Consider the following 113,105-nt stretch of genomic DNA (forward strand, 5'->3'; position numbering starts at 1 on the left):
CGACACGCTCGACGGCGGCGATGGCATCGATACGGCGGTCTTCGCGGGTCCCGCGTCGAACTACATCATCACCGGGGTGCTGGGTGGCGCCATGACTATTGCCGGCGCCGGCGTTGACACCTTGAACGGGATCGAGCGCCTGCTGTTTGACGGTGTCGCCTACGGCTCGCCGACGGAGGGACCGGACACCCTGTTGGGCGGGAATCTCGCTGATATGCTTGGGGGCCTGGGCGGCGATGACAATCTCCAGGGTCTCGGCGGCGACGACCTGCTGTCCGGCGGAGCGGGCGCCGACGATCTGGTCGGCGGCGACGGCGGCGACCTGCTCGACGGAGGGACCGGAGCGGACCAGCTGGCCGGCGGGGCCGGCGACGACCGCTATGTGGTCGACAACATTGCCGATCAGGTCACCGAGGCCTTGAGCGAAGGCGATGACCTGGTCAGCGCCAGCATCAACCATACGCTGGCCGACAATGTCGAGCGGCTGACGTTGCTGGCGTCGGCGGCGATCAACGGAACCGGCAACGGGCTGGACAACACCCTGACCGGCAACGGCGGGATCAACAGCCTGTCGGGGCTGGATGGTGACGACACGCTGCTGGGACTGATCGGGGCCGACGTGCTGCTCGGAGGGGCCGGCGACGACCTGCTGGACGGCGGAGCGGGCGCCGATCAGATGACCGGCGGCGCGGGCGACGATCGCTATGTCGTCGACGCCGCCACCGACAAGACCAACGAAGCTCCCGGTGAGGGAACCGATCACGTCATTTCATCGGTCAGTTGGACGCTTGGCGAGAATATCGAGAACCTGACTCTGACCGGACTGAACGCCGCGCGGGGCTACGGCAACGCCCTAGACAATGTGATCGTCGGCAATGAGCGGACCAATGACCTGCGCGGGTTCGACGGGGACGACAGCCTGGACGGCGGCGAGGCGGCCGACAGCCTGGATGGCGGCGCGGGAGATGACCTGCTGGCCGGCGCCGGCGGCATCGATCGCATGTTCGGCCAGGCCGGCGACGATGTCCTGCACGGCGGCCTGGCGGCCGACCTGCTGGAGGGCGGCGACGGGGCCGACCGGCTGGATGGCGGCGGCGGGGCCGACCAAATGAAGGGCGGAGCGGGCGACGACGTATTTGTCGTCGACGCCGCGACCGACAAGCCGACCGAACTGGCCGGGGCCGGAACCGACACAGTGGAGGCCAGTCTGTCCTGGACGCTGGGAGGCCATCTGGAGAACCTGGTCCTGGTCGGCAACGGCGCGGCGCGCGGCTATGGCAACGCGCTCAACAACACGATCCTGGGCAGCGCCCGCAGCAGCGACCTCAAGGGTCTGGACGGGGATGACTTGCTGGACGGGGCTGAGGGCGCCGACACTCTGGATGGCGGGGCGGGAACCGATATCCTGATCGGCGGCATCGGCAACGATCGGCTGACCGGCGGAACCGGGGCCGACCTGTTCAAGGCGGTTCAGGCCTCGGTCGGCCTTTCGACCCTGCTGCAGACCAAGGATGTCGATACCGTAACCGATCTATCTTTCGGCCAGGGCGACGTGCTGGACCTGTCGGCCATCGACGCCAACGCCGGGCTGGCGGGCGACCAGGCGTTCGTGTTCGTGACCAGCTTCAGCAATACCGCCGGCCAGGCGCGGATGACCTATTCGGCCGGGGCCAATGTCTCCACCCTGGTGCTGGACGTCGATGGCGACGGCAAGGCCGACTACCAGATCTCGCTGACCGGCAACCATCTGGCGTCGACGGGTGACCTGAGCACCGGGGCCGGCGACGGCGGCTGGGTGCTGTAGCCTCAGGCCGGATCGAACCGGCGCAGCAGCTCGGCCAGCTCCGGCTCGGCGACGAGGTCGGCGGCCTCCTGGGGCGAGTACCAGCGGCGGTCCCGCTCGGCGGCCTCGGGCCAGTCGTCGCGCATCACGGTGACCTCGAGGGGGTAGACCTTGACCCGGCAGGGGCGGTCGGCGCCGTCCTTCATCCGCTTAAGGTAGCTGTAGCCTCCGATCGGGACCGGACCGATCAGGCCCTTTACCCCGGCCTCTTCCCAGGCCTCGGTGGCGGCGGCCTCGGCGTCGGACTTGTAGGGCATGGGCCAGCCCTTGGGAGAGACCCAGCGCCGGGTCTCGCGGCTGGTCACCAGCAGCACCTCAAGGACGCCGCCGACGCGGCGCCACGGCAGGGCCCCGACCTGATGCGCCTCACCCGTCACTTGAGGAACAGCCCGCCCAGCAGGCAGGCGGCGGCGCCCATGATGGCGGCGGCAGGCATGGTGATGAACCAGGCGGTGACGATCCCCCGGGCCACGTTCCAGCGCACGGCCGAGGCGCGCCGGGCGGCGCCGACGCCGACGATGGCGCCGGTGATGGTGTGGGTGGTCGAGACCGGGATGCCCATGCCGGTGGCCATGAACAGGGTGATGGCCCCGCCGGTCTCGGCGCAGAAGCCCTGTTGCGGCGTCAACCGGGTGATCTTCGAGCCCATGGTGTGGACGATACGCCAGCCGCCGAAGAGGGTTCCCAGCGCAATGGCCGCCTGACAGGTGATGACCACCCAGAAGGGCACGTGGAACTCACCGCCCAGCATGCCGCGCGAGTAGAGCAGGACAGCGATAATGCCCATGGTCTTCTGGGCGTCGTTGCCGCCGTGGCCCAGGCTGTAGGCGCTGGCCGAGACGAACTGCAGGCTCCGGAACACCTTGTCGGCGAAATGCGGATTGGCCTTCACGAAGATCCAGCTGACCAGCAGCACAAGGGTCAGGGCGAGGGCGAAGCCGACGGCCGGCGACAGGAAGATGGCGAACACCGTCTTGGTCACCCCGGCGGCGACCACCGCGCCGAAGCCGGCCTTGGCGATGCCGGCCCCCAGCAGGCCGCCGACCAGGGCGTGCGAACTGGACGAGGGGATGCCGCGCAGCCAGGTGATGACGTTCCAGGCGATGGCCCCGACCAGGGCCCCGAAGATCACCTTGTCGCTGATCACATCGGGCGAGATGATCCCCTTGCCGATGGTGCCGGCCACATGCAGGCCGAAGAACAGGAAGGCGATGAAGTTGAAGAAGGCCGCCCAGCCGACCGCATAGGCCGGCGGCAGCACCCTCGTCGCCACGATGGTGGCGATCGAGTTGGCGCTGTCGTGCAGCCCGTTCAGGAAGTCGAACAGCAGGGCGACGCCGATCAGGAAGACCAGCACGATGAGGGCGGCGTCCATGTCCGTTTCCCGCCCCTACAGGTGCTCGACCAGCACGCCGTTGATGTGATTGGCCACGTCCTCGAAGCGGTCGACGACCTTTTCCAGGTGATCGTAGATCTCGGCCCCGATGATGAATCCGAGCGCGTCTCCACCCTTGCCCTTCTGGGCCTGGTACAGCGCCTTCATGCCGGCGTCGTAGAGGTCGTCGCTGCGGCTCTCCAGCTTCGCGATCTGCTCGGTCAGGACGTTGAGCCGGGCCTGGTTGCGGGTCATGTCCGGCAGCAGGCTGATGGCCTCGACGGTCAGGGCGGCGGCCTCGATGGCGATGTCGCCAAGCTCGCGCATATGAGGCTCGAAGTCGCGCACCTCATAGAGGGTGACGGCCTTGGCGGTCTTCTGCATCTGGTCGACGGCGTCGTCGAGGCTGTTGGTCAGCCGCCGGATGTCGGAGCGGTCGAAGGGGGTAATGAAGCTGCGCCGCACGGCTACCAGCACCTGGCGGGCGACATCGTCAGCCGCGTGCTCGGCCGTCACGATATCGGCGCAAGCGGCTACCGTCCCCTCCCCGCCGTCGAGCATCCGCCGCAGGGCCGCGGCCCCGGCCACCAGGGTGTCGGCGTGGGCGGCGAACAGGCGGAAGAAGTTGTCTTCCTTCGGCAGCAGGGCCTGGAACCAGCGGAGCATGAAGGAGCCTCGTCGTGTCGCGGAGAGCGGCGAACGGCTCTTAGCCCATCGGGAAGGATTCGTCAGTGCGCGGACCGTCTCGCCTAGAAGTCGATCGAGATGGTCACCCGGCGGTTCAGCGGCTCCTTGACGCCATCGCCGGTGGCGACCGCCGGTTCGGCCTCGCCCTTCCAGTCGACGGCGAGGCTGGAAGGGGCGATGCCGCTGGCCACCAGACTGTCGGCGACGACCTTCGCTCGCCGCTGTGACAGGCCGACGTTGTAGCCGGCGCGGCCTTGTGTGTCGGCGTGACCGACGACCTGAATCCGGCTGGCGTCGCCCTGGGCATAGGCGGCCGCCTCGGAGACCACCGCCTGGGCTTCGGGGACCAGCGCCGTCCCGTCGAAGGTGAAATAGACGATGAACTCGCGCGCCTCATAGACGGGCGGCGGCGGTAGCGGTGGAGGTGGAGGTGGAGGTGGAGGTGGAGGCGGTGGCGGTGGCGGTGGAGGTGGTGGTTCGGGGATCGGAGGCGGCGGTGATTCAGGCGTCGGGGTCGGGGGCGCCGGAGGCGACGGTCCCTCGGTGTATTCGGGCCCGAGCGGCGGGTCGACGGGCCGGGGGTCAACCGGCAACGGCGGCAGGACCGGCGGCAGGACCAATGGCGGGCGGGGCGCGTACTTGGCAGCAGGCGCAGGTCGGATATGCGGCGCCGGCCTGGACGTCTCACCCCCCGGGCGCGACGGAAGGCTGGGGTTTGCCGTAGGCCCCGAGGGCCTGGGCGCAGGGCCGGCCGAAGCTGGACGGTCGTCGGTGGCCGAAGGGGCAGCCGACGGCAAGTCCAACGATATGTTCTCGGACTTCGGGGAGCCACGCTGGCCGTTGCCAATCGTCAGGGCCAGCGCCGCGATAGCGACGACCGCTGCGACCGCCGCAAAGATGCCGATCCGGCTTTGCCTTGGCGCAGGCGCGGATGCAGGCGGCGCAGGAGGACTCGGCGCTAACGGCGGCGGCGGCGCCGCGACGACCGTCTTCGGCGCGAAGACTTCCATGTCGGCGCCGCGTCGGCAGTAGAGGACCGGGGTGGTCATGGCACTGAGGAAATTGCCGCGCAGCATATGGCGGGCATTGGTCACGGCGACATCGACCGGATCGCCCTGCAACAGGCTGGCATAGAAGGCCCTGGAGAAGGTCAGGGCGGCCTTGTCGCCAATCCGGCGCTGCATGGCGACAACCATGGGCACGCCGCGCTGGACAAGCGCCTGGGCCACGCCGCCAAGCGCGTCCTCCTTCGGCGAAGCGCCACCCTCGCAGGTGTTCAACACAACGAGGTGCGGCGGGTCATTGCGGAAATACTCGGCAATCTCGGTGGCCGGACATTTTCGGATGACCGCCGGATCGTCGGGATCGTGAAGGTGCAGATAGCCTTCTTCCCCATCGACACTGCCGTGACCGATGTAGTGGAAAATCTGCGGTCTGGTGTTGGTGATCGCCTCAAGCAACTGCCCGGCGTCGGGCGAATGAACAGGTGCGGCAACCTTCAGGCCGACCTCGGCCGCCTTGGTCCGGATTCCCTCGACCAGGCCCTTGAGGTCCTCGACTTCCCGGTTGGCGTCGAGGGTCGCCCCCGGGTTGGCAACGGCGATGAGCAGGCTGAACGGGGGCTCCACCGGCTTGGGAGCGTCGGCCTCCGACAGCGGCAGCAGCATCCTGTGCATCGGCGTCCGCGCGTCGGAGCCCAGCCACCGTTTGTCATTCGGATCGTAGAGCGCTTCCCAGGGCACCGCAAACAACTTGCTGGCGCTGTTCTCGATTTCGAGTTGAATGCGGACGCGCGACGGCTCTCCCGATGGAGGCGCCCCCGTTTCGGTTGGCTCGACCAGCAGGTCGGAAATGGTCTGGCTGTTGTCCCTCAGCAGCGCTTCGTGGAGCACTTCGCCGAAGGCTCGCAGCGTACCGGAATCGGCCTCCTGCAGCGCGGCCCCCAAGGCATCGGCAGGCGCGCCGCGGACGACGCCCCGGGCAGCGAAGAAGTCCAGGTTGTCGAGGTCCGGCGGTAGCCGGCAAGGCATTTCGTTGTAGACCTTGCCCGGACGCTCGAGGCGCACGAGGTAGAGCCCTCCCGGCCCCTCCCTGATCCTGATGGTCACCGTCGTCCGCATGACCGGCCCCCGCCCGACAGGTCAACATTGCACAGGACGACTGGACAATCCACAGGCGAAAGGTGCTTAGTATCACGACGTTATCCAAGCGAGTGGGGGCGGTCGTGGCGAACGTGAACCTGGGGGACGGGATCGCTCTGGAACTGCCGGAGGACGTGGTGGCCGTTCAGGCCGCACCGGCCTCGCCCACGCGACGCGGCGGGCTGTCGGGCTCCAGTCTCGACGCCTCGATTGATGAAGCCCTGCTCGGCGCCGACTTCCAGATCGTCAAGGATTTCGAACTTCGGCCGGCGCCGGCCGCGCGGGATGACGACGGCCGCCGCCTGCGCCGAACCGCGCCCCAGGACCCGGTCCGCCTGAACCTCGCGGTCGAGCCGGGGGTCGATGCGGTGGTGCTGCTGGAGACCGAAGGCGGCGTGCTGAGCTGGTTGCGGCCGGACGAGGCCATGCCCGACCGCCGGGGCGGCGAAGCGGTGATGACCTTCACCCTGGCCCAGCCCGGCCATGTGACCGAACGGGGCCGGCGCAGTCTGCTGGGCTGGCTCGGTGAACGGCTGCTGGAGCCGATCCGCGTGCGGGTGCTCAAGTTCGTCGCCCTCACGGCCATCGAGGCGCTGAAGAACCACATCGAGGGCGATCTCGCCGAGGGCCTGGTCATCCTGGGCGATGACGTGGCGGGATGGACCGCGCAAGGCCTTGCGCCCCCGGTGGCGCAGGACAGCCCGGCCCGGGTGCTGTTGATGGTGCACGGCACCTTCTCGACGACCATCGGGTCTTTCCAGGCGCTGACCACCACGGACGAGGGACGCCGGTTCCTGGACGAGGCGAGGGACCGTTACGATGTCATCCTGGGGTTCGACCACAAGACCCTGGACAAGGACCCCGACCAGAATGCGCAGGACATCCTCGAGGCGTTGAAGGGGCTGCCGCAAGACAGCATGATCGACGCCATCGCCTACAGCCGTGGCGGGCTGGTCCTGCGGGCCCTGACCGAACGCTACGCCCCGGCCGACCGGCCCGACCTGAGCTTCCGCCACTCGATCTTCGTCGGCTGCACCAACGGCGGCACGACCCTGGCCGAGCCGCGGAACTGGCAGGCGATGGTCGACCTCTACAGCAACCTGTTCGCCGCCGCCGGCCGGCTGTTCACCCTGGTCTCCGGCGCCGCCGTAGCGCCGGTCGTCAGTATCGCGCTGAAGACTCTGGCCCGCTTCGTCCAGATCCTGCCGCAGGTGGCCATAACCGAAGGCGCGGTCCCCGGACTCAAGGCCATGCAGCCCAGGCCCGGGACCTATGTCGCCGGCCTCAACGACGCCACCTCCGTCCTGCCCAGTGTCGGCAGCTATGGCGTCATCTCGTCGGACTTCGAGCCCAGGATCGAACTGTCCAAGGGGCTGACCGGAGAACTGGTGGAGTTCCTGGCCGACGGGTTGGTCGACCATCTGCTGGCCCAGGACAACGACCTGGTGGTCCACACCGCCGCCATGGACGATTTCGGATCGCGGGAACCCCTGCTGGACCCCGGCCGCAATCGCCGGCTGGATCCGGCCGACACCATCTATCACACCATCTATTTCGCCTCGCCAAAGGTCGCCGACCAGCTGCGGGAATGGCTGATGCCGACGGCGCGGATGGTTGAGCCCGAGATCGACCTGTCGCCGCGCCGCGGCGGCGACTTCGGGATACGGATTGAGGCCATGGGAGCGCCGGGCGGCGCTCCCGGGATGGACTTCGGCCTCGACAACATTGTCATAGCCGCCGGCCCTCCGACGGCGGCCGCGGCGGAGCCTGAGCGTGGCCCTGTCCCGGAGCCCGCACGCGCGCCCTACCACTTCGCGGCCGAGACCAACCCTTCGCCGTCGCTGTCCACGGCGACGCCGCTGTTCGTCACCCTCTCGCGGGAGCTGATCCAGGTCGCCGCCCATGCCGGCGCCGCCGCCTTGGCCGATCCCGTGGCGGTCGATCTGACCCGCCGCGTGAAGATCCTCGTCATTCCCCTGCAGAACTGCGAGGTCGTCGGCGAGGCGAGCATCGAGGTCGATCCGCCCGAGCGCGGCCTGACCCAGCGGTTCATGATCCAGGGCCTGGCCGCCGGACGGGCCAAGGTGCTGGTCGAGGCCCGCCAGGGCGCGGCGATCCTGGCCGCCTTCGCCCTGGAGCCGACCTTCGTCGATGACCGGGCCGAAAAGCTGACCGCCTCCGCGAGCCTCAGCCCGACGCCAGTCGGCCAGCCGGTGCCGACCATGCTGCGGATCTACGAGCTGCGCGGCAACGGCGACAGCGTGACCCTGCGGTTCGACCTGTCCAGCGACGCCCCGAACATCAACGAGATCGCCCACAGCGAGACCGCGCTCGACGTCGATGATCTGTCGGCCTTCTCAGCCGACTTCCTGGCCCAGTTCGAGGAGTCCTGGACTCGGTACCCGCATGTCTATGACGACTTCCTGGCCGACTTCCAGGACTTCGCGGCCAGCAAGGCCCGCGACCTGATCCCCGAAGACATCCGCCAGGCGCTGTGGAGGCACCGTGGACAGATCAAGGCCATTCAGGTGCTGTCGGACACGCCTCATATCCCGTGGGAGCTGCTGGTCATCAAGGACCCGGCCGGCGTCGAGCCCGAGGGGCGGTTCCTGAGCGAATGGGGCCTGTTCCGCTGGATCTACGGCGCGCCCTGGCCGAGCCGCGAGCTGCCGATGCGCCCGGGCAAGATCCGCTATGTGATCCCGGAGTATCGCAACCCCGCCAACCGCCTGCCCGGGGCCCAGGCTGAACTCGACATGCTGAAGCGGCGCTTCAGCGACCCGCAGGCCGTCGAGGCGAGCAGTCAGGGCGTCCGCCGCTTCCTGGCCCGGGAGGCCGCCGACTGCGACGTGCTGCATTTCGCCTGCCACGGACAGGCCATCCAGAACGCGGTGCTGAAGTCCGACCTGCTGATGATGGGCATCGACACCCCGGCGGGCGTGAAGGAGGACACACTGATCTACGACACTGTCGAGGAGCATGCACGGTTCGGCCCGAACGGGCCCAGCGGCCTGGTCTTCATCAACGCCTGCCAGACCGGCCGCGACGGCAAGGGGCTGGCCGGCCCGGTGGGGTTCGCCGAGTCCTTCATCAAGCCGGCGTCCCGGCAGGGCGCGGCGGCCTTCATCGGCGCCCTGTGGTCGGTGGGCGATACCCTGGCGCTGACCTTCGCCGACACCCTCTACAACCACCTTCTGACCGTGGAGGGCGCGACCCTGGTGGACGCGGTCCATGCGGCCCGGGAGGAATGCAAGAAATCCAAGCAGGATTTCACCTGGCTGGCCTATTCCATCTATGGCGCGCCCTTCGCCAAAAGGGTGGGGTGATGGTCTATCAGGTCGCCATCAGCATCGGGGTCGGCAAGCCGGGCGGCCGGGCCCTGGCCCACCTGCCCGGGGCCGTGAATGGGGCTGAGCTGTTTGCGGCCTGGGCCGAGGCCAACGGCTACAAGACGGCGCTGGTCACCGACCGCGACGGGACGCCGGTCACCGCCGACAGCCTCTCGGCGAAGATTCAGCCGCTGCTCGACGAGGACAGGATCGATCGGATCATCCTCTACTTCGCCGGTCATGGCGCCTCGCTCGGGGACGAGGACTATTGGCTGCTGACCGACTGGAACAGCCGCGGCACCGAGGCCATCCATGTCGCGCATCTTCGGCGCTATCTCGACGCCTACCAGCCCAAACAGATCGCCCTGATCGGCGACGCCTGCCGCACCACCGGCAAGCTGTTCAATCATCTGCTGGGCAATCCCATCGTCCGCTGGCCGGCCACCGAATGGAAAAAGGCGGCGCAGGTCGAAACCTTCAAGGCCGCCAGCCTGGGCGATCCGGCCTACATGAAGGCCGATCCCGACCCGCAAAAGGCGCGCTGCCTTTTCACCGAGTTGATGCTGTCGGCGCTGAACGGCGCGGAGACCGCTGCGGTCAAGGAACGGGACGGCGCGCGGGTTGTCACCAGTGTCACCCTGGCCGAATTCCTCGAAGAGGCCGTCAGCGAGGAAGGGGGCCGTCTGAAACTGACGGTCCGGCCGGATATCCAGACGGGGTTCCGGGAGCCGGCTGACATCTATGCAACCCTACCCCCGCTCCGCCGGCGGCATGTCTTCGGCGCCGCGAAGGCGGCGGACCTGACCTTCATCCCCGAGTTCGAAGCGCCGGCGGGCCTGGTCTTCGAGGCCGAGCGCCGGCTGGTGGATGACCTGGCGCAGGCCGAGGCGGATCGGCTGAAGGCGGCTTTCGAGCGGGAGCGGGCCCTTGATCGGCGGATGACCCACGCCGAGACCGGGGCCGGCGTCTCGGTGATCGGCGCGCGGGTCCTGGACCTGGTCACCTCGCCCGGAAGCGTCCCGCTCCATGACCAGCCGAACCCGGACCGAAGCGGCCACTGGTTTACCCTCGCGGACGTCGGCCAGGGCCAGTTGACGACGGCGGCCTCGGTCGGGTTCGACCTGGGCGGCAAGGGCTGGATCTTCGGCTGCGCCTACCCGCGGGGCATGTTGACCCTGACCGTCGCCGACGACGGCGCCGTCACCGCGATGATGCGGACCAGCGGGTACCAGCCGTCCGGCGGGCCCGACGAGTTCACCACGACCGAGGATGTCCTGGCCCGCCTGGTCGCCGGCCTGCTGACCAGCTCGAACGCCCTCGACGCAGCGGTCGAGCTGCGCGAGATCAAGCACGTCGATCCGGTGCGCGGCATCCTGGCGGCCTACCTCTACGACCGGGTCGGGGACATCGACAGCATCCGCCAGATCGCGTCGTTCTATCACCAGGCCGGTCAGGCCATTCCCTTCGAGGTCGCCCTGCTGGGGCGTCTGTCCGGTGAACGGGCGCCGGGCGGCTATCGGGTGACGGTGCCCGCAACGCCGGGGCGCGAACCCCGGACCGACAAGGAACAGCAGCGGGACTACCTCTTCTACCGGACTTCGGAGATTGCGGACGCCGTGGTCGGCGGCGCCTTCCCCCTGATGCGCCAGGGTTGGGGCCTGCTGTCGACCAGCCGCCTGCCGGTCGATCCCCGCCTGCCCCCGCTGTTCAAGGGCCTCACCCATTCCCCCTTCACCGCCATGAACGGCCCGCAGGGCCGCAAACTGGCCGACCTCATCCAGGAAGGAGCCGCATGATGCGCCTGATCCTCGTCCACGGCATCAATCAGGAAAAGACCGACGAAGCCGCCCTGCGCGAGGTCTGGCTCAAGGGTCTGCGCGAGGTCGCCGGGAAGGCTGCCTGGCCCGCCCCGGTGGAGGTGGCCCTGCCCTTCTACGGCAAGATCCTGGCCGACCTGACCAAGGCCGGAAAGGCGGGTGACGCGGTCGCCCAGGGCGGGGGTGAGGACGACGGCGTCTCGGCGGAGAGCGAGGAATTCGCCGCCGACTATGCCGCCCAACTGCAGGCCCGGCTGGGCATCACCGACCAGCAGGTGAACGAGGCCATGGCGGCGCCGGGCAGCGAAATCGTCGTCGAGCAGGGCCCGATCTATCACAACCGCTACCTCAAGGGGGTGATGAAGGTGGTCCAGGCCGTCTCGCCCTTCCACGGCGATGTGGCGTTGAAGCTGCTGGCCCAGGCGCACGCCTATCTCAAGTATCCGCACGTGGCCAAGGCGGTCGACGCGGCGGTGGCGCCGGCCCTGAGCCAGCCCGGCCCGATGGTGGTGATCGCCCATTCCCTGGGCACCATCGTCACCTACAAGCTGCTGCGGGAGATGGGCCGGGCCGGCAAGCCGGCCGATGTCGCCCTCTATCTGACCCTCGGCTCGCCCCTGGGCATCGAGTCCGTCAAGAAGAGCCTGAAGCCCGGGCTGAAGAAGCCGGGCGGCGTGGCCCAGTGGGTCAACGGCGGCGACCCGGACGACTTCGTCGCCCTGGAGACCCGCCTGTACGGCATCTACGGCCCGGAGGTCCGCGACCTGGCCGGCATCCGCAACGGTGACGACGACAAGCATTCGATCACCGACTACCTGGCCAACAAGGTGGTCCATGCCGAGGTGCTGAAGGCCCTGCCCTGACCGGCGCCCCCGTATTGTGTGGAAGACTCGGGGTGGGCCCGCGCTCTAGGCTGACGAAAAGGCGGCCGCGCGACTGGACACCGCGCGCGCCGCTTCCCAGCTAGAGGGATCACCGGCGCCTCGGCCGGTCCCGACCAGGAGCGCCCCATGGCCGACCAGCCCGCCGAAACCCCGCCCGCCAACCACCCGGAGGGCTATGAGCCGGCCAGGGTCTGGACGTGGAACAAGGAGAACGGCGGCCGCTTCGCCGCCATCAACCGCCCCATCGCCGGCCCCACCCACGACAAGGACTTGGCCGTAGGCAAGCACCCGCTACAGCTCTATTCCCTGGCCACGCCCAACGGCGTGAAGGTGACGGTGATGCTGGAGGAGCTGCTGGCGCTTGGCCACGCGGGCGCCGAGTACGACGCCTGGCTGATCAAGATCAACACGGGCGACCAGTTCTCCAGCGGCTTCGTCGCCGCCAACCCCAACTCCAAGATCCCGGCCCTGGTCGACCGCAGCGACCCGGACAAGCCGATCCGGGTGTTCGAGAGCGGCGCCATCCTGATCCACCTGGCCGAAAAGTTCGGCGAATTCCTGCCCACCGACCCGGCGGCCCGGGCCGAGACCCTCAGCTGGCTGATGTGGCAGATGGGCAGCGCCCCCTACCTGGGCGGCGGCTTCGGCCACTTCTACGCCTACGCCCCGTTCAAGATCGAATACGCCATCGACCGCTTCGCCATGGAGGTGAAACGCCAGCTGGACGTGCTCGACCGGCGCCTGGGCGAAGCCGAGTACCTGGCGGGCGACGCCTACACCATCGCCGACATGGCCGTCTGGCCCTGGTACGGCGCCCTGGCCAAGGGGCTGGTCTATGAGGCGGGGGAGTTCCTGCAGGTCAGTGAGTACAAGAACGTGCAGCGCTGGACCGACCAGATCGCCGCGCGGCCGGCCGTGAAGCGCGGGCGGATGGTCAACCGGGTGATGGGCGACCCGGCGAGCCAGCTGTGGGAGCGGCATGACGCGTCGGATTTTGAGACGAAGACGGGGGATAAGCTCCAGGCGAGGGACTGATTGGCGACTCCCGCAGCAGCGCATAAGTTGCGCCGATGAATCCCGTCGAGATCGAAGAAGCCGTTTCGAACCTTGCGCTTGAGCCGTTCGATCGGGCCGAGTTCCCGTTCCAGTTCCTCCGGGCCTTCGACAACCCCGAGACCACGATCAAGCGCCTCCGCACGGGCAACACCAACCAGTCCGATGTCCCCGGCGGCGTGCTTCAGACGAAGAACATCCACATCGCGACCTGTGGGCCCGGTGAGGTGGATGCGACCCTGAAGGCGCTGCGCGAGAGCCCCAAGACGACCTCGGCGAAGGCCAAGTTCATCCTGGCGACCGACGGGCAGGCGTTTCAGGCCGAAGATCTGAACGGTGGCGGGACGGTGGCGTGCACCTACGCCGAATTCCCCGACCACTTCGGGTTCTTCCTGCCCCTAGCCGGTATCACGACGGTCCGGGAAATTCAGGAAAGCTCCTTCGACGTTAAGGCGACGGGTCGCCTGAACCGGCTCTACATCCAATTACTGAAGGAGAACCCCGACTGGGCGAAGGCCGAGCGCCAGCACGACATGAACCACTTCATGGCGCGGCTGATCTTCTGTTTTTTCGCTGAGGACACCGACATCTTCCTCACCGAGGGCCTGTTCACGAGAACGGTCGAACAGATGTCGGCGGGCGATGCAGCTAGCACCCACACTGTCATCGGCGAGATTTTCCGGGCGATGGACACCAAGCCCGAGGAGCGTGAGGCGGCGGGCCTGCCGCGCTACGCAACCAAGTTCCCGTATGTTAACGGCCAGCTATTCAGCGGCGGCACCGACGCGCCCCGGTTCAGCAAGGTGGCGCGGTCCTACCTCCTGCACATCGGCAGCCTGAACTGGCGCAAGATCAACCCGGACATCTTCGGATCGATGATCCAGGCGGTCACCGACGACGAGCAACGCGGCTCGTTGGGCATGCACTACACCAGCGTCCCGAACATCCTGAAGGTACTTAATCCACTCTTCCTCGACGACCTGCGCCAGCAGCTTGAGGAGGCAGGAGACAACGGGCGCAAGCTCCTGAACCTACGCAACCGCATGGCCAGAATCAGGGTGTTTGACCCGGCCTGTGGCTCCGGCAACTTCCTCGTAATCGCCTACAAGGAGATGCGGGCGATCGAGGCCGAGATCAACAAGCGCCGAGGCGATCCCGACCGGCGATCCGACATTCCCCTGACCAACTTCCGGGGCATCGAGCTTCGCGACTTCCCGGCGGAAATCGCGCGACTCGCGCTGATCATCGCCGAGTATCAGTGTAACGTGCTCTGTCGAGGGCAAAAGGAAGCGGTGGCCGACTTCCTGCCCCTCGGGTCCGAGAATTGGATCACCTGTGGCAACGCTCTGCGCCTGGACTGGCTGAGCATCTGCCCCCCTACCGGCACGGGTGTGAAGGTCACCTCCGACGATCTTTTTCAGACCCCGCTCGATCAGGCCGCGATCGACTTCGAGAACGAGGGTGGCGAGACCTACATCGCTGGTAACCCGCCGTATATCTGGTCAAATGATCAGACGTCGGAGCAAAAGGACGATCTACTATATCTTCAGTCACCTTACGGCGGGTCGAGTAAAATACTCGACTACGTTTCGGGGTGGTTGTTAAAATTTGTAGAGTACTCGCGCTATTCTCACTCTTGCGCCGCCCTCGTTACAACGAATTCCATCACACAAGGCAGTCAAGTTGATGCTTTGTGGCGGATCGTCTTTGCGCAGGGCGTGCAGATCACGTTCGCACATACCGCCTTTAAGTGGAGCAACTTGGCGAAGTCTAATGCCGGAGTCTCTTGCGTCATTATCGGCTTGGGTCGCGATGTCCGCGGCCCCCGGCACCTCTATGACGGGATCAATCTCAAGCTAGCGGAAAACATTTCTCCTTACCTGCTGCCGATGGAGAACGTGTGGATTTCCAAGTCTTCTTCGCCGCTCAATGGGTTGGAGCCGATGATGAAGGGCAGCCAGCCGACCTGCGGTGGCGGGCTTATCTTGAGTCACTTGGAAGTGGGCAACATGCAACCGGAAAGCCGGGGCCGGTTCGTCAAGCGTCTGATCGGAGCCGACGAGATCGCCAGTGGTGCGATTCGATACTGTCTATGGATTCCTGATCAAGACAGTCAATCGGCAAAGACAGACGCATTTATCGCCTCTCGCCTGAGAGCGGTGGCCACAGCGCGCGCTCAGAGCGCTAAGGAGGCCACCAAAGGATTTGCTGACAGGCCCCACCGCTTTACCGAAATAAGGCGAACCGATGAGCGCTTTGTTGCGGTTCCATGCGTCTCGTCCGAGGGGCGAGAGTATCTCACTCCCATATATCTTGACAGCCACAGCATCATTACGAATCGATGCTTCGGCCTCTACGGCGTTTCTCTTTGGTATTTCGCGATCATAGCATCACGAATACATTGGCTTTGGGTCGAGACTTCCAGCGGAAAACTGGAAACGCGCCTGAACTACTCGAACACGCTTTCTTGGAATACCTTCCCTGTTCCAAGGCTTACGGGGCAGAATCGAGCCGACCTTACCCGGTGCGCCAAGAACATCCTCCTCGCCCGCGAGGCCCACTTCCCCGCCACCATCGCGGAGCTCTACGACCCCGAGAAGATGCCAGATGACCTTCATCGCGCCCATGAGGCGAATGACGAGATGCTCGAGCGCATCTACATCGGCCGGCGTTTCCGAAACGACACCGAGCGCCTGGAAAAGCTGTTCGAACTCTACACCAAGATGACCACCAAGCCCGGTGGACCGAAGAAAGTTGCCGCCTGAGCATGACCACGGCCAAACCGATCCCAGCCGTCAGCTTCACGACGGCCCGCACTGGCGCATCGGCCAAGGCGAACGAGATGGGCATGCGCCCCATGCAGGAGCGCGCCTACGCCAAGCGGGGCGAGCACTATCTCCTCATCAAATCGCCGCCCGCGTCGGGGAAGTCGCGAGCCCTGATGTTCATTGCGCTCGACAAGCTCTACGAGCAGGGTCTCAAGCAGGCGATCATCGTCGTTCCGGAGAAGTCGATCGGCGGCAGCTTTGCCGACGAGCCCCTGACGAAGTTCGGCTTCTGGGCCGACTGGACGGTTAAGCCGCAGTGGAACCTGTGCAACGCACCGGGGCCAGACGAGGAGCGCGTCGATCCCTCGAAGGTGCGCGCCGTCGGCCAGTTCCTCGCCAGCGACGAAAAGGTGCTGGTCTGCACTCATGCGACGTTCCGGTTCGCGGTCGATCAGCTCGGCGTGGAAGCCTTCGACGACCGTTTGATCGCCGTTGACGAGTTCCATCACGTATCGGCCAATCCCGACAACCGCCTGGGAAGCCAACTCGCGGACTTCATGAAGCGCGACAAGGCCCACATCGTGGCAATGACGGGGAGCTATTTCCGGGGCGACGCCAACCCCGTCCTGATGCCGGAGGACGAGGCGAAGTTCGAGACGGTCACCTACACCTACTACGAACAACTGAACGGCTATGAACACCTCAAGACGCTGAACATCGGCTACTTCTTCTACACGGGCCGGTATCTCAGCGCGATCGAGGCCGTGCTCGACCCGACCAGGAAGACGATCGTCCATATCCCTTCAGTGAACTCCCGCGAGAGCACCGCGGACAAGATCAAGGAGGTGGAGCACATCATGCACTGCCTCGGCGAATGGCTCGGGGCCGATCCCGTCACCGGCTTCCATCGGGTGAAGGCGGCGGACGGCAGGCTCATCAAGATCGCCGATCTGGTCGATGACAGCGATCAGGCGAGACGCAGCAAGGTGGTGACGGCGCTGAAGGACCCGGCGCACAAGAACGACCGCGACCATGTGGACATCATCATCGCGCTCGGCATGGCCAAGGAAGGCTTCGACTGGATCTGGTGCGAGCACGCGCTGACGGTCGGCTATAGATCCAGCCTGACCGAGATCATCCAGATCATCGGGCGGGCAACCCGTGACGCGCCGGGCAAGGAGAGCGCGACCTTCACCAACCTGATCGCCGAGCCGGACGCATCCGAAGCCGCCGTCGTCGATGCGATCAACGACACTTTGAAGGCCATCGCAGCGAGCCTGTTGATGGAGCAGGTTCTCGCCCCGCGCTTCAACTTCACGCCGAAGGACCACGGCCCGATCAAGGACTTCGACTACGTAGGCGGCTACACGCCGGGCGAGACGAACGTCGGGGTCAACGAGGCGACCGGCCAGCTTCACTTCGAGATCGGCGGTCTCGTCGAGCCCAAGAGTCCGGAGGCCGCGCGCGTCTGTCGCGAGGACCTGAACGAGGTCATCACCGCCTTCGTCCAGGACAGGGCCGCGCTGGAGCGGGGCATGTTCGACGAAGAGATGGTGCCGGAAGAGCTTACCCAGGTCCGCATGGGCAAGATTGTCCGCGACAAGTATCCCGACATGACCCCCGAGGATCAGGAGGCCATCCGTCAGCACGCGGTGGCCGTCCTGAATCTGACGCAGAGAGCCAAGGAACTCGCCTCGGGCGATGACGGCGGCCAGGGGGAGACCAGGGCGAACACCGCCCTGCTCGACGGCGTCCGAAAGTTCGCGATGGATGTGCGCGATCTCGACATTGACATGATCGACCGTATCAACCCGTTCGCAGCGGCATACGCCGTGCTTGGGAAGGCGATGGATGCGGCGGTGCTGAAGCAGGTGCAGGCAGTGATCTCGGCCAAGCGCACCACGCTGTCGCCCGAGGAGGCCAGGGACTACGCCGCTCGCGCCGTGCGCTTCCGTCGCGAGCGAGGACGCTCGCCCTCGATCGAGGCCGCCGACGAGTGGGAGAAGAAGCTGGCCGAGGGGGCCGCCGCCTTCATGCGATACGATCGTGAAGGCCGATATGGTTGACCTGAGCCTCGACGACCTGCGCGCCGAACTGGCCGACTTCGCTCCAGCCGAGGCGAAGAAGGCGACCTATACGCCGCGCGAGGAACGGATCATCGCCGGGTTCGAGGACATCGCCCGCTTCTTCGAGGAGCACGGGCGCGCGCCCCTGCATGGCGAGGAGCGGGATATCTTCGAGCGCCTCTATGCGGTGCGCCTCGATCGCCTGCGCGAGCTTGAGGAGTGTCGGACGCTGCTCGCGCCATTCGACAAACACGGCCTTCTCGACGCCGCGTCGAAGACCGTCGAACCGGAGGAGATGGACCTCGATAGCTTGCGGGCGGAACTGACCGGATCGGATGCGCCGGACATCACCACGCTGCGTCATGTGCCTTCCCGCGAAGAGCGCCGGGCCGCCGAGGAGATCGCCAACCGCGAGCGGTGCGCCGACTTCGACAAGTTCGAGCCTCTGTTCGTCCAGGTGCAGCAGGACCTCAATGCCGGGCGGCGGGAGACGCGTCCGTTCGTTCGCGACGCTGGTTTCCAGAAGGCCGACATCCGCGCGGGCGAGTTCTTCATCCTGGGCGGGCAGATCGCCTACGTCGCCGCCGTTGGAGAACCGATGAAAGCCCCCAACGGCGAAACCGATGCGCGCCTGCGGGTGATCTACTCGAACGGCACGGAGAGCGACCTTCTCCTGCGGTCGTTGCAACGCGCGCTCTACAAGGATGAGGTGGGTCGCCGGATAACGGAGCCGGAAGCTGGTCCCCTGTTTTCGGGCGTGTCCGATGGCCCGGCGCCGATCTTCGCCAGCGAGACTGAAGAAGGTGATGTCGAGACTGGCACGATCTATGTGTTGCGGAGCAAGTCCGATCATCCTTTCGTCTCCGAGCATCGGGAGGTGATCCATAAGATCGGTGTAACCGGTGGCCCAGTCGAGGCCCGGCTGTCGGGTGCGGACCGAAGCGCGACCTACCTTTTGTCCGACGTGGAAGTCGTCGCCACCTACACGCTCTACGGCGTCAATTGCCGGAGACTAGAGGCCCTGCTCCACAAGGTGTTTGCGCCGGCGTTACTCGACATCACACTTGAGGATCGCTTCGGCTTTTCTGTGAAACCGCGGGAGTGGTTTCTTGTGCCGCTAGCTGTCATCGATGATGCAGTGGCACACGTGCGCGATGGCACTATCGTCGGGCTCCAATACGATCCTGCTGTTGGTCGCCTTTCCTCCTAGACATCTCCTTCAGGCCGACGCTCCCTTCATCCGACCCTGCTACGCCAAGGCTCCGCAAGGCACCTTCTTCCGACGAGCGGGAGAAGGATTGCCGCCCCCAAAATGCGATAATACTCCCCCGCTTCGATAAGCGGCTCCCCTCCCCTCATCCCGGAGCCCGCCCTTGCCCATATCCCCCAGCGCAGCCCCGCCGTTCAGGCCGCTCAGCCCACTGCAGCAACGGTTCGTACAGGAGTATCTGATCACCGGGACGGCCACCGCGGCCGCGCGACGGGCCGGTTACTCCGAGTCCACCGCAAGGCACTCGTCGTCCGCTCTCCTGCACCGTCCGGCCATTCAGGCCGCCATCGCGGCCGAGAGGGCGCGGCGGGCGGCGCCGTTGACGCGGGAGGCGGCGATCGAGGGGCTGAGGGCGATCGCCTCGGCCAATGTGCTGGACTATGCGCGGCCCGGGAAGGACGGGGCGCTGGAGCTGGATCTGTGGCGGCTGGAGCGGGATCGGGGGGCGGCGATCGAGACGGTGCTGAAGATCCTGGAGGCCGAGGAGGCGGGGCGGCGGATGACCGCCGGCCAGGCGCGGATCGATGCGGCGCTGAAGGCGCGGGAGGCGCGGCTGGATGCGTTGGCCGAGGACCTGGACGCCGAGCGGGAGGCGCTGGACGAGGATCGGGCGCGGATCATCCGGGACGGACAGCGGCTGGAGCAGCGGCTGTTCGAGCTGGCGGCGGCCGGCGGGGGCTGAGGCGGGGGCGCGGTGTGGCTTGGCCTGGCCTGGCTGGGGCGACCCACCAGATCGGGGGGTGCGGAGCCGGCGGATTGGTGGTTGGGTGGGGCTTGAGGGACAGGGCTGGAGGAGCATGGCGATGCGCAATCTGTGGATGGGATTGGCGGCGGCAGCCGTGGTGGCGAGCGCGCCGGCCGCTTTCGTGGCCGGGCCGGCCTGGGCGGCGAGCTGGAGCTGGCTGAACGAGACGACCGAGAAGTTCGCGGTCGAGATGCCCGGGACGACGACGGTGCGGCGCTGGGACCAGGACGTCGGGGGCGGGACGAAGATCCCGACGACGGAATACAGCATGAAGGCCGACGGGCGGGAGTGGATCGCCGGGACCGGCTTCTTCGGCATCGAGGCCACCGAGGCGCAGCTGGAGCCGGCGCTGGCGGCGGCGATCGACGGGGTGGTGGCCAGCGACAAGGGAACGCAGAGCTGGCGGCGGACGGTGCGGGTGTCGGGCCGGCTGGCGCTGGAGGCGGAGTACAGCTTCGTCAAGGACGGGGCGCCCTGGCGCGGCCGCGTGGTGGCGACGTTCGGGAACCAGCGGATGTACAGCCTGTTGCTGCGCGAGCCGGCGCGGCTGCCGGCGGCGGACCAGGAGCGGGCGGTGAAGAGCTTCAAGCTGCTCTGACAACGGGCTCCGGGGGGCGCCGGTGAGGGGTGGACGAAGCCACGGGGGCCGCCGATGATCGGGGGCTGGAAGCTGTGGAGGCGGTCTTGAAATCATCCCTGTTGGCGGGCGCGCTGTGCGGCGCGGCTCTGATGTTGGCGGCGGCGGTTCCGGCCGGGGCGGCGGGGGCCGCGGGCGTGAAGCTGTACACCATGGACTGCGGGACGATTTCCGTGCCCGACGCCGACTGGTTCGCCGATGACGGGGCCTACAAGGGGGTGTCGCGGGACCTGATCGTGCCCTGCTATCTGATCCGCCATCCCAAGGGCGACCTGATCTGGGACGTCGGCGTGCCGCAGGCCATCGCCGACCTGCCGGGCGGCAAGGGCCCGGAAGGGGTCACGGTGCGGCGCAAGCTGACCGACCAGCTGGCGGAGCTGGGATTGGCGCCGGCCGACATCGAGTATCTGTCGGTGTCGCACAGCCATTTCGACCATATCGGCAACGGCGGGCTGTTCGCGGCCTCGACCTGGATCGTCGATGCGGATGAGAAGGCCCATGCCTTCCGCCCCGAGGCGCGGGCCGATGCGCAGACGTTCGGCTTCTATTCGGCGCTGGAGACGGCGCCGACGAAACTGCTGGGCGACGATAGCGACTACGATGTGTTCGGCGACGGGTCCGTGGTGCTGGTCGCCACGCCGGGCCATACGCCGGGACACCGGGTGCTGCTGGTGCGGCTGGACAAGGCCGGGCCGGTGCTGCTGACCGGCGACATGTGGCACCTGGCCGAGAGCCGGACGGGGCGCAAGGTGCCCAGGTTCAATGTCGACCGGGCCAAGACCCTGGAGGCGATGGACAAGGTCGAGGCCCTGGCCAAGGCGACCGGGGCGCGGGTGGTGCGCGAGCATGTCATCGAGGATTTCGAGGGCATGCCGAAGTTCCCGGGCGCGCTGGAGTGAGGACCTGGGGCGCCGTAGCCTTGGGCCGCGTTTGGAAGGATTGGGGACTGTGATGCGCAACTGGATGATCGGGCTGGCCGGTATGGCCGTGGTCGCCGTGGCGGCGCCGTCCATCGCGCAGGTCAGCTGGCAGCGGATGACGGACCGGACGGAGCGGTTCAGCATCGAGCTGCCGGGGGCGGCGAAGAGAACGACCGAGGCGGTGGGCAGCGAGAAGCTGGCGACCGTGGCGTATGAGGTCGAACTCGAATCCGGTTTCTACACGGTAGCATCGACCACCGTGCCCGCCACCCCGACGCCTGAGCAGGTTGAGGCCGGGCTGGACGCCTCCATCGATGGTGCGGTCGCGGCCAACAATGGCCTCCTGGCCTGGAAACGCACCGTGACGGTCTCGGGCCAGAGCGCGCGCGAGGCGGAGTACGCCATGACCTCCGGCGGCGTGACTATGCGCGGACGTGTGATGGTCACCTACCGCGCGCAGCGGCTGTACAGTGTGGTTGTCCTGGAAGAGGACGGCCAACCGGCCGGCGCCGCCGAGCGCGTGGTGCGCAGCTTCAGGCTGCTGGACTAGGACCCCGGACGTGGCGGTGACCCTGCGGCCCCTGGCGGTCGACGATGGCGAGACGGTGCTGGCCTGGCGCAACAGCGAGGCCGTGGCGCCCTACATGTACAGCGAGCACGAGATCACGGCGGAGGAACACGCCGGCTGGCTGGCGCGGGCGCTGGAGGGGGGCGACAGGCGGTTCTGGATCATCGAGCTGGACGGGGCCGGGGTGGGCCTGGCCAACCTGGTGAAGATCGATGCCGGCAATTCGAAATGCGAGTGGGCCTATTACCTGGCCGATCCGGCGACGCGGGGGCGCGGCGTCGGGTCGGTGGTCGAGTGGCTGGTGCTGACCTTCGTGTTCGAGCGGCTGGGCCTGAACCGGCTGTGGTGCGAGGTGCTGGTCGAGAACGAGGCGGTCTGGGGGCTGCACGAGCGGTTCGGGTTCACGCGCGAGGCGCTGCTGCGGGCGCATGTGAGGAAGGGCGGCGAATTCCGCGATGTCGTCGGCCTGGGGATGCTGGCGGCCGATTGGCCCGCCGCGAAGGCCGCGGCGCTGGCGCGGCTGGCCGACAAGGGGGTCGGCGCCGCCGAACTGGAAGCGGCGCTGGACGGCATGTGAGGCTGGCCCCAGATGGCGCTGGCCCCATATGGCGCTGGCCCTTGGCGCATCCGTTGCATTAAGACTTCCTTAACCGGCGAAAAGCCGGAGCGGAGGATCAGAATGGGACGGGTTTTGGCGGCGGTGGCCGTGGCGTTGGGTCTGGCGTTCGGCCAGGCGGCGGGCGCGGGGGCGGCCGACTGGACACTGCTGAAGGCATCGGACGCGGGCTTTTCGGCCGAGCTGCCGGGCGAAGCGACCTATGTCGGGACCGGCGCCGACGCGCCCGAGCAGTGGCTGCTCGTCGGCGGCGACGGGGTCTATGCCATCTTCGTCTCGCCAACCGATGGGTCGCAGGCTGACGAGACCCTGCTGGACGCCGTGCTGGACAACAGTGTCGAAGCCCTGGCGGGCGAGGTGCAGCAGCGCTGGACGACCGACAGCAAGGGCGGACCCGTGCGCTGGGCCCGGTTCGCAGGCCAGGCTTCGAACCTGACGGTCGAGGGCCAGGCCATCGCCATCGCCCGGCCGGGCACGGTGCTGGTCGCCGTGGCCCTGACGCCGGAAGGCGGCGATCCGGCCAATGTGGCGCGGTTCCTGGGCAGTGTGACGCTGACCCGCTAGGGGCAGTTCAGTTTTGGGCGCCATGCGCCCTTGGGGGGAGTTCGAGTGATGCGTGGTCTGGTGTTGTCCGTCCTGCTGGCGGTCGGGGCGATGGCGGGGGCGGTGCTGCCGGCCGGGACAGCGGCGGCGCAGGCCGGCGCCTGGCAGACGGTGACCGACAAGGAGATCGGCTATTCGATCGCCATGCCCGGCAAGCCCGAAATCGAGCGCCAGACCCGGGGCGAGGGCGAGATGGCCGTCGAGACCACGTCCTACGGCGTCTTCACCGAAACCACCGGCTATGGCATCGAGGCCGGCCGGGTGACCTTCTGGCCGGCGGGCGAGGAGACGGCGCGGATCGCCTCCATGGTCGACGCCATGCTGGATGGCCGTCCCACGCTCAGCCGCAAGGCGATGGTCGTGCCGGGCGGGTTCGGCGAGGAGGTCGACATGCTCGTGCCGATCGGCGGCCGCGACTCCCGGTTCCGGGTGCAGGTCGTCTATCACCAGCAGCGGGTGTTCACCCTGATCGCGACCTGGCCCGCCGACGGGTCGGGGGCGGACGCGACGAAGTTTCTGGACAGTTTGAAGCTCGACTAGGGTCGAGGTCGCCTAAGCCGCTTCCGGCGCGGCGCCGTGCAGGCCCTGCATAATGATGCGGTTGATATCGATCAGCGGGTCGATCTCTTCCTCGCGGCGGATGACGGCGCTGGTGTGCTTGCCGACCCAGATGGAGATCGAGATGATCTGGGCGCGCAGGGCCATGGGCAGGGCGTTGTCGGGCTGGCTGCAGTCGGTTGCGAGCGCCGACCATAGACGGCGGTTCCAGTCGAGGGCCTCGACGCGGCCTTCGATCTGGTGGTCCGGCAGTTTCTGGGCGTCCATCAGAGCGCGGGTGACCTGGCCAAACAGCCGGTACTCGGCGTCCTTCGGATTTTCAGCCCTCGCCGCCGCCTGTTGATACGCCTGAAGACCCATTTCCCAACCTCTCGTCCTCATAGTCCACCAGCTTCCGGCAGAGCATGAGCGCCTTGTAGTATTCCTTCTCCATGATGTGCTTGGAGATGTTAACGCACTCCGACAGGACCGCCGGATTGCGCACCACCCCCATGAACTCGGTCAGGCGGCGCACGAACTCGTCGTAGTAGCGGCCGGCCCCGGGCTCATCGAGGTACATCATCATCACGGGGAAGTAGACGTGGCGGGCCGGCGTCACCGCTTCGGCCTCCTGCATGATGTCCTTCTCGCGAAGCACGGAAGCCTTGTTCTGCAGGATCAAAACGCCGCGCCGGTCGCCATTCTGGACGACAGCGCCATTGAGGACGAACTTTTCGCCCGGCTTCAAGGACAGTTTGAGCGGCATCAATTTCCCCCTTCTGGAAGAGGGGCCCTCCCCCGATACACCGCCTTAAAATGGGCGATCATGGTTAACGCCTTATTGCCGCAGCGCCTCAAAAGCCGGTGATCTTAAGGGCGGGGTAACCATGATCGGGTGATCTGAAGCTTCAGGATTCCAAAGACTGTGACCACATGACGCGCCCCAAATCCGAAGTTTCCACAACCGCTTTGGGCATGACTCCCATTGTGGGCCAGGCGGCGCAGGTCAGGGCGTTCGGGGGCATGGCCGGACAGGCGGGTTCGGCGGCGTCGCTGACTCGCATGCTGGAGGCCATGGCCGAGATGAAGGCGGCCACCCTGGGCGGGGTCATCGACCAAGCCGTGGCGGCGCTGCAGAAGGACGACTTCACCACCGGCGGCCAGCTGGCCATCCAGGCGCTGGAGATGGACGAGCGGTCGGGCTTCGCCTGGTACCTGCTGGCCATCGCCCGGGAGCGGGCCGGCGACTTTCCCAGTTCGGTAAAGGCCTATGACAAGGCGCTGCAGCTGATCCCGGCCCATGCCGAGGTGGCCAACGACATGGGGCGGCTGGCCTATCGCATGGGCCTGAAGGAAACGGCCGAGAAGCTGTTCGCCCACTATGTGAAGATCCATCCGGAGAACCCGGAAGGGGTCAACAACCTGGCCTGCGCCGTGCGCGACCAGGGGCGGTACGACGAGGCGGTCGAGGTTCTGCGGCCGGCGCTGATGAGCAATCCCGAGGCGGCGGTGCTGTGGAACACGCTGGGCACGGTGCTGGCCGAGCAGGGCGATCCGCAGGGCTGCGTGACCTTCTTCGACGAGGCGCTTCGGCTGCAGCCGCATTTCCCCAAGGCGCAGTACAACCGCTCGACGGCCCGGCTGGCGCTGGCCGATGTCGAGGGCGCGCTCGCCGACTGCAACGCGGCGATGGCGGCCCCGATGCCGGCCGACGAGATCCAGATGATGCGGCTGGCCCGCTCGACCATGCACCTGAACCTGGGCGACCTGGTCAGCGGCTGGAGCGACTATGAGGCGCGGCGCGACCCCAACTTCGGGGATGTGACCCACTACCTGGTCGAACGGCCGGAATGGACGCCGGACAGCGACCTGGCCGGCAAGTCGCTGCTGATCTTCGGCGAGCAGGGATTGGGCGACGAGCTGTTGTTCGCGAACCTGATTCCCGATGTCCTGGCGGCGCTGGGGCCCGAAGGCCGACTGACCATCTGTGTCGAGCCGCGTCTGGTCCCGCTGTTCACGCGCAGTTTCCCGACCGCGCGGGTCGGGGCGCATGCGACCTTCGACGTCGACGGACGGACGGTGCGGGTCGCGCCGTTCCTCGATGAGGCGGACCTGGCCAGGATCGACCTCTGGACGCCGCTGGCCTCACTGCTGCAGCGGTTCCGCAGCCAGGTCGCGCAGTACCCGGCGCAGGGTGGCTATCTGACCGCCGATCCGGACCGGGTGGCGCACTGGCGCGAGGTGCTCAAGACCGCGCCGGCCGGGCTGAAGGTCGGACTGTTGTGGAAGAGCATGGTCGCCAAGGGCGCGCGGCACCGCTGGTTCTCACCCTTCGCCCTGTGGGAGCCGGTGCTGCGTACGCCCGGCGTCTGCCTGGTCAACCTGCAGTACGGCGACTGTGAAGCCGAGCTGGCCCATGCGAAATCTCAGGGCATCGACATCTGGGTTCCACCGGGCATCGACCTGAAGCAGGACCTCGACGACGTGGCGGCGCTGACCTGCGCGCTCGACCTGACCGTCGGGTTTTCCAACGCCAGCCTGAACCTGGCCGGGGCCTGCGGGGCGCCGGTCTGGCTGGTGACGCCGCAGGCCTGCTGGACCCAGCTGGGGACCGATCACTACCCTTGGTATCCCCAGACGCGGGTGTTTACCCCGACCAGCTATGCCGACTGGGAAGAGGTGATGGCGGACATGGCCCAGGCCCTGACCGTAAAGGTCCAGACCGGAACATAAGGCGTCCGCAGGGGTTGAATCCGGGCAGCGGCAATGACGCCGCCAGACGGGATGACAACGCCATGGCCGAATTCGACAACGAACCCGACGACCAGGATCGCGCTGAGGTCCTGGACGAAACCAACCTGACCGAGGACGGCGGCAACATCGCCAACTTCGACGAGATTTCGGACGTCTATGACGCCACCGCGGCGGCCGACGATGCCGACATCGATGGCCTCGATCCCGAGCGGGACGAGGCGGAATTCGACGGCGCTGAATTCGACACTCTCAGTGATGCGGGCGACCTGACCGAGGACCGCGACGACGCGGGACTGCGCACGGCGCCTGAAGACCGCAGCTTTGCAGCCGATGAGGACCGCGTGACCACAGAAGACGAACGCAGCCGCAACTATGAAGCCTCCGGCGGGACCGGCGACGAGTCCGACAAGACCGGCGTCAGCTCCGACCCGGGCGAGGACGCACCGGACGAGAAGGACGAGCACGTCGACCGGCAGTTGGACAAGGGCCTGAAGGAGACCTTCCCGGCCTCCGACCCCGTGTCGATCAATCCCGGGGCCGACTGACCCCAGAGTGGCGCCTGCCCATAGGTAAGGTGCGCCGCGCGTCGGAAACGGCGCGCGGCTTTTTCGCGTCCGGCGATGAAAACGCTTCACAGCGCGGTTCCGGACGCTAGTGTCCCATTTGAAACGTTTGTTTGGAGCGTCTGTTCGCTCCGAGGGGACCTGCATGACGACCCGCTTCGAAGGCACCAAGGATTACGTGGCCACCGACGACCTGAAGGTCGCCGTCAACGCCGCCATCGCGCTGCAGCGCCCGCTGCTGATCAAGGGCGAGCCCGGCACCGGCAAGACGGTGCTGGCCGAGGAGATCGCCAAGGCGCTGGGCGCGCCGCTGATCACCTGGCACATCAAGTCGACGACCAAGGCCCACCAGGGCCTCTATGAATACGACGCCGTCACCCGCCTGCGCGACAGCCAGCTGGGCGACGAGCGGGTCAAGGACGTCAAGAACTACATCAAGAAGGGCAAGCTCTGGGAGGCCTTCGAGGCCCCCGGCGTGCGGCCGGTGCTGCTGATCGACGAGATCGACAAGGCCGACATCGAGTTCCCGAACGACCTCCTGCAAGAGCTCGATCGGATGGAATTCTACGTCTACGAGACCGACGAAACCATCAAGGCCGTGGTCCGCCCGGTGGTGATCATCACCTCCAACAACGAGAAGGAACTGCCGGACGCCTTCCTGCGCCGCTGCTTCTTCCACTACATCAAGTTCCCGGAAACCGACACGATGAACGCCATCGTCGAGGTCCACTATCCGGGGATCAAGCAGAAGCTGGTCGCCGAGGCGCTGCGCATCTTCTACGACATGCGCAAGGTGCCGGGCCTGAAGAAGAAGCCCTCGACCAGCGAGCTGCTCGACTGGCTGAAGCTGTTGATGGTCGAAGACATCGGCGAGGACGTCCTGAAGGAAAGGGATCCGACCAAGCTGATCCCGCCCCTGCACGGCGCCCTGCTGAAGAACGAACAGGACGTCCACCTGTTCGAACGCCTGGCCTTCCTGGCGCGGCGTGAAGGGGCGACGCGTCCAGGTCAATAGGGGCCGGGCAGTAAGGCTTGCCGACAATTGAATTACGTGAGTAACTCCCTCGGGTAACCGGGGGAGTTTTCTTATGCGCGTATGGGCCTGGGTGGGAACGCTGGCGGCGGCGCTGATGCTGGCGGGAACGGCAAGCGCGGCCGAGTGCGAGGCCGGAAAGGACGGGGCGAAACTGTCGCGGCTGGGGTCGGGCAATTTCGCCATGGATCTGGTCCTCGGCATGACCTTGACCGATCCGATGAAGGCCGGCGGGGTGAAGGCCAGCCAGGTCAAGAAGCTGCCCAAGGCCTGCGACCGGGGCGATTTCCTGGCCGGCAAGAGCCGCTACCGCGCCTATGGCCAGGCGCCGGCGAAGAAGGGCGTGCCGATCCGCTACGCTCTGCCCGAGGACGGCAAGGGGCCGATCGCCTACATCGTTCCGATGTCGACGGACGGCGAGGACGCCGGCTGGATGCTGGTGGTCAGCGACGGCGACGAGATGACCGCCTTCGCCAAGGTCAGCGCCGTGCCCAGCGACAACGACCTGCGGATCATCCTGGCCGGGGCGCTGGACGGGCGTTATCCGCGCAAGGTCGGGCTGAACCTGCGGACCGGCGGCACGACCCAGTACGTCAGCACCGACGAGCTGAAGGACGCCGGCGACAAGCCCACACCGAAATCCAGCCCGGAAATGCCCAAGCCGCCGCCTGGCGGCGGGCCGGGCGAGCCGCAGGTGCTGACCGCCCCGGACGGTGCGATCTTCAGGGCCACCGCAGGCGATGGTTGGGTCCACGGGGCGACCGGTTTTGTCTGCCCGGCCGCTGTGAACGGCTACAGGCGCGGCAAGGCGATCATCTTCGACGCGGCCGAGAACGGGCGCGATGTGGCTTGCCAGCTCGTCGGCAAGAACAGCTGGATGACCATCTACCTGACCAGAATTCCCGACAGCTATACGCCGGTCGAGGTGTTCTCGACCTACTCGGAACAGGCTCGGGCGACCGCGCCCTCGAAGGACGACATTGCTCCGCCCTGGATGCTGCCCAAGTCGCGGTACCCGTCCTACGGCGACTTCTGGATCGGATCGAAGGATCAGCGGGAAGGCCTGTGGGTGACGGCCATCGGGCCCTGGTATGTGAAGATGCGGGTGACCTACTTCCCGGATGAAGAGGGCGAGCTGGTCGATCTGGCGCAGGCCATGGCCAAACAGATCAGCGAGCAGGTCAGACCGCCGGAAATCTGAGGTCCCAGCGGCGGTTACCGCGAATTCACTGGATTACCGACCGTCACGGGGTCAGGTTCAACCTCGAGGTCGCCAAGAACTACCCAAAAGGGCTGAGACGACAATGAAGACGAAACTGATGACCGCCGTGGGCTGCGGCGCCATCCTGGTGATGGGCCTGAGCGCCTGCGAAAGTCGTGAGGCCTACCGGGCCCGCACCGCCGAGCAGTCGGCGCTGAAAGTGGTCAGCAAACTCGACTGCCCCGAGGCGCAGGGCAACCTGAAGCGCACGGCCGTCGCGGCCGATGGCCTGAGCTGCACCTATGCCGGGGACGGCTCCGAAGTCGTCCTCAAGCTGGTGGCCGTGAGCAACGACCCCGCCCGGGCGCTCGAGCCCATCGAGGCCGAGGTCAAGGCTCTGTTCCCGGCCGCGCCGGCGCAACCCGAGCCGCCGACGCCGCCCGCGAAGCCGGGCGAGGAACCGGCGAAAGATGAAGTGACCAGGGAAAAGGTCACCATGCCGGGTATCCACGTCGAGACCGAGGAAGGCGCCGGCAAGGACAAGGCCAAGGTGCGGATGCCTGGCATCAGCGTCGACACCGACGGCGACAACGCCAAGGTGAGGATCCTCGGCATCGAGGTCGACCACGACGAAGATACGAATGAGACCCGCATGGTCCGGGAACGCTGGCGGTCGGACAATGGCGACTTCGAGATCGACACCTCGGACGGCGACATGAGCATCCGGGGCGACAGCTTCTCAATCGGCGGCAAGCGCCGGACCGGCTATCGCAGCACCTTCGTCAAGACGACCAAGGCGCCGGACGCTCCCTGGAAGCTCGCCGGCTTCGAAGCGCAAGGCCCCAAGCGAGGCCCCCTGGTCGTGGCCGTGGTCAAGACCAAGGAGAGCCGCGACGCCGACGGTGAAAGCAAGCACCTGTTCCGCGACGCCAATTCGCTGGTCAGGCAGCAGTTCGATAAGTGACCCAAAGGCGTCTCCCTTCGCGATGCGAGGGGAGACGCGTGGGCGCCCTGCCCTACTCCACCGCCTGAACGTCGGTGACCTTGTAGGCCAGCAGACGGCCGTCCTCGTCGGCGACCGAGACGTATTCCCCGACCGCGAAGCGATGCTGGCCGAGCTTGTGGACCGCCTCGTCGTCGGTGTCGGTGTCCTCGTCGTAGTCGAAGTACCAGTTGTCCCGGCGGCGGGCCAAACGGCCGGTCGCAGCGTCCTCGTCAGGGGCGAAGCGACGCACGGTGCAGTCGGCCTTGGCCCTTCCGAAGGCGTCGAGGTCGAGCATGCCGTCGTCGGTCAGCGGCGCGGTCAGGGTGTAGCCGCGGTGGTCGTCGCCATCGGCGAATTCGGTGCCCGGATTGCGGGCAAGGCGCATGATGATGCGGGACAGGGTCATGCCTGTTTCTCCGTTTGTTGAACGCTAATGGGACAGGAAGAGCGACGGACCGTCGTTGTTGAGCAGGGTCCGCGTGGTGCCGCCGAAGATGTACTCCTGCAGCCTTGGGTGGCCGAAGGCCCCGGCGACCAGCAGGCCCGCCCCCAGCCGCCTGCAGGCGTCCAGCAGCAGGGGCGCGGCGTCGCCGTTTTCGGCGATTACCTCGACCTCGGCCTTCACTCCGCGATCGGCGAAGAAGGCCTGCAGCCGGCCGCCGTCGAAATTGCGCGACGAGGCGGACGGGGCGCAGAGGATGACAACGCGACTGGCCTTTTCCAGCAGGGGTTGGGCGGTGCGGGCGGCGCGGCTGGCTTCCTTGCCGCCGTCCCAGGCGACGGCGACGACGCCGCCGACCGTGAGGCCCGGGCGTGCGACGATGGTCGGTCGCTGTTCGTCGGCGACGGTCTGCTGGAAGGCCTCGGCCAGCGGGCCACGGCCCCGGGCCGCTTCGTCCGTGAAGACGACGACGTCGGACAGGCGGCCTTCCATCGAGAGGCCGGCCCAGACGGGGGTTTCCAGGCTGACCAGCCGGGTCTTGGCGTAGCCGCAGGCCGCGACGGCGGCCTGAGCGGCGCGGGCGCCTTCGGCGGCCGCCTCCTTCAGGCTGTCCATGGCGGTGATCTGCACTCCGCCCATGAAGCCTTCGCCCATCCAGGGCATCAGGTCGGCGACGTCGGCCGGGGCATGGACGGCGGCCAGTTCGGCGTCGAACGGCGCGGCGATGGCGGCGGCGGCCGCCAGCACCTGTTCGTCACCGGCGCCACCGGCCAGCGGCGCCATGATACGGGCCCAACTCATGAGTGGTTCTCCATGCGTAGACCAACGAATGTGGGTGACATGGCGTTCCTGTCGTTGATCTTTGTCAAGCGATGCTCCAGTTGGACGTTCCCTAAAGTCGAGTGAGGAACAGAGACGATGGCCAAGGCCGCGCGCGGTAAGCAACCGAGAGCCTGGCAGCGCATGCTGTCGGGGCGCCGCCTGGACCTGCTCGACCCCTCCCCGATGGATATCGAGATCGAGGATATCGCCCACGGCCTGGCCCGGGTGGCCCGCTGGAACGGCCAGACGATCGGCGAGCACGGCTTCTCGGTGGCCCAGCATAGCCTGGTGGTCGAGGAAATCGCCGCCCACATCCAGCCGGACCTGGAGCCGCGCTGGCGGCTGGCGGCCCTGCTGCACGATGCCTCGGAGTATGTGATCGGCGACATGATCAGCCCGTTCAAGGCGGCGCTGGGGGTCTCTTACAAGGAGTTCGAGGAACGGCTGGAGCACGCCATCCACGCCCGCTTCGGCCTGCCGGCGAAGACACCCCAGAACATCAAGAAACTGCTCAAGACCGCCGACCGGGCCTGCGCCTTCTTCGAGGCCACCCAGCTGGCCGGGTTCACGGTCGAGGAGAGTCTGCAGATCTTCGGAGCCCCGCCGACCGGCTACAACCTGGTCATCCATCCCCAGCCGCCGGCCGAGGCGCAGGAGCGTTATGTGGCGCGGTTCCATACCCTGTCGGAGGCGGCCGGGTATGAGCGGACGCCGCAGGCCTTCAGCACCGAATGACTCTCATCGTCAGCCCGCTGCGGGACGCGCCGACGGTCATCAAATGGAAGAAGCCGTCGCACGTCGTCACCCTCCTCGAAGAGGGGCTGATGGGCCAGGCGCCGCGGGCGCTGTATCCGGACCGGCACTTGAAGCTGACCGTGCACGACATCTGGCAGGAGACGGTGGGCGAGACGCTTCCCGACGAAGGGCTGGTGCGCAAGCTGCTCGACTTCTCGCGGACCTGGGACGGGGACGCGCCGATGCTGGTGCATTGCTGGGCCGGGGTGAGCCGCTCGACGGCCAGCGCCTTCATCGTCGCCTGCGACCGCAACCCCGACGCTGACGAGGCGGTCATCGCGGCGGCCCTGCGCAAGGCCTCGCCGGGCGCGACGCCGAACCCGCTGATCGTGAAACTGGCCGATGATGTGATGGGGCGCGGCGGGCGAATGGCCGACGCGGTCAGCGGCATCGGCAAGGGCGCCTACGTCTACCCGGGCGCGCCGTTCGAGATGCCGTCACGGTACTAGTGCCTCCCCCATCGGGGGAGGAACTGCTATCCCCGAGTCATGAACCCGTCCGTCGTCATTGGCCTTTCCGCCGTCATCGTCGCCATTCGCGACGGCGAGGCCGTGGTGCTGACCGTGCGGCCGGAGGGGGCGGCGGGGCTGCCGTTTGGGCCGTTTGCGCCACAGAGCGACCGGACGTTCGAACTGGCGCTGCGCGATTTCGTGGCCAGCCAGACGGGGTTCGAACTGGGCTATGTCGAGCAGCTCTACACCTTCGGCGACCGGGGCCGGGATGCGCCCAGGGCCGAGGTCGGGGCCGGGGCGGCGCGGGTGGTGTCGGTCGGATACCTGGCCCTGACGCCGTCGGCCAGCGCCGACCCGGCCTGGTCGCCGTGGTCCAGGTTCTTTCCCTGGGAGGACTGGCGCAAGGGGCGGCCGGACCTGATCGACGAGGGCATCAAGCCGGCCCTGATGGCCTGGGCCGGCAAGGACGCCGGACGGGCGGCGCGGGCCCGGCTGGCCTTTGCGCTCGACGGGGCGTCGTGGAACGAGGAGCGGGTGCTGGAGCGCTATGAGCTGCTCTACGAGGCCGGCCTGGCCCCCGAGGCGGCGCGCGACGCGGCCCGGGCGGAGGGCCGCGATCCGGCCGAGCCGGCGGCGATCTCGGCGGCCTTGGGCGAGCCGATGATCAGCGACCACCGGCGGATCCTGGCCACGGGGCTGGGGCGGCTGCGCGGCAAGCTGAAATACCGGCCGGTGGTGTTCGAACTGATGGCCGGGGAGTTCACCCTGTCGGCCCTGCAGAAGACGGTCGAGGCCATCGCCGGCATCCCCCTGCACAAGCAGAACTTCCGCCGGGTGGTCGAGCGGACGGGCCTCGTCGAGGGGCTGGGACGGATGGATGTGGAGACCGGCGGCCGGCCGGCGGAACTGTTCCGCTTCCGCCGTGAGGAACTGCAGGCGAGGCCGGCGCTGGGGTTAAGCCTGCCGGGCGTGCGGGACTGAGCTCCATCCTTCCCCGTTCACGGGGAAGGGGGACCGCCGGCGAAGCCGGTGGTGGAAGGGGCGAGTGACAAAGAACAGGCGCTGGCGCACGGCCCTTGCCCCCACCACCGCTTCGCGGTCCCCCTCCCCCGTAGACGGGGGAGGATGAGGACTACTCCGCCGCCATCGGCGGCGCGGCGTCTGCCTCCGCTTCGGCCTTCTGACGTTCCAGCCATTTGGCCTTCAGCGTCTTCGAGGTCTCGCGCGAGCCGTCGGGGCTCCAGCCGGGCGGCCCGAACAGGTAGCCGAAGACCTCGCGGATCGAGCGGGAGCCGGCGAGGTCCTTGCCGATGCCGATCCACTCGTGGAAGGCCACCCGCAGGATGTTGAAATCGCCCAGGTTCTTGACCAGGCCGTAGCGCGGCGGTTCGGCCTCGGTTTCCGGGATGAAGGTGCCGAACATGCGGTCCCAGATGATCAGGATGCCGGCATAGTTGGCGTCGAGATAGCGGGGGTTGCGGGCGTGGTGGACGCGGTGGTGCGACGGCGTGTTGAACACCGCCTCGAACCAGCGGGGCAGTCGGGTGATCGCCTCGGTGTGGATCCAGTACTGGTAGACCAGGCTGATGCCCTTCTGGATGGCGATCATGGCCGGCGGGAAGCCGATCAGGGCCATGGGCAGCCACAGGATCCAGGTTCCGGCGACGCCGCCGGTCCAGGTCTGCCTTAGCGCCGTGGCAAGGTTGTAGTGCTGGCTGGAGTGGTGGTTGACGTGGCTGGCCCACCAGAACCGCCGTTCGTGGCTGAGGCGGTGGAACCAGTAGTAGGTGAAATCCTCGATGAAGAAGATCGCCACCCAGGCCCACCAGGCCGTCATCGGGATGTCGAAGATGCGGTGCTGCCAGACCCAGATGACCACGGCGACGATGGCCGCTCCGGTCAGCAGGCCGGCGATGTTGCTGCCCAGACCCATGAGCAGGGAGGTGGCGGTGTCTTTGGCCTCGTAGCTTGCTTTTACCTTCTTGAACCGGCGCAGCAGGATTTCGCCGACGATGGTCAGCACGAACAGCGGGATGGCCAGGGTGACTGGGTCGAAGGCCGGCTTGATGGGGTCGAGGGTCATGCTGCGGCCATCCCTTCGAGGGTGGCCGGGTCCATCTGGGGCGGCCAGGGGGTGACGCCACTGACGGCGAGCGAGAGTTTCGGGGCAGCCGGGTCAGGGGTGCGCAAACGCACGCGGCCACCACGGATCGGCGAGTCGATCGCGGCCTGCCAGGCCATGTCGCGGGTCACCCAGCTGTCGCCCAGCTGGGCCAGGATCAGGGCGCGGTCGCCACTGCGGGCGATAGCGCCGAGGCCGTCGGCTGCGATCCAGACAGCGTTGATCGGGTAGCCCGGATAGTCGGTGTCGATCAGGTGACGCGCGGTCGCCTCGTCCAGCGGCTCGGTCGGGCGCGGGATGCGGGCCCAGGCGGCGAGGCCAACCATCGTGGCCACCGCCACGGCCGAGCCGATCAGCTGTATCAATATGGCGTTCAAAGTGACGCTCCGTTCCCCGGGCGGGGAGTGTCGTCAGACTGACGGTGGCGTCAATGAAAAAGGCCCCCGCCGGAGGGCGGGGGCCTGTTCCACAAAGTCGCGGTTTAGTGCGGCTTAGAACTTGCGGACGTAGCTGACGCCGACCACGTCGGCTTCGGCGTCGTCGCCGTCATGACGGGTCCAGTCGAGACGGACGCCGTCCTTCTCGGTGAAGAAGTACTGGCCACCGATGCCGTAGGCGAAGCCGTCCAAATCGGCCGACTGGCTGATACCGCCGCCCTTGGCCTTGATTTCCGAGGTGGCGTAGCCGGCGCGGGCGAAGATGTCGAAGCGCTCGGTCACCGGGTAGTAGCCGACAGCGAAGGCGCCGACTTCATGCTTCAGGTCAACGTCCACGTTCGTGCCCAGCACGTCGAAGTCATCGCCCTTCACGCCGGCGGCGAGTTCGCCTTCAACGCCGAAGTATTTGCCGAAGCGGGCGCCGATGCGGCCCTGCAGGGCGCCGAGGTTGACGTCCGCGCCGTCATCGGCGCTGACGTTGGCGTAGCCGACGGTGCCGTAGACGGTGGTGCCGCTGGTGTCCTGGGCAGAAGCAGCGCCAGCAAAACCAACAGTGGCCAAAGTGGCGACCGAGGCGGCCGCAATCATGAGAGATTTCATTGTTATAAACTCCTGACTTAATCTAGCAGTTTGGGACCCCTCCCTGCCCAGCGTTAGGTAGGGTCGAAACCCGGCGGCGCAACGGCGGTTCCGGGTTTGGATTGCGGCGAAAGCGTTGCGTTGCGGCGAAGCCACACCCCCCGTTCGCCCAAGCGTGATCCGTACGGGGATGACGCGGGGCCGCGTCGTGCTATCTAGCGCGCCAAGAAGAAACTGCGGGCCGGGGGCGGCTCGCGTCGGGAAGCAAATCACCGTGCATCAGGCTGTCATCGCCGCCACCGGGCTGTTCACGCCCGACCAGAGCATTTCCAACGAAGAGCTGGTTATCGCCTTCAACCGCTTCGTCGAGCTGCATAACGAGCGCAACGCCGAGGCCATCGCGGCCGGGACGGTCGAGGCTCTGGCGCCGTCATCGCCGGAGTTCATCGAGAAGGCCTCAGGCATCAAGGCCCGCTTCGTGATGGACAAGGCCGGCATCCTCGACCCCGAGGTGATGACCCCGCGCATTCCCGAGCGGCCGAACGAGGAAATTTCGGTGCTGGCCGAGATGGCGGTCAAGGCGGCGAAAGACGCCATCGCCGCCTGGGGCAAGGATGTCAGCCAGATCGACGCGGTGCTGTGCGCGGCCTCCAACATGCAGCGGGCCTATCCGGCCATGGCCATCGAGGTGCAGCAGGCGCTCGGCATCGAGGGCTTCGCCTTCGACATGAACGTGGCCTGCTCGAGCGCGACGTTCGGGATCAAGACGGCGGCCGATTTCGTGGCCAGCGGGTCGGCCCGGGCCGTGCTGATGGTCAATCCGGAGATCTGTTCGGGCCACCTGAACTTCCGCGACCGCGACAGCCACTTCATCTTCGGCGACGTGGCCACCGCCGTGATCGTCGAGCGGGCCGAGGATGCGGCGCCGGGCCAGGGCTGGGAAATCCTCGGCACGCGGCTGAAGACCGTCTTCTCGAACAACATCCGCAACAACTTCGGCTTCCTCAACCGCGCCGCCCCAGAGGGCATCGGGGCCAGGGACAAGCTGTTCGTCCAGGAGGGCCGCAAGGTGTTCCGCGAGGTGGTGCCGATGGTCAGCGAAATGATCGTCGACCACGCCGGCGACATCGGCGTCGATCCGCACGGCCTCAAGCGCATGTGGCTGCACCAGGCCAACATCAACATGAACGAGATGATCGGCAAACGCGTCCTGGGCCGCGATCCCGAGCCCGGCGAGAACGTCATCATCCTCGACGACTACGCCAACACCTCTTCAGCCGGCTCGATCATCGCCTTCCACCTGCACCATGACGGCTTCGGTGCGGGCGACACGGGGCTGATCTGCAGCTTCGGCGCCGGCTATTCGGCCGGGACGGTGTTTGTGAGGAAGCGCTAGCCCCTCCCCTCTTGCCAACCCGGCCAACCCGGTCCCTCATGCCCGCCCACCATTTCGAGGGCAGGCAACTACATGGACATCGGCGTCTTTATCCCGATCGCCAACAACGGCTGGATCATGTCGGCGACCTCGCCGCAGTACATGCCGACGTTCGAGCTGAACAAGCAGGTGACGCTCAAGGCCGAGAAGTACGGGCTGGATTTCGCCCTCTCGATGATCAAGCTGCACGGCTTCGGCGGCGAGACCGAGTTCTGGGACTACGCGCTGGAGAGCTTCACCCTGATGGCGGGCCTGGCGGCCGTGACCAGCAAGATCAAGCTCTATGCCTCCGTCCCCGTGCTCGCCATTCCGGCGCCCATCGCGGCGCGGATGGCGGTGACCATCGACAGCATCTCGAACGGCCGCTTCGGCATCAACATCGTCTCGGGCTGGCAGAAGGCCGAGTACGACCAGATGGACATCTGGCCCGGCGAGCGCCACTTCCTCAACCGCTACGACTTCTGCGCCGAGTACGTGACGGTGATGAAGGAGCTGTGGCGCGACGGGGAGTCGAACTTCAAGGGTGAGTTCCTCACCATGAAGGACTGCAAGCTGCTGCCCAAACCTCAGGCCGACATCAAGATCGTCTGCGCCGGCCAGAGCCAGACCGGCGTCGATTTCGCCGCCAAGTACGCCGACTACAATTTCTGCTTCGGCATGGGTCTGAACGAGCCGAAGAAATGCGCCGAGGCCGTGGCCCGCAACGTCGCCGCCGCCAAGAAGGCCGGGTCGAACACCGGGGCCCTGCTGCTGTTCATGATCATCGCCGACGAGACCGACGAGGCGGCGATGGAGAAGTGGGAAACCTACAAGAAGGGCGCGGACCTCGACGCCATCGCCTGGATGAACCACCAGGGCGAGGCCGATCCGCGCGGGGCCCTGGACGTCAGCGCCATCTATATGAGCCGGCCGCCGTCGGCGATGAACCTCAACATCGGCACCCTGGTCGGGTCGTATGAGACCGTGGCGAAGCTGATGGACGAGATCGCCGAGGTCGAGGGCGCCGCCGGGGTACTGCTGACCTTCGACGACTTCCTGGTCGGCCTCGACCAGTTCGGCCAGCGCATCCAGCCGCTGATGAAGACGCGCGCCAATGTCGTCTCTGCGTAGCCGCCCGCAATCGATGGCCGAGGCGCGGCCGGGGGCGGTGATGCTGCCGGCCCGGCCCGAGGCGGTGCCCCTGTCGCCGAAGGACACGGCGCTGATCGTCGTCGACATGCAGAACGCCTATGCCTCGCCCCAGGGGTATCTCGACAAGGCCGGGTTCGACATCGGCGGGGCCGCCGCCGTCATCGGCCAGATCGGCCAGGCCTGCGAGGCGGCGCGGGCGGCGGGGGTGCAGGTCGTCTACTTCCAGAACGGCTGGGACCCGGGCTACGTCGAGGCTGGCGGCGAGGGATCGCCCAACTGGTGGAAGTCCAACGCCCTGAAGACCATGCGCGAGAAGCCGGAACTCGAGGGCCAGCTGCTGGCCAAGGGCGGCTGGGACTATGAGCTGGTCGAGGCGCTGAAGCCCCACACCGGCGACATCGTCATTCAGAAGCCGCGCTACAGCGCCTTCTTCAACACCTCGCTGGACTCGGTCCTGAGGGCCCGGGGCATCCGCAACCTGGTGTTTGTCGGGATCGCCACCAATGTCTGCGTGGAATCGACCCTGCGCGACGCGTTCCACCTGGAATACTTCAGCGTCATGCTGGAGGACGCCGTGCACCAGGCGGGACCGGCCTTCCTGCAGGAGGCCACCGTCTACAACGTCGAGAAATTCTTCGGCTGGGTGAGCAACACCGCCGACTTCTGCGGGGCCATCCGCCAGGCCCCGCCTACCTAGGAAAGCAGACCATGCCCAAGACCGTCATCACCCCGCCCGGGACCGTCACCCCCATCGCCCCCTTCTCGCCGGGAACCCTGGCCGATGGCGTGGTCTATGTCTCCGGCACCCTGGCCTTCGACAAGGACAACAACGTCGCCCACGTCGGCGACGCCGAGGGCCAGACGCGGCAGGTGCTGGAAACCATCAAGTCGGTGATCGAAACGGCCGGCGGGACCATGGACGACGTGACCATGAACCACATCTTCCTCAAGGACTGGGCCGACTACGCGGCCATGAACAAGGTCTATGCGGAGTATTTCCCGGGCGAGAAGCCGGCCCGGTTCTGCATCGTCTGCGGCCTGGTGCGGCCCGACTTCCTGGTCGAAATCGCCAGCATCGCCCACATCGGAAAATAGCGGGGGGCAAGTAACCGCCGATACGATCCAACCGTCGGGTTGGCGACAGAGTGAGAACAACTCCCGGTTAGGTCCGGTGTCGCTCGCCGATGGAAACGGGGGTCCAGACAAGGCGAAGGGGCGCACCGGGGGGGTGGTGCGCCCCTTCTTTTGTCAGGCGCGGGGGGATGCGCCGTGACGCCTGCCCGGATCGGATTGGGGGGGACCCAGGCAGGATTCGAATATCGTTGTCAGTTCAGGCTGTCGCTCCGCCCCCCAACGCCTTGTACAGTGTGGCAGAAGTTTGCGCCCTCACAAGCCATAGCGCAACCAGTGCCTTCTCAGCGCTGTATCTGGTTCTCTGTGCATCTAGCAAGACCAGATAGCTATCTATCCCCTGTTCGTAGCGGATTCTTGAAAGCCGCTCGGCATCCTGCGCGGCGACCAAAAGGCGAGCGGCGGCATCGAGTCGCCTATTGAGCGTCGTCTGTGTGGCCAGGCCGTCGGCGACTTCGCGGAAGGCGGTCTGCACCGTCTTCTCGTATTGGGCGAGTGCAACCTCGCGATCCACCTTTGCAACCCTGAGATTTGCCGCATTGGCCCCGCCGTCGAAGATCGGCAGCGAGATCTGCGGAGCGAAGCTCCAGGCCCCCGATCCACCACCGAACAGGCCCGACAGTTCGGTGCTGGCAGAGCCGGCGCCGGCGGTCAGGGTGATGCGCGGGAAGAAGGCCGCGCGGGCGGCGCCGATGTTGGCGTTCATGCCCTTCAGGCTGTGCTCGGCGGCCATGATATCTGGCCGGCGGTTCAGCAGGTCCGACGGCGTCCCGGCCGGCAGGTCGTGGCGGATGGCCAGATGCTGCAGATCGCCGCTGGGCAGCAGACCCACGGGAACCTCAGCCCCGGCCAGCAGGGTCAGGGCGTTGCGGTCGCGGGCGACCTGGGCCTGGGCGGCGGCGAGATCGCCCCTCGCCTGTTCCGCCAGGGTCTCGGCCTGACGCACCTCCAACAGGTTGGCGGCCCCGCCTTCCTGGCGCTTGCGGGTCAGGGCCAGGGAGGCCTCGGCGGACTTCAGCGTGCCTTCGGAGACGGTCAGCAGATCCTGGTCGGCGGCCAGCGTGATCCAGGCGGTGGCGGTCTCGGCGATCAGGCTGATCTGCACCGCGCGGCGGGTCTCGGCCGTCGCCAGGTAGCTCTGCAGGGCGGCGGCGTTGAGGCTGCGCACCCGGCCGAACAGATCGACCTCATAGGCGGTGACCCCGAGGCTGGCGCTCCAGGACTCCGACTCCACGGCGGACGGGGTCCCGGCCACCTCAGCCGGAGTCCGGCTGCGGGAACCGCTGATCCCGGCGTCGAGGCCCGGCAGGGAAGCCGACCGCTGAACGCGGTACTGCGCCCGGGCCCGCTCGATGTTCAGCACGGCGACGCGCAGGTCGCGGTTCTGGTCGAGGGCCAGCTGGATGACCCCCTGCAGGCGGGCGTCCCGGTAGACGTCCTTCCAGGCAAGGTCGGCGGCGTTGCCGGCCTGGTCGGCGGCGCCCGGCCAGGCCTGGGCGACCGGTAGGGCGGGCTTGTCATAGGCCGGCGCCATGGAGGCGCAGGCCGAAAGGACGGTAGTGGCCATCAACAGGCCGGCGATCAGGGCGCGTTTCATTCGGCGCCTCCTTCCAGCGACGGCGCTTGCGCCTTCGGCTTGCGTGTGAAGAACCGCTGCACCAGCACGTAGAACAGCGGCACGAAGATCAGGCCGAGCACGACCGCCGCGATCAGGCCGCCGATGACGCCGGTGCCGACCGCGTTCTGGGCGCCGGAACCGGCCCCGTTGGAGATGGCCAGCGGCAGGACGCCGAACATGAAGGCGAAGCTGGTCATCAGGATCGGCCGCAGGCGGATGCGGACGGCCTCCAGGGTGGCGTCGATGAGGGATGACCCCCTCGCCTGCGCTTCCCTGGCGAACTCGACGATCAGGATGGCGTTCTTGGCCGCCAGCCCCATGGTCGTCAGCAGCCCGACCTGGAAGTAGATGTCGTTGCTCAGGCCCCGCACTGTCGTGGCCAGCACCGCGCCGAGCACGCCCAGCGGGATGGCCAGGATGACGGCGACCGGGATGGTCCAGCTCTCGTAGAGGGCGGCCAGCAACAGGAAGACGACCAGGATCGAGAGGCCATAGAGCATCGGCGCCTGGCCGCCCGACTCCTGCTCCTGCAATGACAGCCCCGACCATTCGTAGCCGATGCCGGCCGGCAGCTTGGCGATGATGCCTTCCATGGCCTTCATGGCGTCGCCCGAGCTTTTGCCGGGGGCGGCCGAGCCCTGGATGTTCATCGACGAGACGCCGTTGTAGCGCTCCAGCCGCGAGGGCCCGTGGGTCCAGCTGGTCTGGGCCACGGCGGTCAGGGGCACCATCTGGCCGGCGTTGTTGCGCAGCTGGATCTGGCTGAGGTCCTCAGGGCGGCTGCGGTAGGGCGCGTCCGACTGCATGTAGACGCGCTTGACCCGGCCACGATCGACGAAGTCGTTGATGTAGGAGCCGCCCAGCACGCTGGAGATGGTGGTGTTGATGTCGCTGATCGACAGGCCGAGCGCCTGGGCCTTGGCCTGGTCGACGGTCAGCTTCAGCTGCGAGGTGTCGTCCTGGCCGTTGGGGCGAACGCCCGTCAGGTTGGGATCCTGGGCGGCCATGCCGAGCAGCTGGCCACGGGCGGCGAGCAGAGCGTCATGGCCGACGCCGCCGACGTCCTTCAGCTGCAGGTCGAAGCCGGAGGAGGTGCCCAGTTCCGGCACCGCCGGCGGGGTCAGGGCGAAGATCATCGCCTCGCGCACCTGGCCGAAGGCGCCCATGGCCCGCTCGGTGATGGCCGGTGCGCGCAACCTGGCGGCCGACCGTTCCTCGAAGGGTTTCAGGCGGATGAAGCCGATGCCGGCGTTCTGGCCGGCGCCGGAGAAGCTGAAGCCGGCGACCGTGAAGATCGACTGCACACTGTCCTTCTCATCAACCAGGAAGTGGTTCTCGACCTTGCGCAGGGTGGCCAGGGTCTGGTCCTGGGTCGAACCGGCCGGCAGCTGGACCTGGACCATCATGATCCCCTGGTCCTCAGGCGGCAGGAAGCTGGAGGGCAGGCGGACGAACAGGATGCCCATGACCACCAGGATGCCGGCGAAGATGGCCAGGTACCGGACGCTCTTGCCGAACATCGTGCCGACGAAGCGGGCGTACCAGTCGCGGCCCTTGTTGAAGTTGCGGTTGAACCAGCCGAACGCGCCCTTGTCCGTATAGGCGTGGCCAGGCTTGACCGGCTTGAGCAGCGTCGCGCACAGGGCCGGGGTCAGGACCAGGGCGACCAGCACCGACAGGGCCATGGCGGTGACCAGGGTGACCGAGAACTGGCGGTAGATGACGCCCTGCGACCCGCCAAAGAAGGCCATCGGCACGAACACGGCGCTGAGCACGGCGGCGATGCCGATCAGGGCGCCGGTGATCTCGCCCATCGACTTCTTGGTCGCTTCCTTTGGACTTAGGCCTTCCTCGCTCATCAGCCGCTCGACGTTCTCGACCACGACGATGGCGTCATCGACCAAGAGGCCGATGGCCAGTACCAGGGCGAACATCGTCAGGGTGTTGATCGAGTAGCCGAGGGCGAACAGCACGCCCATGGTCCCCAGAAGGACGATAGGCACGGCGATGGCCGGGATCAGGGTGGCGCGCCAGTTCTGCAGGAAGACGAACATGACGATGAAGACCAGGACCATGGCCTCGGCCAGGGTCTTGATGACCTCCTCGATCGACTTCTTCACGAAGGGCGAGGTGTCGTAGCCGATGGCGTAGCTGATGCCTTCAGGGAACGACTTGGCCTGGATCTCGAGCTCCTTGTTGACCCGCTCGGCGGTGTCCAGGGCGTTGGCCCCGGTGGCCAGGCGGATGGCGAAACCGGCGGCCGGCTTGCCGTTGAACCGCGAGGACGACAGGTAGCTGTCGGCGCCGAGCTCGACCCGGGCAACGTCCTGCAGGCGGACGGCGGAACCGTCAGCGCTGGATTTGACGATGATCTGGCGGAACTCTTCAGGCGTGTTGAGGCGCGACTGGGCGGTGATGGTGGCGTTGAGCGATGCGCCCTCCGCGGTCGGCGGGCCGCCGATCTGGCCGGCGGAAACCTGAGCGTTCTGGGCCCGCACGGCGGCGGAGACATCGGCCGGGGTGATGCCGACGGCGGCCATCTTCACCGGGTCGAGCCAGATGCGCATGGCGTATTGCGAGCCGAACAGCTGGACCTCCCCGACCCCGTCGACGCGGCTGATGGCGTCGACCAGGTTGGCGGCGGCGTAGTCGCCAAGGTCGGTGCTGGTCTTGCTTCCGTCCGGCGAATAGAGGCCGACGACCATCATGAAGTTGCGGGCCGCCTTCGACACGGTCAGCCCCTGCTGCTGCACCTCGGTGGGCAACAGCGCCGTGGCCGCCGACAGCTTGTTCTGCACCTGGACCTGGGCGATGTCCGGGTCGGTCCCGGCCTTGAAGGTCAGGGTGGTGTTGGCGGCGCCGGAGCCGTCACTGGTCGAGCTCATGTACAGCAGGCCATCAAGGCCCTTCATGCGCTGTTCGACGATCTGGGTGACGCTGTCCTCGACCGTCTTGGCCGAGGCGCCGGGATAGTTGGCGCTGATCGACACCTGCGGCAGGGCGATGGACGGGTACTGCGCGACCGGCAGGTTCATGATGGAAAGAGCGCCGGCCAGCATGACGATAATGGCCAGCACCCAGGCAAAGATCGGGCGTTCGATGAAAAAGCGCGACAGCATTCTGGGTGAATCCTAGCGCTTGCCGGCGACGGTGGCCGGGCGCTGGCCCGGCGCCGCGACAGCGACGTCACCACCCGGTCTCACCGACTGCAGGCCCTCGACGATGACCTGATCGCCGGGCTTCAAGCCGGCGGTGATCACCCAGCGGTCGCCCTTGGTCTGGTCGGCGGTGACCTGGCGGGTGACGGCCTTGTTGCCCGGGCCGACGACCAGGACGCTGGCGGCGCCCTTGGCGTCGCGGGTCACGGCGGTCTGGGGCACCAGGATGGCGTCGGTGGCGACGCCGGTGGTCAGGCGGGCGCGGACGTACATGCCGGGCAGCAGCTGGCCGTCCGGGTTGGCGAACACCGCCCGCAGGCCGATTGAGCCGGTGCCGGCGTCGACCGTGACGTCGGAGAAGGCCAGGCGCCCCTCGATCGGATACTCACTGCCGTCCTCGAGGATCAGTTTGACCGCCGCCGTGCCGGCCTGATCGAGTTGGCCGCTGGAGAAGCGGGCCCGCAGTTTCAGCAGGTCGGTGGAGGACTGGTTGAGGTCGACATAGACCGCGTCCAGCTTCTGGACGGTGGCCAGGGGCGCGACCTGGCTGGCGGTGACCAGGGCGCCGGGGGTGACCGAGGACTTGCCGATGCGGCCGCTGATCGGGGCGGTGACGCGGGTGAAGCCCAGATTGATGCGGGCGGAATCGACAGCCGCCTTCTGGAAGGCGACGTTCGCCTGCGCCTGTTTGAAGGCTGACTGGGCGTCGTCATTGTCCTGCTTGCTGACCGCGCCCGTCGCGGCCAGCGCGCCGTAGCGCTCGGCCTTCAGCCGGGCCGAATCGCGGGCCGCTTCAGCCTGGGCGAGACCCGCCCGGGCGCTGTCGTAGGCGGCCTGATAGGTGGCCGGGTCGATCTGGTAGAGCAGCTGGCCGGCGCGGACCATGCCGCCCTCGACGAAGTGGCGGCTCTTGATGATGCCGCCGACCTGCGGCCGGACTTCCGAGACCAGCACGGCGCTCGTGCGGCCCTGCAGTTCGGTGGTCAGGGTGACCGGCTCGGTCTTGGCCACCTGGACGCCGACGCTGGCCGGCCCGCCGAAGCCGGACTGGGCGTTGGCCGCCCCGTCGTCACACCCCGCAAGGGCCAGGGCGGCGAGGCCGAGCGCCACGGCGCCCGCCTGAATCGACGAGATAGGGGTGCGCGGACGGGCGTCTCGCGGGGAGAACTGACGCATGGGGGAGGCCTTGTTGATTACACACAAATGTGAGAATGAACGTTCATTCTCAGTTCAGGCATACCTAGATAGGGGATGACCTCAAGTCAACCTGCGACCCGGCGATTTTGTCGCGGACCGCAAACCGGTGCATAGCGTTAGAGCAAGGAACACATGATCGACGCCCCCGCCCCTTCCCGCCCCTCCGTCGAGGAGCGCCGCCAGCAGATCCAGGACGCCGCGGCGGCCTGTTTCCGGCGTTCAGGATTTCACGGGGCCAGCATGCAGGAGATCGCCAGGACGGCGAACCTGAGCGTCGGCCAGATCTACCGCTACTTCGAAAACAAGGAAGCGATCATCGAGGCCATCGTCGAACAGGACCTGGCCGACAAGCGCGAGAAGTTCGCCGAGTTCTACGAGACCCCGGGCGACATGGCCCAGTACATGGTCGAGAACTGCGCCGGGGCCATCGACAAGTTCTGGGACCGTGAGCGGGCCGCCCTGATGCTCGAGGTGCTGGCCGAGGCCGCGCGCAACCCCAAGGTCGCCGCCATCCTGCACAACCGCGATGAGCAGGAGCACGAAATGACGGTCCAGTTCCGCCAGCGCATCCGGCGCAAGGGCTGGAGCGAGGAGGAGACCGAACTGCGCGCCGAGCTGGTCGGCATGATGTTCGACGGCATGGCCTCGCGCTCGATCAACAGCAATATCGATCCGGCCCGGCTGGAGCCGGTGCTGAAGAAGGTGATGGCCCAGATTCTTGGCGTCGACCTGCCGCCGCATCACCCCTGCCCCAAAGAAAAATGACCCCGGAGGCGAACCTCCGGGGCCAAGGCAGTGTCATCAGGAGCCGTCATCAGGGCTGACGGCGGCCCATGGGTTGGGCCTTAGTAGCGGCGGTAGCCGCCGCCATAGCCGTAGTCGTCATCGCGCACTTCCTGCCGGACCCGGAAGGCCAGCCGGTCGAGGCGCTGGTCGAGGTCGGCCCGTTCCCAGCGGCTCAGGTGGCGATCGTAGCGATAGCGGGCTTCGATCCGCTTGATTTCCCACAGCTGCTCACGCAGGCGGCGCGCTTCGCGGTGGTTCAGGCGGCCGTTGCGCTCGGCGCGGGCGATGCGTTGCTGGATCTGGTCCTGGCGGGCGTCGATCGAGCCGCCGCCGTGGCCGCCGCCATAGCCGCCGCCGTACAGGCCGCCGCCACCGTAGCCACCGCCATAGGGTTGGGCCGCGGCCGGCATGGCCGCCGCAGCGGTTCCAAGGGTCGCAACAGCCGCGACCGCCATCAGCATCTTCTTCATGGGGTACTCTCCATCTGCTTGGTCGCGCTGCCGGGGTGACAACGCTGAGATGGAGTTCAACATTTCAGTCCTGAAACGAACCTGAGACGTTTGTTGTCTGGCGTTCAGCCAGATGAACGGGTGCGCGGTCCCGGTCCGTCATCCCAGGCACAAACCTGGGTCCCATCGACATTTGCTCCCCATTCCCTACCGCTCATCCCGGCGAATGCCGGGATGAGCGGATTTTGGGGGAAGGCCTGTATGTCGAATGGCCCAGGATGATGGGCGGTGGCGCGCGACAGCAGCGCCAAGATCATCAAATTGTAAGGGGGGAGAAGGTGTCGGCTGACCTAGCTTCCGATGCGGGGGGCTGGGGGGGCTGTTCAGGATCCGGACCGGGGCCGATCAGCCGACATAGGGACAATGGTCGGGGGGTGTGGCCGTGACTTGCTCGGATTAGGGCGGCAATGGGGCTTTTTCGTTTACGCGCGCCCGCCCGGCGCCTCGTTGTGGCGATACCACACAAGACCCCAAATCGGCCGGCCAGGCGCTCCCCGCAATTGAGTCGGCCGGTTTTAGGCCCGATAGTGCGCGTGAACGGCGGCCAGATCCTGGTCGCCGGGGCGTGGGGCCCTCCGCGGCGCCTCCGGGACATTGCGTCCCGCGCGGATCATCAGAGGCGGCGAAGGCGGTCCCGAGGGGCCGCCTTTTCTGCATTAAACTTCTGTCATCTGGCTCCATGACGGGGACAGCCTGCCCCCCTCCCCCTAGAACAGCCACGGGCCGGTCTCTCTTCGAGAGTCCAACTTTGCATTTTGAGCCCGTCCGGGCTCGGGCTGTTCAGGGATCATTCCGTTGCGTCTGTTCGTGCTCGTTCTCGGCCTGCTGGCGTTCGCCGGCGCGGCCCATGCCGACCCTCTGCGCCAGACCAAGGCGCCCTTCGAGGACAAGTTCCGCCAGCTGGAAGGCGAGGACTGGCCCACCCCAACCGACTACCGCAACGCCGCCGGCGCCCCGGGCTACCGCTACTGGCAGCAGAAGGTGGACTACAGGCTGGCCGCCACCCTCGACGAGCCGGCGCGGACGATCCGCGGCTCGGGCACGGTGACCTACGCCAACAATTCGCCGGACGAGATGCGCTATCTGTGGCTGCTGCTCGACCAGAACCGGTTCAAGCGCGACAGCCTGTCGGAGCTGAGCACCACCGTCTCCGGCTCGGGCACGATGTCCTACGACGCCATCCGCCGCGCCAAGCGCTTCCAGAGCTGGGAAGGCGGCTTCTCCAACCTCAAGGTCACCACCGCCGACGGGACGCCCCTGACGTTCACCGTCGTCGACAGCCTGATGCGCATCGAGCTGCCGACGCCGCTGAAGAGCGGCGAGAGCTTCAAGTTCGCCATGGAATGGACCGTCCCGCTGATCGAGACCCGGGTGATCGGCGGCCGTGGCGGCTATGAGTGCTTCACCAAGCCGGACGAGGACGGCAATTGCCTGTTCCTGGGCTCGCAGTGGTTCCCCCGCCTGGCCGTCTATTCGGACTATGAGGGCTGGCACAACAAGGCCTTCCTCGGCGGCGGCGAGTTCACCCTCGAGTTCGGCGACTACGACGTCAGCCTGACCGTCCCGGCCGACCACGTCATCTCCTCGACCGGCGAACTGCAGAACCCGGGCGAGGTGCTGACCGCCGCCCAGCAGGCTCGCTTCGAGAAGGCCAAGACGGCCTCCGAGCCGATCTACATCGTCACCCCGGCCGAGGCGGCCGCCGCTGAAAAGGGCCGCGCGACCACCACCAAGACCTGGCGGTTCAAGGCCGAAAACGTCCGCGACTTCGCCTTCGCCTCCAGCCGCAAGTTCATCTGGGACGCCCAGGGGGTGAAGCAGGATTACGCCGACCAGCCCCTGGTCATGGCCATGAGCTTCTACCCGAAGGAGGCGCGGCCCCTGTGGGACGCCTATTCGACCAAGGCCATCGTCCACACCATCAAGGTCTATGGCGAGTTCGCCTTCCCCTATCCCTATCCGACCTCGCAGTCCGTCAACGGGCCGGTCGGCGGGATGGAATATCCGATGATCACCTTCAACGGTCCGCGTCCGATCAAGGACAAGAAGACCGGCGCCCTGACCTATACCGAGCGGGCCAAGTACGGCCTGATCGGCGTGGTCATCCACGAGGTCGGCCACAACTGGTTCCCGATGATCGTCAACAGCGACGAGCGCCAGTGGACCTGGATGGACGAGGGGCTGAACACCTTCCTGCAGTTCCAGGCCCAGCAGCGCTGGGACGAGAAGTTCCCCAGCCGCCGGGGCGAGCCGCGCACCATCGTCGAATACATGGTCTCCAGGGACCAGGTGCCGATCATGGTGCAGTCCGACAGCCTTCTGCAGTTCGGCTCCAACAGCTATGGCAAGCCGGCCGCCGCCCTGGTCGTCCTGCGCGAGACGGTGCTCGGCCGCGAGCTGTTCGACTACAGCTTCAAGGAATACGCCCGCCGCTGGCGCTTCAAACGCCCGACGCCCTACGACTTCTTCCGCACCATGGAAGAGGCCTCAGGGGTCGATCTGGACTGGTTCTGGCGCGGCTGGTTCTACAGCACCGACCATGTCGACATCTCGCTCGACAAGATCGTCCAGGCGCGGGTCGATACGCTGGATCCGGTGCGAGAGAAGGCGCTGAAGCAGGAGCGGGCCAAGCAGGACCCGATCGGCCTGACCAACCTGCGCAACACCGATCCGACGGTGGTCGAGCTCGATCCCAATGTGCGGGACCTCTACGACACCACGACCGAGTTCACCGTCACCGAGGCCGACCGCAAGAAGTCGAAGGACGCCCTCGCCCGGCTGGACCCCGAGGACCGGGAGGCGCTGGCCGTCACCGACAACTTCTACCACTTCACCTTCAGCAACCTCGGCGGCCTGGTGATGCCGGTGATCCTGAAGATGGAGTTCACCGACGGCACGACCCAGACCGTGCGCATCCCGGCCGAGGTCTGGCGCAAGAACAGCCGCCAGGTGACCTGGCAGTTCGTGACGCCGAAAACCCTCAAGAGCGCGTTGATTGATCCAAGTTGGGAGACCGCCGACGCCGATGTCGCCAATAACGCCTTCCCGCGCGCCATCACCCCGCTGACCTTCAAGCCGGCCTCCGACGATCCGGAGAACAACCGCATGAAGGACATGGGCCTGCAGGTCTCGCCCGACGGCCTGGCCACCAGGCCGGCCCCGAAGAAGGACTAGCCGGTGCGGCGTCTATGGATCGCCCTGTCTGTGATGCTGCTGGCCCTGGCCGGCGCTGGAGCGGCGCTGGCCCATCGCGGCCACGCCACCCTGTCGGTGGTGGTCATCGATCAGATCACCGGCGAGGTCACTGTCACCCACCGCATGGCCGCCCATGACGCCGAACCGGCCCTGGCCATCATCGCGCCGGACGAACAGTCCAGCCTCGACAACGACATCGCCATGGAAGCCTTCGTCGCCCACATCGAGAACCACTTCACCGTCAACGGCGAGACCCTGCGCTTCGAGACCCGCGAGGCCGAGGGCGACGAACTAGCCCTTGTGTTCAAGGGGCGGGTGAAAACGCCGGTGAAGTCGGTCGTCGTCGAGGCCGACCTCTTGCCGCAGATCGATGCCGATCTGCCGGAATTCCAGGTCAACGTCCGCGTCGGCAAGGTGACCCGCACCCTGCTCTTCCGCCCCGGCGTCGGCGCCCAGACGGCGATGTTCGACTGAGCCTGGCGGCTTGATGAATATGTCTAGACATATCCATTTCACCCCTTCCGGACGCCCTGAACCAACCCGCCAATGCAGGGTGGCCCCGGGTGGCTTTCGGGTGGTCATTCCGCCCCATAAGGCCACATGAAACGCAGCCTTAAGCGGACCCCAGGGTGGACTTAGGGCGTTGATTTTACTTGTTTAATTGTCCGACGCCAGATGCTATGCTGACGTCATCCCGCTACCCGGTCTTCTGCTTCATCCACTTCACCGCCACGGTGCCGGCAAAGCCGATCAGGCAGATGAAGAAGGCGATCTTCGCCAGCCCCCCGGCGACGTCGACGACGAAGCCCAGGATGCCAGCGATGATGGCGACGAACAGGAAGAGCCCGGCGAGTTTCAGCATTCTGCGCTAACGGCGGCCGGCCCCATCAGGTTCCGGCCGCGCGCTCACGATCAGGCCAGGGTGCGCACGTGGGGCTCACGGTCCCAGAAGCGCTTGCCGCCGGCGGCGATGAAGTCCTCGCCCAGGCCGGTAACGCCCTCGTCCGGCTCCACCCCGGCCTTGTCCAGCAGGGGCTTGGCCGCTTCGGAGTAACCAATGGCCTTCAGGTGGCCGAAGGCGTCCATGACGAACTGCACGGCCGCCGCCTCCTTGAGCAGGGCCGCGCAACCGGCTTCGGACAGGACCACGGCGATGGCGTCGACCATCACCGACGGCGTGCCGGCCAGCTGGCCGTCCGCCGGCAGCAAGGAGCCATCGGACAGCTTCGCGCCGCCGATCCTGGGCGCGATGATCATCGCCTTGCCGCCGGCCTTGGCGACAGCCTTGGTCACCGCCGTGACCTCGGCGGCATCGGAGCCGTCAGCCACGAGGACACCGACCTTGCGGCCCTCGAGGGTGTGGAACTCCAGCGGACCGCTGATGATCCGCAGGGCCGGCGACAGGTCCATGTCCAGCACCGGCGCGGCGGTCGCGCTGGCCTTGGGCAGCGGCATGTTGAGGCCGGCCGCGACCCGCTTGGCCAGGTCCGGGTCGACGTTGACCAGGTTGCCCAGCATGCGGGTGCGGATGGCGGCGATTTCGACCTTGGACAGCTCGAACACCAGGGCCGAGGCCAGGTGGGCCTGCTCCGGGACGTCGAGCGAGCGGAAGAACAGCCGGGCCTGGCTGTAGTGGTCGGCGAAGCTTTCGGGACGGATGCGCAGCTTGTCGCCCTGCTCGCTGGCCTCGCCCTTCGGGACGGTGGTGAAGCCCTCCACCGGGCATTCGCGCGGCCCACCGACCTCGCCGAACTCGGCCAGGGAGTTGGGCTCGTAGTTGGCCCGGCCCTTGGGCTGGAGCATCTGCATCTGGCCGTCGCGCTGGAAGTTCATCACCGGGCATTTGGGCGCGTTGATCGGGATCTGGTGGAAGTTGGCCGTGCCCAGGCGGCTCTTCTGGGTGTCGAGGTAGCTGAACAGCCGACCCTGCAGCAGCGGGTCGTTGGTGAAGTCGACGCCGGGCACGATGTTGCCCGGGCAGTAGGCGACCTGCTCGGTCTCGGCGAAGAAGTTGTCCGGCCAGCGGTCCAGCACCATCCGGCCGATCGGCCGGACTGGCAGCAACTCCTCCGGGATGATCTTGGTCGGGTCGAGGACATCGAAGGGCAGGCTATCGGCAAACTTCTGGTCGAAGGCCTGGATGCCCAGTTCCCACTCGGGGAAGTCGCCCGAGGTGATGGCCTCGAACAGGTCGCGGCGGTGGAAGTCCGGATCGGCGCCGGCGATCTTCACCGCCTCGTCCCAGACCGTCGACTGCAGGCCCTGCTTGGGCTTCCAGTGGAACTTGACGAAGGTCGAGGCGCCCTTGGCGTTGACCAGCCGGTAGGTGTGGACGCCGAAGCCCTGGATCGTGCGCAGGGAGCGGGGGATGGTCCGGTCGGACATCGCCCACATGATCATGTGGGTCGATTCCGGCATCAGGCTGATGAAGTCCCAGAAGGTGTCATGGGCGCTGGCGGCCTGCGGAAAGCCCCGGTCGGCCTCCATCTTCACCGAGTGGACGAGGTCCGGGAACTTCATGGCGTCCTGGATGAAGAAGACCGGGATGTTGTTGCCCACCAGATCCCAGTTGCCTTCCTGGGTGTAGAACTTGACCGCGAAGCCGCGCACGTCGCGCGGCGTGTCGACCGAGCCGGCCCCACCTGCGACGGTGGAGAAACGGGTGAACAGCGGCGTCTTCTCGCCGGCCCGCTGGAACAGGTCGGCCTTGGTGATGTCGGACAGGGATTCGTAGAGCTCGAAGAAGCCGTGCGCCGCCGAGCCCCGGGCATGGACGATGCGCTCGGGAATGCGCTCATGGTCGAAATGGAAGATCTTCTCCCGCAGAACGAAATCTTCCAGCAGGACCGGGCCGCGCTCGCCGCTCTTCAGCTGGTTCTGGTTGTCGGAGACGCGGATGCCCTGGTTGGTGGTCAGGTGATCGACGGCGTCGTGGTCGGCGGTCTTGGGGACATGCTGGTGGGTTTCCCCGCCCGTCCCGCGATCAGTCTTGAAACTTGAGTTGTCGGCCATGGGTACGCTCCGCCCCGGGGTTACTGCTGGCAACCCAACGGCGGGAGCGTGCGGACGTTCCTAGCCGTTCCGCAGATGGTGCAGGGCGATGCCGACGCTGGTGGCGACGTTGAGCGAGTCGAAGCCGGCCGCCATCGGAATGCTGACCGTCGCGCAGCGGGCCAGCACCGCGTCCGGCAGCCCCGGCCCTTCTGCCCCGGCCAGCAAGGCGGCGCGCGGCGGGACCGGCAGGCGGGCCAGCACGGTCTGTCCGGCCGGGCTGAGCGCAATCGGCTGCAGCCTGGCCCCCTCGAGGAGGCCGATCAGGTCCTCGCCCTCGGCCAGCCGCGCGAAGGGTGTGGTCAGCACCCCGCCGACCGAGACGCGGATGGCCTTGCGGTAGAGAGGATCGCAGCAACCGGCGTCCAGGATCACCGCATCCACCCCGAAGGCGGCGGCGTTGCGGAACAGGCCGCCCATGTTGTCGTGATTGGCGATGCCGACCAGGGCCAGCACCAGCGCCTGCTGGGGCAGCCCGGCGAGCAGAGCCTGAGCCGAGGGCGGATCACGCCGCTGCCCTATGGCCAGGATGCCCCGGTGCATATGGAAGCCGGCGATGGCGTCGAGCACGGCCTGGTCGACGAGGTAGACCGGGGTGGCAGCGGGCAGGAGATCAAGGGTTGGAGCGAGTTTGTCCCGCCGACGGGGATCGATCAACACCGACACCGCCTCGAACCGGGTCGAGCGCACCAGCAGGTTCAGCACCACCTCCCCCTCGGCCACGAACAGCCCCTGGCGGCCGACGAGGTCGCGCTCGCGGATGTCGCGGTAAGGCTCGACGCGGGGGTCGGCGGGATCGGTGATGGGGACTAGCATCGCCCGCCCCCTCTACCCGTCATCCCGGCCGGAGCGAAGCGCAGAGCCGGGACCCAGGGGCGGTGGCCGCCATCGTTGGAAGAGGCTGGACGGGCGCCCTTGCCCCCCCTGGGTCCCGGATAGCCGCTGCGCGGCTTCCGGGATGACGGAATTAAGCGGTCACCCCGTAGCGCCTGCCCAGGTCGGCCGTCACCTCTTCGAACTCGCGCACTGTGTCGGCGATGATGTCGGCCACCGGCCGGACGCTGTCGATCCGCCCCGCCACCTGCCCCGACAGCGCAATGGAGGCCTCCATGTCACCGCCGAAGTAGAGCTTCAGGGCGTTGCCGAACTCGGCCATGACACCGCCCTCCGGCGAGGCCTTCTCGTACTCGGTGGTCTTGGCCGTGCGCAGGGCCCGCAGCGCCGGTCCCGGCCCGAAGCGGTTGAGGAAGACGGTGTCGGTCTCCTTGGCCTCGACGATGGCGGTCTTCCAGTTCTCATGCACCGGCGACTCGGCGGCCGAGACCATGCGGGTGCCCATCTGCACACCCTCGGCCCCGAGGGCGAAGGCGGCGGCCATGGTGCGGCCATCGGTGATGCCGCCGGCGGCGATGATCGGCACGTCGACCTTCGAACAGACCAGCGGCAGCAGGACCATGGTCGCCACGTCGCGCGGGTTCTTGAAGCCACCGCCCTCGCCGCCCTCGACGATCAGCCCGTCGACCCCGGCCTCGATGGCCTTCAGGGCCGCGCTCAGCGAGGGGACGACGTGGAAGACGGTCAGGCCCGCCTCCTTCAGCTGGCCACAGTATTTGGCCGGGTCGCCGGCCGAGGTGGAGACGAACTTCACCCCCTGGTCGATGACGAACTGGACGATGCCCGGATCGCGCACGAAGGCCTGGGCGACGTTCACCCCGAACGGCTTGTCGGTCAGCTGGCGCATCTTGCCGATCTCGGCCCGGACCTCGTCGAGCTGGCCCGAGGAGGTCTCGATGATGCCCATGGCGCCGGCGTTGGACACCGCCGAGGCCAGCTGGGCGCGGGCGATCCAGCCCATCGGCGCCTGGACGATGGGGTACTGGACCCCGAGCATGTCGGTGATGCGGTTCTTGATCATTTTCGCTCCTTTGGGGGCGTTTCCCTTTGCCCGCTTGTCCCGCGTTTGACGGTGCGGAAGCCAAGGTGGCTCTGGCCGGTGTCGGGCGGCCCCGGCTGGCGGGCGGCCGGGCGGTAGCGGAGGCAGAAGTTGTCGGCGCAGAGGAAGGAGCCGCCCTTGATCAGCCGCGACCCGTCCCGGTAGCGGTCCTTGGTCCATTCCCAGACGTTGCCCGACATGTCCGACAGGCCGTAGGCGCTGGGCGGGAAGCAGCCGACCGGCGCGGCCCGGGCCTTGTAGCCGTCCTCGGCCGTATCGATGGCCGGGAACACCCCCTGCCAGGTGTTGGCCTGCGGCTTCTGCCCGTCGAGCGGCGCATCGCCCCATTCGTATTTCGAGTCCGCATGGCCGGCCCGGGCGGCGAACTCCCATTCCGCCTCGGTCGGCAAGTCGCGGCCCTTCCACCGGGCGTAGGCCAGGGCGTCGTCATAGGCGATGTGGACGACCGGATAGCGCTCGCGCCCCTTCAGGTCGCTGCCCGGTCCCCGGGGATGCTTCCAGCTGGCGCCGTCGATGATCCGCCACCAGCGGGCCGGGTTGCCGTCGCCCAGCCCCTCCTCATTGCCGACGAAGACCAGGGACGACGGCTTCAACTGCTCTTTGGGCACGCCGGGATAAAGGGCCGGATCGGGATCGCGCTCGGAGAGGGTGACGTAGCCGGTGGCGGTCACAAACTCGGCGAACTGGGCATTGGTCACCTCGGTGCGGTCGATGGAAAAGGGGCCGACGGTGACCGTGCGCCTGGGCCCCTCGTCGTCGTGCATGGCGCCGGCGCCCAAGGTGAAGGTTCCGCCCTTGAGGGCGACCTCCCCGGTCGGCTGCGGGGCGCAGACCGGTTCCGTGGCGGCGACCTTCGCCTTCGGCCCGCAGGCCGTCAGCAGGAGGCCGGCCAGCACCAGGACCGCCAGGCGTCTCACGGGCGCAGCACCTTTTCGACCAGGCCGGCGATGATGGATTCGGCCTGCTCGGGCGTGAGGTGCTGGTCGAGGCGCAGACGCCGCCAGCTGTCGAAGCTCATCAGCAGGTCCATCATTTCGATCAGCTCCGGGTCGGCCTTGACCTCGTCGGGCAGCAGGGCCGTGGCCATGCTGCGCTGCAGGCGGACCAGGCTTTCGTGGGCCTTGTTTAGAAAGGGCGAGCGGGCGCGTTGGGCGTCGGCGGCGACCTGGAAGGGCATCATCTCCTCGAACAGGCGGACCCGGCGGTGGATCAGGTTGCGCAGGCGCAGCTGCCAGGTGTCGCCGACCACCGGCTCGGCGGCGATGGGGGCCAGCCGGGCCAGCATCATGGCGTGCATCTCGCGGTAGAGGCTGTCCATATCGTTGAACAGCCGGAACACCGTGCGCAGGCCGACACCGGCCCGCTCGGCCACGGCCTCGGCGGAGGGGGCGGGATTTCCGTCGCGGATCAGCTCCAGCATCGCGGCGACAATGCGCGCCCGGCTGGCCTCGGCCCGCAAGTGTCGACCGTCTCTGGCGATGGGAGGGTTGGCGGCCATGGCCTCCGCAATTGCCGCCGCCGGCGTCTGAAGTCCAGCGTCCGTGTTCATGCCGGCCCGCGCCGCATCCGGCGGCCGAACTCCCAGGCCAGGGTCAGGAGCAGCAGCGAGAGGGTGAGCATCATCCCTGCCCGGCCGGGAATCTCATGCGGCGGCGGTTTGGAGACGAAGGCAATGACCATGGCCAGCGCCGTCTTCGCGGCCTCGATACCCAGCAGCGGCACGGCGAAGGCGCGGTAGCGGGCGGCGACCACCAGGTCGATGAGGCCGGCCCCCATCTGTCCGGCCCCGGTCGCGGCCAACAGGAAAATGATGGTCTGGCCGCCCTGGCTGAGGTCGAACTGGGCGATGGCCCCTGCCCCGCTGTCCGGCAGAAAGGCGTGCAGGCCGCCGCGGACCAGGTTGAACAGGCCGAGCAGGGCCAGCGCCGCCAGGGTGATCCGCGACGGGTTCATCGCCCTAGACTTCCGGAGCCGGGCTGCACTGGATCAGCAGCTGGCCCTTGAGGCCGGCCTTGCGATGGACGCCCATGGCGGCGACCTCTGGCGAGGTGGCGATCTCCACGAAGGCGGCGCGGCTGGGGTATTCCATGATGGCGGCGACGTCCCACAGCTCGCCGACCTCGCCGATCACCAGATGGTCGATCGTGCTTGAGAAGATGATCCGCCCCCCCTTGGAGGCGACCAGAGCGCTCATCGGCGCACCGTAGCGCATGTAGGCCTCGCGGCCGCTGATCTGGGGTTCGGAGGGGTCATCGTACTGGGCGATGTCGTGGAATTTCAGCAGGTTGAGCATCTGGATCGGCTGATCGCCGCCCAGGCTCAAGAGGCCCATCAGCTGTTCCTGACGGGGCATCACATGGTTCTCGACGTTCATGACTGGTTTCCCCCAATGAAGCGCTCGATCAGCGCGGCGATCTCTTCTGGTTTGTCTTCCTGCAGGAAATGGCCGCCACCCTCGATGGTGACATGCGGCTGGCCCTTGGCCCCGGGCACCCGCTCCTGGAACGGCCGCTCGCCGCCGCGGGTGACGGGGTCGCCGTCGCTGAAGGCGGTCAGGAAGGGTTTGTCGAAAGATTCGAGCACCTTCCACGCCGCCAGGTTTTCGGCCACCGAAGCGTGCTTCGGCGTGATCGGCACGAGGGTCGGGAAGATCCGGGCCATGACCTTGTAGGATTCGTCCGGATAGGGCGCGTCGTAGGCGGCTATCTCCTCGTCGCTGAGGGTGCGGCCCGAGCCCATGTTGACGAAGGCGCCGGCCGGGAAGACCGGCATCGATTGGCTGATTTCCAGCCAACGGTCGAAGCCCTCACTCATTCCCGAACCGGTCGGCAGGCCGGTGTTGGCGACGATCACCCGGGCGAATCGCTCCGGAAAGGCCGCGACCAGCCGCAGGCCGATCAGGCCGCCCCAGTCCTGGCAGAAGAGGGTGATGTCCTTGAGGTCCAGGCCGGTCAGCCAGTCACTCATCCAGGCGACGTGCTTCTCGTAGGAATAGTCAGCCTTGTCGGCCAGCTTGTCGGAGCGGCCAAAGCCGATCAGGTCCGGCGCCAGCACGCGATGCTTGCCCGACAGGCGCGGGATTATGTGCCGGTATAGGTAGGACCAGCTGGGCTCGCCGTGCATCAGCAGGACCGGCGCGGCGTCCTGCGGACCCTCGTCGACATAGGCCAGGCGCAGGCCATCCGTCGTGATCAGATAGTGCGGCGCGAAGGCGTAGTCCTTGAGCCCCTCAAACCGTTCGTCCGGCGTCCTCAACACCTGCATGATCGCAACCATCTCCTGTCCGCCTTGACGGCGTCGATTAATTTGGCATTATTTGTGCCAATAGTTTCGAGGGCGTCAAGCCACTCGAACGCAAGTCGGGAGCAGCAGGGTGTCAGAAGGCGAGCCGGCCGGCGGCGTGGTCCGCTATTTCCACCAGGCGGATGACCCCTACAGCCATCTGGCGGTGCAGCTGTTGCCGCGCCTGGCCGCCGCCTATGACGTGGCGCTCGAGGTCTTCCTGGTTCCGCCGCCCATCGACAGCGCAGCGCCCGATCGTGAGCGGCTGGCCGGCTGGAGCCTGCGCGACGCGGCGCGTTTGGCGCAGGCGCACGGGCTGTCCCTGCCCGAGGACGCAAAGCAGCCAACCGACGATCAGACGGCGCTGGCCGAGCAGGCACTGGCCGCTGCTCTCGGCGATCACGATTTCGCCGCCCAGGCCCTGGCCATCGGCGAGGCCCTTTGGTCGGGAGACGACCGCGCGCTTGAGCGTTTCCCGCTGGCCCCCGCTGCCGACGCCCTCGAGGCCGGCGAGGCCCGCCGCCTGGAACTGGGCCATTACCTCGGCGCCACCTTCCACCATGGCGAGATGTGGTTCTGGGGTCCCGACCGCCTGCACTATCTGGAGGATCAGTTGGCCGCCCACCGTCGGCCCGCCGCCAGGCCCGTCGCTCGCCTGATGCAGGAGGGCGCCGCGCCCGAGCTGCGCAGCCCGGTGACGCTCGACTTCTTCTGCTCTTTCCGCAGCCCCTACACCTGGCTGGCCGCCCGTCGGGTGCGCGAGCTGGCCGAGCGGCATGGCGCGACCCTGCGGCTGCGCCCGGTCCTGCCGATGGTCATGCGCGGCCTGCCGGTGCCGCGCGAGAAGCAGGTCTACATCGTCCGCGATTGCTGGCGCGAAGCCATGCGCCAGGGCATCGCCTTCGGCCGTATGGTCGATCCGGTTGGGCTGGGCGTCGAGCGCGGCATGGGGGTGCTGGGCCGGGCCATGGCGCTGGGCAAGGGCATGGCCTTCGCCGAGTCCTTCCTGGCCGGGGCCTTCTCCGAAGCCATCGACGCCACCACCGACGAGGGCCTGTGGACCATGGCCGAGCGGGCTGGCCTGACGAAGGACGACGTCGCCGCCGGTCTGGCCGACGAGGCCTGGCGGGACAAGGCCGAGGCCAACCGGCTGGAGATGCTCGAGCTTGGCCTCTGGGGCGTGCCGTCGTTCCGGGTCGCCGACCTGCCCGGCCACTGGGGCCAGGATCGTCTGTGGGCGGTCGAACAGGACCTCATCACTCTGGCCAAGGAAGCCGCGGCATGAAGCGGATCATCGCAACAGTTGTCGTTCTCGCCTTGCTGGGCGGCGCCTGGCTGTTCCGGGGCCCCATCGCCCTGAAGATCAGCGACCGGGCCGTGGCGGCCAACATGGCGGGCGACGCGGTCGCCGGCCTGCCGGACGGCCTGCACGCCTTCGTCTGCGGCTCCGGCTCGCCGCTGCCCGACCGCACGCGGGCCGGGCCCTGCCTGACCGTCATCGCCGGCCAGCGGGTGTTCCTGGTCGACGCCGGCGAGGGCGCCGCCGAGGTCCTGAGCGCCGGCGGGGTTCCGGCCGGGCGGATCGACCGGTTGTTCCTGACCCACTTTCACTCCGACCACATCGACGGCCTCAGCGCCGTGGCCCTGCAGCGCTGGGTCGGCAGTGCGGCGACCAAGCCCCTGCTGCTGGTCGGTCCGCCCGGCGTCGAACGCCTCGCCGCCGGCTTCAACGAAGCCTATGCCGCCGACAACAGCTACCGCACCGGACACCACGGCGCCGCCGTCGCCCCGCCGTCCGGCGGCGGCTTCGCGGCCCAGGCCTTCGTCATGCCCGAAGGCCAGAGTAGCGTCGTGGTGCTGAACGATGGCGGGCTTAAGGTCACCGCCTTCCGGGTCAATCACGGGCCGGTGGAGCCTGCCATCGGCTACCGCTTCGAATACAAGGGCCGCAGCCTGGTGGTCAGTGGCGACACCGCGGCCGACGCCAGGCTGACCGCCAACGCCAAGGGCGCCGACCTGCTGATCCATGACGCCCTGCAACCGACGATGGTCCGCCGCCTGCAGAAAGCGGCGCTGGACGCCGGCAACCCGAACCGGGCCAAGATCCTGGGCGACATCATCGACTATCACGCCAGTCCCGAGGACGTGGCCCGCGAGGCCAAGGCGGCCGGAGTGAAGGCCGTGCTGCTGACCCACCTGGTGCCGCCCTTGCCGCTGCCCGGGCTCGACGTGCCGTTCGTCGGCGAGGCGCGCAAACTCTACGGCGGGCCGTTGTGGCTGGCCCGGGACCGTGACCTGATCAGCCTGCCGGCCGGGTCGGACAAGATCGAACGCAAGCGGCTTGGCCGCGGGTAAGGGGGAGAAGAGATGAAAACGCGCACCCTGGTCGGCCTCGCCGCCCTCGCCGTCGTGCTGGTCGGCGGATATGTCGGCTTCCAGCACTTCAAGATCTACCTGCCGGGCATCATCGGCCGGATCAAACAGCCGATCGGGCCGAACCAGGAGGTGACCTGGGCGCGCGGTCCGGCGCCGGCGGCGGTCCCGACCGGCCAGCGGCCGCCGAACATCATCCTGATCGTCGCCGACGACCTGGGGATCAACGACACCACCGCCACGGGCACGGGCGTCGCCGGCAAGGTGCCGACCCCTCACATCGACAGCATCGCGAAGACCGGCGTGCGTTTCGCCAACGGCTATGCGGCCAACGCCACCTGCTCGCCCTCGCGGGCGGCGATGATGACCGGCCGCTACCCCAACCGCTTCGGCTTCGAATTCACCGCCGTGCCCAAGAGCTTCGCCCGCGAAGTCACCCACATGGGCGACGGGCCGATCAAGCCGGTGTTCTACGCCGACCGCGCCAAGGAGATGCCGCCGGTCGAGAAGATGGGCGTTCCCGCCGGCGAAACCACCATCGCCGAGGCGCTGAAGGCCAAGGGCTACCGCACCCTGCACATCGGCAAATGGCACCTGGGCGAAGCCCCGGCCATGCAGCCCAATGGCCAGGGCTTCGACGACAGCCTGGCCATCCTGTCCGGCGCGGGCATGTTCCTGAAACCGGGCGATCCGAACGTCGTCAACTCGAAGCAGGAGTTCGATCCGATCGACAAATACCTGTGGCCCAACCTGCCCTATTCGGTGCGCTGGAACGGCGGCAAGCCGTTCGAGCCCAAGGGCTATGTCACCGACTATTTCGGCGACGAGGCGGTCAAGGCCATCGACGCCAACGCCGGCCGGCCTTTCTTCATGTACCTGGCTTTCAACGCCCCGCACACGCCGCTGCAGGCGACCAAGGAAGACTATGAGGCGCTGAAGGACATCCCCGACCACACCACCCGGGTCTACGGGGCGATGATCCGGTCCCTGGACCGCAACGTCGGCAAGGTGCTGGCCGCGCTGGAGAAGCAGGGCCTGGCCGAGAACACCATCGTCATCTTCACCAGCGACAACGGCGGGGCCAACTACATCGGCCTGCGCGACATCAACAAACCCTTCCGCGGCTGGAAGGCGACCTTCTTCGAGGGCGGGGTCAACGTGCCCTTCTTCATGAAGTGGCCCGGCCGTGTCGAGCCCGGCAGCGTCTCGCCGAACCGGGCCATGCACATCGACATCTTCGCCACCGCCGCCCATGCGGCCGGGGCGCCGGTTGGCGCCAACGTGGACGGGGTGGACCTGATCAGCCTGCTGTCGGCCAAGCCGCCGGAGCGTCCGCTGTTTTTCCGCTCGGGCCACTATCGGGCGGTGATCGACGGGAACTGGAAGCTGCAGCTGTCCGAGCGCCCGAAGATGGCCTGGCTGTTCAACCTGGCCGTCGATCCGACCGAGCAGAATAACCTGTCGGCCTCGGACCCGGCCCAGCTGGCACGGCTGACCGCCCTGCTGGACGAACAGGACCGGCGCGCCGGCAAGCCCCTGTGGCCGGCCCTGGTCGAGGCTCCCTTCTTCATCGACCAGCCGCTCAACAAGGAGCGGAACCTGAAGGGCGAATACGTGATGTGGGCGAACTAGGGCGCTAGCTGGTCGCGAGCGCTCCCACGCCCAGGATCGGTCCGGTCGGCGCCCCGGTCGGCGAGCCGCCGGCCGGTTCAAGGGAGATGGCCAGGGCCGCCCCCTTGGCATCAACCGGCAGCGCGGCGTTCAGCACCGTCGCGCCTCCAGCCTTCACCAGGCCCAGCGACTTCGGCGCCGAGCCGTCGCCAGGCACGACCCACAGCTCGAGGGACTTGGCCTCGGCCTCGGTCAGGGCGAGGGGCGTGACCACGATGCGTTTGAGATCGGTGTCGACGGTGATGGCGGCCAGCTTCGGCCCGCCATCCGGCACGGCGACGACCGCGGTCCAGGGCGCGGCAGCGGTGACGGATGGCGGTGGCTGCTTCACGTCCAGCGCCGGGTTCGGGGCGACCAGCATGCCGATAGCGATGGCGCCGACGGCGACGGACGCCGCCGTCAGGCCGCGCCAGACGTCGATGCTGTTCCACCAACGGCCGTTGTCGTTGGCGGCGTGCGGGCCAAGCTTCACCCAGATGGCCTCCCAAACTCGCTCGGGCGGGCGCACCTCGGGCAGGTAGTCGGCCAGGGCGGCGAGCCGCAGTTCCCAGGTCTCGACCGCGCCGGCGAAGGCCGCATCGCTCTGCGTCAGGGCCTGGGCATCGGCCAGGGCGGCGCCTTCAAGGACGCCAAGGGCGTATTCGGCGGCCCGCAAGTCCTGGGGGTGGGTGGGGGCGGGAGCGCTCATGACTCGAGGCAAACCTTCAAATTCATCAAACCCTTGCGGATCCAGGTCTTGACCGTGCCGAGCGGCTTTCCGGCCGCCTCGGCCAGGTCGCTGTAGGACAGGCCGCCGAAGAAGGCGCGGCGGATCAGGCCGGCGTGGTCGGGCGCCAGGCCGTCGAGGCAGCGGTTCAGCCGACGGCTGTCCTCACTGAAGGACAGCTGGCTTTCGGCGTCCGGGGCGCTGTCGGGCAGCTCCATCGCCGCTTCGATCGGGCCGGAACTGCGCACGACCCGCGCGCCCGAGGCGCGCAGGCGGTCGATGGCGCGGTTGCGAGCGATGGCGGCCAGCCAGGTGATGGCGCTGGCCTTGTCGGGGTCGTAGGCGCCTGCCCGTTTCCAGACGGTCAGATAGACCTCCTGCAGCACCTCCTCGGCCTCGGCGTCGTCGCGGACGATGCGCAGGCAGACGCCGAACAGCTTGGCGGACGTAGCGCGGTACAGCTCGGCCATTGCGGCCCTGTCCCCCGCCGCGACATTGGCGAGCGTCCGTTTCAGGCGCTCGCGGTCCAGATCAGTTGTCATGCCCCTCCCCAAGGTGCGGCGTCGCTGGTCCGACACAGCGGCGGCGCCGCTCCTTGTGGAAGCGACACGGCCATGGCTCATCGGGCTGGCGACGTAACTCATGAACTGGAGATACGGCCCAACCTGGGTTTCGGATTTGCGGAAGTTTTTTTCGCTTCGCCCCAAATCCGGTCAAAGCGTTGCTGCGTAGCTATGGGTGGGGAGAGCAAGCCGGTCCAGCAGACGGCCTTCCCAACAACGCGGTGTCACGGCCTTTCGAGGTCGGGGCGCGTACCTGCTCCAAGGCGCCGCCAGGGCGGGGCCGGCCACACTCCCCCCCGACGACCGGCCGGTCCCGTCCGCCCTCCTCCAGGATCACTCGCCGAAAGCGGTCTCATCGTCCGGGGCCGAGACGCCCTCGCGGGCGGGCGGGAAACGACCGACGCTCGGGCGGTCGCGGTCGAAGCGGTTCATCACATAGCGCTGTCCAGGATAGCGGTCGCCGATATGGCGCAGTCCGCCAAGGGCCACGCCCGGCCCATCGCCCCCGCCCATCATCATCATCACCGTATCGCCGCCAAGCGTCTGTTCGAAGGTCGGCTGAGCCTCACCCCGGCTCCAGGCCAGGGCGGTGTCATGGTCGGTCAACGCCCAGCAGGTCAGGCCGACGACGGTCCGGCCGCCCTCGACCGCCAGAACGTAGTGGCCGCGTTGGATGGCGCCCGACACCGTGGCGATGACCGGGCCCAGCGGCATGCGGTCGAACGGCTTCTGGGCGGCGAGGAAGGTGACGGCCGCCGTGAAGGCCGTGTCCGGCCGACGGGCCCGGATGAAGGTCAGAGCCATGGGAGTCCTTGAAGAAATTCAACGATCTATCCTGCGCGGAAGGCTCCGCCCGGGTCACGACATTTATTTTTCGCTAACCGCGCATCTTTCCACCCCCGACCGACGTACCTCGAATTACTCAATGTGTTGCGACATTCCGCCGCACCATTTTGGGCGCTTCGGGCGCGGTCCGGGGCTGGGTGAGGCCGGCGCCCAAGGGCGCCCTGGAGCGTAAAACCAAATGGCGAACATCACGGGCACGTCGGCAAACAACAGCCTGACCGATACCTCCGGCGACGACATGATCGACGCGCAAGGCGGCAACGACACCATCACCGTCACCAGCGGTCGGGATACGGTCGATGGCGGGACAGGTCTCGACCTGCTGACGGTGTCCTACGCGGCCCTGACCGTGGCGATCATGAACAACGGCGAGAGCCAGTTCAACGAAGCCTCGGGCCTCGGCGCGACCAGTGTCACCTTCTCGAACATCGAGCGCTTCAACGTTTCGACCGGCTCGGGCGACGACACCATCCGCACCTTCGTGCGCAACAGCTTCAACGACAGCATCGTCACCTCGGGCAATGACCTGATCAACGGCGGGGCCGGCAATGACCGCCTGGCCGGCGGCGGCGGCAACGACTTCATCCGCGGCGGCGCGGGCAACGACATCCTCGATGGCGAAGGTTCGCTGACCGGCCTGTTCGGCGGCGTCCAGCAGACCCTGACCTTCACCGGGGATGACCGGCTGCTCGGCGATGCGGGCAACGATCTTCTCTACGGCGGGGCCGGCGACGACACCCTCGAGGGCGGCGCGGACAACGACTTCCTCGATGGTGACGCCTACGCCTTCCAGGCGACGGACGGCAGCCTCTTCGGCTCCGGCGTGGTGATCACGCCGACCAACGTCGACGCCGCTGCCGGCTCGCACAACGACACCCTGCTGGGCGGGGCCGGGACCGATACCCTGGTCAGCCGCTTCGGGACCGACACCGCCGACGGCGGGGCCGGCAATGACACCCTGCGCGTCGACTACAGCGGCGCGACCACCGCCTTCGTGAACCAGGGCCAGACCGGGTTCGGCAACGGCGCCGGCGCGACGGTGACCTTCTCCGGCATCGAAAACTTCGATGTCCGCAGCGGCTCGGCCAACGACATCGTCCGCACCTTCTTCCGCCAGGACCCCAATTCCGGCGTCATCCTGTCGGGTGACGACACCATCAGCACCGGAGCCGGCAACGACCGGGCCGGGGCCGGCGACGGCGCCGACATCCTCTACGGCGGCGAGGGCAACGACAGCCTCGACGGCGACGGCGCCCTGGTCGGCAAGGTAGGCGGCTTTGGCGGCTCGCGTATGACCTGGGTGTTCAGCGGTGACGACATGGTCTTCGGCGAAGGCGGAGACGACATGCTGGCCGGCGGCCTGGGCAGCGACTTGCTCGACGGCGGCACGGGCGCCGACACTCTGTACGGCGACGCCTACGCCTTCTTCTACAACGACGGCACCGCCTTCGGCGGCCAGGACACCTTCTTCCCGACCGATGTCGATCCGAACGTCGGGACCAACGTTGACACGCTCAACGGCGGCGATGGCGACGACGTGCTCGTCACCCGTTTCGGAGCTGACATCCTCAACGGCGGGGCGGGCGTTGATGCGCTCAACTACGACCGCCGCGAGAACACCACTGGCCTGACGGTCGACGTCAGCAGCGGCGCCGGCGTGACCGGCGATGGCGTCTCCTTCACCAGCGTCGAGCGCCTGCAGGCGGTCGGCGGCAGCGGCAATGACAGCTTCACCGGCGGCGAGTTCGCCGACAGCTTCCGCAGCGGCGCCGGCAGCGACGTTATCAGCGGCGGCGGCGGCAACGACACCGCCACCATCAATCTGCAGAACGAGACCGGGGCCGACATCATCAACCTGGGCGCCGGCGATGACACCGTGAATGTCAGCGCGGTCGCCGCCCGGCAGATCCGCGTCACCTTCACAAGCAGCGAGGTCGGCAACGGCAGCGCGACGGATTCCAACACCATGGCCAACCAGGACGGCGGCCTCGCCGTCCGCCTGCAGGCGGAAGACGCCGACGGTAACCTGACGGGCCTGGTTACCCGCACCGATGATGAAGGCATCACCTTCGTGGACCCGGCCTTCGGCGTCACCTTCGACGTCCGCGACCTGGTCAGCGGGGCTGCGCGCGGCGACCAGTTCCGCGCCGTCATCCTGGGGACCAGCGGCGGCGACACCATCACCGCCAACGCCACGCCCGACTACATCAACGCCGGCATGGGCAACGACATCGTCAACGGCGGGACCAGCAACGACTTCCTGGTCGGCGGCGCGGGCGACGACATCCTGACCGGCGGCGATAACTCCATCCTCGATGGCGATGACAGCTTCATCGGCGGCGGCGGCAACGACACCATCTTCGGCGGCTTCGGGAACGACATCGCCATCTTCAACAGCTCGACCGACGGCGCCGATACGGTGAACCTCGGCACGGGCGCCGATGTCGTCAACGTCGGCGGGGCGGCCGGGCAGATCCGCCTGAGCTTCACCAGCGCCGAGGTCGGCAACAATAACGCCAACGATGCCGGAACCCTGCTCAACCAGGACGGCGGCCTCGCCGTCCGCTTCCAGCGTGAAGACGGCGCCGACGGCCTCACCGGCCCTGTCAGCCGCTTCGACGATGAGGGCATAACCTTCGTCGCCGGCGCGGGCCTCACCTTCGACGTCCGTGACCTGGTGAGCGGCGCGGCCCGGGGCAACCAGTTCCGCACCGTGACGCTCGGCACCAACCTGGGCGATACCTTCCTGGGCACGGCCGAGGCCGACTACATCAACGCCGGCATGGGCGACGACACCGTCTCCGGCGGCCTCGGCAACGACTTCCTGGTCGGCGGCGCGGGCATCGACACTCTGAACGGCGATGATGGCGACGACAGCTTCATCGGCGGCGGCGGCGGCGACTTCATCTTCGGTGGCGTCGGCAACGACACGGCCAACGGCGGTGATGGCAATGACCGCATCGACGGTGGCGTCGGCAACGACAACCTGTTGGGCGAAGCCGGCGACGACACCCTGATCGGCGGCCTCGGCAACGACGCCCTGAACGGCGGCGACGGCAATGACACGGCCGACTTCTCCGGCGCCGCCGGCGTCGTCAACGTTGCCTTGACCTCGACCGGCGCCCAGAACACCGGGTCCGGTTCGGACACCCTGACCAGCATCGAGAACGTGATCGGCGCGGGCGGCAACGACAAGCTGACCGGCAACGCGGTGGCCAACGTCCTCGACGGCGGCGCGGGCAACGACGTCATCTCCGGCCAGGACGGCGCCGACACCCTGAGGGGCGGCCTTGGCGCCGACAGCCTCTTCGGCGGCGACGGCGACGATTTCCTGATCGGCGGCGAAGGCATGGACATCATGCAGGGCAACTTCGGTGCGGACACCTTCGTCCTCACCAGCCTGGCGGACAGCGCTGTCGGCGCGAGCCGCGACCTGATCTCCGACTTTGATCGTGGCACCGAACGCTACGGACCCGACCTCATCGATCTTCGGCTGATCGACGCCGTCAGCGGCGGCTCGGACGACGTTTTCGTGTTTGTTGGTTCGGCGGCGTTCAGCAGCGTGGCGGGCGAACTGCGGTTCTTCGCGCAGAACGCCACCACCATGGTGGTCGAGGGTGACGTCAACGGTGACGGGGTGGCGGACTTCCAGATCGCTGTCCGCACCGGCCTGACCCTGCAGAGCAGCGATTTCCTGCTCTAGGCCCGACTGACGAACAGCGCTGAGGCATACTGCCTCCGCCAAGGCGAGTCGCCTGGGCCCGCGGGTTTCCCGCGGGCCCTTGTGACGTAAGGACCCGCCCGGCAGGCCAATGGAGGCGATGGCTTGAACGATCACGGCAAACCCGGTCTGCGTCGTGGACATTTTCGTTCGCGGGCGTCATAGGACCGCCGCCATGGCCTCCCCCACCCTCAACAGCCGCAGGGCCGATCTGGACTGGCTGCGCATCGGCGCGCTGGGCCTGCTGATCCTGTACCATGTGGGCCTGGCCTACACGCCGTGGGACTGGCACCTGAACAGCCAGCACCGGTTCGCGGTGATGGAGGAAATCATCCTCCTCAGCTCGCCCTGGCGCCTGACCCTGCTGTTCCTGGTCTCCGGCGCCGCGCTGCGGCTGATGAGCCGCAAGTACGATGCGAAGACGGTGTTGAAGCAGCGCTTCGCCCGCCTGGCCCCGCCACTCCTCTTCGGGACCCTGATCCTGGTGCCGCCGCAGGGCTGGGCCGAGACCGTGGCCAAGGATGGCTACACCGGCAGTGTCCTCGACTGGTGGCTCAAGGAGTTCAGCCTCAAGGGCATCGCCGATGGCATCCCGATCAACCACCTCTGGTTCGTGCTCTACATCGGCGTCTACAGCCTGGTGGCCATCGCCCTGCTGACCCGGCCGACCTGGATCGCCAAGGCCGAGGACTTCCTTGGCCGCACCCTGACCGGCTGGAAACTGCTGATCCTGCCGATCCTGTATCTCGCCCTGGTGCGCCAGTGGCTCTACCCTTGGTTCGGGCTGAACAACCAGATCCAGAATGACTGGTACAACCACGCCTCCTCGCTGGGCGTCTTCCTGTTCGGCTTCCTGACCGTCAGCCAGGCGGGTCTCTGGACCCAGCTGGAGCGGATGCGGCTCATCTCACTTCCCGTCGGCCTGGCGGCCTGCGGCGGGCTCATGGCGGTCCATGCCCTGGTCGGCGAACAGTGGCTGTGGGGCATGCCGAGCAACGCCCTCTTCGCCATCACCCAATGGGGCGTCGTCTGCGCCGCCCTGGGCTTTGCCAGCCGCTACCTGCGCAATGCCGACACCGCCCTGAAACGGTACCTGAACGACGCCATCTTCCCGGTCTACATGGCCCACCAGACCATCCTGGTTATGGCCCTGTTCGTGCTGGCGCCCCGGGGCCTGCCGGTGTGGATCGAGCCGCCGCTCCTGATCCTGATCACCTTCGCCGTCAGCCTGGCCATCTATGAGGTCGTCCGCCGGATCGACCTGATCCGTCCCCTGTGGGGCCTGAAACCCCTCCGTGAGACCAGGCCGCCGCAGCCGCAGGCCGTCCCTGTCCGCAACGACAAGCCGCCGACCGGCGAGCCGCCCGGAGCCACGCCAGCGTGATTCTCGACGACCTCGCCGCCCAGTTCGCCCCCGGCCACCCATGGCGCCGCAGCCGCATCCTGTTGGCCATCGGGGTGGTCGCGCCGATCTTCGCCTTCGCGGCGGTGATCCTGGCCGCCCTGTCCTACCCCGGCTACGACAACGCCACGATGTACCTCAGCGACCTGGGCGGAGCCCGGGCGCCGCACCCCTGGCTGTTCAACGGCGGGGTGATGATCAGCGGAGTCGGGGCGGCCCTGGCCGGCGTCGGATTCGGCCTCGCCGTTGTGGCGGTCGGCGGATCGCGCCTCGCGGCCGGGGGCCTGATTCTCTGCTTCGTCCTCGCCGGCATCGGCATGGTGGTGTCCGCCCTGATCCCCTGGCCCAATCCCTGGCATCTGCTGATCAACCTCGGCCTCGGCGTCATCCTGGCCCCGTTGTTCCTGATCTGGGGGCTTTGGAAGGTCCAGGGCATGGGCCGGTTGAAGCTGTTCCTGGCGGCCATCAGCCTGGCCAATCTGATGATGGCGCTGATCACCAACCATCGCATCTGGTACGGCCTGGTGAACCCTCAGAACGTCGGCCACTGGGAGACGGCGTTCGCAATCCTGCTCGTCGGCTGGACGGGAATCGCCGCCTATGGTCTGGAGCGTCGGCTCTACCGTCTGGCGCAATCACAAAGCGTTTCTGACACCCTCTGAACACCCTCTGGCCGCGATCCGGTCATAGCCGTGCAGAGCCGATGCATTTTTGGGCGCCAATCGCTTTCGAAGCGATTTTCCCGCTTCCATTGCAGCGCAACATAACGTATCCGTGATAATCACGTTACCAGCCTCCGGGATCCCGGTTGGCGCGCTCTCCGGGGCGGGACGGACACCTTGAGACGGCGGTTTTCCCATGGACGGCACGAGCAATCTCGCCCTGCGCTACGAGCATGACGACCGTGCGTATGCGCCGCTGGGCGAGCCCTGGCTGCCGCCGGAATCGCCGATGGACATGCCGCGCCAGTCGTTCGGCGCCGATGCTCCGAAACTGGCCAAATCCCCCGTCACCTCGCCGGCCAACATCGGCGCCCGTCGCTTCATCCTGTTCGCGGCCAGCTGGCTGCTGACCGCCCTGATCGCCGCCACCCCGCTGCAGCTCTACATGCGTGACGGCTTCACCCCGCTGGAGTGGATCGCGCTCGGCCTGTTCGTGACCCTGGTCTCGGCGGTCTCGACGTGGTTCTGCAGCGCCGTCGCCGGCTTCTGGGTGCTGAAGAACCGCAAGGAAGACATCTTCGACTTCCCGGCCATCGTGCCGGCGCCGCGGGTCAAGACCGCCCTGTTGATGCCGCTGTACAACGAAGACCCGGCCGCCTCCCTTGCCCGCCTGGCCAGGATCGAACGTTCGCTGAGCGCGCTGGGCGTCGCCCACTGGTTCGACCTCTTCGTGCTGAGCGACACCACCAATGAGGCCGTCGCCGCCCAGGAACGCGTCCAGTTCTCGGCCCTGCGCGCCCGCAGCCGCTGCGCCACCTACTACCGCCGCCGCCCGAAGAACATCGAGCGCAAGGCCGGCAACATCAGCGACTGGGTCACCCGCTGGGGCGGCGCTTACGAGCACATGATCATCCTCGACGCAGACAGCGTGATGAGCGGCGAGACCGTCGCCAAGCTGGTCGACGCCATGGAGCGCCACCCGGGCGTCGGCCTCTTGCAGACCACCCCGGTGATCATCGGCGCCGAGACCCTCTACGCCCGCGCCCAGCAGTTCAGCGTCCGCATGTTCGGCAAGGTGGCCTCGGCCGGCCTCGCCTGGTGGACCGGCGCCGAGAGCAGCTATTGGGGCCACAACGCCATTGTCCGGGTGAAGGCCTTCGCCGCCGCCTCGGGCCTGCCGGTGCTGCCGGGCAAGAAGCCCTTCGGCGGCCACATCCTCAGCCACGACGTGGTCGAGGCGGCCCTTCTGCGCCGCGCCGGCTGGGCCGTGCACGTCACCCCGGTGCTCGACGGTTCGACCGAAGAGACTCCGCCCTCGATGATCGAGTTCATGAAGCGCGACCGGCGCTGGGCGCAGGGCAACCTGCAGCACCTGGGCCTGATCTTCGCGCCCGGTCTGCACCCGATCAGCCGCCTGCAGCTGTTCTTCGGCATGCTCTGCTATCTGGTGTCCCCCATCTGGCTGCTGAGCCTGATTGTCGGCCTGGGTATCCAGGCCCAGATCACCCTGACCATGCCCGACTACTGGCGCATCCTGGCGCCGGTGAAGTACGACCCCATCATCTGGGCCTCACTGCTGACCGTGGTCATGCTGATCGGCCCCAAGGTGCTGGGCCTGGCCCTGACGCTCAGCCGTCCTGAAGAAGCCGCCAAGTTCGGTGGCCGTCTGGCCATCCTCAAGAGCGCCGCCTTCGAGACCGCCTACTCGGCCGTCATGGCCCCGGTGATGATGGTCGGCCACAGCCGCATCGTCTTCGAGGTGCTGATGGGCCGCGACGCCGGCTGGTCGACCCAGACCCGGGACGGCGAGACCCTCAGCTACAAGGACGCCTTCCGCGCCCACCGCTGGGAGATCAACACCGGCCTGCTGTTCGCCAGCATGCTGGTCCTGGCCCCGAACCTGACCCTCTGGTTCGCCCCGATCATCCTGCCGCTGCTCGCCTCGCCCTTCATCGCCGTGGCCACCAGCCGCAAGGACCTCGGCGCCCTGGCCGGCCGTCTGGGCCTGCTGGTCACCCCCGAAGAGGTGACCGAGCGCAGCGAAGCGCTGGGCGCCCAGATCCACCAGTTGTTCCCGGTGGTCGACGACCGGCGCGCCCCGGCGATGGATATCGAGACGCCGGAAACCTCGATCTTCTGGCCGAACCTGATCGCGACGCAACGCCGCGCGATGCCGGCCTCGGCGACGGTGCACTAGCCAAAATTAGGAAGGCTTCGCCTCTGGGCGCCCTTCTCCCCTCGCGGGAGAAGGTGTCGCCGTAGGCGACGGATGAGGGGGCGCACCGGCCTCTACGGCGCCCGTGGCCACCACCTCATCGCAGCCTGAAGACCTATCGACCCCTCATCCGGCGCTTCGCGCCACCTTCTCCCGCAAGGGGAGAAGGGAGACCTGAGGCGAACCCTTAGGCCGCCTTCGCCAGCTTCTCTTTCTTCTTCCTGGCCTTCTTCTCGGCCTTCTCGGCCTTGGGAAGCTTGACCTTCTTCACCCGCGCCTCACCGGCCGCCAGAATTTCCAGCGCCTCCAGCAGGCCCTCTCGCTTGCCCTTGGGCAGCAGGGCCATCAGGGCGGTATCGGCGGCGGCGGTCTTGGGACCGATGCTCTCGAGGGCTTCACGTCCCGTATCGGTCAGCCGCACGGCGTTAGCCCGCGCGTCGATGGCGGAGCGTTCGCGGGCCAGCAGGCCCTTGTCGATCATCCGGGCGACCATGTCGGCCAGGGTCGAGCGGTCGATGCCGGTGGCGGCGACCAGGTCGGCCTGGGCGGCGCCCTCCTTCTCGGCGACGGCGGCGAGCACGGCGTGCTGGCGCTGGGTAACCGCTCCGGGCCCGGCCTCGGCCGCGTAAAGATCGAGCGCCCGTTGAGCGGCCCTGTGCAGCAGGTGTCCGACCGATGCGGCCGCCCGCTTGCCCGACTTGTCCTTCGCCATAATCCCCTCCGGTTCATTGACCGCCTGCGGAGCTTAATCGGCCTCGGTGTAGGTTTGACGACAGATCATTCAATGATGGGCGGCGCGGCCTTGGCCTCTTCCTCATCGACCGGCCCCTGGGCCTCCTTCATGCCCTTCATGATCAGGGGCGCCTGGCTGAAGGAGAACAGGATGGTCAGACCAAGGATGCCGAACACCTTGAAGGTCGCCCAGACATCCTCCGACTGGGTGCGCCAGACGGCCTCGTTGAGGGCGGCGATGGCGAAGAAGAACAGGCCGTAGCGCAGGGTGAAGGTGCGCCAGACGGCGTCGGTCATCACCAGCTCCGAACCCATCAGCATCTTCAGGACATTCTTCCGGGCCAGCAGGCCGCCGATGAGGATGACCCCGAACAGGCTCATGGTGATGGTCGGCTTGAGCTTGAGGAAGATCGGGTCCTTGAAGAAGACCGTCAGCGTGCCGAACACCAAGGCCAGGACCCCGGAAATCAGCGGCATCGGGGCCAGTCGCTTCTCGACCACGAAGCCGACGACCAGGGCGATGGCCGAACCGGCGACCAGCCACCAGGCGGCGGTGACCAGGCTGTGAGTGACCAGATAGCCGATAAAGAAGGCCAGCAGGCCGCCGAAATCGACGGCGGTGCGAATCCAGCCGTGGGACTTCTTGGCGGTCGCGGGAGGCGTGTCAGTCATGGTGTTCCTTTACGCGTCCAGCCCGACCAGGGACCGTGAAAACGCCCGGGCGTCGAAAGGTTGCAGGTCGTCGATGCCCTCGCCGACGCCGATCAGCTTGATCGGGCTGTCCGAAGCCTGAGCCACGGGGACCAGGACGCCGCCCCGGGCGGTGCCGTCCAACTTGGTCATGACGATGCCGGAAACGCCGATCTGGTTGCCGAACAGGTTTTCCTGGCTGAGCGCATTGCGCCCGACCGTGGCGTCGAGAACCAGCAGGGTCTCATGCGGGGCGTCCGGATCGACCTTCTTCAGGACGCGGATGACCTTGAGCAGCTCGTCCATCAGCCCCTGCTTGTTCTGCAGCCGGCCGGCGGTGTCGATGAGGACGACGTCGTAGCCGTCCGCCTTGGCCTTCTCGACCGCGTCGAAAGCCAGGCCCGCCGCGTCGGCCCCGGTCGGACGGCTCATGAAGTCGGCGCGGGCCCGGGTGGCCCAGACCTGCAGCTGCTCCACGGCGGCGGCGCGGAAAGTGTCGCCGGCGACGATCAGCACCTTGGCGCCCTTGTTGGTCAGGTCCGAGGCGATCTTGCCCAGGGTCGTGGTCTTGCCCGAGCCGTTCACGCCGATGAACAGCACGACATAGGGCTTGGGGCCCGACAGCGGGTCGAAGTCCCCTTCCCGGCTGACCAGCTCCTTGGCCACCAGGTCGGCGAGAGCTTCCTTGACCTCCTGGTCGGAGACCGCCTTGCCGAACTTGGCGTCGCTGAAGGCCTGGGTGATGCGGCCGGCGGCGTGGGGGCCGAGGTCGGCCTCGATCAGCATTTCCTCCAGTTCGTCCAGCTGTTCCTGGTCGAGCGGCTTGCGGAAGATTTCGGTGACCTGCTGGGTCATCGCCTGCGAGGAGCGGGAAAGCCCGCTGGTCAGGCGCTGGAACCAGCCTTGTTTCTGTTCAGCCATGGGCGGGGTTTAGCCTGCGGCGCGCGGCAGGTCACGCCCGGCGAGCAGGCGGCGCCTACGGTTTCTCATCGAAGCGGGATTCTAGCATGCGGTCCGGCATAGGGCGAGGCGGCAAGCCCCGGAAAAGACTGTGATATGGCCGTTGCGACAGCGGCGGGGATGGTTGGCGTCGGCGTAGGCGTGAAGTTGGTATGGCGGCGGGGAATGTTGACGGCCGGCGCCCACGCCGTGAGACGCGGGGCGTCGAGCGCCTCGAGGGGCTGAATAATTTACACCGGGTAAAACTATCGCCCCTTCCGGGGCAGCGGCAGGGCCAGCATGTCGGCGATCTCTTCGTCGCTGTTGACCTCGACGATGGCCTTGAGCGTGCGGTCCTCCAGCGCTTCGGGCCCGTCCGGCCGGCCGAGCAGCCGGGCCAGCTTCACGGCCCATTTGTGCATGCGCAGATCGACGACGTCGCCCATGGCGACAGCTTGCCCTCGCCATCGGCGGCTGTCACCCGGCCGTTGACAAAACCCGTCTTGGGGAACAGAGGCGAGCAGCCCGCCCAGGGCGCATCGTTCAGCGGGCGGGCGCGTTTCCATTTCGGCGCCAACTCCTCACGAGCATGATCATGACCGCTTCCCCGGCCCCGCAGGGCGCAACCGCCCTGTCGGTTTCCCGCAATCTGGCCGGGTGGCTGCAGCAGAACCGCTGCAGCATCGCCTTCACCTCCTACCAGACCGGCCAGCTGTTCCTCGTCGGCGTGGCCCCCGGCGGGGTGGTGTCGTTCCACCAGCAGAACTTCCTGCGGGCCATGGGCCTGCATGTGCGACCCAATCGTCTGTACGTCGGGGCGTTGTATCAGATCTGGCGGCTGGAGAATGTGCTGGGCCCCGGCCAACTGGCCAACCAGCACCACGACCGCCTCTATGTGCCGCGCAACGCCCAGACGGTCGGCGATGTCGACATCCATGAGGTGGCGGTCGATCGCGGCGGCCGGCTGATCTTCGTCAACACCAAGTTCAGCTGCCTGGCCACGGTGAGCCCGGTGCACGGCTTCCAGCCGATCTGGAAGCCGCCGTTCATCTCGCGTCTGGCGGCCGAGGATCGTTGCCACCTCAACGGCCTGGCCATGGAGGACGACCTGCCGCGCTACGTCACGGCGGTCAGCCGCAGCGACGTGCTGACCGGCTGGCGCAATCGCCGCCACGAGGGCGGGGTCATCATCGACGTGCTCAACGACAGCATACTCACCGACCAGCTGTCGATGCCTCACAGCCCGCGCCTCCATGAGGGCGAGCTGTGGGCGCTAGATTCGGGGCGCGGTTATCTGATCAAGGTCGACCGCGAGACCGGCAAGGCCGAGAACGTCGCCTTCTGCCCGGGCTTCCTGCGCGGCCTGTCATTCCACGGCCGCTACGCCCTGGTGACCGTCTCGCTGCCGCGCCATGAGGGGACGTTCACCGGCCTGGAGCTGGCCGACACCATCGCGGCCAAGGACGGCGAGCCCTGGTGCGGTGTCTATGTCATCGACACCCGGACCGGCGACACCGTCGAATGGATCCGGCTGGAAGGGGCCATCACCGAACTGTTCGACATCGCGGTCATTCCCGATGTGGTCTGCCCGATGGCGGTCGGAGTCGATTCTCCCGACCTGCAAAGCATGATCACCTTCGATGCGGAGTTCGGCTCGATCGATCCCGCCTGAGCGGAATCCGGCCCCCGGCACAATATTTTTTCCGGAACGGAACGCTCCGTCTCTCCAGCAGTTCTTCTGCGGCTAACGCGAGGTCTACGACCTACGCGAACATTGTTATGCGCGATGAAAATATTCGCACGAAGGTCCCATACCTAAAGCAGCCAAATAGTAGTTGTTTTCGATTATCTGTTAACATCACAGCAATGTCGTCATCCCGACATTGGAACTTTTTACACAATATGTCCGGTAGTCGACTTAGTTTGCACTAATATTGGAATCAATTGACTTGGAGGTCATTTTAGAGGCTCAAGGGGAGTCAGTATTCATTTTAAGGGCTGTTCCATGAGTCAATCCGTCACCCTGCGCCGTCGCGCGGGCCTCCTCGCCTCGTCCTCTCTCATCGCCGCGAGCGCCTCTGTCGCGTTCAGCATGGGTATGGTTGTGCTGGCCCCGACGGCCGCGCTGGCCGCCGACGAATGCGGCGTTCCCGCCGCTAACGGCGCCGCGCCCGACACCTTCAACTGTCCCGGCGTCGTCTATCCGACCGGCATCATCTATCCGACCACGGCCGGCGACCTGACCCTGGTCCTGCAGGAAGACGCCACGGGCGCCGTGCGCACCACCACCGGCGGCATCCAGGTGATCGGCCTGCCCGGCGACGACCTGGCTCTGACGCGCGACCTGGTGGCCGGTAACGCCGGCAACGGCGATCCCGAAATCGTCAACACCCTCGGCGCCGGCATCAGCTTCACCAGCGCCGACAGCAACATCGACATCAACCTGACCGACGTCGACACCGGCGACACCCCCATCGTGGTGACTGGCGCGACCAGCGGCATCGTCGCGACAAGCGGCGGCGCGGGCAACGTCAGCGTCACCCTGTCGAACGGCACGGTCACCGGTCAGGCCGGCGACGGCATCGTCGCCACCACCGGCGCGACCGGTACGGCCACCGTCAACCAGGGCGCGGCCACCATCAACGCGACCAACACCGCCGTCGGCGCCAACGCGGCCGGCATCTACGCCTCGGGCGGCGCCAGCACGACCGTCACCGGTTCGGGCGTCATCAACGCCACGGGCGACAACCAGGCCTTCGGCATCGTCGCCATCGGCGATGGCCCGATCAGCGTCACCCAGACCGGCACGATCAACGCCACCGGGACCTACGCCTGGGGCGTCTACACCCTCGGCACCGCCGGCAGCTCGATCGCCATCACCACCGGCACGGTCAATGTGACCCAGCCCGGCGGCCCGCTGGGCGGCGGCGACGGCATCAGCGCCTACACGACCGGCGCGGTGACCATCAACGCCGGCGCGACCAACACCACCGGCCTCTATGCTGACGGCATCGTCGTCGGCGGCGCGTTCGGCATCGCCGGCAACACCACCATCGTCAGCGGCGCCATCACCACCACCGGCGCCGAAAGCGACGGCATCGATGTCGGCGCCCATGGCGTCATCGACATCACCAGCACCACGATCGCCACCAGCGGCGCGAACAGCAACGGCATCGAGGCCGACAGCGACCTCTCCAACGTCGTCATCCGCTCGTCCAGCATCGCCGCCACCGGCGCCGGCAGCATCGGCATCGACGCCAGCGGCGCCACCGGCGTCGCCATCACCACCGGCAACATCACCGCCGGAGCGACCGGCATCGTCGCCGACTCCACCGGCGGCAATGTGCTGATCACCGGCACGGGCGGCACGATCCGCGGCAACGCCGGCAACGGCATCACCGCCGTGTCGACGACCGGCTCGACCACTGTCAACCTGGGCGCCACCAACGTCGTCAGCGCCAACCCGGGCGTGGGCAACAACAGCTACGCCGTCTCGGCCACCGGCGCGACCGGCGTCACGGTCACCGGCACGGGCACGGTTTCGGCCACGGCCGGCAACTACGCCATCGGCGTCTACGTCAGCAGCCCCGCCGCCATTGTCGTCAACCAGACCGGCACGATCACCTCGGCCGCTCCGACCGGCTACGCCTGGGGCGTCTATGCGATCAACACCGGCGGCAATTCGATCACCATCACCACCGGCGCGGTCAACGTCACCCAGGGTGGCGGTCTGCTCGGCGGCGGTGACGGCATCAGCGCCTACACGACCGGCGCGGTGACCATCAACTCGGGCTCCATCAGCACCACCGGCGCCTTTGCAGACGGCATCTTCGTGGGTGGGGTCGGCAGCATCGCCGGCAACACCGTGATCAACGCCGGCGCCATCACCACCACCGGCGCCGACAGCGACGGCATCGACGTCGGGGCCCACGGCTCGGTCGCCATCACCACGGCGGCGATCAACGTCAGCGGCGCCGGCAGCAACGCCGTCGAAGCGGTCAGCGATCTGTCGACCGTCGCGGTGACCACCAATGGCGCCATCACGGCCAACGGCGCGGGCAGCAATGGCCTGTTCGTTCGCGGCCAGACCGGCGTCACCATCACCACCAACGCCGCGGTCACGGCCAACACCAACGCCATCAACAGCGCGGTGACCGGCGTCGGCAACGCCACGATCAACGTCGGCGCGGCCTCGGTCGTGCGGGCTCCCGGAACGACCGCGCTCAACGCGGCGATCCAGGTGGAAAGCCTCAGCGGCTCGACCACCACGATCAACAACGCCGGGACCATCCGCTCGACGAACGCCACGGTCGCCGGCGCCGCCGCCGACCTGGCCATCCAGGGCGTGGTCGGCAATGTGACGGTGAACAACACCGGCCGCATCGACGGGCGCATGAACTTCGCCGGCCTCACGGGGACCAACCGCGCGCAGATCAACGTCACGGGCGCCGGCAACTGGCACACCACCGGCCTTACGACCCTGAGCGGCGGCAACGACGTCATCACCAACAGCGGGCTGATCTCCACCCTGGGGACCACCACGATCGACTTCGCCGCCGACACCGGCGTTGCCCCGCGCGACGTCTTCAACAACAGCGGCCGCCTGGTCGCTGGCGAGACGGCGGGTGCGGCGACGCTGAACCTGACCGGCCTGGAGACCTTCAACAACTCCGGCGCCATCTTCTTCGGCAGCCTGAACGGCGGCACGACTTCGGACGGTGAAACCAACGACCGGATCGTCATGACCGGCACCGGCGGCGGCACGGCCTTCGTGGGTTCGGGCGGCAGCGTGCTGGCCATGGACGTCAACCTGGGCGTCACCGGCCAGGGCAGCTGCGCGGCGGCGGTCATCGCCGACTGCCTCAGCCTGCCGGGCGGCACGGTCAGCGGTTCGACCGGCATCCGGATCAACAACACCAACACCGGTCCGGGCGGCCTCAACACCGCCGGCATCACCCTGGTGGAAGCGGGCGCGATCACGCCCGGTTCGCTGATCATCGATCCCAGCTCGGCCAACTACGTGACCCGTGGCGGGGCCGGCGCGATCGACACCGGCTTCTTCTTCTACCGCCTAATCCCGCAGGGCACGACGCGCGTCGCCCTGGTCAGCGCTCCCGACGCCGAGGCCTACGAGTTCGTCCAGCTGGGCGGCGTGGCCAGCGACGTCTGGCACCTGACCACCGGCACCTGGCATGACCGCCAGGCCGATCTGCGCGACGGCTTCAAGGGCGAAGGCGATCGGGCCGGCGTCTGGCTGAAGATCTTCGGCGAAAAGACCGAGCGTGACGAAAGCGCCTCGTTCGACTCCCTGGGCACGGTCTTCACCTTCGACACCAGCTTCGAGCAGAACACTGCGGGCCTGGTCGGCGGTGTCGACCTGATCGGCGGCACGAGCGACAACGGCGGCTGGCTGGCCGGGTTGAGCATCGGCTACGTCGACTCCGACGTGACCTTCAATGAGACCAACACCCTCTACAGCCTCGAGGGCATGACGGGCGGCATCTACGGCTCGTTCGTCAGCGGCGGCTGGTATGTCGACGCCAACATCAGCGGCAACTGGCTGGACGTGGGCTACAACACCCCCAACTCCACCCCGGGTGTCAGCTACAGCGAAACCGGCAGCATCGACTCGCTGGGCGCCCAGATCGAAACTGGCTGGCGCTTCCCGATCGGTTCGACCGGCTTCATCGAGCCCATGGGTTCGCTGTCGTGGGTCAGCACCAGCTTCGACGACGTCACCGTCCCCGGCGGCAGCGTCGAGATCGATGACGTCGACAGCATGCGCGGCAGCCTCGGCCTCCGCGTCGGCATGACGAACCAGTTCACCGGCTTCCGCGTCCAGCCCTCGCTGTACGCCAAGGTCTGGAACGAGTTCTCGGGCGACGCCAGCACCACCTTCAACAACACCGGCGCCCCGTTCACCGTCGACGACGAGTTCTCCGGCACCTTCGCCGACGTCGGCGGCCAGCTGAACCTCTTCAGCGACGGCGGCCTGACCGCCTTCGTCAACGGCGGCTACAAGTGGAACAGCGACTTCAACAGCACCACGGTGAAGATCGGCTTCCGCTACCAGTTCTAGTCCTCACCGACTGAACCGCATTGGGCCCGCTCCGACGCAAGTCGGGGCGGGCCTTTTGCTGTGCGCGGAGCCGTGGGTTAAGGCTGGACGCGCATGCCCAATCTCGACGTCGCCTTCCTGCTGTTCGACTACGCCGCCGTGCTGGTGTTCGGCGCGTCCGGCGCCCTGGCAGCCGCGCGGCGGGGGCATGACATCGTCACCTTCGCCTTCTTCGCGGCCATGACCGGGGTCGGCGGGGGGACGCTGCGCGACCTCTTGATCGGGGCGCCGGTGTTCTGGATCAACAGCCCCGGCTACCTGCTGGCCTGTATCGCGGCGGCCATCGTCGTCTGGCTGGTCGGGCGGCGGACCTGGCGGATGAGCGCGCTGCTATGGCTCGATGCCGTGGGGATGGCGGCCTACTGCATCGTCGGGGCGGCCAAGGCGCTGGCCCTGGGGGTGCATCCGGTGTCGGCGGTGGTCATGGGTATGATGACGGCCTGCTTCGGCGGAGTCCTGCGCGATGTCGTGGCCGGAGAGCCGTCGATCCTGCTGCAGCGGGAGATCTACGTGACGGCGACGATTCTCGGGGCGGCGGTGTTCGTCGTGCTGGCCGGGCTGGGCGTGGACCGGATCTTCGCGGGTGTGATCGGATTCGGCTGTGCGTTTGCGCTGCGGGGAGCGGCCATCCACTGGAAGCTGGGACTGCCGGGCTTCCACGGGCGGGAACCGCCGCCGGAGGCTTAGGCCAAAGTCGCCAAGGCCCGCACGCCGTCATGGCCGGTGATGCGCATCGCGCGGAGAGAGCCGGCCTCCGCTTCGCCTTCGAAGGCGATCTCGGTGAAGTCCGGCGCGCGGGCGAGACCCGGGCGTTCGACCAGGCCTTCCAGAACCTTGCCGACACGGGCGTCGAGGTGGCGTGACAGCGCGGCCGCCCCGGCTTCGCGCAGGCGGGCGGCGCGAGCCTTGATGACCGGGCGCGGGACCGGCGGCATCCGGGCGGCCGGGGTGCCCGGGCGCGGGCTGTAGGGGAAGACGTGGAGGTAGGAGAGGCCTGCCTCTTCCACCAGCTTCACGGTGTTCTCGAAGGCCTCTTCGGTCTCGGTCGGGAAGCCGGCGATGAGGTCGCAGCCGAAGGCGACGTCGGGCCGCACCGCGCGGACGTCGGCCACCAGCTTCAGGGCGTCGGCGCGCAGGTGGCGGCGCTTCATGCGCTTGAGGATGAGGTCGTCGCCGGCCTGCAAAGACAGGTGGAGGTAGGGGACGAGGCGTTCCTCGGTCGCCAGAACCCGCATCAGGTCGGGGTCGATCTCCGCCGCGTCGATGCTGGAGAGGCGCAGGCGGGGCAAGGCCGGGACCAGCTTGAGGATGCGGGCGACAAGCTGGCCGAGGGTCGGCTGGCCCGGCAGATCGGAGCCCCAGCTGGTCAGGTCGACGCCGGTCAGCACCACCTCGTTCCAGCCCTCGGCGGCCAGGCGGCCGATGCGCTCGACGATCTCGCCGGCCGGGGCCGAGCGGCTGTTTCCCCGTCCGTAGGGGATGATGCAGAAGGTGCAGCGGTGGTCGCAGCCGTTCTGGATCTCGACATAGGCGCGGGCCCGGTCGCGCAGGCCGTCCGACAGGTGGGCGGCGGTCTCGCGCACGCTCATGATGTCGTTGACCCGCACCCGGCCAAGCTCCGGCCGCGGCAGCAGGGCGCCGGGAGCGGCTTTTTCGGCGTTGCCGAGAATGAGGTCGATCTCGTCCATGGCGGCGAAGCCCGCCGGGTCGATCTGGGCCGCGCAGCCGGTGACGACGATGCGGGCGCTCGGGTTCTCGCGGCGCGCCTTGCGGATCGCCTGGCGGGCCTGGCGCACAGCCTCGCCGGTCACGGCGCAGGTGTTGAAGACGATGGCGTTCGAGACGCCGTCAGCCTCGGCCCGGGCGCGGATCTGCTCGGACTCATAGGCGTTGAGCCGACACCCGAAGGTGACGACGCGCGTCCCGCTGTCGGTTTCGGCGACAGCGGGCGTGTCCATGACCTCTTCGCTCATGGCAGCTTGCCGGTGACGGCCCGGACGATGCCGGCGAGGTTCAGGTCGGGCTCGTCCTCGGCGCCGGGGATGGTCTCGCCGGCGGCCATGCGGTCGTTGTAGCGGGCCAGGAAATCGCCCTCGAACTTGCGGCTGCGGCCAACATAGCTGGCGAACTGGATCTCGTAGTCGGGGTGCCAGCGGCTGAGCGGCGGGCGGCGGCTGGCGACATCCTCGGCGGCCCAGCGGATGCGGGCGGCGTCGAGGCTCTCGTCGACATCGTTGTCGGGGCAGATGACGTAGAAGACGCCGGCCTCGATATGGCTGAGCAGGTAGTCGACGACCTGGTCCGGGGTCCAGGCGGCTTGCGGCCTTTCGGTCTGGCCGCGCGCGGTCATGCCGGTGAAGGTGTAGCCCGGGACCAGCAGATGGGCGGTGACCTGGCAGCCCGGCGTCGTGCGCAGGGTGTGTTGCAGGCCCTCGGTCAGGACCTTCACCCCGGCCTTGGTGACATTGTAGGCGGTGTCGCCGGGAGGCGTGGTGATGCCCTGCTTGGAGCCGGTGTTGATCACCAGCCCGGGCGTGTCCTGATCCATCATCACCGGCACGATGGCCTGGACGCCGTGGATCACGCCGAACAGGTTGACCTCGATCAGCTCGCGCCAGCGCTCGGGCCGCTCGATGGCCGAACCGCCGCCACCGACGCCGGCATTGTTCATCAGCACATGGATAGGGCCGTACTGGGCCAGGGTCGCATCGCGCAGGGCCTCGATGGCGCGCGGGTTGGCGACATCGGTCGGCACGGCCATGGCCCGCTCGCCGGCGTCAAGCCCGGCGACGGCGGCCAGCAGCTTTTCGGCGTTCACATCGGCCAGGGCGACATTCATCCCCAGCGACAGGAACCGCCGCGCGGCGGCCAGGCCGATGCCGTCGGCGGCCCCGGTGACGATGGCGGTGTGGCCAGGCTGCAGGGCGGGATGGGTCACGCCGCCACCGCCTGCGGCAGGCGGCCGGTGAACTCGACCTCGACCGGGCCGGTCATGATCACGTGGTTGTCGCTCTCCCGCCACTCGATGGTCAGCTCGCCGCCGTCCATGACGACGGTGGCCTTGCGGGCGGACAGGCCCCGCCGGGCGGCGGCGACCAGGGCCGCGCAGGCGCCTGTGCCGCAGGCGCGGGTCATGCCGGCGCCCCGTTCCCAGACGCGGAAGCGGATGCGGTCGGGGGCCTCGACGTGGGCGAAGCCGACGTTGACCGCCTCCGGGAACAGCGGGTGGTGCTCGAGCATGCTGCCCAGGCCCCGGACCATGCTCTCCTCAGGCTCGTGGTCGAGGAAGAAGACGATGTGCGGATTGCCCATGCTGACCGCGCCGGGCGGTTGCAGGGTCTGGCCGACCGGACCGGCGAAGACCTCGATACGGCGGGTGTCGAGCTCTTCGCTGAGGGGGATCTGGCGCCAGTCGAGGCCGGGCTCGCCCATGTCGACGCTGATCTGGCCTTCGGGGCCCCGCGCGGCGTGGAGGAGGCCGGCGCCAGTCTCGATGACCACCGCGTCCTTGCCGCTGGCCTGCATCAGCAGCCAGCCGACACAGCGGGTGGCGTTGCCACAGGCGTCGACCTCGCCGCCATCGGCGTTCCAGATACGCATGAAGGCGTCGCCCCGCTCGGACGGTTCCAGCCCGATCAGCTGGTCGCAGCCGATGCCCGAAGCGCGGTCGGCGATGGCGCGCGCGTCGTCGGCCGTCGGGCGGAACGGCTGCTCGCGGGCCTCGACGACGACGAAGTCGTTGCCGAGCCCGTTCATCTTGAGGAACGGACGGGACATCAAGCGGGCTATATAGGGCAAATCAGGCTGGATCGTGAGGGGGTTGCGCGCGGATGGCGCAGACGAAGAAGGAAGACAGAGACAAGAGTTTCCGCCTGCGCGCGCGGCTGCGGGCGCTGTACCACGGCGATTCGCCGCTGGCGGTGAAGTTCCGGCTCGGCATCATCGTGCTGGACCTGATCATCGTCGCCTTCTTCGTGGCCGCGCCGGTCATCAAGGAAACCCGGGCCTTCTATGCCATCGACTACGCCATCGCGGTGTTCCTGATCCTCGACCTGGGGGCGCGATGCCTGGCGACGACCGACATCAAGGTCTGGCTGAAGCGGCCGCTGGTCTGGGTCGACCTGGCCGTGCTGGCCACCCTGCTGTTCCCGGTCTGGCTGGCCAACTTCGGCTTCCTGCGGGTGCTGCGGCTGTGGACCCTGATCGAGAGCGACTTCTTCTGGCGCACGGTCGGGCGGCGCTACGACGACACCCGGATCGAGGACCTGGCGCGGGCCGGCACGCGGTTGCTGACCTTCATCTTCGTCATCACCGGCCTGGTCTATGCGACGTTCCGGGGCAAACACGGCATCGATACCTGGGTCGACGCCCTCTACTGGACGGTGACCAGCCTGACGACGACCGGCTATGGCGACATCAGCCTGGAGGGGACCTGGGGCCGGCTGCTGTCGATCGGGGTGATGCTGGGCGGGGTTTCGCTCTTCATCCGGCTGATGCAGGTGCTGGTCCGGCCGCACAAGGTGCGCCACGCCTGTCCCCAGTGCGCCCTGCTGCTGCATGATCCCGACGCCGTGCATTGCAAGGCCTGCGGCCAGGTGTTGTGCATTCCGAACGAGGAGTAGGCGCCCTAGATTTCGATTACAGAGCAAGACCCGGAGCGCGGGCGCATCGGCATCCCTTCAGAGTGTTGATCACACGATGAAAGGACCACTGCCGTGAGCACCGTTCTCGCCTTCAAGGCCCCGATGAGCACACTTAACAAGGATATGGGCAAGACCCCGACCGAACTGGACCCGCGCTGGCCGCGCGTGCAGGCGCGTGACGCCAGCGCCGACGGGGCGTTCTTCTATTCGGTCGCCACCACCGGAGTGTATTGCCGCCCCAGCTGCGCCGCCCGGCCGGCCAATCCGAAGAATGTCGGCTTCCACCTGACCACGGCCGAGGCCGAGGCCGCCGGCTTCCGGCCCTGCAAGCGCTGCAAGCCCGACCAGCCGCCGAAGGCTGAGCGGGACGCGGCCCTGATCGCCAGGGTCTGCCGCATCATCGAGGCGGCAGAGGAACCGCCGGCCCTGGAGACCCTGGCCCGGGCGGCGGGCCTCTCGCCGCACCACTTCCACCGGCTGTTCAAGGCGGTGACCGGGGTGACCCCCAAGGCCTATGCCGACGCCCACCGGGCCATGCGGCTGCGCGAGGGGTTGGAGACCGCCGGCAGCGTCACCGAGGCCATCTATGACGCCGGCTTCAACTCCGCCGGACGGTTCTATGAGGCGTCGGACGCCCTGCTGGGGATGACGCCGCGGGCGTATCGGGCCGGCGGCGAGGGGGCGGAAATCCGCTTCGCGGTGGGCGAATGCTCGCTGGGCTCGATCCTGGTGGCGCGCAGCGACAAGGGGGTCTGCGCCATCCTGATGGATGACGATCCGGACGCCCTGGTGCGCGACCTGCAGGATCGCTTCCCGAAGGCGCGGCTGGTTGGCGGCGACGAGGGGTTCGAACAGTTGGTGGCCAGGGTCGTGGGGCTGGTCGAACAGCCGGGCCTGGGCCTCGACCTGCCGCTCGATGTGCGGGGAACCGCCTTCCAGCAGCGGGTCTGGCAGGCTCTGCAGGGCATCCCGGCCGGGACCACGGCCAGCTATGCCGATGTCGCCGCCATGATCGGCAAGCCGAGCGCCGTGCGGGCCGTGGCCAGCGCCTGCAAGGCCAACGCCCTGGCCATCGCCATCCCCTGCCACCGGGTGGTGCGCAACGACGGCTCGCTGTCGGGCTACCGCTGGGGCGTTGAGCGCAAGCAGGCGCTGCTGAACCGCGAGAAGGCGGCGTGAGCGGCGGAACGGGACGGCTGGCGGCGGTCGACTGGGACGCCGTGTCCGCTGACCTGGATGCCCAGGGCTTCGCGGTCCTGCCGGGCTTGCTGCGGCCCGAAGAGTGCGAGCGGGTCGCCGGCCTCTACGATCAGCCGGACGGTTTCCGCAGCCACGTGGTGATGGCCCGCCATGGCTTTGGCCGGGGCGAGTACCGCTACTTCAGCTATCCCCTGCCCTCGCTGGTGCAGGGCCTGCGGGAGCGGCTGTGGCCCAGGCTCGCCCCGATCGCCAATCGCTGGCACGAGGCGATGGGGATGGCGGCGCGGTTTCCCGAGACCCATGCCGAGTTCCTCGAGCGCTGCCACGCGGCCGAGCAGCGGCGGCCGACTCCCCTGCTCCTGCGCTACGGTCCCGGTGACTACAACTGCCTGCACCAGGACATCTACGGAGAGCACGTCTTCCCCCTGCAGGCCGCCGTCCTGCTCAGTGAGCCGGGCCGCGACTTCGAGGGCGGCGAGTTCGTCCTGACCGAACAGCGGCCCCGTATGCAGTCGCGGGTGATGGTCGCGCCCCTGAAACAGGGCGACGGAGTGGTGTTCGCGGTCAACAGCCGGCCAGTGGCCGGAACCCGTGGGACCTACCGGGTGACCATGCGCCACGGGGTCAGCGCCCTGCGGTCCGGTTCGCGCCATACGCTGGGGGTGATCTTCCACGACGCGGCGTGAGGGGGTATGGAGCCCCCTCCACCGATTTCGAGACGTATCATGGCCGACCTTCCCGACCGCCTCTGCACCAACCCGCGCAGCCCCTTCTACAACGAAGAGCTCCTGCAACAGGGCATCGGCATCAAGTTCCGCGGCGAGGAGAAGACCAACGTCGACGAGTACTGCGTCAGCGAGGGCTGGGTGAAGGTCGCTGTCGGCAACAAGGTCGACCGCAAGGGCAACCCGATGACCATCAAGCTGTCCGGCCCGGTCGAGCCCTACTTCAAGCCCAACGAGTAGCGCTCTTGCCGCCTTGCTCCCGCCACGGGGGCGCCTATGCTCCCCGGTTCAGGTTTTCGGGGATTTCCATGCGTTCGTTCCGACTTGCTGCCCTCGCCGGCTTCGCTCTGCTGGCGTCGGCCGCCGTGGCCGTGGCCCAGACCGATCCCTTCCAGTGGCTTGAAGAGGTCGAGGCCCCCAGGGCGCTCGATTGGGTCAAGGCGGAGAACGCCAAGGCTGCGCCGGTGCTGACCGGAGATCCCCGCTACCAGGCGCTGCACGACCGGGCGCTGACCGTGCTGTCGGCCAAGGACCGCATCCCTACGCCCGAGTTCATCGGCACGGCGGTCTACACCTTCTGGCAGGACGCCGAGCATGTGCGCGGTATCTGGCGTCGCACGACCCTGGAAAGCTACCGCAGCGCCGATCCCCAGTGGGAGACGGTGCTCGACCTCGACGCCCTGAGCGCCGCCGAGCGCGCAAACTGGATCTGGAAGGACGCCTCCTGCCGTTCGCCGGGCTATGACCGTTGCCTGGTGCGGCTGTCGAACGGCGGCAAGGACGCGGTCGAGGTGCGGGAGTTCGACCTCAACACCAAGGCCTTCGTCAAAGGCGGGTTCCACCTGCCCGAGGGCAAGCAGAACATCGAGTGGCTGGACGATGACCGCCTGATCCTGACCCGCGACTGGGGCCCGGGCAGCCTGACCGAGTCGGGCTACGGCCGGATCATCAAGGTGCTGGAACGCGGCCAGCCGCTGAGCGCCGCCAAGACCATCTTCGAGGGCGAGACCCGTCACGTCAGCGTCAGCCCGGACGTGGTCAAGGACGCCAAGGGCAACAGGCTGGTCCTCGTCGGCCTGAACCTCGACTTCTTCAACACCGCCTGGTTCGTGGTCAACGACCAGCTCCAGACCCAGCGGCTGATGCTGCCGACCCGGTCGAACGTGCATGGCATGGTCAACGGCCGGCTGATCGTCTCAATCCAACAGGACTGGAAGTGGAAGGGCGCCGCCTACAGGTCCGGCTCGGTGATCGCGGTCGATGTGCCGGCCATGCTGGCGGGCCAGTTCTCGCCCCAGCCGCGCAACCGCGGCCCGGCGCCCAAGCCCGTCGCGCAGGTGGTGTTCGAACCCAAGGACCGCATTGCACTGGACCGCGACCAGATCCGGGTGACCGACAACCGGGTGGTTGCGGTGCTCTACAACAATGTCCGGGGCTCGCTGGTCACCTTCAACCAGACCCAGGGCGTGTGGCTGATGCAGCGTTACCTCGGGTCCGACAACGCGGCGGTTTCGATCGTTTCCACCGCCGACAAGGGCGACGACGTCTTCTATACCGAGGAGACCTTCCTCACCCCCACGACCCTGAAGCTGGGGGTCGGTTCGACACCGCTGTCCAAGCCGGTGAAAATCCTGCCGGCCCGGTTCAATGCGGACGGGCTGATCGTCGAGCAGAAGACGGCGATCTCCAGGGACGGCACGGCCATCCCCTACTTCCTGGTGCGCCGCAAGGACCTGGCCATGAACGGCCAGGCCCCGACCCTGCTGCACGCCTATGGCGGTTTCCAGCTGTCGAAGCTGCCGGTCTACGACCCCATCGTCGGCAAGCTCTGGCTCGAACGGGGCGGCGTCTATGTGGTGGCCAACATCCGGGGCGGCGGCGAGTTCGGGCCGGCGTGGCACGAAGCGGCCCTGAAGGCCAATCGCCAGCGGGCCTATGACGACTACTTCGCGGTGGCCGAAGCCCTGATCAAGGACGGCGTCACCAGCCCCAGGCGCCTGGGCGCCTACGGCCGCTCCAACGGCGGCCTGCTGATGGGCGTGGCCATGACCCAGCGGCCCGATCTGTGGAACGCCGTGGTGGTCGAAAGCCCGCTGCTCGACATGCTGCGCTATCACAGGCTGCCGGCCGGCGCGTCCTGGATCGGCGAGTACGGCGACCCCGAAAAGCCCGAGGAAGCGGCTTGGATCGCCTCCTACAGCCCCTATCAGAACCTGAAAGCCGGGGTGAAATACCCCTTGGCGTACATCACCACCTCGACCAAGGACGACCGGGTCCACCCCGGCCACGCCCGCAAGTTCGCAGGCAAGCTCCAGAGCCTGGGCCAGCCCTATCTCTACTACGAGAACCTCGACGGGGGTCATGCCAACGGCGCCGACCCCACGGCCAACGCCAGGCGCTGGGCCATGCACTACGTCTACCTTTCCCGTCAGCTTATGGATTGATCAGTGAAGCGTTTTTTCCTCTCCGTCGCGGTAGCCGCCTTGACCCTTTCCTCGATCCCCGCCGCCAACGCCCAACAGTCGCCGGGCGGCCCCTCCGCCACCCAGGCCGACCCTTTTCAGTGGCTGGAAGATGTCGAGGGTGAGAAGGCGCTCGGCTGGGCCCGGGCCCAGAACGCCCGCACCCTGCCGGTGCTGCAGGGCGACGCCCGCTACCAGGGCCTGTTCGACAACGCCCTGAAGATCGTCACCGCCCAGGACCGCATCCCGCTGGCCGGGTTCGCGGGTCTGGGCGACAAGGAACTGCGCAACTACTGGCAGGACAAAGACCATGTGCGCGGCCTGTGGCGGCGCACGACCATGGACAGCTACCGCACGGCCGAGCCGCAGTGGGAGACCATCCTTGACCTCGACGTCCTGTCCAAGGCCGAGGGCAAGAACTGGGTCTGGAAGGGCTCCAACTGCCTGCCGCCCGACGACCGCTATTGCCTGATCTCGCTGTCCGACGGCGGCAAGGACGCGGTGACGGTGCGCGAGTTCGACACCGTCACGAAGACCTTCGTCGAGGGCGGCTTCGTCGCCCCCGAGGGCAAGCAGAACATCAGCTGGCTCGACAAGGACACCCTGATGATCGCCCGCGACTGGGGTCCGGGCACGATGACCAAGTCGAGCTATCCCTTCGTGCTCGGCCTGTGGAAACGCGGCCAGGCGCTGGACACCGTGAAGGAGTTCTTCCGCGGGACCGAGGACGACATCTCGGTCAGCGGCTACACGCTGCGCGATCCGGACGGCAAGGTCGAGGCGGTGTTCATCAACCGCGCGGTCAGCTTCTTCGAGAGCGAGACCTACGCCCTGGTGAACGGCAAGCCGGTCAAGCTGCCCTTCCCGCTGAAGTCCTCGGTCCAGGCCCTGGTCGACGGCAAGCTGGTGCTGACCCTGGATGAGGACTGGACCGCCCAGGGCCTGAAGCAGGGCGACCTCGTTTCGCTGGGCCTCAAGGCCCTGCTCGCCGATCCGGCCAAGGCGAAGGCCGAACTGGTCCTGCGTCCGACCGCGCGCCAGGCCATCGAGTCGGTCAGCGCCACGGCCAACACCCTGGTCGTGGAACTCAGCGAAAACGTCACCGGCGCCCTCTACGCCTACAAGCCCGGCAAGAGCGGCTGGACGCGGCAGAAGCTGGACATGCCGGCCAACTCCTCGCTCGGCATCGCCTCCGTCGGCGCCCAGACCGATCAGGTGCTGGCCAGCGCCGCCAACTTCCTTCAACCCACCACCCTGTGGCTGACCGACGGCGGCGCGCCGCAACAGATCAAGGCCGCGCCGGCTAGGTTCGACGCCAGCGGCATGGTCATCCAGCAGTTCGAGGCGACCAGCAAGGACGGGACCAGGATCCCCTACTTCGTGGTCCACAAGAAGGATATCAAGCTGGATGGGTCCAATCCCACCCTGCAGTACGCCTATGGCGGCTTCCAGCAGTCGATGAACCCCAACTACAGCGGCGCCATCGGCAAGCTGTGGCTGGAGCGTGGCGGCGTCTATGTGCTGGCCAATATCCGCGGCGGCGGTGAGTTCGGCCCGGCCTGGCACCAGGCGGGGCTGAAGGAGAACCGTCAGCGGGTGTTCGACGACTTCTTCGCCGTGTCCGAGGACCTGATCGCGCGCAAGATCACCTCGCCCCGTCGCCTCGGCATCATGGGCGGTTCGAACGGTGGCCTTCTGATGGGCGTCGCCCTGACCCAGCGGCCGGATCTCTACAACGCCGTGGTCGTGCAGGTGCCGCTGTTCGACATGCAGCGCTACACCGTCATGGGCGGCGCCGGCGCCAGCTGGGCCGGTGAGTACGGCGACGGCATGGATCCCAAGGACTGGTCCTACATCAGCAAGTACAGCCCCTATCAAAATATACGGCCTGGTATGAAGTATCCGCAGGTCTACTTCGAGACCTCGACCAAGGACGACCGCGTCCACCCCGGCCACGCCCGCAAGGCGGCGGCCAAGATGGAGTCGCTCGGCTACGACGTCCTCTATTATGAGAACATCGACGGCGGCCACGAGGCCAGCGCCAACCTCAACGAGACGGCGATGCGGGTGGCGCTGGAGTACAGCTACCTGTCGCGGCGGTTGATGGACTGACGCCCCAAAGGAAAGGCCCCGCCGGCGAACCGGCGGGGCCTGAGGGTTCACACCAGGGAGGGTGTGGATCAGAAGGCGTAGCGGGCGATCAGCTGGAAGACCGGACCGGCTTCCTCGGTCTCGCGCTCGTACTCGTCGTAGTCGCGGGCCATCTGATCGCCGATGGTGGTGAACTTGTCGAAGACCTCGTCCTTGGACGAGTCCAGCAGGTTCGAGGCGGTGAAGCGCAGGACGAAGTTCTTGCCGAAGCCCTTTTCCACGAACAGCTCGAGATCGGCGCCGTAGGAGGTCGTGACCTCTTCGCCGACCAGGCGGCTGTAGGCGTCACCCTGCTTGCGGTAGGTCACGCCGAAGGCGGCCTGCCAGCTCGGCAGGTCCTGGATGAAGCCGATGTTGTAGACGTAGTCGGACTGGCTGTTGAAGCGGCGCTCGCCGAACACGTCGGTGATCTCGCTGTCCAGCCAGCTGTAGTTGAAGAACACCCCGGTGTTGTCCCAGCCGAACATGCTCAGCGGGGTGGAGAGGTCGAACTCCAGGCCCCAGACCTTGCCGTCGCCGACGTTCTCCGGCCGCAGCACCACCGTGCCGGCGCCCTCGCTGCCGACCAGGCCCGGGATGGTGCGGGTTTCGATCAGGTCGGTGACATCGCGGTAGAAGGCATTGAGGCCGACGACGCCGCGGCGGCCGATGCGGTGCTCGTAGCCGATGTCCAGGCCCCAGGCGGTTTCCGGATCCAGCTCGGGATTGCCCTGCAGGTCGTTGTCGCCGTACTCGGCCAGCAGCCGGGCCGGGGTGATGAAATCGAAGTTCGGCCGGCGCACGGTCCGAGCCAGCGAGACGCTGATCCGGTCATTCTCGCTGACGCTGAAGCGGAAATGGGCCGAGGGCAACAGGATGTTGTAGTCGTTCTCGGTCTCGCGCAGGGCCGGCGCGACCGTGAAGTCGGTGACCGTGACCTGGGTGGTCTCGTAGCGCAGTCCGACTTCCCACTTCAGGAAGTCGCTCTTGCCGCCGACCAGGAAGGAGGGGTCGATCCGGTCTTCCTCGATGGCGTTGATGCCGCCCGGTTCGGGCAGGAAGGGTCCGAACACGCCCGGCAGGGTCGGGCGCGGGGTCGGCGAGTTGGGGATGGTGATCCGGTTGCGGTCGGTGACGATGCTGGTGTCGCGGTCCTTCTGGCTGACATCGACGCCGAACTCGATATCGACCGGGCCGGCCGCGCGCTTGTGGCTGATGGTCGCCACCAGTTCGGAGTCCTCGTTGTCGGTGTAGGTGCGGTCGCCGGTGAACCGGTCATCCTCGGGGAAGGGGTTGGCGTCGCGCAGGTACTCGTAATCGTCTTCCAGCTCGAACTGCTCGTCGGTGATGCGGGCGTAGCCGAGCTTGAACTTCGTCTTGCCGCCGAACATTTCGCGTTCGTACCTGCCGCGCACCGACCAGTTGTCGGTCAGGATGTCGACGTCGTTGTCGTTGTAGGTCGACAGGTGGGCGGTGTCCTCGATGCCATCGACATACTCGCGCGAGTCCTCGTCCTGCACCCGGTCGGTGCGCACGAAGAAGCCCGCCAGGTCCAGGTTACCGCCGCCGACATCGACATTGTAGCTGGCGTTGAAGCTGTAGTCCGTGCCATTGCGGACGTCGGTCTGGACCTCGGTGTTGTCCAGCGTGCCGCCGGGCTCGTCGAAGCGCTGCGAGTACTTGTCCTTCGGATTGCGGCGGCCCTGCAGGCTGGCGCCGATCAGCAGCCGGCCCGGACCGACCTGACCGCCCCAGACGCCGCCGATGGTTTCGCGCACGCGTCCGTCGTTGAACATCATGGCGCCCACCCGGACATAGCCGCCGTCCAGCGAATAGGCGTCGCGCAGCACGATGTTCAGGGCCCCGGCCACGGCGTCGCCGCTGCGGTTGGCCGAGGACGACCGGACGATCTCGACCCGCTCGATCAGCTCTGCCGGGATGCGGTCGACGAAGAAGGAACGGTCGGCGCCGGCGCCGGGCACCTTTTCGCCGTTGATCAGGATCTGGGTGTAGCCCGGGTCGAGGCCGCGCAGGCGGGCGCCGTCCGATTCAAGAACGTCCGACAGGAAGGTGACGCTGGGCACGCGCTTGAGGGCGTCGCCGGCGGTCAACGGCTCGAAGCGCTGGAAGTACTCCTGGTCATAGGACAGGACCGGCGCGGCTTCCTCGGTGCGGTTGCGGAAGGTGACGGCCGGATTGATCACCAGCTCCTCGACCGTGGCCGGCGCGTCCGGCGCGGCGGTGGCGATCGCGGTGTCATCGGCGGCGAAGGCCTGGGCCGCGAAAGCGAGCGGCGCGAGGGCCGTCAGTGCAAAGAGTTTGGTTCTGGTCATCACATTGCCCCTCGTGCGACGGCGCGGTTGACGGGAGATCGCGCTCGTGGTCAGCACGCGGCGGACTTAAGTTTGACAGCAGAGAGACGCCAGTGATGTTTGCTCGACAGTTTTATTACAGTTCCATGACGATGCTTCTGTCATCTGCTCTTCTCTGTGCTTGCGCCACGACTGATCCAGAGGCGGTGTCGGACTCCGGAAAACTGACCATTGGCGTTGGAACGCCGGTTCTGGCGTCGAAAGAGACGCAATCGGTGGCCACCACACAGGCCGACGCCGCCGACGACCCGGAAATCTGGGCCGATCCGCGCGATCCGGACCGGGTGGTGATCTTCGGCACCGACAAGCAGGCGGGCCTCTACACCTACGATCTGGAGGGCCGGATCACCGGCTTCATCCCGGACGGCAAGCTCAACAACGTCGACCTGCGTGACGGATTCGCCACGCCGAAGGGCCAGCGGGTGCTGGTCGCCGCCTCGGACCGGGGCCGGATGGGCGCGGCCCTGTATCTGCTCGACCCCGATTCGCTGAAGCTCGAGCCCTGGGGCGTGGTCCCGCTCGACCTGACCGAGCCCTACGGACTGTGCATGGGCCGGCGGGCCGGCGGCTTTCTGGTGATCGTCAACGGCACCGACGGCCAGGTGCGCCAGGTGAAGGTCGAGGTCGGCCCGAACGGGGCCTTCAAGGCGACCGAGGAGAAGCGCTTCGGGGTGGCCAGCCAGACAGAGGGCTGCGTCGTCGATGACATGAAGGGCGTGCTGTACCTGGGCGAAGAGGGCGCGGGCATCTGGCGCTTCGACCTGGACCCGGCGGCGACGCAGGGAACGCTGATCGCCGCCGCGCCGTCGGCCATGCTGGCCCCGGATGTCGAGGGCCTGACCCTTCTGCGCGAGGGGCCGGTGACCTGGCTGATCGCCTCCAGCCAGGGCGACAGCAGCTTCGCCGTCTGGCGGGTGGACGGCGAGACGCCGGTGTTCAAGGGCCGGTTCTCCGCCGTCGGCGGCAATGGCGTCGATCCGGTGACGGGCACGGACGGAATCGCGGCCCTGGGCGGGGTGGTCGGACCGTATGGCGAGGGCCTGGTGGTCGCCCAGGACGACGTCGACAGCGAGGGCGAAGGCCAGTCCGCCGCCCGGGCCCGGCAGAACTTCAAACTGATTGACTGGCGGGGGGTGAAGGCGGCGCTGGGGCTTTAGGCCCGCATCCGGGCGATATCGATCGAGCCAGCCGGCGAGGCGCGGGTCCAGCCGAGGTTGATCTCGCCTTCCCGAAAGGCGAAGCGGGCCAGGTGGCTGGCGATGACGTCTTCCAGCCTGCTCAGGCCTTCCGGCGTCTCCGCCGTGGCGGTGACGTCGAGGCCCTCGCCATCGGCGCGCATCACGCAGCGGCCGATGGGCAGGTCGATCTCGCAGTCGGCCTCACCGAGCAGCACCGGGAACTTGTGGCTCCAGTGCTTGCCCAGCTGGGTCATGTAGCGGACCGCCTTGTCGGTGGTCAGGCGGGCGTGGCTGTCCATCAGGCGCGCTCCACCGCCGCCGCCGCGGCGTCCAGGGCGTCGCAGATCGAGGCAATCTGCTCCTTGGTCAGCGACTGGCCGGTCAGCTTCAGCTTGAGCGCCGTCTTGAGGTTTTCACGAGCCCGCAGGATCTGCGGCGAGAACATCGCGCTGGCCTGGGCGGCCTGGGCCATACGGTCGAAGATGCCGGCCACCTGGCCCTCGTTGGCGGCCAGCTGGGCCTCGCCCTCGGGGGTGATGCTGTAGCGCTTCTTGCCGCCCTCGGCCTCGGCGGTGACCAGGCCGGTTTCTTCCAGCAAGGTCAGGGTCGGGTAGACCACGCCCGGGCTGGGCGTGTAGGCGCCGCCGGCGTTTTCCTCGACGGCCTTGATGAGCTCGTAGCCGTGGCGCGGGCTCTCGGCGATCAGCTTGAGCAGCACGAAGCGCAGGTCGCCGTGGTCGAAGAACCGGCCGGGACGACGCCAGCCGTGGTGGGCGCCGCCGTGGCGGCCGTGATGGCCGAAGGGGCCGCGATGATGGTTGTGGCGGTGAAAGCCGAACATGCGATGCATTGAAATGAGTCCTGTAGATATGTCTGACATACGATGTGTTTCGATATGTCTGATTTTAGATATATCGGATAATCGGCGTTCGCAAGAGGTATTTAGATATATCTGTTTTGCGCGTAGGCGGCGCGCACCAAGCTCTCCCCCCGCGAAGTGGGGGGAGGACAGATTTCGAGCCTTAGCGAGAAATCAGGAGGCGGGCCCCACCGACGGTAGGGAGGCTCCTCCTGACACAGGGGTTCCCCCTCCTGCTCTGTCGCTGGACGCTCCAGAGCGGTCCTCCCCCCGCATCGCGGGGGAAGAGCTTGCCGACCTCTTACACCCCGCCCGTCAGCGCCTTGATCAGGTCGTAGAAGTGGTCGAGTCCGTCGTCGAACTGGGCCACGGGCAGGCGTTCGTTGTTGCCGTGGATGTTGTAGTCGACGCCCTGCGACATGAAGAGGCCGCCCACCCCAAGGGTCGGGATGCCGGCGCTGCGGTAATAGAGGCCGTCCGTTGCGCCGGCTTCCATGTAGGGCGTCGCCACCACGCCCGGCGACCGAACGGCCAGCACCTTCGCCAGAGCCGCCCGCAATTCATCCGGTGGAACCGACACGTCGCTCTCCAGCGGCTCGCCGATGGTCTTGATCTGCAGCTTGTCGTTGCCCGCCACCTTCAGCAGCGTCGCCTGCACCTCGGCGATCGTCTGCCCCGGAAAGATGCGGCAGTTGATCGTGGCCGTCGCCGCCACCGGCAGGGCGTTCTCGGCATGGCCGCCGCGCAGCATGGTGGCCACACAGGTGGTGCGCAGCTCATTGCTGATCCAGGTCTTGTCGAGCTCGGCCAGGGCCGCCTTGTCATGCGGGTTGGCGGCGAAGCGGGCCATGGCCTTGCCGAGATCGCCCTCCAGGCTGGGCGCGGTCAGGCGGAAGCTCTCCAGGGTCACCGGGTTCCAGCGGGCGTCGAACCTGTAGGCAGAGATCCTGGTCAGCGCCGCCGCCAGGTCGTAGATGGCATTGTCCGGCCGGGGCGCGGAGGAGTGGCCGCCCTCGTTCAGCGCCGTCAGCTCGTAGGTGGCGTAAGTCTTCTCGGCCACCTGCAGGGCGTAGCTGGCTTTTTCATTGCCCCCGCCCCGGAAACCGCCGCCGGCGTCGGAGTTGATGGCGTAGGCGGCGCCCTTCAGCTTTCCGGCCAGCACCACGGCGGTCTTGCCGGTGGTCTCCTCATCGCCAGTGAAGGCCAGAACCAGGTCGCGGTCGGGCACAAAGCCCTCACGCCGCAGACGCATGAAGGCCTGGGTGATGCCCAGGACGCCGTATTTGTTGTCGACGACGCCGCGGCCGTAGAAGACGCCGCCTTCCTCGATCAGGGTGTAGGGATCGCGGCCGCCCCAATCTTCCTTGCTGGCCGCGACGACATCCATGTGAGCCATCAGGATGACCGGCGCCTTGGCCCCGCCGGCCTTGCCCGGATAGCGGACGATCAGGCCGGCGGTCTCGCCCAGGGGGACGATCTCGATCTCGCTGTCCTTGAAGCCGGCGGTCTTCAGCTGATCGGCGATATAGCGCGCCATGGCCGGAACCTGGCCGCTGCCCTCCTGGGTCTTGAAGCTGATCATTTTTGAAAACAGCGTACGGGCCTCGGCCTTGACCTCGGGCGAAGGCCCGGCGGCCTGCACGGACGAGCCCAGCAGGGCAAAGGCGACCGCCGCCGCGATAATCGAACGCATGAATGACTCCCTCAGCCACACGGACCTTAGGCGTCGCGCAAGGTCTCCGCCAAGAGGCGACCGTCACGGGCCCGGCTGGAGCCCGCGCGCCAGGCGACGACCACCTCGCGGCTGGGGTGCTCTGCCTGCAGCGGCCGCACCGTGACCGGGGCCTGACCGGTCAGCCCGGCCTCAACGGCCATGGCCGGCACGAAGGAGACTCCCAGCCCGGAGCCGACCATCTGCACCAGGGTCGGCAGTGAGGTGGCGGCGAAGGCCTCTTCTTCGCCGCCCTTCGGCGGGCCCAGGCCACAGGCGGCCAGGACGTGGTCGCGCAGACAATGGCCGTCCTCCAGCAGGATCAGTTCGTCGCCGTCCAGCGACGCCGGGCTGATGCTGGCCTGGCTGGCCATGGCGTGGCCGGTCGGCACGGCGGCCAGCAGCTCGTCGTCGACGACATGGGCCCAGTCGAGGCCGGCCATGTCGTAGGGCAGCGCGATCAGGGCCGCATCGAGGGCGCCGGCCTTCAAGGCGCTGATCAGCCGGCTGGTCAGGTCCTCGCGCAGGAACAGCCGCAGCTTGGGAAACCGCGCCCGCATGATCGGCAACGCCTTGGGCAGCAGGAAGGGGGCGATCGTCGGGATCACCCCCAGCCGGAACCGCCCGGCCAGCGGCAGGCCGGCGCTCTGGGATGCCTGCACCAGGTCCTCCGCGCCCGCGAGCAGGTCGCGCGCTCGCCGAGCAGCCTCCTCGCCGGCGGCGGTGAGGATGACACCGCTGCGGGCGCGGTCGACCACGGGGGCGCCGATGATCCGTTCCAGCTCGGCGATGCCGGCCGACAGGGTGGGCTGGGTCACATGGGCGGCCTCGGCGGCGCGGCTGAAGCTGCCGTGCTCGGCGAGGAGCTTGAGGTACTGCAGTTGGCGCAGGGTGGGGAGCATGACGCCTACATAGGAAGAATCTATGCCGTCGGCAAAAACTATCGATTGGCTAATGGCTGAGTCGGTCCCTATCTGACCCCTGTCGCCGACGCACTCCCCTGCCCGGCGGCCTTCAACGACTCGATCAAACCTTTTCCAAGCGAGGGATACGCAATGCTGGGTGTTGGCCAGAAACTGCCTGAGTTCAAAGTCGTCGGCGTGAAGCCGAAGTTCAACCGTCACGAAGAGAACGGTGAGAGCGCCTTCGAAGCCGTGACCAACGAGTCGTTCCCCGGCAAGTGGAAGGTCATCTTCTTCTACCCGAAGGACTTCACCTTCGTCTGCCCGACCGAAATCGCCGAGTTCGCCCGCCTGAACCGCGAGTTCGAAGACCGTGACACCGTCGTCCTCGGCGGCTCGACCGACAACGAGCACAGCAAGCTGGGCTGGCGCCGGGAGCACCCGGACCTCAACAGCCTGCCGATGTGGAACTTCGCCGACAACGGCGGCAAGTTCGCCCGCGCCCTCGGCGTCCTCGACGAGGAAGAGGGCGTCGCCCAGCGCGCCACCTTCGTGGTCGACCCGCACAACGTCGTGCAGCACGTCTACGTCACCAACCTGAACGTCGGCCGCGCGCCGGCCGACACCCTGCGGGTCCTCGACGCCCTGCAGACCGACGAGCTGTGCCCGTGCAACCGCGCGGTCGGCGGCGACGTCCTGCAGCTGGCCGCCGAGTAGGCAGCCGCACCAGATCAGCGGTCCCACGTCCCTCCAGGGACCGCTGCGCCGGGGCTCCTCCGCCCCGTCCCTCCCCCCTAGTGGGCGGGGGAGACCCCGGCCCCCTTTTTCCAGTTTTGAACGGACCTGACCGATGTCGATCGACACCGTGCGCGATGCGCTGCCCGCCTATGCCAAGGACCTGAGCCTCAACCTCTCGTCGCTGTCGTCCGAAACCCTGCTGACCGATCAGCAGAAGTGGGGCGCCTTCGTCGCGTCGGCCCATGCGGTCGGTCAACCGGCCGTCGTGAAGGGCCTGGAAGCCGCCGCCCGCACCGCCGGCCTGAGCGAAGAGGCGCTGACCGCCGCCAAGGCCGCGGCCGCCATCATGGGCATGAACAATGTCTACTACCGCTCCCTGCACCTGATGAAGAACAAGGAGTACGGCACCCTGCCGGCCAAGCTGCGCATGAACATCCTGGCCAACCCGGGTGTGGAGAAGGTCGACTTCGAGCTGTGGTCAACGGCCGTGTCGGCGATCAACGGCTGCGGCATGTGCCTGGACGCCCACGAGGCCGAGCTGAAGAAGCACGGCGTGCCCAACACCTCGGTGCAGGCGGCCCTGCGCATCGCCGCCGTGGTCAACGCCGTCAGCCGCGTGATCGCGGGCGAAGAAGCGGCGGCTTAAGCGCCGGCGGTGAAGCTGCGCCGTCCCTCCCCGAATTGGGGAGGGCAGACGCGCGGTACGCGCGTCGGGTGGGGAAGTAGGTCACTACTTCCTCCGCCTACCCCAGCATCCGACCGCCGCAGTCTGTGGCCGACTTCCCCACCCGGCGCGCAACGCGCGCCTGCCCTCCCCAAATTCGGGGAGGGACGGCCGCGCCCGACCCGCTAGGTAGGCTTGCCCGTCTCCACGAAGGTCTTCAGCCGGGTCAGTTGGCCGCCGACGACGCCGTCGATGCCCGGCGCGGCCTTCAGCTGGCCGGCGCTGAAGCCGCTGGCCTTGTAGCTCATCGTCACGGTGGTCTTGCCGCCCTCGGCCGGTTTCAGCTCGAAGGTCATCGCCGCGGCGACGCCCCAGTCCTGCATCGGCCCGAGCGGCGCCGACAGGCGCACAAACTTGCCCGGCAAGGCCATGACCACCTCGCCATGCTTGACCCCGCCGCCGGGGACAGCCTCGCAGAAGCAGCCGCCGGCCTTGAGGTCCAGGGTCATCATGCCGCCGTAGCTGTGGGCCGGGTCCCACCAGGCGCCGATCTGGCCGATGGCGGCATAGACCTTGTCCGGCGCGGCGTCGACGACGACGGTGCTTTCCAGCTCCAGCCGGCCCTCGGCGGCGGTTTTCACGGCGGCCGACGCCGTCCCGGCCACGCCGGTCAAAGCCACGGCCAAGGCGGCGGCCAACAGAATGCGCATGATCCCCTCCGATCGAACGGCGATCAGCTAACCCTGACTTGAACGATCAATCAAGCGGCCTCGAAATCCAGCGGCGCGCCCCAGAAGCCCTGCACCAGCCCGTTCTGCCGACCCGGCGTCCCGGTGGTCAGGAACCGCCGCAGACCGGAATTTCCCGCATCCAGTTCCGGATGCCGCTCCAGATACAGCGCCAGTGCATCCGCCGTCGCCCCCGGCTGATGGATCAGCGGCGTGCCCGGCGGCAGGGCGGCGCGGAACAGGTCGGCGACCATCTCGTAGTGGGTGCAGCCGAGGATCGCGCGGTCGGGATAGCGGCCGACGCGGCGCTTGAGGTTCTCGACGTGGTTCTGGACCTCGGTCGCCAGCTCGACCGGCCCGGCCCCGTCCTCGATCATCCGCGCCAGGTTCGGACAGGGTTCGGAGAACACCGCCAGGTCCTGTTTGCGCTTGTCGATCTCGATCTCGAACACCCGGCTGCCCGCTGTGCCCGGCGTAGAGAACACCCCGAGGATGTCGAGCTTCTCGATCTTGTCGCCACGCCGCTCGGCCTCATGCTCCCAGGGCAGGCCAGTAGCCGCCTCGATGGTCGGCACGATGATGCCCAGCACATTGAGCGCCCGCCCCGTCTCCTTGCGATAGCCGGGCAGCCAGGTCTGCTGCAGCCGGCGCAGCGCGATCGCGCTGGCCGTATTGCAGGCCAGCACGACCAGCGACGCCCCGGCCTCGAACAGGCGGATGCAGCCGGCGCGGGTCAGATCAACGACCTCCTCGCCGGGCCGCCCGCCGTAGGGCGCGTTGGCCTGGTCGGCCAGGTAGATGAAATCCGCGTGCGGCAGCCGCTCCACCAGGGTGCGGTGCACGGTCAGTCCTCCGACGCCGGAGTCGAAAACGCCTATGGCCATGCTTGCGGTGTAGGCCGGGCCGTTCGGCTTGGGAAGCGGGCCGCCCGTCGTTTACCTTGTATGACACCCATAAATTCTTGTTGACGCCCTGCATTACGGGCGTAGTCTCAATTCATGGCCAGAGAACCCGTCCAGATCACCAGCGCCGAAAGCCAGGTCATGGAGGCCCTTTGGAGAAAGGGCCCCTGCACCGCCGACGAACTCGTCGCCGAGGTCAAACAGGCTCAGGACTGGGGCGACGCCACGGTCAAGACGCTGATCAATCGCCTGCTCAAGAAGTCCGTCATCCAGTCGGAACGGGCCGGTGGTCGCCACCAGTACCGCCCCCTGGTCCAGCGCGAGGACTATGTGACCTCCGAGAGCCAGGGCCTGCTGGACCGCCTGTTCGACGGCGAACTGGCTCCGCTGATTTCCCACTTCGCCGAGCACCGCAAGTTGAGCCCGCAGGAAGTGTCGCGCCTCAAGGCCCTGATCGATGAGATGGGCGATGATCAGTGACCTGCTCATAACCCTGGCCAAGCTGAACATCGCCGTCGCGGCGGCGGTGCTGATCGTTCTGGCCCTGCGCAAACCCCTGCTGCGCCTGTTCGGCGCCCAGGCCGTCTACGCCTCATGGCTGATCGTGCCGATGGCCGCCAGCGCCAGCCTGCTGCCGGCCCTGCGCAGCGTGCCGCTGGAAGAAGCCGCCGTGCCCGCCGTGGCCGCCCTGATCGAGGACCAGGTCTGGCTGTCGGCCTTGGCCGTCATCGCCTGGATCGCCGGCGCTGTGGTTTTGGCCCTGCGTCTGGCCGTCGGCCAGCGCCGCTTCATGCGCAAGGCCGCCCGCGGCCAGGCCGGCCCGGCCATCGTCGGGGTCATCGATCCGCGCCTGATCCTGCCGTCCGACTTCACCGAGCGTTTCACGCCCGAAGAGCAACGCCTGATCCGCGCCCATGAGCGGGTGCACATGGACCGCGACGACGCCCGCGCCAACGCCGTGCTGGCCGCCATCCAGTGCCTGTTCTGGTTCAACCCGCTGGTCCATCTGGCCGCGAGCAAGATCCGCCTCGACCAGGAGCTGAGCTGCGACGCCGTCGTCGTCGCCCGCTATCCGAAGGAACGGCGCCGTTACGCCCAGACCATGCTGAAGACGACCCTGGCCGAGCAGGCCCTGCCGGTCGGCTGCTACTGGCCCGCTCCGGCCCAGCACCCGCTGGAAGCCCGCATCGCCCTGCTGAAGGCGCCTGCCCCGACCAGCACCCGCCAGCTGATCGGTCTGGGCCTGGTCGCCGCCGTCGCCCTGCTCAGCGCCGCCGCCGCCTGGAGCGCCCAGCCGCCCCGCGCCGACGCCCCGACCCCGCCGCCGCTGGCCCGGCCGGTGATGGACCTGATGATCGTGGGCTAGGGCGTCGGACCGCCTTCAAGGCTTGGTGTTGTCCGCCTTCCACTTCAGCCAGGCGTCGCTCGCCCGCGCCAGCTCCTCCAGCTTGGCCATCTTCTCCCGCGCCATCTGAGTACGCGCCCGGCGGGTCTGTGAGGCCTGCTCCGCCGGCGTCAGCCTGGCTGGACAACTCCCCTTGCAGGGAACCTCACAGCTGACATCCGTGGCGGGCCTTTGCGCGATTGCCTCGGCGCAAGCGCGCTGGGCGTCTCGCTCCTCCTGCTCGAGCCTGAGCACCTCCTGATTGAGCGCTCCATAGGCCCGCCAGGCGACCCGGGTGATTGCCGCATGCACCTCCGGCGTCGATAGCGACGGCTGGCCGTTGTCGACCAGCGCCGTCCAGGCTTGCGGCCAGATCATCTCCCAAGGCTCCGGGTAGACGACCAGCTTGCGCTCCATCGCCGCTTCCCAGTCCTTGAGAAACTGGGGCCTCGTGTCGGGCCCAGGCACGAAATTGTGCGGCACGCCCGCTGTCTGAGCCGCCGCCGGCGCGGTCAACAGCACCGCCAGCATCAAGCCAAGGAACCACCTCATTGCCCCGCCCCTTTCATTACAGGCGCTTCATGTGACGCCCATGGAAGGATGCCCTAGGGTCCATGGCAACAATTAGGACTCTGGAGCTCCAACGCCCGTGCAACGCCGAACCTTCCTCGCCGCCTCCGCGGCCACCTTCGCGACTGCCTCCATGAACCCCGCCTTCGCCGCCGAGAGCAATCCGCTGCTGGCCATCTGGGCGGGCCCCTATGGCGGCCTGCCCGCCTTCGACAAGGTCAAGGTTTCCGACTTCAAGTCGGCGCTCGAGGCCGGCATGGCCGAGAACCTGGCCGAGATCGACGCCATCACCGCCAACCCGGCCCCGCCGAACTTCGCCAACACCATCGCCGCGCTGGAAGACTCCGGCCGCACGCTGGGCCGGCTGTACCGCTACTACGGCGTCTGGTCCTCCAACATGAGCAGCCCGGAGTTCCAGGCCGTCGAGGAGGAGATGGACCCCAAGCTCTCGGCCTTCAGCGACAAGATCAACCAGAACGAAAAGCTCTTCGCACGCATCAAGGCCGTCTATGACACCCGCGGCGCCGCCGGCCTGACCGACGAGCAAAAGCGCGTCACCTGGGTCTACTACGACGGCTTCGTGCGCTCCGGCGCCCTGCTCAGCCCCGCCGCCAAGACCCGCGTCGCGGCGATCAACGAAGAGCTGGCCGGCCTCTACACCAACTTCAACAAGAACCTGCTGGCCGACGAGTCGACCTGGATCGAGCTTTCCGAAGCCGACATGGCCGGCCTGCCCGACAGCCTCGTCTCGGGCGCCCGCGCCAGCGCCAAGGGCAAGGGCCTGGACGGCAAGGCGGTGATCCTCAACACCCGCTCCAGCGCCGAGCCCTTCCTGACCTACGCGCCCAACCGCGCCGCCCGCGAGAAGATCTGGAAGGCCTTTGTCGGCCGTGGCGACGGCGGCGGGGCCACCGACAACAACGCCATCATCACCAAGATCCTCAAGCTGCGCGTCGAGCGCGCCAAGCTGCTGGGCTATCCGACCCACGCCCACTGGCGCCTGGGCAACGCCATGGCCAAGACCCCCGAGCGGGCCATGGAGCTGATGGAAGCGGTCTGGACTCCGGCCGTCGCCGCCGTGAAGCGCGACGTGGCCGACATGCAGGCCATCATCGACGCCGAGAACGGGGGCTTCAAGCTGGCCCCCTGGGACTACCGCTACTACGCGGAGAAGGTCCGCAAGGCCAAGTACGACCTCGATCTGAACGAGGTGAAGCCCTACCTTGAGCTCAACAACCTGCGCGAAGCGATGTTCTTCGCGGCCGGCAAGCTGCATGGCTTCAAGTTCAAGCCGGTGACCGGCGTGCCGGTCTTCCACCCCGACGTGAAGGTCTGGGAGGTGACGCGCAAGGGCAAGCACATCGGCCTCTGGTACTTCGATCCCTTCGCCCGCGAGGGCAAGCGCTCCGGCGCCTGGATGACCGACTACCGCACCCAGGAAACCTTCAAGGGCAAGAAGACCACCCTGGTTTCCAACAACTGCAACTACATCAAGGCCGAGGCCGGCAAGCCGGTGCTGATCAGCTGGGACGACGCCGAGACGATGTTCCACGAGTTCGGCCACGCCATCCACGGCCTGTGCTCGGAAGTGGTCTACCCGTCCGTCTCGGGCACCAGCGTGGCCCGCGACTACGTCGAATTCCCCAGCCAGCTGAACGAAAAGTGGCTGACCACGCCCGAGGTGATGGACAAGTACATCATCCACTACGAGACCAAGAAGCCGATCCCCAAGGCGCTGGTCGACAAGATCGAGGCGGCCTCGAAATTCAACCAGGGCTTCGTCACGGTCGAGTACCTGGGCAGCGCCCTGATCGACATGAAGCTGCACCTGGCCGGCGACGTGACGATCGATCCCGACAAGTTCGAACGCGAGGAACTGGCGAAGCTCGGCATGCCCGAGGAAATCGTCATGCGTCACCGCACCCCGCAGTTCGGGCACGTCTTCTCCAGCGACGGCTACTCGGCCGGCTACTACAGCTACCTGTGGTCCGACACCCTGACCGCCGACTGCTGGGAAGCCTTCGTCGAGGCCGGCAGCGCCTATGACCGCAAGACCGCCGACCGGCTGTATGCGACCATCATGAGCCGCGGCAACAGCAAGGATCCGGCCCAGCAGTACCGCGACTTCCGCGGCCGCGACCCGGAGATCGGCGCCCTGATGCGCAGCCGGGGCTTCCCGGAGCCGGGCAAGGCCTAAGCACTGAAACAGACAGGGGCCGCGGCGGAGACGTCGCGGCCCTTTTTCTTGATCGATGGGGGATTGAAATGGATCGTCGCAGCTTCCTGGTCTCGGCCGCCGCCCTGGCCGCCGTCGCCTCGGCACAGCAATCGCTGGCCGCGTCCGGCAACCCGCTGCTGGCCGCCTGGGCCGGCGCCTACGGCGGGCTGCCGCCGTTCGACAAGGTCAAGCTGCCGGACTTCGAGCCCGCCTTCGCCGAGGCGATGAACCTCCAGCGGGCCGAGCTGAAGGCGATCACCGACAACAAGGCGGCGCCGACCTTCGCCAACACCATCCTGGCCTACGAGAGATCCGGCGAGGCGCTGAACAATCTCTTCGTCATCTACAACGTCCACACCTCGGTGGTGATCGTCCCTGAGATGCAGGCCATCGAGGAGCGGATGGCCTCGGTGCTGGCCGCCTACAGTGACGAGCAGACCCAGAACAGCGCCCTCTTCGCCCGCATCGACGCCGTCTATCAGGCCCGCGAAAAGTCCGGCCTGACCAAGGAGCAGCAGCGGCTGGTCTGGGCCTATCACAACAACTTCGTGCAGTCGGGCGCCCGGCTGAACGCCGCCGACAAGAAGCGCCTGGCCGAGATCAACCTGCGCCTGGCCGACCTCTACACCACCTTCTCCAAGAACCTGCTGACCGACGAGAACACCGACGTCCTGGTCCTCGACCGGATCGAGGACACCGCCGGCCTGCCGCCCTCGGTCATCGCCGCCGCCTCGGCCGCCGCCGAGCGCCGCAAGCTGCCGGGCAAGTGGGTGATCGAGAACAACAGCTCGGCGATGAACCCGCTGCTGACCTTCTCCACCCGCCGCGACCTGCGGGAGAAGGGCTGGAACCTGCGCATGGGCCTGGGCGATCACACCGGCGCACCGACCGACAACAAGCCGGTGATCAAGGAAGTCCTCAAGCTGCGCTACGAGCGCTCGCGCCTGCTCGGCTATCCGACCTTCGCCCACTGGCGGACGTCCGACCGCATGGCCCGCACGCCCGAGGGCGCAATCACCCTGATGGAAGCCCTTCTCAAGCCGGCCATCGCCCGCATGGGCCAGGAGGTGGCCGACATGAAGGCCATCGCCGCCAGCGAGGGCGCGGCCGACGCCGCCGCCGACTTCCGTCCCTGGGACTACCGCCACTACGCCGAAAAGGTGCGCAAGGCGAAGTACGACATCGACGAGAACGCCCTCAAACCCTACCTGCAGCTCGACAGGATGAAGGAGGCGATGTTCTGGGTCGCCGGCCAGGTCTATGGCCTCACCTTCACCCGCGTGCAGGGCGTGCCCACCCCGCATCCCGATGTCGAGGTCTGGGAGGTGAAGGGCCCCGACGGCAAACACCGCGGCCTATGGCACTTCGATGCCTACGCCCGGCCCGAAAAGCGCTCCGGCGCCTGGATGAACGACTACCGCACCCAGGCCCGGTTCCCGGCCAACAGCACGGTCATCTGCTCCAACAACTGCAACTTCACCAAGCCGCCCGCCGGCCAGCCGACCCTGCTCAGCTGGAGCGATGTCACCGTCGCCCTGTTCCACGAGTTCGGCCACGCCATTCACAGCCTCAACTCGAACGTGACCTACCGCTCCCTCGCCGGAACCAATGTCACCTGGGATTACGTCGAGTTCCCCAGCCAGATCATGGAACGCTGGGCCCTGACCCCCGAGGTGTTGGGCAAATTCGCCCTGCACTACGAGACCGGCGAGCCGATGCCCACGGCCCTGGCCGACAAGCTGCGCGCCGCCAAGACCTTCAACCAGGGCTTCGTCACCGCCCGCCAGCTGTCGGCGGCGATGCTCGACATGCAGCTGCATTTGGCCGGCGACAAGGACGTCGACCTCAAGGCCTTCTACGAGACCGAGATCCAGCGCACGGGCCTGCCCAAGGAGGGCGAGCTGGCCCCGCGCCTGACCTGGTTCAGCCACGTCTTCTCGGGCGAGGCCTATGCCGCCGGCTACTACAGCTACGCCTGGGCCGAGACCATCACGGCCGACGCCTGGGAAGCCTTCCTCGAGGCGGGCGGCCCCTACGACAAGACGGTCGCCAAACGCCTGCACGACACGGTGATGAGCGTCGGCAACACGGTCAGCGCCGACGAGGCCTTCCGCAACTTCCGCGGCCGCGACGTCCAGGTCGGCGCGATCCTCCGGGACCGGGGCTTCCCGGACAAGGCCTGACGATGCGAGTCACCGGCATCGACCACCTCGTTCTGCGGGCCCACGACCAGCAGCGGCTCGTTGACTTCTACACCGGCGTCCTCGGCCTCACCGTCGAGAAGCGCCAGGACGCCATCGGCCTGGTCCAGCTGCGAGCCGGCTCCAGCCTGATCGACATTGTCTCCGTCGACGGCGTGCTGGGCCGCATGGGCGGCGCCGGCCCTGCCACCGAGGGCCGCAACCTCGACCACTTCTGCCTCAACGTCGCCAACTTCGACCTCGAGACAGTCAAGGCCCAGCTGATCGCCCACGGCGTCGAGGTCGGCGCCGAAGGCCTGCGCTACGGCTCGGGCGGCGAGGGCCTCAGCGTCTATCTCCAGGACCCGGAGGGCAACGGACTGGAACTGCGCGGCTAGCACCCGATCAGGCCGCCGCTCAGCGCCAACGCCGCACGGGCTGGCTTTGATCCGGTCCGGGAGGCTATGACGGGGCGGGGTTCAAGACATTCCGGGGATGGCGTGACTTACGATCTGAGCAAGGGACACACCCGCAGCCTGGGGGTCGGCGGCGGGGTCAACAAGCACCTGGCCATCGTCGCCGCGGCCATCGCCGCGGCGGTCATCGGCTTCGTCTGGGCCTCGATCCTCAACGTCGATCCCTTGAAGCTGAAGGCCCCCTGGGAGGTCTGGAAGTGGCTGGCCCTTTACGCCTTTCCCGCCCTGGCCGGGATCGTCGGCCTCTTCCTGCTGCCGCTGTACTTCATGGTCCTCCGCCCGGCCGGGCACAAGGACGCCACCCTGCCGGTGTTCGCCGTGTTCGGGGCCGCCACCCTGGCAATGATTGTGGGCCTCGGCGTTGTCAGCGGCCCGCGCGCCCTCCGCGACTACGACGTCTTCAAGCTGGAGGACGCCTACGTCCGCGCCACCCAGGCCGACATCAACAGCGTCGAAAACGCCCTGGCCAAACAGAGCATCCCCGTCCTGACCGCCGAGGGCGGCGGCGATCCCCTGGTCCGAGCCCAGGCCAGCCTCGACGCCTACAAGGCCAGTGTCGCCGCCAAGGCGGCCGCCTTCCGCGCCCGCCGGATCGCCGTGCGCCGCGACATCGCCGCCCGCCTCGGCGACACGCAGGAGGGGCGTGACCGCATGCTGATGTTCGATCGCCAGGTCGCGACCTCCGACCGCGTGGTCGAGAAGTTCTGGGACCTGCGCGCCCGCTACGGCGAGATCGCCGACAAATACCTGGCCGACCTACGGGCCAATCGCGGCGCCTGGACCATGGACTATTACGGCGTCCGCCTGCGCGGCGGCTGGGGCAACCCGCTGTCCAACAGCTACTACGACATGGGCATGATCCAGCGCGACATGAGGCGGGTCTACACCGTCTTCCGCCAGCAGCCCTTCATCGACCGCCGCATCAAATGACCACCCACCGCGAGATCGAGCGCAAGTTCCTGGTCCTGCACGACGCCTGGCGGGCCCAGGTGGTCGGCGAACCCGTGGTCATGCGCGCCGGCTACGTCAGCCGCCGCAAGGAGGCCTCGATCCGCGTCCGCTTCGAAGGCGAAGCCGCCATCCTGACCCTCAAGGGCCAGGCTATCGACCCCGAGGGCCGCGAACGCCCCGAGTTCAACATCCCCATCCCCGCAACCCAGGGCGCCGCCATCCTGGACAGCGGCATGGTCGACGGCGGAGTGATCCGGAAGACCCGCTACACGGTGCAGGTGGGGCAAAGCCTGTTCGAGGTCGATGAGTTCGAACACCCGCGACCCGGCCTGGTGCTGGCCGAGATCGAGCTGCCCAGCGCCGACGCCGACTTCGAACGGCCGGACTGGCTCGGCGAGGAGGTCACCGCCGACAGCCGGTACTCCAACGCCGTGATCGCCGGAGAGGCCTGATGACCGACACCGCAAATGCGGCCCGCATCCGCGCCTATGCCGAAAAGCGCTCGACGATCGTCTCGACCATCTGGGTCGTGCTGGCAATGTTCGCCGCTCTGGTCGTCGGCTGGTTCAATGGCAGAACCGATGATACCCGGCTGGACGACATCGGCGGCGATCTTGACGTCCTGGGTCCCTGGATGCTGGGCCATGCCACGGCGGAGGGAATTTTCGCCGGGCTGCTCTTCTTCGTGCCGCTTTACTTTCTCATCCTGCGCAAGTCGGAGTTCGGGACGGGCAAGGCGTCCCTGATGATCCTGGGGGCCGGCCTGTTCGGCGCCATGGTCGCCGCCTTCGTGGTCGCTCTTCCCGCCAAGGAGCTGACCTTGGCGGCGATCGCCCACCGCCGGGCCGCACTGGAAGACATGCGCAGTTTCGACGCGCGCGCTAACCAGGCCGATCTAGCCAATCCCCTTCTGTTCGACGACACCGCCGACGTCCTCGACGCAGAGCGCAAGCTGAAGGTGATCCAGGGGCTGATTGCCGAACGCCAGACCCGCCAGGTCGAACGGCGCGCCGAACTCGCCGCCACCTTCGAGCGGATATCCAAGAGCCGACGCAACATGGCCGGGCTGGCTGCAGAGCTTCGCCAGGAGGTCAACCGGGAGGACACGCTGATCGACCAATATTGGTCCCAGAGCATGACCTACTATGTGCAGGCTGGCGACGCCGCGGCCTTCCTTTCCTCGCGCCGGTCGTCCTGGCGGATGCAGGGAACCAAGTTCTTCCTCGATCGCCCGATCGTCGCCCCTTGGCAGCAGCGCGTCGACCGCCTCGCGGTCCTGGACGAGCAAATCAAGGACACACTGGCCCGTATCAACGCCTCCATACGCCAAGGAAAGCCGTAGCCGACCGCCCGGCTTCCTTGACCTTTCTTCCCCCTTCGCCCATAAGCGCGCCCTTCCGGCGCAATCTGCCAGCGCCCTCCCCCGTCACGACCCCGATGCCTATATCGGACGAGGACGGAGAGGACCCCCGTCGACGCAATCGTCCACGGGGGCTGGCTTCGTTGTGCATATGAGGAAATGGAATGTTTGAAGGCCTTACAGAACGGCTGAGCGGTGTTTTCGACCGCCTGTCCGGACGCGGCGTCCTCAGCGAGAAGGACGTCGATGAAGCGCTGCGCGAGGTCCGCGTCGCGCTGCTGGAGGCCGACGTCGCCCTGCCGGTGGTCAAGGACTTCATCTCCAAGGCCCGCGAGGAAGCCACCGGCGAGGCGGTGATCCGCTCGATCCGCCCCGCCGACCAGGTGGTCAAGATCGTCTATGATGGTCTGGTCGAGATGCTCGGCGGCGAAGAGCCGGTCGCTCTGAACATCGCCATCAACCCGCCCAGCGTCATCCTGATGAGCGGCCTGCAGGGCTCAGGTAAAACCACGACCTCCGCGAAGCTCGCGCTGCGCCTCAGCAAGACCGACCGCAAGAAGGTCCTGATGGCCTCGCTGGACACCCGTCGCCCGGCGGCGATGGAACAGCTGGCCATGCTCGGCAAGCAGGTCGAGGTCGACACCCTGCCGATCGTGGCCGGCCAGTCGGCGACCGACATCGCCAAGCGCGCCATGAGCGCCGCCAAGCTGGGCGGCTACGACATCCTCATCCTCGACACCGCCGGCCGCACGACGCTGGACGAGAGCATGATGGCCGAGGCGGCCGAGATCGCCCGCATCTCCAGCCCGGCCGAAACCCTGCTGGTCGCCGACAGCCTGACCGGTCAGGACGCGGTGCGCACGGCGAAAGCCTTCCACGAGCGCCTGCCGCTGACCGGCCTGATCCTGACCCGCGCCGATGGCGACGGGCGCGGCGGCGCGGCCCTCTCCATGCGGGCCGTCACCGGCCTGCCGATCAAGTATCTGGGCTCGGGCGAGAAGGTCGAGGCCCTCGACGTCTTCGACGCCCGCCGCGTGGCCGGCCGCATCCTCGGCCAGGGCGACATCGTCGCCCTCGTCGAAAAGGCCGCCGCCGACTTCGACCAGGCCAAGTCCGAGGCCATGGCCCGCAAGCTGGCCAAGGGCCAGTTCGACCTGGACATGCTCTCCGAGCAGCTCAGCCAGATGCAGAAGATGGGCGGCATGGAAGGCCTGATGGGCATGCTTCCGGGCGTCCAGAAGATGAAGGGCCAGATCGCCGAGGCCGGCCTCAACGACAAGTCGATCAGCCGCCAGCAGGCCATCATCAGCTCGATGACCAAGCTGGAGCGCAAGAAGCCCGACATCCTGGCCGCCTCGCGGAAGCGCCGCATCGCCGCCGGTTCCGGCGTCGACGTGGCCGAGGTCAACCGCCTGCTCAAGCAACACCGCCAGATGGCCGACGCCTTCAAGATGATGAGCAAGGGCGGCGGCAAGGGCTTCGCCAAGATGGCCGCCATGCTCGGCGGCGGCGGCGGCGACCGCCTGAAGAACCTGGGCGGCGGCAAGATGCCCGAACCCGACACCGCGCAACTCGAACAACAGCTGAAGGGACTGCCCGGATTCCCAAGTGGGTCTGGGGGCG

99 protein-coding genes and 2 pseudogenes (1 of these 101 running past the window's edge) are annotated in these 113,105 nt (G+C 67.5%); 58 read left to right on the plus strand and 43 right to left on the minus strand.

The features are described 5' to 3' along the window. Nucleotides 1–1,804: calcium-binding protein (locus AC2YG9_RS18905; RefSeq protein WP_487299549.1), on the plus strand; the 1,804-nt coding region annotated here is incomplete at its 5' end. 2 nt (nucleotides 1,805–1,806) lie between these two features. On the opposite strand, the gene AC2YG9_RS18910 is transcribed toward AC2YG9_RS18905, so the two are convergent. From AC2YG9_RS18910 to AC2YG9_RS18930, 5 genes and pseudogenes are all read right to left on the minus strand, one after another. Further along, a complete protein-coding gene (locus tag AC2YG9_RS18910; protein WP_487299550.1) occupies nucleotides 1,807–2,220 on the minus strand; it encodes an NUDIX hydrolase in 414 nt (137 codons plus the stop codon). After that, nucleotides 2,217–3,218 (minus strand): anion permease, encoded by a 1,002-nt coding sequence (locus AC2YG9_RS18915; RefSeq protein WP_487299551.1) that lies wholly within the window; start codon nucleotides 3,216–3,218, stop codon nucleotides 2,217–2,219. The genes AC2YG9_RS18910 and AC2YG9_RS18915 overlap by 4 nt, the downstream gene beginning before the upstream one ends. Nucleotides 3,219–3,233: 15 nt before the next feature. Beyond that, nucleotides 3,234–3,884 (minus strand): DUF47 domain-containing protein, encoded by a 651-nt coding sequence (locus tag AC2YG9_RS18920; RefSeq protein WP_487299552.1) that lies wholly within the window; start codon nucleotides 3,882–3,884, stop codon nucleotides 3,234–3,236. Between the two features lie 83 nt (nucleotides 3,885–3,967). Continuing rightward, nucleotides 3,968–4,402, minus strand: a pseudogene (locus AC2YG9_RS18925) (OmpA family protein); the annotation flags it as partial. A 582-nt stretch (nucleotides 4,403–4,984) separates the two neighbouring features. Beyond that, nucleotides 4,985–6,025 (minus strand): annotated as a pseudogene (locus AC2YG9_RS18930) (CHAT domain-containing protein); the annotation flags it as partial. Between the two features lie 104 nt (nucleotides 6,026–6,129). Here AC2YG9_RS18930 and AC2YG9_RS18935 point away from each other — a divergent pair. The 14 genes from AC2YG9_RS18935 (at nucleotide 6,130) to AC2YG9_RS19000 (ending at nucleotide 23,862) form a co-directional block, all read left to right on the plus strand. Then, entirely contained in the window at nucleotides 6,130–9,372 is a 3,243-nt protein-coding gene (locus AC2YG9_RS18935) for a DUF7379 domain-containing protein (protein WP_487299553.1), read from the plus strand. After that, nucleotides 9,372–11,171 carry a hypothetical protein gene (locus AC2YG9_RS18940; protein WP_487299554.1) on the plus strand — a complete coding sequence of 600 codons (1,800 nt, stop codon included), beginning with the start codon at nucleotides 9,372–9,374 and terminating at the stop codon, nucleotides 11,169–11,171. Before AC2YG9_RS18935 ends, AC2YG9_RS18940 begins: the two co-directional genes overlap by 1 nt. Further along, nucleotides 11,168–12,055: a hypothetical protein gene (locus tag AC2YG9_RS18945; protein WP_487299555.1), complete on the plus strand. Its 888-nt coding sequence runs from the start codon at nucleotides 11,168–11,170 to the stop codon at nucleotides 12,053–12,055. Before AC2YG9_RS18940 ends, AC2YG9_RS18945 begins: the two co-directional genes overlap by 4 nt. 147 nt (nucleotides 12,056–12,202) lie before the next feature. Beyond that, a complete protein-coding gene (yghU, locus tag AC2YG9_RS18950; RefSeq protein WP_487299556.1) occupies nucleotides 12,203–13,111 on the plus strand; it encodes a glutathione-dependent disulfide-bond oxidoreductase in 909 nt (302 codons plus the stop codon). Nucleotides 13,112–13,146: 35 nt separating this feature from the next. Continuing rightward, nucleotides 13,147–15,894, plus strand: a complete 2,748-nt coding sequence (locus AC2YG9_RS18955; RefSeq protein WP_487299557.1) for a class I SAM-dependent DNA methyltransferase — start codon at nucleotides 13,147–13,149, stop codon at nucleotides 15,892–15,894. A gap of 2 nt (nucleotides 15,895–15,896) precedes the next feature. Further along, nucleotides 15,897–17,963 (plus strand): DEAD/DEAH box helicase, encoded by a 2,067-nt coding sequence (locus tag AC2YG9_RS18960; RefSeq protein ID WP_487299558.1) that lies wholly within the window; start codon nucleotides 15,897–15,899, stop codon nucleotides 17,961–17,963. Further along, nucleotides 17,956–19,173, plus strand: a complete 1,218-nt coding sequence (locus tag AC2YG9_RS18965) for a GIY-YIG nuclease family protein (protein ID WP_487299559.1) — start codon at nucleotides 17,956–17,958, stop codon at nucleotides 19,171–19,173. The genes AC2YG9_RS18960 and AC2YG9_RS18965 overlap by 8 nt, the downstream gene beginning before the upstream one ends. Before the next feature lie 163 nt (nucleotides 19,174–19,336). After that, a complete protein-coding gene (locus AC2YG9_RS18970; protein WP_487299560.1) occupies nucleotides 19,337–19,915 on the plus strand; it encodes a terminase small subunit in 579 nt (192 codons plus the stop codon). A gap of 121 nt (nucleotides 19,916–20,036) precedes the next feature. Continuing rightward, nucleotides 20,037–20,576, plus strand: coding sequence for a hypothetical protein (locus AC2YG9_RS18975; protein ID WP_487299561.1), 540 nt, complete (start codon nucleotides 20,037–20,039; stop codon nucleotides 20,574–20,576). Between the two features lie 86 nt (nucleotides 20,577–20,662). Continuing rightward, complete coding sequence (locus AC2YG9_RS18980; protein ID WP_487299562.1) at nucleotides 20,663–21,514, plus strand: N-acyl homoserine lactonase family protein; 852 nt, start codon at nucleotides 20,663–20,665, stop codon at nucleotides 21,512–21,514. A gap of 52 nt (nucleotides 21,515–21,566) precedes the next feature. Continuing rightward, on the plus strand, nucleotides 21,567–22,085 hold the full coding sequence (locus AC2YG9_RS18985) for a hypothetical protein (protein WP_487299563.1): 519 nt from the start codon (nucleotides 21,567–21,569) through the stop codon (nucleotides 22,083–22,085). A gap of 10 nt (nucleotides 22,086–22,095) precedes the next feature. After that, nucleotides 22,096–22,680, plus strand: coding sequence for a UDP-4-amino-4,6-dideoxy-N-acetyl-beta-L-altrosamine N-acetyltransferase (gene pseH, locus AC2YG9_RS18990; protein ID WP_487299564.1), 585 nt, complete (start codon nucleotides 22,096–22,098; stop codon nucleotides 22,678–22,680). 102 nt (nucleotides 22,681–22,782) lie between these two features. Beyond that, nucleotides 22,783–23,283 (plus strand): hypothetical protein, encoded by a 501-nt coding sequence (locus AC2YG9_RS18995; protein WP_487299565.1) that lies wholly within the window; start codon nucleotides 22,783–22,785, stop codon nucleotides 23,281–23,283. Nucleotides 23,284–23,331: 48 nt separating this feature from the next. Further along, nucleotides 23,332–23,862, plus strand: a complete 531-nt coding sequence (locus AC2YG9_RS19000; protein ID WP_487299566.1) for a hypothetical protein — start codon at nucleotides 23,332–23,334, stop codon at nucleotides 23,860–23,862. Between the two features lie 12 nt (nucleotides 23,863–23,874). Here AC2YG9_RS19000 and flaF read toward each other — a convergent pair whose 3' ends face one another. Together flaF and flbT are read right to left on the minus strand one after the other, a co-directional pair. Further along, entirely contained in the window at nucleotides 23,875–24,240 is a 366-nt protein-coding gene (flaF, locus tag AC2YG9_RS19005; RefSeq protein ID WP_487299567.1) for a flagellar biosynthesis regulator FlaF, read from the minus strand. After that, the gene (gene flbT / locus AC2YG9_RS19010; RefSeq protein ID WP_487299568.1) at nucleotides 24,200–24,625 is read right to left on the minus strand and encodes a flagellar biosynthesis repressor FlbT; all 426 of its coding nucleotides are present in this window, start codon (nucleotides 24,623–24,625) and stop codon (nucleotides 24,200–24,202) included. The genes flaF and flbT overlap by 41 nt, the downstream gene beginning before the upstream one ends. Before the next feature lie 209 nt (nucleotides 24,626–24,834). On the opposite strand from flbT, the gene AC2YG9_RS19015 reads away from it, so the two are divergent. The 5 genes from AC2YG9_RS19015 (at nucleotide 24,835) to AC2YG9_RS19035 (ending at nucleotide 30,374) form a co-directional block, all read left to right on the plus strand. Further along, nucleotides 24,835–26,592 (plus strand): tetratricopeptide repeat protein, encoded by a 1,758-nt coding sequence (locus tag AC2YG9_RS19015; protein ID WP_487299569.1) that lies wholly within the window; start codon nucleotides 24,835–24,837, stop codon nucleotides 26,590–26,592. Between the two features lie 62 nt (nucleotides 26,593–26,654). Then, on the plus strand, nucleotides 26,655–27,158 hold the full coding sequence (locus AC2YG9_RS19020; protein ID WP_487299570.1) for a primosomal protein: 504 nt from the start codon (nucleotides 26,655–26,657) through the stop codon (nucleotides 27,156–27,158). Between the two features lie 163 nt (nucleotides 27,159–27,321). Further along, a complete protein-coding gene (locus AC2YG9_RS19025) occupies nucleotides 27,322–28,191 on the plus strand; it encodes an AAA family ATPase (protein ID WP_487299571.1) in 870 nt (289 codons plus the stop codon). Between the two features lie 73 nt (nucleotides 28,192–28,264). Beyond that, a complete protein-coding gene (locus AC2YG9_RS19030) occupies nucleotides 28,265–29,410 on the plus strand; it encodes a hypothetical protein (RefSeq protein ID WP_487299572.1) in 1,146 nt (381 codons plus the stop codon). Nucleotides 29,411–29,513: 103 nt separating this feature from the next. Then, on the plus strand, nucleotides 29,514–30,374 hold the full coding sequence (locus tag AC2YG9_RS19035; protein WP_487299573.1) for a hypothetical protein: 861 nt from the start codon (nucleotides 29,514–29,516) through the stop codon (nucleotides 30,372–30,374). Nucleotides 30,375–30,426: 52 nt separating this feature from the next. Here the strand turns inward: AC2YG9_RS19035 and AC2YG9_RS19040 are convergent, their stop codons facing one another. Together AC2YG9_RS19040 and AC2YG9_RS19045 are read right to left on the minus strand one after the other, a co-directional pair. After that, nucleotides 30,427–30,801, minus strand: a complete 375-nt coding sequence (locus AC2YG9_RS19040; RefSeq protein WP_487299574.1) for a hypothetical protein — start codon at nucleotides 30,799–30,801, stop codon at nucleotides 30,427–30,429. Nucleotides 30,802–30,825: 24 nt separating this feature from the next. Further along, complete coding sequence (locus AC2YG9_RS19045) at nucleotides 30,826–31,638, minus strand: universal stress protein (protein ID WP_487299575.1); 813 nt, start codon at nucleotides 31,636–31,638, stop codon at nucleotides 30,826–30,828. A 117-nt stretch (nucleotides 31,639–31,755) separates the two neighbouring features. Here AC2YG9_RS19045 and AC2YG9_RS19050 point away from each other — a divergent pair, with 117 nt between their 5' ends. From AC2YG9_RS19050 to AC2YG9_RS19060, 3 genes are read left to right on the plus strand one after another with little or no spacing between them, the layout of a single operon-like run. Further along, nucleotides 31,756–32,394 carry a YfbR-like 5'-deoxynucleotidase gene (locus tag AC2YG9_RS19050; protein ID WP_487299576.1) on the plus strand — a complete coding sequence of 213 codons (639 nt, stop codon included), beginning with the start codon at nucleotides 31,756–31,758 and terminating at the stop codon, nucleotides 32,392–32,394. Further along, complete coding sequence (locus AC2YG9_RS19055) at nucleotides 32,391–32,903, plus strand: tyrosine phosphatase family protein (RefSeq protein WP_487299577.1); 513 nt, start codon at nucleotides 32,391–32,393, stop codon at nucleotides 32,901–32,903. The genes AC2YG9_RS19050 and AC2YG9_RS19055 overlap by 4 nt, the downstream gene beginning before the upstream one ends. Nucleotides 32,904–32,942: 39 nt before the next feature. After that, nucleotides 32,943–33,887, plus strand: a complete 945-nt coding sequence (locus AC2YG9_RS19060; protein WP_487299578.1) for an NUDIX hydrolase — start codon at nucleotides 32,943–32,945, stop codon at nucleotides 33,885–33,887. 151 nt (nucleotides 33,888–34,038) lie between these two features. Here the strand turns inward: AC2YG9_RS19060 and AC2YG9_RS19065 are convergent, their stop codons facing one another. The 3 genes from AC2YG9_RS19065 to AC2YG9_RS19075 form a co-directional block, all read right to left on the minus strand. Further along, nucleotides 34,039–34,989 (minus strand): sterol desaturase family protein, encoded by a 951-nt coding sequence (locus tag AC2YG9_RS19065; RefSeq protein ID WP_487299579.1) that lies wholly within the window; start codon nucleotides 34,987–34,989, stop codon nucleotides 34,039–34,041. Continuing rightward, nucleotides 34,986–35,405, minus strand: a complete 420-nt coding sequence (locus AC2YG9_RS19070) for a hypothetical protein (RefSeq protein WP_487299580.1) — start codon at nucleotides 35,403–35,405, stop codon at nucleotides 34,986–34,988. The genes AC2YG9_RS19065 and AC2YG9_RS19070 overlap by 4 nt, the downstream gene beginning before the upstream one ends. A gap of 114 nt (nucleotides 35,406–35,519) precedes the next feature. Beyond that, the gene (locus tag AC2YG9_RS19075) at nucleotides 35,520–36,065 is read right to left on the minus strand and encodes a porin family protein (protein ID WP_487299581.1); all 546 of its coding nucleotides are present in this window, start codon (nucleotides 36,063–36,065) and stop codon (nucleotides 35,520–35,522) included. Between the two features lie 253 nt (nucleotides 36,066–36,318). Between AC2YG9_RS19075 and AC2YG9_RS19080 the strand changes: the two genes are divergently transcribed. The 4 genes from AC2YG9_RS19080 (at nucleotide 36,319) to rutC (ending at nucleotide 39,705) form a co-directional block, all read left to right on the plus strand. Beyond that, nucleotides 36,319–37,440 carry a beta-ketoacyl-ACP synthase III gene (locus tag AC2YG9_RS19080; RefSeq protein WP_487299582.1) on the plus strand — a complete coding sequence of 374 codons (1,122 nt, stop codon included), beginning with the start codon at nucleotides 36,319–36,321 and terminating at the stop codon, nucleotides 37,438–37,440. Between the two features lie 72 nt (nucleotides 37,441–37,512). Next, a complete protein-coding gene (gene rutA, locus AC2YG9_RS19085) occupies nucleotides 37,513–38,589 on the plus strand; it encodes a pyrimidine utilization protein A (protein ID WP_487299583.1) in 1,077 nt (358 codons plus the stop codon). Further along, nucleotides 38,573–39,307, plus strand: a complete 735-nt coding sequence (gene rutB / locus AC2YG9_RS19090) for a pyrimidine utilization protein B (RefSeq protein WP_487299584.1) — start codon at nucleotides 38,573–38,575, stop codon at nucleotides 39,305–39,307. The genes rutA and rutB overlap by 17 nt, the downstream gene beginning before the upstream one ends. An 11-nt stretch (nucleotides 39,308–39,318) precedes the next feature. Beyond that, nucleotides 39,319–39,705 carry a pyrimidine utilization protein C gene (rutC, locus tag AC2YG9_RS19095; RefSeq protein ID WP_487299585.1) on the plus strand — a complete coding sequence of 129 codons (387 nt, stop codon included), beginning with the start codon at nucleotides 39,319–39,321 and terminating at the stop codon, nucleotides 39,703–39,705. Between the two features lie 235 nt (nucleotides 39,706–39,940). On the opposite strand, the gene AC2YG9_RS19100 is transcribed toward rutC, so the two are convergent. Genes AC2YG9_RS19100 through AC2YG9_RS19110 form a run of 3 tightly spaced genes read right to left on the minus strand, consistent with a single transcriptional unit; the run spans nucleotide 39,941 to nucleotide 45,693 of the window. Further along, complete coding sequence (locus AC2YG9_RS19100; protein WP_487299586.1) at nucleotides 39,941–41,338, minus strand: efflux transporter outer membrane subunit; 1,398 nt, start codon at nucleotides 41,336–41,338, stop codon at nucleotides 39,941–39,943. Next, nucleotides 41,335–44,478, minus strand: a complete 3,144-nt coding sequence (locus tag AC2YG9_RS19105) for an efflux RND transporter permease subunit (RefSeq protein WP_487299587.1) — start codon at nucleotides 44,476–44,478, stop codon at nucleotides 41,335–41,337. The genes AC2YG9_RS19100 and AC2YG9_RS19105 overlap by 4 nt, the downstream gene beginning before the upstream one ends. Nucleotides 44,479–44,490: 12 nt before the next feature. Next, nucleotides 44,491–45,693: an efflux RND transporter periplasmic adaptor subunit gene (locus AC2YG9_RS19110; protein WP_487299588.1), complete on the minus strand. Its 1,203-nt coding sequence runs from the start codon at nucleotides 45,691–45,693 to the stop codon at nucleotides 44,491–44,493. A gap of 153 nt (nucleotides 45,694–45,846) precedes the next feature. Here AC2YG9_RS19110 and AC2YG9_RS19115 point away from each other — a divergent pair, with 153 nt between their 5' ends. Next, nucleotides 45,847–46,479: a TetR/AcrR family transcriptional regulator gene (locus tag AC2YG9_RS19115; protein ID WP_487299589.1), complete on the plus strand. Its 633-nt coding sequence runs from the start codon at nucleotides 45,847–45,849 to the stop codon at nucleotides 46,477–46,479. 80 nt (nucleotides 46,480–46,559) lie between these two features. Here the strand turns inward: AC2YG9_RS19115 and AC2YG9_RS19120 are convergent, their stop codons facing one another. Then, nucleotides 46,560–46,970, minus strand: coding sequence for a hypothetical protein (locus AC2YG9_RS19120; RefSeq protein WP_487299590.1), 411 nt, complete (start codon nucleotides 46,968–46,970; stop codon nucleotides 46,560–46,562). Between the two features lie 834 nt (nucleotides 46,971–47,804). On the opposite strand from AC2YG9_RS19120, the gene AC2YG9_RS19125 reads away from it, so the two are divergent. Beyond that, nucleotides 47,805–50,183 (plus strand): M1 family metallopeptidase, encoded by a 2,379-nt coding sequence (locus tag AC2YG9_RS19125; RefSeq protein WP_487299591.1) that lies wholly within the window; start codon nucleotides 47,805–47,807, stop codon nucleotides 50,181–50,183. A 3-nt stretch (nucleotides 50,184–50,186) separates the two neighbouring features. Next, nucleotides 50,187–50,678, plus strand: a complete 492-nt coding sequence (locus tag AC2YG9_RS19130) for a DUF6702 family protein (protein ID WP_487299592.1) — start codon at nucleotides 50,187–50,189, stop codon at nucleotides 50,676–50,678. Nucleotides 50,679–50,901: 223 nt separating this feature from the next. Here AC2YG9_RS19130 and AC2YG9_RS19135 read toward each other — a convergent pair whose 3' ends face one another. The 9 genes from AC2YG9_RS19135 to AC2YG9_RS19175 all read right to left on the minus strand — a co-directional run bounded on the left by AC2YG9_RS19135 (nucleotide 50,902) and on the right by AC2YG9_RS19175 (nucleotide 58,473). Beyond that, the gene (locus tag AC2YG9_RS19135) at nucleotides 50,902–51,066 is read right to left on the minus strand and encodes a hypothetical protein (protein ID WP_487299593.1); all 165 of its coding nucleotides are present in this window, start codon (nucleotides 51,064–51,066) and stop codon (nucleotides 50,902–50,904) included. Between the two features lie 50 nt (nucleotides 51,067–51,116). Then, nucleotides 51,117–53,216, minus strand: coding sequence for a catalase (locus tag AC2YG9_RS19140; protein WP_487299594.1), 2,100 nt, complete (start codon nucleotides 53,214–53,216; stop codon nucleotides 51,117–51,119). A 60-nt stretch (nucleotides 53,217–53,276) separates the two neighbouring features. Then, entirely contained in the window at nucleotides 53,277–54,071 is a 795-nt protein-coding gene (locus tag AC2YG9_RS19145) for a TrmH family RNA methyltransferase (RefSeq protein WP_487299595.1), read from the minus strand. A gap of 151 nt (nucleotides 54,072–54,222) precedes the next feature. Next, nucleotides 54,223–55,170, minus strand: a complete 948-nt coding sequence (locus AC2YG9_RS19150) for an NAD(P)H-dependent flavin oxidoreductase (protein ID WP_487299596.1) — start codon at nucleotides 55,168–55,170, stop codon at nucleotides 54,223–54,225. Next, nucleotides 55,167–56,126 (minus strand): formylglycine-generating enzyme family protein, encoded by a 960-nt coding sequence (locus tag AC2YG9_RS19155; RefSeq protein WP_487299597.1) that lies wholly within the window; start codon nucleotides 56,124–56,126, stop codon nucleotides 55,167–55,169. Before AC2YG9_RS19155 ends, AC2YG9_RS19150 begins: the two co-directional genes overlap by 4 nt. Then, entirely contained in the window at nucleotides 56,123–56,758 is a 636-nt protein-coding gene (locus tag AC2YG9_RS19160) for a TetR/AcrR family transcriptional regulator (protein WP_487299598.1), read from the minus strand. The genes AC2YG9_RS19155 and AC2YG9_RS19160 overlap by 4 nt, the downstream gene beginning before the upstream one ends. Then, nucleotides 56,755–57,162, minus strand: coding sequence for a hypothetical protein (locus tag AC2YG9_RS19165; RefSeq protein WP_487299599.1), 408 nt, complete (start codon nucleotides 57,160–57,162; stop codon nucleotides 56,755–56,757). The genes AC2YG9_RS19160 and AC2YG9_RS19165 overlap by 4 nt, the downstream gene beginning before the upstream one ends. A gap of 4 nt (nucleotides 57,163–57,166) precedes the next feature. Further along, the gene (locus AC2YG9_RS19170) at nucleotides 57,167–57,583 is read right to left on the minus strand and encodes a DUF1330 domain-containing protein (RefSeq protein WP_487299600.1); all 417 of its coding nucleotides are present in this window, start codon (nucleotides 57,581–57,583) and stop codon (nucleotides 57,167–57,169) included. Continuing rightward, nucleotides 57,580–58,473 (minus strand): haloalkane dehalogenase, encoded by an 894-nt coding sequence (locus AC2YG9_RS19175; RefSeq protein WP_487299601.1) that lies wholly within the window; start codon nucleotides 58,471–58,473, stop codon nucleotides 57,580–57,582. Before AC2YG9_RS19175 ends, AC2YG9_RS19170 begins: the two co-directional genes overlap by 4 nt. Nucleotides 58,474–58,582: 109 nt before the next feature. Between AC2YG9_RS19175 and AC2YG9_RS19180 the strand changes: the two genes are divergently transcribed. Genes AC2YG9_RS19180 through AC2YG9_RS19190 form a run of 3 tightly spaced genes read left to right on the plus strand, consistent with a single transcriptional unit; the run spans nucleotide 58,583 to nucleotide 62,496 of the window. Further along, nucleotides 58,583–59,776: a DsbA family protein gene (locus AC2YG9_RS19180; RefSeq protein ID WP_487299602.1), complete on the plus strand. Its 1,194-nt coding sequence runs from the start codon at nucleotides 58,583–58,585 to the stop codon at nucleotides 59,774–59,776. Continuing rightward, a complete protein-coding gene (locus AC2YG9_RS19185) occupies nucleotides 59,773–60,846 on the plus strand; it encodes an MBL fold metallo-hydrolase (protein WP_487299603.1) in 1,074 nt (357 codons plus the stop codon). Before AC2YG9_RS19180 ends, AC2YG9_RS19185 begins: the two co-directional genes overlap by 4 nt. Before the next feature lie 12 nt (nucleotides 60,847–60,858). After that, nucleotides 60,859–62,496: a sulfatase-like hydrolase/transferase gene (locus AC2YG9_RS19190; RefSeq protein WP_487299604.1), complete on the plus strand. Its 1,638-nt coding sequence runs from the start codon at nucleotides 60,859–60,861 to the stop codon at nucleotides 62,494–62,496. Nucleotides 62,497–62,500: 4 nt separating this feature from the next. Here AC2YG9_RS19190 and AC2YG9_RS19195 read toward each other — a convergent pair whose 3' ends face one another. The 3 genes from AC2YG9_RS19195 to AC2YG9_RS19205 all read right to left on the minus strand — a co-directional run bounded on the left by AC2YG9_RS19195 (nucleotide 62,501) and on the right by AC2YG9_RS19205 (nucleotide 64,608). After that, nucleotides 62,501–63,223 (minus strand): anti-sigma factor, encoded by a 723-nt coding sequence (locus AC2YG9_RS19195; RefSeq protein WP_487299605.1) that lies wholly within the window; start codon nucleotides 63,221–63,223, stop codon nucleotides 62,501–62,503. Then, nucleotides 63,220–63,783, minus strand: a complete 564-nt coding sequence (locus AC2YG9_RS19200; protein WP_487299606.1) for a sigma-70 family RNA polymerase sigma factor — start codon at nucleotides 63,781–63,783, stop codon at nucleotides 63,220–63,222. The genes AC2YG9_RS19195 and AC2YG9_RS19200 overlap by 4 nt, the downstream gene beginning before the upstream one ends. A gap of 354 nt (nucleotides 63,784–64,137) precedes the next feature. Continuing rightward, nucleotides 64,138–64,608 carry a hypothetical protein gene (locus AC2YG9_RS19205; RefSeq protein WP_487299607.1) on the minus strand — a complete coding sequence of 157 codons (471 nt, stop codon included), beginning with the start codon at nucleotides 64,606–64,608 and terminating at the stop codon, nucleotides 64,138–64,140. A gap of 220 nt (nucleotides 64,609–64,828) precedes the next feature. Between AC2YG9_RS19205 and AC2YG9_RS19210 the strand changes: the two genes are divergently transcribed. The 4 genes from AC2YG9_RS19210 to mdoH all read left to right on the plus strand — a co-directional run bounded on the left by AC2YG9_RS19210 (nucleotide 64,829) and on the right by mdoH (nucleotide 72,632). Continuing rightward, on the plus strand, nucleotides 64,829–68,353 hold the full coding sequence (locus AC2YG9_RS19210; protein WP_487299608.1) for a beta strand repeat-containing protein: 3,525 nt from the start codon (nucleotides 64,829–64,831) through the stop codon (nucleotides 68,351–68,353). 193 nt (nucleotides 68,354–68,546) lie between these two features. After that, nucleotides 68,547–69,755 carry an acyltransferase family protein gene (locus AC2YG9_RS19215; RefSeq protein WP_487299609.1) on the plus strand — a complete coding sequence of 403 codons (1,209 nt, stop codon included), beginning with the start codon at nucleotides 68,547–68,549 and terminating at the stop codon, nucleotides 69,753–69,755. After that, nucleotides 69,752–70,435: a DUF998 domain-containing protein gene (locus AC2YG9_RS19220; RefSeq protein ID WP_487299610.1), complete on the plus strand. Its 684-nt coding sequence runs from the start codon at nucleotides 69,752–69,754 to the stop codon at nucleotides 70,433–70,435. Before AC2YG9_RS19215 ends, AC2YG9_RS19220 begins: the two co-directional genes overlap by 4 nt. Before the next feature lie 196 nt (nucleotides 70,436–70,631). Beyond that, complete coding sequence (gene mdoH / locus AC2YG9_RS19225; RefSeq protein WP_487299611.1) at nucleotides 70,632–72,632, plus strand: glucans biosynthesis glucosyltransferase MdoH; 2,001 nt, start codon at nucleotides 70,632–70,634, stop codon at nucleotides 72,630–72,632. A gap of 205 nt (nucleotides 72,633–72,837) precedes the next feature. Here mdoH and AC2YG9_RS19230 read toward each other — a convergent pair whose 3' ends face one another. From AC2YG9_RS19230 to AC2YG9_RS19245, 4 genes are all read right to left on the minus strand, one after another. Then, entirely contained in the window at nucleotides 72,838–73,362 is a 525-nt protein-coding gene (locus tag AC2YG9_RS19230; RefSeq protein ID WP_487299612.1) for a MarR family winged helix-turn-helix transcriptional regulator, read from the minus strand. 65 nt (nucleotides 73,363–73,427) lie between these two features. Further along, nucleotides 73,428–74,054, minus strand: a complete 627-nt coding sequence (locus AC2YG9_RS19235) for an inner membrane-spanning protein YciB (protein WP_487299613.1) — start codon at nucleotides 74,052–74,054, stop codon at nucleotides 73,428–73,430. Between the two features lie 9 nt (nucleotides 74,055–74,063). Beyond that, a complete protein-coding gene (ftsY, locus tag AC2YG9_RS19240) occupies nucleotides 74,064–74,993 on the minus strand; it encodes a signal recognition particle-docking protein FtsY (RefSeq protein ID WP_487299614.1) in 930 nt (309 codons plus the stop codon). Between the two features lie 284 nt (nucleotides 74,994–75,277). Further along, nucleotides 75,278–75,457, minus strand: coding sequence for a hypothetical protein (locus tag AC2YG9_RS19245; protein WP_487299615.1), 180 nt, complete (start codon nucleotides 75,455–75,457; stop codon nucleotides 75,278–75,280). A 149-nt stretch (nucleotides 75,458–75,606) separates the two neighbouring features. Between AC2YG9_RS19245 and AC2YG9_RS19250 the strand changes: the two genes are divergently transcribed. The 3 genes from AC2YG9_RS19250 (at nucleotide 75,607) to AC2YG9_RS19260 (ending at nucleotide 81,816) form a co-directional block, all read left to right on the plus strand. Further along, nucleotides 75,607–76,683 carry a TIGR03032 family protein gene (locus tag AC2YG9_RS19250; RefSeq protein WP_487299616.1) on the plus strand — a complete coding sequence of 359 codons (1,077 nt, stop codon included), beginning with the start codon at nucleotides 75,607–75,609 and terminating at the stop codon, nucleotides 76,681–76,683. 333 nt (nucleotides 76,684–77,016) lie between these two features. After that, nucleotides 77,017–81,090, plus strand: coding sequence for a beta strand repeat-containing protein (locus AC2YG9_RS19255; RefSeq protein WP_487299617.1), 4,074 nt, complete (start codon nucleotides 77,017–77,019; stop codon nucleotides 81,088–81,090). A 93-nt stretch (nucleotides 81,091–81,183) separates the two neighbouring features. Then, nucleotides 81,184–81,816, plus strand: coding sequence for a trimeric intracellular cation channel family protein (locus AC2YG9_RS19260; protein WP_487299618.1), 633 nt, complete (start codon nucleotides 81,184–81,186; stop codon nucleotides 81,814–81,816). Here the strand turns inward: AC2YG9_RS19260 and mtaB are convergent. From mtaB to dapF, 3 genes are read right to left on the minus strand one after another with little or no spacing between them, the layout of a single operon-like run. Beyond that, the gene (mtaB, locus tag AC2YG9_RS19265) at nucleotides 81,813–83,102 is read right to left on the minus strand and encodes a tRNA (N(6)-L-threonylcarbamoyladenosine(37)-C(2))-methylthiotransferase MtaB (RefSeq protein WP_487299619.1); all 1,290 of its coding nucleotides are present in this window, start codon (nucleotides 83,100–83,102) and stop codon (nucleotides 81,813–81,815) included. The genes AC2YG9_RS19260 and mtaB overlap by 4 nt on opposite strands. Continuing rightward, entirely contained in the window at nucleotides 83,099–84,067 is a 969-nt protein-coding gene (locus AC2YG9_RS19270) for an SDR family NAD(P)-dependent oxidoreductase (protein WP_487299620.1), read from the minus strand. The genes mtaB and AC2YG9_RS19270 overlap by 4 nt, the downstream gene beginning before the upstream one ends. After that, nucleotides 84,064–84,906, minus strand: coding sequence for a diaminopimelate epimerase (gene dapF, locus AC2YG9_RS19275; protein ID WP_487299621.1), 843 nt, complete (start codon nucleotides 84,904–84,906; stop codon nucleotides 84,064–84,066). Before dapF ends, AC2YG9_RS19270 begins: the two co-directional genes overlap by 4 nt. 53 nt (nucleotides 84,907–84,959) lie before the next feature. On the opposite strand from dapF, the gene AC2YG9_RS19280 reads away from it, so the two are divergent. The 6 genes from AC2YG9_RS19280 (at nucleotide 84,960) to AC2YG9_RS19305 (ending at nucleotide 92,271) form a co-directional block, all read left to right on the plus strand. Next, on the plus strand, nucleotides 84,960–85,751 hold the full coding sequence (locus tag AC2YG9_RS19280; protein ID WP_487299622.1) for a potassium channel family protein: 792 nt from the start codon (nucleotides 84,960–84,962) through the stop codon (nucleotides 85,749–85,751). Between the two features lie 93 nt (nucleotides 85,752–85,844). Continuing rightward, nucleotides 85,845–86,951 (plus strand): bifunctional DNA-binding transcriptional regulator/O6-methylguanine-DNA methyltransferase Ada, encoded by a 1,107-nt coding sequence (gene ada, locus AC2YG9_RS19285; RefSeq protein WP_487299623.1) that lies wholly within the window; start codon nucleotides 85,845–85,847, stop codon nucleotides 86,949–86,951. Then, the gene (locus tag AC2YG9_RS19290) at nucleotides 86,948–87,658 is read left to right on the plus strand and encodes a 2OG-Fe(II) oxygenase (protein WP_487299624.1); all 711 of its coding nucleotides are present in this window, start codon (nucleotides 86,948–86,950) and stop codon (nucleotides 87,656–87,658) included. The genes ada and AC2YG9_RS19290 overlap by 4 nt, the downstream gene beginning before the upstream one ends. Nucleotides 87,659–87,697: 39 nt before the next feature. Continuing rightward, a complete protein-coding gene (locus AC2YG9_RS19295; protein WP_487299625.1) occupies nucleotides 87,698–87,937 on the plus strand; it encodes a DUF3297 family protein in 240 nt (79 codons plus the stop codon). Between the two features lie 68 nt (nucleotides 87,938–88,005). Beyond that, nucleotides 88,006–90,141: a prolyl oligopeptidase family serine peptidase gene (locus tag AC2YG9_RS19300; RefSeq protein WP_487299626.1), complete on the plus strand. Its 2,136-nt coding sequence runs from the start codon at nucleotides 88,006–88,008 to the stop codon at nucleotides 90,139–90,141. A gap of 3 nt (nucleotides 90,142–90,144) precedes the next feature. Beyond that, entirely contained in the window at nucleotides 90,145–92,271 is a 2,127-nt protein-coding gene (locus AC2YG9_RS19305) for a prolyl oligopeptidase family serine peptidase (RefSeq protein WP_487299627.1), read from the plus strand. A 68-nt stretch (nucleotides 92,272–92,339) separates the two neighbouring features. On the opposite strand, the gene AC2YG9_RS19310 is transcribed toward AC2YG9_RS19305, so the two are convergent. Further along, nucleotides 92,340–94,622, minus strand: coding sequence for a TonB-dependent receptor plug domain-containing protein (locus tag AC2YG9_RS19310; protein ID WP_487299628.1), 2,283 nt, complete (start codon nucleotides 94,620–94,622; stop codon nucleotides 92,340–92,342). A 131-nt stretch (nucleotides 94,623–94,753) separates the two neighbouring features. Here AC2YG9_RS19310 and AC2YG9_RS19315 point away from each other — a divergent pair, with 131 nt between their 5' ends. Further along, nucleotides 94,754–95,818 carry a phytase gene (locus AC2YG9_RS19315; protein WP_487299685.1) on the plus strand — a complete coding sequence of 355 codons (1,065 nt, stop codon included), beginning with the start codon at nucleotides 94,754–94,756 and terminating at the stop codon, nucleotides 95,816–95,818. On the opposite strand, the gene AC2YG9_RS19320 is transcribed toward AC2YG9_RS19315, so the two are convergent. From AC2YG9_RS19320 to AC2YG9_RS19335, 4 genes are all read right to left on the minus strand, one after another. Then, entirely contained in the window at nucleotides 95,815–96,138 is a 324-nt protein-coding gene (locus AC2YG9_RS19320; protein WP_487299629.1) for a DUF2218 domain-containing protein, read from the minus strand. The genes AC2YG9_RS19315 and AC2YG9_RS19320 overlap by 4 nt on opposite strands. Then, nucleotides 96,138–96,680 (minus strand): PadR family transcriptional regulator, encoded by a 543-nt coding sequence (locus AC2YG9_RS19325; protein ID WP_487299686.1) that lies wholly within the window; start codon nucleotides 96,678–96,680, stop codon nucleotides 96,138–96,140. The genes AC2YG9_RS19320 and AC2YG9_RS19325 overlap by 1 nt, the downstream gene beginning before the upstream one ends. A 319-nt stretch (nucleotides 96,681–96,999) precedes the next feature. After that, nucleotides 97,000–98,391, minus strand: coding sequence for a M20/M25/M40 family metallo-hydrolase (locus tag AC2YG9_RS19330; protein ID WP_487299630.1), 1,392 nt, complete (start codon nucleotides 98,389–98,391; stop codon nucleotides 97,000–97,002). Nucleotides 98,392–98,417: 26 nt separating this feature from the next. Beyond that, nucleotides 98,418–99,311: a hydrogen peroxide-inducible genes activator gene (locus AC2YG9_RS19335; RefSeq protein ID WP_487299631.1), complete on the minus strand. Its 894-nt coding sequence runs from the start codon at nucleotides 99,309–99,311 to the stop codon at nucleotides 98,418–98,420. A 153-nt stretch (nucleotides 99,312–99,464) separates the two neighbouring features. Between AC2YG9_RS19335 and AC2YG9_RS19340 the strand changes: the two genes are divergently transcribed. Together AC2YG9_RS19340 and ahpD are read left to right on the plus strand one after the other, a co-directional pair. Continuing rightward, nucleotides 99,465–100,028, plus strand: coding sequence for a peroxiredoxin (locus tag AC2YG9_RS19340; RefSeq protein WP_487299632.1), 564 nt, complete (start codon nucleotides 99,465–99,467; stop codon nucleotides 100,026–100,028). Between the two features lie 133 nt (nucleotides 100,029–100,161). Continuing rightward, on the plus strand, nucleotides 100,162–100,695 hold the full coding sequence (ahpD, locus tag AC2YG9_RS19345; RefSeq protein WP_487299633.1) for an alkylhydroperoxidase, AhpD family: 534 nt from the start codon (nucleotides 100,162–100,164) through the stop codon (nucleotides 100,693–100,695). A gap of 203 nt (nucleotides 100,696–100,898) precedes the next feature. Here the strand turns inward: ahpD and AC2YG9_RS19350 are convergent, their stop codons facing one another. Further along, nucleotides 100,899–101,423: an SRPBCC family protein gene (locus AC2YG9_RS19350; RefSeq protein ID WP_487299634.1), complete on the minus strand. Its 525-nt coding sequence runs from the start codon at nucleotides 101,421–101,423 to the stop codon at nucleotides 100,899–100,901. 50 nt (nucleotides 101,424–101,473) lie between these two features. Continuing rightward, a complete protein-coding gene (locus tag AC2YG9_RS19355) occupies nucleotides 101,474–102,325 on the minus strand; it encodes a glutamate racemase (protein ID WP_487299635.1) in 852 nt (283 codons plus the stop codon). Between the two features lie 114 nt (nucleotides 102,326–102,439). Here AC2YG9_RS19355 and AC2YG9_RS19360 point away from each other — a divergent pair, with 114 nt between their 5' ends. Continuing rightward, the gene (locus AC2YG9_RS19360; protein ID WP_487299636.1) at nucleotides 102,440–102,823 is read left to right on the plus strand and encodes a BlaI/MecI/CopY family transcriptional regulator; all 384 of its coding nucleotides are present in this window, start codon (nucleotides 102,440–102,442) and stop codon (nucleotides 102,821–102,823) included. Then, entirely contained in the window at nucleotides 102,813–103,709 is an 897-nt protein-coding gene (locus AC2YG9_RS19365) for a M56 family metallopeptidase (RefSeq protein ID WP_487299637.1), read from the plus strand. Before AC2YG9_RS19360 ends, AC2YG9_RS19365 begins: the two co-directional genes overlap by 11 nt. 15 nt (nucleotides 103,710–103,724) lie before the next feature. On the opposite strand, the gene AC2YG9_RS19370 is transcribed toward AC2YG9_RS19365, so the two are convergent. Further along, nucleotides 103,725–104,279, minus strand: a complete 555-nt coding sequence (locus tag AC2YG9_RS19370) for a hypothetical protein (protein ID WP_487299638.1) — start codon at nucleotides 104,277–104,279, stop codon at nucleotides 103,725–103,727. Nucleotides 104,280–104,376: 97 nt separating this feature from the next. Between AC2YG9_RS19370 and AC2YG9_RS19375 the strand changes: the two genes are divergently transcribed. From AC2YG9_RS19375 to ffh, 7 genes are all read left to right on the plus strand, one after another. Beyond that, nucleotides 104,377–106,494 (plus strand): M3 family metallopeptidase, encoded by a 2,118-nt coding sequence (locus AC2YG9_RS19375; RefSeq protein ID WP_487299639.1) that lies wholly within the window; start codon nucleotides 104,377–104,379, stop codon nucleotides 106,492–106,494. 68 nt (nucleotides 106,495–106,562) lie between these two features. Then, nucleotides 106,563–108,698 carry a M3 family metallopeptidase gene (locus tag AC2YG9_RS19380; protein WP_487299640.1) on the plus strand — a complete coding sequence of 712 codons (2,136 nt, stop codon included), beginning with the start codon at nucleotides 106,563–106,565 and terminating at the stop codon, nucleotides 108,696–108,698. A gap of 2 nt (nucleotides 108,699–108,700) precedes the next feature. Beyond that, nucleotides 108,701–109,093 carry a VOC family protein gene (locus tag AC2YG9_RS19385; RefSeq protein ID WP_487299641.1) on the plus strand — a complete coding sequence of 131 codons (393 nt, stop codon included), beginning with the start codon at nucleotides 108,701–108,703 and terminating at the stop codon, nucleotides 109,091–109,093. A 102-nt stretch (nucleotides 109,094–109,195) separates the two neighbouring features. Further along, on the plus strand, nucleotides 109,196–110,101 hold the full coding sequence (locus AC2YG9_RS19390; protein WP_487299642.1) for a hypothetical protein: 906 nt from the start codon (nucleotides 109,196–109,198) through the stop codon (nucleotides 110,099–110,101). Continuing rightward, on the plus strand, nucleotides 110,098–110,574 hold the full coding sequence (locus AC2YG9_RS19395; protein WP_487299643.1) for a CYTH domain-containing protein: 477 nt from the start codon (nucleotides 110,098–110,100) through the stop codon (nucleotides 110,572–110,574). The genes AC2YG9_RS19390 and AC2YG9_RS19395 overlap by 4 nt, the downstream gene beginning before the upstream one ends. Then, nucleotides 110,574–111,464: a hypothetical protein gene (locus AC2YG9_RS19400; RefSeq protein ID WP_487299644.1), complete on the plus strand. Its 891-nt coding sequence runs from the start codon at nucleotides 110,574–110,576 to the stop codon at nucleotides 111,462–111,464. The genes AC2YG9_RS19395 and AC2YG9_RS19400 overlap by 1 nt, the downstream gene beginning before the upstream one ends. A 182-nt stretch (nucleotides 111,465–111,646) precedes the next feature. Beyond that, nucleotides 111,647–113,105, plus strand: the 5' portion of a protein-coding gene (gene ffh / locus AC2YG9_RS19405) for a signal recognition particle protein (RefSeq protein ID WP_487299645.1). 83 nt of this gene lie beyond the right edge of the window; the window shows 1,459 of its 1,542 coding nt (coding positions 1–1,459); it begins with the start codon at nucleotides 111,647–111,649; its stop codon lies beyond the right edge, outside the window.

This window comes from Caulobacter sp. SRI_014, from assembly GCF_057586315.1.

Excerpts from the sequence above, each read along its gene's own strand:
- AC2YG9_RS19045 (WP_487299575.1), bottom strand. The coding sequence starts at position 31,638 with ATGAGTTGGGCCCGTATCATGGCGCCGCTGGCCGGTGGCGCCGGTGAC.
- AC2YG9_RS18965 (WP_487299559.1), top strand. The coding sequence starts at position 17,956 with ATGGTTGACCTGAGCCTCGACGACCTGCGCGCCGAACTGGCCGACTTC.
- AC2YG9_RS19135 (WP_487299593.1), bottom strand. The coding sequence starts at position 51,066 with ATGCTGAAACTCGCCGGGCTCTTCCTGTTCGTCGCCATCATCGCTGGC.
- mdoH (WP_487299611.1), top strand. The coding sequence starts at position 70,632 with ATGGACGGCACGAGCAATCTCGCCCTGCGCTACGAGCATGACGACCGT.
- AC2YG9_RS18995 (WP_487299565.1), top strand. The coding sequence starts at position 22,783 with ATGGGACGGGTTTTGGCGGCGGTGGCCGTGGCGTTGGGTCTGGCGTTC.
- AC2YG9_RS19355 (WP_487299635.1), bottom strand. The coding sequence starts at position 102,325 with ATGGCCATAGGCGTTTTCGACTCCGGCGTCGGAGGACTGACCGTGCAC.
- AC2YG9_RS19060 (WP_487299578.1), top strand. The coding sequence starts at position 32,943 with ATGAACCCGTCCGTCGTCATTGGCCTTTCCGCCGTCATCGTCGCCATT.
- flaF (WP_487299567.1), bottom strand. The coding sequence starts at position 24,240 with ATGGGTCTTCAGGCGTATCAACAGGCGGCGGCGAGGGCTGAAAATCCG.
- AC2YG9_RS19105 (WP_487299587.1), bottom strand. The coding sequence starts at position 44,478 with ATGCTGTCGCGCTTTTTCATCGAACGCCCGATCTTTGCCTGGGTGCTG.
- AC2YG9_RS19215 (WP_487299609.1), top strand. The coding sequence starts at position 68,547 with ATGGCCTCCCCCACCCTCAACAGCCGCAGGGCCGATCTGGACTGGCTG.
- AC2YG9_RS19035 (WP_487299573.1), top strand. The coding sequence starts at position 29,514 with ATGAAGACGAAACTGATGACCGCCGTGGGCTGCGGCGCCATCCTGGTG.
- AC2YG9_RS19370 (WP_487299638.1), bottom strand. The coding sequence starts at position 104,279 with ATGAGGTGGTTCCTTGGCTTGATGCTGGCGGTGCTGTTGACCGCGCCG.
- dapF (WP_487299621.1), bottom strand. The coding sequence starts at position 84,906 with ATGTCCCGTCCGTTCCTCAAGATGAACGGGCTCGGCAACGACTTCGTC.
- AC2YG9_RS19030 (WP_487299572.1), top strand. The coding sequence starts at position 28,265 with ATGCGCGTATGGGCCTGGGTGGGAACGCTGGCGGCGGCGCTGATGCTG.
- AC2YG9_RS19145 (WP_487299595.1), bottom strand. The coding sequence starts at position 54,071 with ATGCTAGTCCCCATCACCGATCCCGCCGACCCCCGCGTCGAGCCTTAC.
- AC2YG9_RS19300 (WP_487299626.1), top strand. The coding sequence starts at position 88,006 with ATGCGTTCGTTCCGACTTGCTGCCCTCGCCGGCTTCGCTCTGCTGGCG.
- AC2YG9_RS19115 (WP_487299589.1), top strand. The coding sequence starts at position 45,847 with ATGATCGACGCCCCCGCCCCTTCCCGCCCCTCCGTCGAGGAGCGCCGC.
- AC2YG9_RS18920 (WP_487299552.1), bottom strand. The coding sequence starts at position 3,884 with ATGCTCCGCTGGTTCCAGGCCCTGCTGCCGAAGGAAGACAACTTCTTC.
- rutA (WP_487299583.1), top strand. The coding sequence starts at position 37,513 with ATGGACATCGGCGTCTTTATCCCGATCGCCAACAACGGCTGGATCATG.
- AC2YG9_RS18915 (WP_487299551.1), bottom strand. The coding sequence starts at position 3,218 with ATGGACGCCGCCCTCATCGTGCTGGTCTTCCTGATCGGCGTCGCCCTG.
- AC2YG9_RS19200 (WP_487299606.1), bottom strand. The coding sequence starts at position 63,783 with ATGACAACTGATCTGGACCGCGAGCGCCTGAAACGGACGCTCGCCAAT.
- AC2YG9_RS19325 (WP_487299686.1), bottom strand. The coding sequence starts at position 96,680 with ATGTTCGGCTTTCACCGCCACAACCATCATCGCGGCCCCTTCGGCCAT.
- AC2YG9_RS18985 (WP_487299563.1), top strand. The coding sequence starts at position 21,567 with ATGCGCAACTGGATGATCGGGCTGGCCGGTATGGCCGTGGTCGCCGTG.
- AC2YG9_RS18960 (WP_487299558.1), top strand. The coding sequence starts at position 15,897 with ATGACCACGGCCAAACCGATCCCAGCCGTCAGCTTCACGACGGCCCGC.
- AC2YG9_RS19100 (WP_487299586.1), bottom strand. The coding sequence starts at position 41,338 with ATGAAACGCGCCCTGATCGCCGGCCTGTTGATGGCCACTACCGTCCTT.
- AC2YG9_RS19315 (WP_487299685.1), top strand. The coding sequence starts at position 94,754 with ATGCTTCTGTCATCTGCTCTTCTCTGTGCTTGCGCCACGACTGATCCA.
- AC2YG9_RS19205 (WP_487299607.1), bottom strand. The coding sequence starts at position 64,608 with ATGGCTCTGACCTTCATCCGGGCCCGTCGGCCGGACACGGCCTTCACG.
- AC2YG9_RS19165 (WP_487299599.1), bottom strand. The coding sequence starts at position 57,162 with ATGAACCCGTCGCGGATCACCCTGGCGGCGCTGGCCCTGCTCGGCCTG.
- AC2YG9_RS19110 (WP_487299588.1), bottom strand. The coding sequence starts at position 45,693 with ATGCGTCAGTTCTCCCCGCGAGACGCCCGTCCGCGCACCCCTATCTCG.
- AC2YG9_RS19330 (WP_487299630.1), bottom strand. The coding sequence starts at position 98,391 with ATGCGTTCGATTATCGCGGCGGCGGTCGCCTTTGCCCTGCTGGGCTCG.
- AC2YG9_RS19025 (WP_487299571.1), top strand. The coding sequence starts at position 27,322 with ATGACGACCCGCTTCGAAGGCACCAAGGATTACGTGGCCACCGACGAC.
- AC2YG9_RS19140 (WP_487299594.1), bottom strand. The coding sequence starts at position 53,216 with ATGGCCGACAACTCAAGTTTCAAGACTGATCGCGGGACGGGCGGGGAA.
- AC2YG9_RS19230 (WP_487299612.1), bottom strand. The coding sequence starts at position 73,362 with ATGGCGAAGGACAAGTCGGGCAAGCGGGCGGCCGCATCGGTCGGACAC.
- ftsY (WP_487299614.1), bottom strand. The coding sequence starts at position 74,993 with ATGGCTGAACAGAAACAAGGCTGGTTCCAGCGCCTGACCAGCGGGCTT.
- AC2YG9_RS19195 (WP_487299605.1), bottom strand. The coding sequence starts at position 63,223 with ATGAGCGCTCCCGCCCCCACCCACCCCCAGGACTTGCGGGCCGCCGAA.
- AC2YG9_RS19310 (WP_487299628.1), bottom strand. The coding sequence starts at position 94,622 with ATGACCAGAACCAAACTCTTTGCACTGACGGCCCTCGCGCCGCTCGCT.
- AC2YG9_RS19235 (WP_487299613.1), bottom strand. The coding sequence starts at position 74,054 with ATGACTGACACGCCTCCCGCGACCGCCAAGAAGTCCCACGGCTGGATT.
- AC2YG9_RS19190 (WP_487299604.1), top strand. The coding sequence starts at position 60,859 with ATGAAAACGCGCACCCTGGTCGGCCTCGCCGCCCTCGCCGTCGTGCTG.
- AC2YG9_RS19040 (WP_487299574.1), bottom strand. The coding sequence starts at position 30,801 with ATGACCCTGTCCCGCATCATCATGCGCCTTGCCCGCAATCCGGGCACC.
- AC2YG9_RS19255 (WP_487299617.1), top strand. The coding sequence starts at position 77,017 with ATGAGTCAATCCGTCACCCTGCGCCGTCGCGCGGGCCTCCTCGCCTCG.
- AC2YG9_RS19160 (WP_487299598.1), bottom strand. The coding sequence starts at position 56,758 with ATGAACACGGACGCTGGACTTCAGACGCCGGCGGCGGCAATTGCGGAG.
- AC2YG9_RS19150 (WP_487299596.1), bottom strand. The coding sequence starts at position 55,170 with ATGATCAAGAACCGCATCACCGACATGCTCGGGGTCCAGTACCCCATC.
- AC2YG9_RS19335 (WP_487299631.1), bottom strand. The coding sequence starts at position 99,311 with ATGCTCCCCACCCTGCGCCAACTGCAGTACCTCAAGCTCCTCGCCGAG.
- AC2YG9_RS19360 (WP_487299636.1), top strand. The coding sequence starts at position 102,440 with ATGGCCAGAGAACCCGTCCAGATCACCAGCGCCGAAAGCCAGGTCATG.
- AC2YG9_RS19015 (WP_487299569.1), top strand. The coding sequence starts at position 24,835 with ATGACTCCCATTGTGGGCCAGGCGGCGCAGGTCAGGGCGTTCGGGGGC.
- AC2YG9_RS19185 (WP_487299603.1), top strand. The coding sequence starts at position 59,773 with ATGAAGCGGATCATCGCAACAGTTGTCGTTCTCGCCTTGCTGGGCGGC.
- flbT (WP_487299568.1), bottom strand. The coding sequence starts at position 24,625 with ATGCCGCTCAAACTGTCCTTGAAGCCGGGCGAAAAGTTCGTCCTCAAT.
- AC2YG9_RS19350 (WP_487299634.1), bottom strand. The coding sequence starts at position 101,423 with ATGCGCATTCTGTTGGCCGCCGCCTTGGCCGTGGCTTTGACCGGCGTG.
- AC2YG9_RS19120 (WP_487299590.1), bottom strand. The coding sequence starts at position 46,970 with ATGAAGAAGATGCTGATGGCGGTCGCGGCTGTTGCGACCCTTGGAACC.
- ahpD (WP_487299633.1), top strand. The coding sequence starts at position 100,162 with ATGTCGATCGACACCGTGCGCGATGCGCTGCCCGCCTATGCCAAGGAC.
- mtaB (WP_487299619.1), bottom strand. The coding sequence starts at position 83,102 with ATGAGCGAAGAGGTCATGGACACGCCCGCTGTCGCCGAAACCGACAGC.
- AC2YG9_RS19250 (WP_487299616.1), top strand. The coding sequence starts at position 75,607 with ATGACCGCTTCCCCGGCCCCGCAGGGCGCAACCGCCCTGTCGGTTTCC.
- AC2YG9_RS19340 (WP_487299632.1), top strand. The coding sequence starts at position 99,465 with ATGCTGGGTGTTGGCCAGAAACTGCCTGAGTTCAAAGTCGTCGGCGTG.
- AC2YG9_RS19295 (WP_487299625.1), top strand. The coding sequence starts at position 87,698 with ATGGCCGACCTTCCCGACCGCCTCTGCACCAACCCGCGCAGCCCCTTC.
- AC2YG9_RS19000 (WP_487299566.1), top strand. The coding sequence starts at position 23,332 with ATGCGTGGTCTGGTGTTGTCCGTCCTGCTGGCGGTCGGGGCGATGGCG.
- AC2YG9_RS19020 (WP_487299570.1), top strand. The coding sequence starts at position 26,655 with ATGGCCGAATTCGACAACGAACCCGACGACCAGGATCGCGCTGAGGTC.
- AC2YG9_RS19170 (WP_487299600.1), bottom strand. The coding sequence starts at position 57,583 with ATGAACGTCGAGAACCATGTGATGCCCCGTCAGGAACAGCTGATGGGC.
- AC2YG9_RS18940 (WP_487299554.1), top strand. The coding sequence starts at position 9,372 with ATGGTCTATCAGGTCGCCATCAGCATCGGGGTCGGCAAGCCGGGCGGC.
- AC2YG9_RS19385 (WP_487299641.1), top strand. The coding sequence starts at position 108,701 with ATGCGAGTCACCGGCATCGACCACCTCGTTCTGCGGGCCCACGACCAG.
- AC2YG9_RS19380 (WP_487299640.1), top strand. The coding sequence starts at position 106,563 with ATGGATCGTCGCAGCTTCCTGGTCTCGGCCGCCGCCCTGGCCGCCGTC.
- rutC (WP_487299585.1), top strand. The coding sequence starts at position 39,319 with ATGCCCAAGACCGTCATCACCCCGCCCGGGACCGTCACCCCCATCGCC.
- AC2YG9_RS19395 (WP_487299643.1), top strand. The coding sequence starts at position 110,098 with ATGACCACCCACCGCGAGATCGAGCGCAAGTTCCTGGTCCTGCACGAC.
- AC2YG9_RS19175 (WP_487299601.1), bottom strand. The coding sequence starts at position 58,473 with ATGCAGGTGTTGAGGACGCCGGACGAACGGTTTGAGGGGCTCAAGGAC.
- AC2YG9_RS18945 (WP_487299555.1), top strand. The coding sequence starts at position 11,168 with ATGATGCGCCTGATCCTCGTCCACGGCATCAATCAGGAAAAGACCGAC.
- AC2YG9_RS19055 (WP_487299577.1), top strand. The coding sequence starts at position 32,391 with ATGACTCTCATCGTCAGCCCGCTGCGGGACGCGCCGACGGTCATCAAA.
- AC2YG9_RS19365 (WP_487299637.1), top strand. The coding sequence starts at position 102,813 with ATGATCAGTGACCTGCTCATAACCCTGGCCAAGCTGAACATCGCCGTC.
- AC2YG9_RS19400 (WP_487299644.1), top strand. The coding sequence starts at position 110,574 with ATGACCGACACCGCAAATGCGGCCCGCATCCGCGCCTATGCCGAAAAG.
- AC2YG9_RS18955 (WP_487299557.1), top strand. The coding sequence starts at position 13,147 with ATGAATCCCGTCGAGATCGAAGAAGCCGTTTCGAACCTTGCGCTTGAG.
- AC2YG9_RS19280 (WP_487299622.1), top strand. The coding sequence starts at position 84,960 with ATGGCGCAGACGAAGAAGGAAGACAGAGACAAGAGTTTCCGCCTGCGC.
- AC2YG9_RS18975 (WP_487299561.1), top strand. The coding sequence starts at position 20,037 with ATGCGCAATCTGTGGATGGGATTGGCGGCGGCAGCCGTGGTGGCGAGC.
- AC2YG9_RS19260 (WP_487299618.1), top strand. The coding sequence starts at position 81,184 with ATGCCCAATCTCGACGTCGCCTTCCTGCTGTTCGACTACGCCGCCGTG.
- AC2YG9_RS19320 (WP_487299629.1), bottom strand. The coding sequence starts at position 96,138 with ATGGACAGCCACGCCCGCCTGACCACCGACAAGGCGGTCCGCTACATG.
- AC2YG9_RS19075 (WP_487299581.1), bottom strand. The coding sequence starts at position 36,065 with ATGAAATCTCTCATGATTGCGGCCGCCTCGGTCGCCACTTTGGCCACT.
- yghU (WP_487299556.1), top strand. The coding sequence starts at position 12,203 with ATGGCCGACCAGCCCGCCGAAACCCCGCCCGCCAACCACCCGGAGGGC.
- rutB (WP_487299584.1), top strand. The coding sequence starts at position 38,573 with ATGTCGTCTCTGCGTAGCCGCCCGCAATCGATGGCCGAGGCGCGGCCG.
- AC2YG9_RS19050 (WP_487299576.1), top strand. The coding sequence starts at position 31,756 with ATGGCCAAGGCCGCGCGCGGTAAGCAACCGAGAGCCTGGCAGCGCATG.
- AC2YG9_RS19245 (WP_487299615.1), bottom strand. The coding sequence starts at position 75,457 with ATGGGCGACGTCGTCGATCTGCGCATGCACAAATGGGCCGTGAAGCTG.
- AC2YG9_RS19065 (WP_487299579.1), bottom strand. The coding sequence starts at position 34,989 with ATGACCCTCGACCCCATCAAGCCGGCCTTCGACCCAGTCACCCTGGCC.
- AC2YG9_RS19210 (WP_487299608.1), top strand. The coding sequence starts at position 64,829 with ATGGCGAACATCACGGGCACGTCGGCAAACAACAGCCTGACCGATACC.